Here is a 112174-nt window from a genome sequence, read left to right on the forward strand (position 1 = left end):
CGTGATGCTCGAGGTCAAGCGGGCGCTGGACCCCAACAACGTCATGAACCCGGGCAAGTACCTGCTCGACCGGGCGTACGGGAGGGACACCACCGATGAGAACCGATGAGCAGCCCGCCGGCCCGGGGGGGGGGGGGGGGGGGGGGGGGGGGGGGGGGGGGCCCGCGCCCCCCCCCCCCCCCCCCCCCCCCCCCGGACGGGGGGGCTCAGCCGTGGTGGAGGAAGCCCACCTGGCCGGGCCGCCGGTTCGGCGGGTAGCCGAGCTTGGCCAGCGCCTCGTCGGCGCTGCCCCAGTACTCGCCGAGCCGGTAGACCTCGCGGGCCTCCTTGCCGGTGGCGACCTCGCGGCCGAGCTCCCCGGCGATGCGCACGAGCTGGCGGACGGCGTCGGCGGAGGTGCACTTCTCGCCCAGCCGGCCCCAGAGGGTGTCCTCGTTGCCGCAGCGGGTGTGCAGGCCCAGGGCGATGGCCACGGTGTTGATCGGCAGGACGTTGCGCATGATGCTCTCGAGCGTCAGCGACGCCCCGTCGGGCACCCGGCGGACGAACTCCATCATCGTGTAGGGGTCGGGCCCGTCGAAGCCGCCGCCGATGGCGACCCAGGTGATGTTGAGCGGGCCGGTGTAGACGCCGCGGCGGACCAGCCGCTCGACGGTCTCCAGCTGGGCGCTGTGCGCCAGCTGGAAGTGCGGCTGGATGCCGTTCGCCACCAGGCGGCGCAGGTGCTCCTCGACCCAGGCGGGGCTCGCCGGGACCTCCATGTTGCGGTAGGTCTCGTAGAGCTCCGGGCGCTGGAACGAGGTCCCGGCGATGTCCGAGTCGGTCATCAGCTCGACGATGTTCATCTGCGAGGTGTTGATCGCGATGGTCACCTGGTCGGGCTTCGGATCGAGCTCGGCGAGCATGTGGCGGGTGTCGTCGGACAGCCACTTCGCGTCGGCGCCGTCGCCCTCGGGGGCGAAGGAGATCGAGCCGCCGACCTGCAGGATCATCTCCGGCACCGCCTCGCGCAGCCGCCGCAGCAGCTCGTTGAACTGCGACAGCCGCTTGGAGCCCTTGCCGTCGAGCTCGCGCACGTGGATGTGCAGCACGGTGGCGCCGGCCTCCCAGCAGTCAACCGCCTGCTGCACGTGCTGGTCCATGGTCAGCGGGATGTCCTCGGGGAAGTCGGCGGGCTCCCACTCCGGCCCGTAGGGGGCCGCGGTGATGACCAGCTTCTCCTGGTTCTCGGGGAACAGGGAGTCGTCGAGGAAGTGCACGTCAGGTCTCCGTTTCGGAAGCAGGGGTCAGGACGAGGGGGTCAGGAGGTGGGGGTGCCGACGATCCCGGCGCGCTCCATCCGGCGGACGGCGGGCCAGTAGTCCTGGACGGCGTAGTGCTGGGTGTTGCGGTTGTCCCAGATGGCGAAGCTGTCGGGCGTCCACCGCCAGCGCACCTGGTACTCGGGGACGAAGGCCTGCCGGACGAGGTAGTTGAGGAGCTCGCTGCCGCCGGGTGAGTAGTCGAAGCCGAAGCGCACGTTCTGCGGCGTGTGCCAGTTGGTGAAGTGGGTGGTGAAGGCGTTGACGAACAGCGCCTTCTCGCCGGTCACGGGATGGGTGCGCACGACCGGGTGCTCGGCGTCGGGGAAGCGCTCGTGCAGGGCGTGCCGCTGCTCCTCGGGCATCGCGGCGCCGAAGGTGGCCTCGATGCTGTGCCGGGCTCGCAACCCGTCGATCTGCTCCTTCACGCGCTCGGGCAGCCGCCGGTAGGCCTCGACCATGTCCACCCAGATGGTGTCGCCGCCGACCGGGGGACCCTCGACGCAGCGCAGCACCGAGCCCATCGGGGGGACCTGCCGCCAGGTGGCGTCGCAGTGGAAGGCGTTCTCGTAGTGCTCCGGCGGGCTGTCGTGGTCCTTGTAGATGCGGACCAGGCCGGGGTGGTCGGGGTCGCTGCCGGCGACCGGGTGGTCCTCCAGCGGTCCAAAGCGCTCGGCGAGTGCGACGTGCTCGGCCCGGGTGATGTGCTGGTCGCGGACGAAGAGCACCTTGTACTGCAGGAGCAGCGCCTCGATCTCGCCGAACAGCCCGGCGTCGCGCGAGGCCTCCGCCAGGCTGACCTTGCGCAGCTCGGCGCCGATCTTCGCGGTGAGCGGCACGACCTCGATGGAGCGGGACCCGACGGCGAAGGACGGGAAGCGGTCCTCGACGGGGTGGGGGTACAGGGCGGTCACGGTTGTCTCCTTGCTCGGGTGAGGGGCGGGTCAGGAGGGGGCGGACTCGAGGACGAACACCGAGGAGCCGACGCCGCGGCCGGACTCCAGGTCGCGGTGCGCCTGGACGGCGTCCTCGAGGGCGTAGCGCTGCCGGACGGCGACGCGGATGCGGCCGGAGCCGACGTGGTCGAACAGCTCGCCGGCGAGCGCCGCGCGCTCGGCCGGGTCGGCGGTGTAGTCGGCCAGCGCGGGCCGGGTGACGAACAGCGAGCCCTTGACGGCCAGCTGCACGGCGTCGATCGGCGGGACCGGGCCGGACGCCGTCCCGAAGCAGACGAGCAGGCCGCGGCGGCGCAGCGAGTCCAGGGACGAGGCGAACGTCGTCGCGCCGACGCCGTCGTAGACCACCGGCACCCCCGTGCCGCCGGTGATCTCGCGGACCCGGGCCGCCACGTCCTCGCGGGTGTGGACGACGGTGTGCGTGCAGCCGTGCGCCCGGGCGACCTCGGCCTTCTCGTCGGTCGAGACCGTGCCGATCACGTCCACCCCGAGCAGCCGCGCCCACTGGCAGAAGACGAGGCCGACGCCGCCGGCCGCGGCGTGCAGCAGGACGGTGGTGCCGGGGGTCAGTGAGGTGATCCGGCGGAGCAGGTAGGCGCAGGTGAGCCCGCGCATCGTCGTGGCGGCGGCGGTCTCGAACGGGATGGTGTCGGGCAGCCGGATCAGGTGCGCGGCGTCCATGACCCGCTCGGTGCTGTAGGCGCCCAGCGGGCTGCCGGTGTAGGTGACCCGGTCGCCCTCGGCGAAGCCGGCGACCCCGGGGCCGACGGCCTCGACCACACCGGCGGCCTCCACGCCCATGCCGGCCGGCCGGGGCGCGGGGTAGAGCCCGGTGCGGAAGTAGGTGTCGGCGAAGTTGAGACCGACGGCGACGTGCCGGACCCGCACCTGGCCGGGACCCGGCTCGCCGACCGGCAGCGACTCCCAGCGCAGCACCTCCGGTCCGCCCGTCTCGTGGAAGCGGATGCCCTTCGCCATGCGGTTCTCCTCCTGACGGCACACCGGGGCGTGCCGGGGCGCGGAACGGTGGGGGTGTCGGCTCGGCGCGGGGACCTCCGTCCGCCGGCCGGGAGGCGGATCGGCCTCTCCTCGACGCGTCAAAGGTGACAGGTCCCACACCTGGACGCTGTACCGTTCCGGACGTGTCGCTTGACCGATCCGGACACCCGCGTGGGCGGGATCCCGGCCGGCCCTGCGTCCGGTGCGCGACGCTCGACGGCTGGACCGGGCTGGCCCGCTCCGCGGGGCTCGACCCGGTGCGTCTGCTGGCCGGCGTGGGGCTGACCGTCGCCGACCTGGCGGTGCCCGACCGGTGGGTACCCGCGGCCGAGGTGGCCCGCCTGCTCGAGCGGTCGGCCGCGGAGTCCGGTCTGGAGGACTTCGCGCTGCGGCTGGCCGGCCTGCGCCGGCTGGCCACGCTCGGGCCGCTCGGCGTCGTGCTGCGGCAGGAGCCCGACCTGCGCAGCGCCCTGGGCCTGCTCTGCCGGTACGAGCACAGCTACAACGAGGCGATCCGGCTGCGGCTGGAGGACTCCGGGGACCTGGCCACGGTGCGCGTGTGGTTCGAGTTCGGCGAGCCGGCGCCGACCCGGCAGGCGCTGGAGCTGGCCGTGGCGACGCTGCTCGGGATCGTCCGGGAGCTGCTCGGCCGCACGTGGGAGCCGCTGTCGCTGTGCTTCACCCACCCGGCCCCGGCGTCACCGTCGGCCCACCTGGCGGTGTTCGGGCCGCGGCTGCGGTTCGGGCACGACTTCACCGGCCTGGTCTTCCACGCCACGGAGCTCGACGCCGCGAGCGCGACGTCCGATCCGCTGCTGCGGCCCTACGCCCGGCAGCTCCGGCAGGCGATCGGCGCTCCCCCGGCGGAGACGGTGACCGGCCGGGTGACCCAGCTGGCGGAGATGCTGCTCCCGCTCGGCCGCTGCTCGACGCAGCAGGTCGCCCGGAGCCTGGGGATGACCCCGCGGACGCTGCACCGGAGACTGGCCGCGGAGGGGCACTCGTTCTCCTCGATCGTGCACGGCACCCGCGAGGCGATGGCCGAACGCCACCTCGCGACCGACCGCTACTCGCTGACCGACGTCTCCGAGCTGCTCGGCTTCACCGCGCCGAGCGCCTTCTCGCGGTGGTTCCGCCAGCGTCGCGGGGTCAGCCCGACGGAGTGGCGGGCGCGGGCCGGCCGCGCCGGCGGGGGGTGACCTCCCCGGCCGCCGGGGAACCGGCGCAGCACCGGGGCCCGGCTGCGTCGGCAGCCGGGCCCCGGGTCGCCGGAACGGTCAGCTGGTGGCGGTGGCCCGCTCCTCGTCCTCGGAGAAGACCGCGCGCAGCTTGTCCTCCTGCTCGTGGCTCAGGTTGGTCTCGACGAGCACCATCTGCTGGCCCTCGAAGGCCTCCCGCACCTTGTCGGTGACCGCGCCGGAGGACAGCACGAACAGCGCGGAGGTACCCGGCTGGATCTCGTCCCGCATGCGGCGGATGAACGAGTCGTCGATGCCGACGTCGGTCATGCTGCCGGTGAGTGCCCCCATGCCGGCGCCGATCGCCATGCCGAGCAGCGGCACGAAGAAGATCAGCCCGAAGAGCATCCCCCAGAACGCGCCGCCCAGGGCCCCGGCACCGGCCATGCTGGTGAGCTGACGGGTCTTCGGCTTCCGGGCGCCCTCGGGGTAGGTGACGATGGCGGCGTCGTGGATGCGGATCAGCTCCTTCCGCTGCAGGGTCTTGAGCGTCTCCTCCGCGATCGCGGCGCCGTTCGCGGTGGGGAACTTCCAGACGGTCATCGTGGCCATCGATCTCTCCTCGGGTGTGCTCGACCGAGCCGAACGGCTCGGGGTCCTGGGACGGGGGTCACGAGTTGAGGATCTGGCTCTTCTGCAGCTCGAACTCCGCCTCGTCGAGGACGCCGGAGTCCCGGAGCTGCGCCAGTTCGCGCAGTTGCGCCAGCTTCGTGTTGGTGTCGGTGCGCTGGGGTGCCGGCTGGCCGTACTGGGGCTGGCCGTACTGGGGTTCCGGCGGCGCGGCGGCCTGCTGCTCGGCCCAGCGCCTGCCCTGGCGGCGGGAGACGCGGTTGGAGACGGCGGTGGCCGTCCCGGCGACGATGGCGGTGCGGGCCATCCCGCGGAGCAGGGGCATGTCGACTCCTGTCTGGGTCGGGGGGGGGGGGGGGGGGGGGGGGGGGGGGGGGGGGGGGCGGGGGGGGGGGGGGGGGGGGGGCCGCGGGGGGGGGGGGGGGCGGCGCCGGCCGGCGCCGCGGGGACGGGTCAGCTCACGGCAGGGGTGGCCGCGCGCCCGCCGGGGTGCCAGAAGGCCGCGACGAGGAGCAGCACGCCGAAGATGGCGACCTGGGCGCCGAGCGCCAGGGAGAGCACCAGCACGGTGGCCTCGGGCCAGGAGACGGCGAGGACGCCGACGAACACGTTCACCGCACCGGCGAGGGCGAGCCACCCCCAGCCGGGGATCTCGTGGCGGCCGACCACGGCGACCCCGACCCGCGCGCCACCGTGGACGATCAGGGACAGCCCGGTGATGAGGGCCAGGGAGAACAGCGTGATGCCGGGCCAGGCGATCGCGAGGAGGCCGCCGACCACCAGGACCGCGCCGAGGACCACCGAGGACCACCGCCGCTGCTCGCCGGCCCACCCGAGGGCGGCCTCGAGCAGCCCGCCCAGGATGAACGAGAGCCCGACCAGCAGGGCCAGGGTGCGCGCGGCGGCGGCCGGCTGGAACAGCAGGACGACGCCGAGCACGACGGCGGCGAGGCCCAGCAGGCCGACCACGACGCGCACGCCGGTGTGCCTGCTGGGGGTCGCGCCCGCATAGCGGCTGGACACGTTCGCGGTCATGCCGGCTCCTCCCCCGGACCGATCCGTCCGGGCCGACCCTGCCGTCCGGGACCCCGCCCGACCTCATCCCCCGGGGATGACGCAGGGCGGGGCCGGCCACCGGCACCGTCTGCGGCATGAGCAGGTCTGGTGGCGGTTCGGCGGGAGTCGGGTCGAGGTGCGCGACGGCGGTGGTGGCCGTGGTCGTGGGAGCGGGACTGGCCTCCTGCTCCTCGGACGCGGAGTCCGGGACGGCCGCGGGGACCACCCCGGCCCCCGACGTGTGCGGGTCGGCCGACGCCCTCCGGACGTCACTGGCCGCGCTCGGGGACGTCCAGGTGGTCCAGCAGGGCACCGGCGCCCTGGAGGAGGCCTGGGCGACGGTCCAGGACGACTGGGCGCGGTTCGCCGAGGCCGCCCGCGCCGAGTACCGCGACGAGGTCGACGGCGTGCAGGCCGACGCCGACGCGGTCGGGGACGCCGTCGACGCGGCGCAGGGCTCCCCCTCCGCCGACACGCTGGGTGCGGCGGCCGCCGCCGTCGGGACCTTCCTGCAGGGGGCCGGCGCCCTCGTCGACGAGACGAGCTCGACGTGCTGACCGCCGAGCGCCCGGGACCGGCGGCTCCGGTCGACACCCCGCACACCCGGCGACCGACGCCGCGGGAGCGGCGAGCCGCGGGCAAGGCCCTCCGGGCCGGTGCGCCGCTCGCCGCGCACGCCGTCCTCTCCCGCACCCCGGCCTCGCCGGACCCGCTGACGCTGCTGGAGGAGCAGGCCGCCGACCGGCTCCCGGAGCTCGCGCCGATCCGGTACGGGCGGATGCTGTCCTCCCCGTTCGCGTTCTACCGCGGGGCCGCCCGGGTCATGGCCGCCGACCTCGCCGGCGCCCCGGCGTCGGGCCTGTCCGTGCAGATGTGCGGGGACGCGCACGTGTCGAACTTCGGCCTGTACGGCTCGCCCGAACGCCGGCTGGTGTTCGACGCCAACGACTTCGACGAGACCCTCCCGGGGCCGTTCGAGCACGACGTCAAGCGGCTCGTCGCCAGCCTGGTCATCGCCGCCCGCGGCAAGGGCATCGGCCGCCGGCAGCGGCGTGCCCTCGCCGTCGCGGCCGGCGCGCGCTACCGGGAGGCGATGGCGCAGTTCGCCGGCATGCGCGACATCGACGTCTGGTACTCCCACATCGACGCCGACGACCTCCAGCAGCGACTGGCCCCGCAGCTCGACGACAAGCCGCGCCGTCGACTGGCCCGGGCGCTGGAGAAGGCGCGGACCCGGGACACGCTGCAGGCCTTCGGCAAGCTCACCGAGGTCGTCGACGGCCGGCTGCGCCTGCGCGCCGAGCCGCCGCTGCTGGTGCCCCTGCGCGACCTGGTGCCGGAGCCGGAGGAGCAGCAGCTCGCCGCGGCGTTCGGCGGGCTGATCGGCCAGTACCGCCGGTCCCTGCAGTCCGACCGCCGCACGCTGCTCGAGCGCTACGCGTTCGTCGACATGGCCCGCAAGGTCGTCGGCGTGGGCAGCGTGGGCACCCGCTGCTGGGTCGTGCTGCTCGTCGGCCGCGACGAGGACGACCCGCTGCTCCTGCAGGTGAAGGAGGCCGCGCCGTCGGTGCACGCGGAGTTCGTCGGCCGCAGCCGGTACTCCAACCAGGGCCAGCGGGTCGTCGCCGGGCAGCGGCTGATGCAGCAGGCCAGCGACGTGTTCCTGGGCTGGCAGCGCAGCGCCGGCATCGACGGGGTCGAGCGGGACTTCTACGTCCGGCAGCTGCGGGACTGGAAGGGCGCCTTCGAGATCGACGAGCTGCGCCCCGCCGGGCTGCAGAGCTACGGCGAGCTGTGCGCCTGGTGCCTCGCCCGGGCCCACGCGCGGTCCGGGGACCGCATCGCGATCGCCGGGTACCTGGGGTCCTCCGCGGCGTTCGAGGAGGCGCTGGCCGACGTCGCGGAGGCCTACGCCGACGTCAACGACGGCGACCACGGCCGGCTGGCCGAGGCCGTGAGCGCCGGCCGCGTGCAGGCGACCACCGGCGTCTGAGCTCACCCGGGCCGGATGACGCCTCGCGGGCCGGGCCGGGCGGAGCATGCCGCGCGTGGACGCCGCCTCCCGCGACAGGCCCGACCGGCACGGACCGGCGCGGGACGACCCGCGCGAGCCGCGGCTCGCGCCCGTGCCCGGCCGGCGGGCGCTCGTGGTGGCCCTCGGCCGGACGCTGCTCAGCGTCGCCGCCGTCCTGGCGCTGTACGCCGTCCTCCCCCTGACCAGCCGGCCCGGCCTGGAGACGCTGCTCGCGCTCGTCGCCGGCCTGCTGGCCTTCGGCCTGATCGTGACCTGGCAGGTGCGGGCGATCCTGCGCTCCCGCCACCCCGCGCTGCAGGCGGTGGAGGCGGTCGCGGTGTCGATCCCGCTGTTCCTCGTCGTCTTCGCCGGGGCGTGCCTGGTCGTGGCGGCCGGCGACCCGGACGCGTTCTCCGAGCCGCTGAGCCGGATCGACGGGTTGTACTTCGTGGTCACGGTCTTCGCCACGGTGGGCTTCGGGGACATCGCGCCGGTCAGCGACGCCGCGCGGGTCCTCACGACCGTCCAGATGGTGGGCGACCTGGTGCTCATCGGGCTGGTGCTCCGGGTCATCCTCGCCGCGGTGGACCGGCGCCGGCGGGAGGAGCCGGCGGGCGCCGGCCCCTCCTGATCCGGACGGTCACACGCCCAGGAGCCGGTCCTTCTCTCGGCCGAACTCCTCGTCGGTGAGGACGCCGGCGTCGCGGGCCTCCCCCAGCCGCACCAGCAGGTCCAGCCGGCCGCTCAGGGTCGTCATGGTCTCCGGCGTCAGGCCGGCGGGCACCAGCGGTGCGGTTCCGGGCGCCGCGGGGGCCACCGTGTCGACGAGGGTGGCGGTCGACGCGCCGTTCGGGCTGGCCTCCGGGGACGGCACCCCGACCGACCGCGGGGCCGGCACCGCGGCGGGGACCTCCGCGGGCGGCACCGCCGCCGTGGAGCCGGCCACACCCGCGGGCGCCTCCCCCGGCTCCTCGGCGGCCGCCTCGGGGGCCTGGTCGACCAGCCACGACAGCGCGCCGAGGTAGAGGCCGACCAGCGCAGCGGTCCAGATGAGCACGGACAGCGTCGGCTCCGGCCAGAACAGCAGGAGGAGCACCCCGACGGAGATCCCCGCCCAGCGGGCCGCGACCAGGTGGTCGCGCAGCACCGCGCCGAGGCGGGCGCTGCGCCGGCGCAGCTCCAGGCCCTCGGTGAAGGCCCGCCACCAGGCCTCGACGCGCTGCGTCCAGGACTCCCGGGTGGCCGCGACGGCCTCGCCCGGTGCGGCGCCCTGGGCGGCCAGTGCCCGGGCCTCCTGGCGCCGGCGCAGCTGCGCCCGCGCCGACGCCAGGCCCGTCCGGATCCCGGCGACGATGCCCAGCCGCCCCCAGACCAGGGTCAGCACGAGCACCAGCAGGACGGCGGCCAGCAGCCACAGCGTCCAGGACCGCAGGCTGGCGGCCAGCACGTCGTACACCGCACCCACGGCGTCCCGGTTCTCCTCGCGCACCTGTGGGAGCAGCAGACCGCGGGTCACGCGCAGCGTGGCGAGCAGCAGCAGGAGGAGCACGGTCGTGGTCACCGCCCAGGCCCGCAGCGTGCCGCGGCGGCGCCGGGAGACCCCGAGCGCCCCGGCGAGCGCGGCCAGCGCGACGAGGCCGAGCCACCACCACGCCGAGTCCAGCAGGTCGATGGCCGTGTAGACCTGCGGGGCGTCGGCCGGGGTCAGCAGCGTGACGCCCGCATCGTCCGGCAGCAGGTCCAGCACCTGGCCGGCGACCCCGTCGCGGGCGGAGGCGGGCACGAGGGCCTTCGCCTGTCCGAGGGTGTACTGCACCGGCTCCCCGGCGACGAGCTGCTCCTGCGCGGAGGTCAGCGCGGCCCGCGTGAGCGGCCGGAACGGGTCGTTGGTCAGCAGCCGCTGCACACCGGCGGCGACCACCGACTGCACACCGCTCTCCACCGTGGGCCCGAACCGCTGCAGCCTCTCCGGCAGCACGGCCACGGCCTCGTCGACGGCGTCCTGCACCGCCGGCTGGGCCATCACCGTCTCGGTCACCCGCTCGTTGACGCGGGACTCGACCTCCGGCAGGTCGACGATCGTCTCGACATTGGACACGAACGCCTCGGTGTCGATCACGTTCTGGCGCGTCCACAGCGACACACTCGCCAGGACCAGCGCGACGGCGCTCACCACGATGAGCAGGCCGGCGACCAAGCGACGCATGGGTTCTCCCCTCCCGCGGCAGGCGGGCGCGGCGCCCAGCCGACGCCGGTCAGCCTGGTCCCGGGCGGGCAGCCGCTCATCATCCCCCGGGGATGAGGACCGGCGCCGTCCGCTCTCCGACGCTGGGCGCCGTAGCCACCAGCCCTCCAGGAGGAACCATGACCCAGACCGCCCCCGACAACGCCCTCGGCCGCATCGCCCAGGGTGAGGCCCCGGTCCTCGAGACGCTCCTCGCGATGAACCTCGACGCGCTGGAGCGCTCCGGTCTCGACGACGAGACCTACCTGCTCGTCCGGCTGGCCGCGCTGGTGGCCATGGACGCCCCGCCGGTCTCCTACCTGATCACCCTCGGGGTGGCCGAGGAGGCCGGGCTCACGGTGGAGAAGGCGCAGGCGGTCCTGGTCGCGATCGCTCCCGTGGTCGGCAGCGCCCGGGTCACCGCAGCGGCCGGCGCGATCGTGCGGGGCGTCCTCGGTGCCGCGGCCCTCGGCGACGGGATGATCCCGGAGCAGCGCAGCTCGTGAGGCGCACGCCGTAGCCGCTGCGGCCGGCCCCGCAGGCGCAGCGCACCGCCGCCCCCCGTTCCCCGGTGCCACCGGGGGACGGGGGGCGGCGCTGTGGACCACCGCTGGTCGGACTACCGCTCGTCGATCTCCCGGCCGTGGACCGTGAGGGCGTGGACGGCCACGACGGACAGGGCGATCACGACCGTCGACCACGCGGGCGAGGCGGCGAGGAACCCGAGGTTCACGACGGCACAGGCCACCGCGAGGCCGATGCCCGTGAGCCGGGCCCACCGGTGCCCGCCCTGCAGGATCCCGGCCCCGGCCGCCACCGCGAGCAGCCCACCGAGCAGGTGCACCCAGCCCCACGCGGCGTACCCCTCCACGACGAACAGCTCGTTGGCCCGCTGGCCGAGGTCCTGCTCGTCGAGCAGGGCGACCAGCCCGAGGAGCGCCCAGGACAGGCCCAGCAGCACCATGAGCACGGCGCTGAACCAGACCCACTCCGGCGCCTCCGGCGACGGTGTCCGGGCCGGGGACGACGGGACGGTCCCCTCCGGCGCTCTGGGATCGGCCCGGGACGGGGACGGGACCTGGGACATGACGGGTCCTCCGGAGGCGACGGCGGGATCGGGACGGCCCGACGGGCGGGGAACGGGCCGCGCGGCCGGGGGTCAGGCGCGCGGCGCGGGGACCATCTGCTGGTACTCGGCCGGCGTGACCGCTCCGCTCTGCAGCAGGGCCCGGGCCTTCTGCAGCTGCTCGGCCTCCGCGTCGGCCGCCACGGACCGGATGTAGGCCTCGGTGGCGCGCTGCTGCTGCTCCACGGCCCGGATCTGCCGCTCGGCCATCCCCCGGCCCTGCGCGATCAGGTAGACGAGCACGCCCACGACCGGCACCAGCAGCGTGACGACGACCCAGGCGGTCTTGACCCAGCCGCTGATGTCGCGGCGCGTGAAGAGGTCCCCGTAGACGCGGAACAGCAGCATGAACCACAGGACCCAGCCGAAGACGATCAGCGTGGTCCAGAACAGGTCGAGCAGGGGCATCGGTCCTCCTCGGGACGGGTGTGGGGGGATGGTGGCCAGGCGGCTCCCGGGCGCTCATCACCCCGCCGGGGTGACCGGGTCGCGACGAGGGGTCAGCCGTGCCCCCGTGGCGTGTCGGACGGCCGCGGGGGGCCGGCGGTGTCGCCGTGCCCCCGCGGCTCCTCTCCCGGGGCCGCCCCGACGACGCGGGGCGCCGTCGCTCACGCAGGGGTGGTGTCGGACGGCTCCGGACCCGCCGTGCGGACCTCCAGCAGGTCCAGGCCGAGGCTGCGCAGGCGTTGCAGCATGCCGTGCAGGCCGGGCTGGTCCGTCGGTTCGGTCCTGAGGATGGTCAGGGGTGGTTCCTCGCCGAAGTCCTCCGCGCCGATCTCCTCGAGGAGGTCGGCGGGGACTCGTCCACGCACTCGGAGTTCGTACACCCGACGTCCCATTCTCCGTGCTCCCTCGTGATCGGTGCGGACACCGTCCTGCAGGGGCCCTCCCCCGGAGCCACTCGACCGTCGACTCGCCCGGACGCCCGGGCCCCGAGACGCTCGGCGGGTCCGATCCGATGCGCCGAGCCTCGTCCTGCGCGGGCGCCCGCGGCCTCCTCCCCCCTGGATGAGGCGGGCACCGGCCGCCGCGTCGCCGCCGCGGGTCGCCGCCGGCGCCCGGCCGTCCCGTGCGGTCGCCGGGGTGGGAGGGGTGCACGCGCGTCCTCGCCGGGCCGGGCGCCGCCGTCCCGCCTGCAGTCATCCGGGCGGGGGGATGGGCCTCCCCGGGCCGGCCCCCACCCTGGTCCCGACGACTCCCCGCACGGAGGTGGGCCATGGCCGCGGCCGCCGACGACTACCCGCTGGTCGACCTGATGTGGACCTTCGTCCTCTTCTTCGCCCTGCTGGTCTTCTTCTGGCTGCTCATCACGGTCTTCGGGGACCTGTTCCGGCGGCACGACGTGTCCGGGTGGGGCAAGACCGGCTGGGTCGTGTTCGTCCTCGTGCTGCCGCTGATCGGCTCGATCACCTACCTCGTCACGCAGGGACGTGCGCTGGCCGACCGCGACGTGCGGCAGGCCCAGCACGCCCGGCAGCAGACCGACGACTACATCCGCTCGGTGGCGGCCCCCGGCTTCCGCGGGGTCGACGAGATCACCCGCGCCAAGCAGCTGCTCGACCAGGGCGCGATCAGCCAGGAGGAGTTCGAGCAGCTCAAGCGGCGGGTCCTGGTCTGACCCCGCGAGCCCGCACCCCGGTCCCGCCTGGCCCCACACCCACCCGACCACGGACCGGAGGGCCGCCGGATGACCGAGGAGCGGGACACCCTCGCGCGCCGGTCGCTGCGCCGCTTCACGCTCGGCTCGGGGCCGCTCAAGCGAGGCTCGGACCGGATCCAGGTCGCCGGCCGGATCGTCGTCGTCCTGTCGTTCCTCCTCGCCCCGCTGCTCGCGGTGGTCGTGTCGACCGCCACGGCGGCACACCTCTCCGCGGTCGCGGCGGCGGAGGCCGCCGAGCGCTCCCGGACCCAGGCCGTCCTCCTCGAGGAGGCGCCGGGACCGGTGCGGCGCGGCGACGGCACCGGGGGCGACGGCACCGGGGGAAGCACCCTCGCCACCACGGTCCCGGTCCGGGCGACGTGGCCGGCACCCGGCGGTGCGTCCCGGGTCGGGCCGGTGCCGGTGCCGCCCGGGACGCCGGCCGGCACCGCCGTGCCGGTGTGGGTCGACCGGGAGGGCGACCTCGCCGCGGCACCCCGCGACCGCTCGGGCATCCCGACCTCGGCGGCGACGGCAGGGGCCGTGCCGCTGGTCGGGGTGCCCCTGGTCGCCTGGACCCTCCACGTCCTGCTCGGCCACGTCCTGGACGTCCGGCGCGAGCGCGCGTGGGAGCGGGAGTGGGCCACGGTCGGGCCGGACTGGCACTCCCGGCTGCTGTAGGCACCCTCCGGCCCCGGCGGGGGATCCGGAGCCGGAGGGCGACCCTCAGCCGACCGGTGCGGCCGGCTCGGACGGGGACCCGGCGCGGGCGCCCTGCTCCTCGCCCTCGAGGGCCTCGAGGGCGTCGAGCGCGGCGACCAGGGCCTGGACCGGGACGTGGCCGGCTGCGACCAGCTGGCCGCCGGAGCGGCGCAGGGCGGTGGCGAACGGAGCTGCCCAGGCGTTCTCGTAGACCAGCACGCCGGCCGCGGTCCCGGGCTCGAGCGCGGCGGCCGCCTCGGCGACGTCGTCGGGACCCAGCAGGCCGGAGGCCGCGCCGTCGAACAGTGCCGCCTCCAGGACCCGCATGCGGTCCAGGTCGACCTGGGTGAGCGTCGTGACGGTGCCGTCCTCGTCCTTGCGCAGGAACACCAGGTCGAGGATGCGGATGATCCCCTGGTCGACGAGGTCGACCAGGAGCGGCAGCGCCTCACCGGTCATGCGGTCGGTCGGGAAGGCCACCACCAGGTAGTCGACGGGACCCATCTGGGCCAGGTCGGGGGCCTGCTCGAGGTCTGCGGTCACGGTCTCCCCCTGCGGGCGGTCGACGGGAACGGACACCGGTCACCGTCCCCGGTCACCGGGCGGTACACGTCACCCGGGGCGGACGATCCCGCCCGATCCCCCGAGAGCCCCCCGGGGGCGTGCGGTTCCCCGGCCGCGCGCGACGGCACCCGCCCGGACGTGCTCGACCGGGCGGGTGGGGCTCCCTCGTCCCCCGCTGGACGCCGGGGGTGCGGCGCTGGTCAGCGCAGTCCCTTGACCTCCCGGCCGTGGACGATGATCGAGAAGATCACGATGACGTCCAGGGTGATCATGATGGCCGACCAGATCGGGTAGGCCGAGATGAACACCAGGTTGACCAGGGCGCTCAGCGCGGCGATGCAGACACCCACCACGCGGGCCACCATGTTGCCCGCCAGCAGTCCCAGGCCGGTGAGGATCGCGACGACGCCGATCGCCGTGTGGATCCAGCCCCAGGTGTTGTAGTCCACGTCCACCACGAGCCCCTCCGACGTGACGGCGTAGAAGCCGTCGTCGAAGAGGGCCACCAGCCCCTGGACGATCTGGAAGGCGCCCAGCGTGATCAGCATGACGGCGCCGAAGACCACCCAGCCGGCCCAGGCCGTCGGCGGCTCGTCGTACGGGACGCCGGTCTGCGTGGATGAGCGGTGCGAGGTGTCGGTCATGAGCCTGTCCTCCGAGGTCCGCCCCCGGCTGCGGCCGCCCCTCGCGCGGGACCGGTCGGCGGGGTGTCCGATGGCGTGCGCCGCCATCGTGGGACCCGGCGGGCGGCCCGGCATCGTCCGTCCTGCATGAGACGGGCGGGGCGACGGCGGGCCGCGGCGGACGGCGGGCCCTCCGCCCGGGGGGATCCCCGCGGCCGTCCGGGGGTGTGGGCTGCACCCACGGCCGGGGCCGCCCAGCGGGGACGGTGCCCCCTGCGCAGGAGGACGGAGGCGGCCCGTGGCGTCCACCGATCCCGCGGGGCGACCGGGTGAGCCGGCGTCCGGCCCGGCCCCGGCGGGGCCGCCCCGGCGCCTGCCCGAGGTGCTGGCACGTGCGGCCGTCGCCGCGGAGCGCGGGCGGGACCGGGCCGCGGCCGTGGCGGAGCGGGCGCGGTCCGGGGACGTCGGCTCCGTGCGGACCCGGATCCGCGAGCTGGGGACGACGCACCACGCCCTCGTGTTCAGCGCCCTGGGCATGGTGCTCTTCGTGCCGGCGCTGATCACGCTGGCCGCCGCGGTGCCGATCGGCAGGGAGCACGGCCTCGCCGACCGGTTGGCCCACCACATGGCCCTGTCCGCGGAGGCGCGGGACGCCGTCCGCGAGCTCTTCGCCACCACCGACACGATCAGCTCGACGACGTCGGCGCTGGGTGCGGCGTGCACGGTGCTCGCCGCCTACGCCTGGCCGGCGGAGCTGCAGCGCTTCTACGCCAGCGTCTGGGAGCTGCCGCAGCTGGGCCGGCGGCACGTGTGGCGACCGCTGGTCTGGCTGGCGTCGTTCCTGGCGGTCGTGGCCACGGTGGCCGTCGTGGGCGGCCTCGCCGGCGGGGTCGCCGGTGCCGTCCTGACCGCCGTGCTGTGCTCCCCGCTGGTCCTGCTGTGGTCGGGGTGGACGCAGCGGCTGCTGCTCGCCGGGCGGGTGAGCTGGTCGGCCCTGCTGCCGACGGCGCTCGCGACCACCGCCGGGCTGGCCGCGGTCAGCGTGGCGACCAGCGTCCACCTCTCGGGCGCGGTGGTCTCGAACGCCGAGCGGTACGGCCCCATCGGCGTCGTCTTCGTGCTCATGACCTGGCTGACCTGGTTCAGCGTCGCGCTGCTCGGCGGTGCCGTGGTGGGCCACGCCCTGCACCGCCGGCGCGGCGGCTCAGCCGGCTGAGGGACCCTCCGCGGGACCCGCGCGCCGGCGCCGGCGCCGCGGTGGGTCCTCCCCGCGCCGCCCGGTCGCCGAGGCCGCCCGGAAGGGCACGACGACGCCGTCGCCGTCCGCAGGTCCGGTCCCCGCCGGGACCTCCGCCGGCGCCTCCGCCGGCCTGCCGGGCTCCGGTCCGCGGCCGCGGACCGGCGGCTCCGGGCACTGGCGGATCTCCAGGACCTGCACGTCCCGGCCGATCAGCCGGTCGAGCACCTCGGTGAGGTCGCGGTCGGCGGGGACCCGGAACCGGTACACCGTCTCGCGCGGCACGGCGGTCGGCGTCACGGGGACGCGGAAGGTCGAGATCGCCGCCGTGCTCAGGTGGGTCCCCACGCGGACCTCGTACCGGTTCCGTGCCGCTGCCATGGCCATCGACCTCCTGACTGCTCTTCGGTGGCGGAGTCCCGGCCGGGGACCCTCCTGGATCGGGGTGTCGGCCGGACCCGGTCTGTCGTGTGCACTTCCGCGGAAGTGCCCCGCTCCCGACGCTGCCGGAGTGGGCCCGCGTCCGCCTCCTCCACCGCGCGTGATGCGCGGCGCTCACAGCAGCCCGCGTTCGCGCGCCTTCCTGACCGCCTGGTTGCGCCGGCTCACGGCGAGCTTGCGCAGGATGCTCCGGATGTGGGTGCGCACCGTGTTCACCGAGATGAACATGGTCGCCGCGATCTCGGCGGTCGAGAGCATCTCGGCGAGGTGGCGGAGGACCTCCAGCTCGCGGTCGCTGAGCTCCTGCACGACCTCGCCGGCCGCCGTCTCCCGCGGCCCGTCCTCGGCGCCGGGCGCCCCGGCCCGGCTGGACGGGTTGAGCCACGCGCCGAGGGTCTGCAGCCGGGGGTGCGTGCGCAGCAGCCGGCGCGCCTGCGGCGGCGTGTCGACGAACGGCCACCGGAGCTGCTCGGGGCGGGCGCGGTCCAGCGCCACGGCGAGCTCCTCGGCCGCGGCGTTCACCTCACCGCGCTCCAGCAGCTGACAGGCCCGGACGATCGTGGACTCGACGAGGTCCGACAGCGAGCCCGGGAACTCCTCCTCGGGCGGCAGCTCGGCGTCGGCCGCTCCTCCGGCGAGGTCCACCGCCGCCTGCAGGCGCCGGCTCCACGGCTCGTCGCGGCCCCTGTCCCGGAGGATCGCCAGGCCGTCGTCGACGTGCCCGCGGGCCACGGCCAGCCGCACCACCTCGGTCACCACCTGCTCGGCCACCCACCGCGGCAGGGGCGCCCCCTCCAGGTGGGGCCGCAGGACCCGCTCGGCCAGCCCGTACTCGTGCCGCATGCGGAAGTGCTGGCTCTGCAGGACGGCCTGCAGGGGCTCCGTCCCGACCGCCCCCGGGCCGGTCGGGCGTCCCCGTCCCCGGGCCCGGCCCAGCCACTCCCGCGACTCGACCAGCGCGTACCGCCGCAGGTGGACCCAGGCCAGCGCCGTCGCGGCGGCCGGGTCGCGCGCTGCCTCCTCCAGGCCCTGCTCGGCGAGGAGACCCTCGGCCTCCTGCGCGAGCTGGGCGGCCCGGCCCAGGTGCCCCTCGATCGCCTCGAGGAGCGCGAGGGAGCCGATCGCCCGGCACCGCAGCCCGCGCGACCCCGCGGCGTTGGCCGCCGCGGCCGCGGTCCGCAGGACGGCCACCAGCTCCCGGGTGGGGGCACCGGTCCGGAGGGCGGCCACCGCGCGCAGCTGCTCGACCACCGCCATCCCCTCGCTGCGCGCCCGGTGCTCGCCGTCCGCGAGCTCGGCCACGAGCGCGGCAGCGGCGTCGGCGCGGTCGAGGAGCGAGGCCGCCGCGGGATCGGACCGCGCGCTCGCCGTGAGGCAGGCCAGCGTCGCCGAGACCCGCAGCGGCAGTCGCGTGCCCTCCTGCGCGCTCGTCGCCGCGGCGAGGTCGGACGCGGCCGGGGTGCTCCCCGCGGCGAGGGCCACGACCGTCCGGACGACCGCGGCCTCGGCGCCGTCGACGCCCGGTGGCAGGGACTGCAGGCCGGGCACCGCCGCGCCCGCCCCGTGCACCAGCAGGCGGGGGACGAGCAGGTCGTCGACGAGCAGCCGGCTGACCGAGCCCCAGTCCTCGGCGGCGACGGCGTGCCCGACCGCCTCCTGGGCGCGGCCGGCCTCGGCGTACCACGCGGCGCACGTCCGGTGCAGGGCGGCGAGCTCGCCCGGGTGCTCGTACCCGAGCTGGGCCTGCAGCATCTCCCGGAACAGGGGGTGGACGCGGAACCCGCCCGGAGCGCTCGGGGACTCCTCGACGAACGCGTTGGCGTGCGCGAGGCCCGCCAGCACGCGCCGGGTGTTGCGGCGGCCGCAGAGCCGGTCGACGAGGTCGGGCCACAGCTCGGGGGTCACGCTCGTGCGGAGCAGGACGCGGCGGATGCTCGCCGGCTGGCGCTCGAGCACCTCCGCGAACAGGTACTGCGCCACGCTCCCGTCGTCGTGCGTCAGTGACGTCACCAGGCGCTCGGGCGGCACGCCCTGCTTGAGGGGTGCCGCGGCGAGCCGGAGGCCGACCGCCCAGCCCTCCGCCTCGGCGCACAGGGCCCGCGCGACCTCCGCCGTCACCGGGACGCCCATCGCCGGGAGCAGGTCGCGCGTCTCGTCCGGGGTGAAGGCGAGCTGGTCGCCGCGGATCTCCGACAGCGTGCCGGCGAGCCGGTACCGGTGCAGCGGGAGCAGCGGGTCGGCGCGCGTGCACAGCACCAGCCGCAACCGGCTGCCGGCGTTGCGGATGAGCAGGTCGAGGCCGGCGGTGATGGACCGGTCGGTGACGTGGTCGGCGTCGTCGAGGACCAGCACGACGGGGTGGGGACAGGCGGCCAGGTCGCCCGCCAGGCGGGGGATCAGCGAGGCCCCCGGCGGCTCCCCGGGGACCAGCTCGGGGATCTCCGACCACCGGACGCCGGCACGGGACAACGCCTCGACGACGTAGCCCCAGAACGTGGCCGGGTCGTCGTCGTAGGAGTCCAGGGTCAGCCATGCGACCGGTCGCCCTGCGCCCTGGGTCTGCCGCCACGAGGACGCCAGCACGGTCTTGCCCGACCCCGCCGGGCCGCTGAGGAGCGTGAGCGGGGACCGCTGCACCTGTCGCGTCAGCAGGTCCAGCAGGCGCCGGCGGAGCACGGTCGCGTGGGCCGGTTCGGGAGGCACGAGCTTCGACTCCAGCAGCGCCACACCGCGGTGTCCGGTCGGAACGGCCCGGCCCACCACCGGGACGGGAGTCCTCGCTGTCGACGATCTCGTCATACGTGGCTCCCGCGCTGTTCGAGCACCCGCGTCCGGACTGTCGTGGACGGCGGTCGGCGGTGTCTCCTGTCGTCCAGTTTCCCACTCCTCACCGCAGCCTGGCCGAGCGGACGTCACTGCGGTCAGGGGTGAAGGTCACGGCGCGCACGGACTCTCCCGGGGTGGCCGGCTCGGGCTCCGGGGTGATCGTGGCCCCGGGACCCCACGGCCCGGCTCACCCGCAGGGGATGAGGGCTGCCCGTCCCGGCTCGACGATGCTGGCGGCTCCGACGGACCGGGAGGCCGCATGAGCGAGTCACAGGCCGGCGGTCCCCCGTGTCCGTGAGCCGCCTGCCTCCGTCCGCGGGCGACCCCGCGGCGGGGAGCCCGCCCGACCTCCGCCCGCCGGCCGCGGGCGGCGCGGTGGAGGACACGGTGCACGCCGCCTTCGCCGTCCTGGCGGTCTCGGTCGCGCTGGGGAGGTGGGCCGCGGAGACGGCCGTCGTCGCGGGTCGCCGCGCCCTCCCCCGCCCCCCGTCCGGCCCGCCGGGCGGGCTGCGCCGGGCGGTGCGCGGGCAGGTGCTGCGGATGGTCACGCGCCCGGCGTCGGCCGCGGTGCGGGTCCTGTCCGCGGCGGCCGACGAGCTGGTCCCCGACGTCGCCCGGGCGGTGCTCGCGCGGCTCGACGTCCCGGGGCTGGTCCGCGACTTCGTCGACCTCGACCGCCTCGCCGGGATGCTGGACGTGGACGCCGTCGTGGCCCGGGCCGACCTCGACGCCGTGGCCGCGCGGTTGGACGTCGACGCCGTGGCCGCCCGCATCGACCTCGACGCGGTGCTGGACCGCATCGACCTCGACGCGGTCGTGGACCGGGTGGACATCGCGCGGGTCCTCGACCGGGTCGACCTCGACGCCGTGGCCGCGCGGTTGGACGTCGACGCCGTGGCCGCCCGCATCGACCTCGACGCGGTGCTGGACCGCATCGACCTCGACGCCGTCGTCGACCGGGTGGACGTCGCCCGCGTCCTCGACCGCGTCGACCTCGACGCTCTGATCGACCGGGTCGACATCGGCCGGGTGCTCGACCGGGTGGACCTCGACGCCGTGGCCGCGCGGCTGGACGTCGATGCCGTCGCCGCCCGCCTGGACCTCGACGCGGTGCTGGACCGGGTGGACCTCGACGCCGTCGTGGACCGGGTCGACGTGGCGCGCGTCGTGGACCGCGTCGACCTCGACGCCGTCGTGGACCGGGTCGACGTGGCGCGCGTCGTGGACCGCGTCGACCTCGACGCCGTCGTCGACCGCGTCGACGTGGCCCGCGTCGTGGACCGCGTCGACCTCGACGGGACCGTGGACCGGGTGGACGTCGACCGCGTCATCGCCCGTGCCGACGTCGCCGGCCTCGCCCGCTACGTCGTCCAGGAGATCGACCTGCCGCGGCTGCTGCGCGAATCCACGGGCTCGGTCACAGACGAGGTGGTGCGCGGCGTGCGCGACCAGGGCGTGGACGCCGACCGCGCCGTCGAGCGGGTCGTGGACCGGCTGCTGCACCGCAGCGGCCGGCGCACCCGGACCGGACCGGTGGACGGCCGTGACCCGGGGAGGAACCCGTGACCCGCGCACCGGAACGCTCCCCCTACCCGTGGCACGAGCCCCCGCGCCCGGCGGGCGAGGCGGACGCGGTGCGGGCCGCGGTGCGCGGCCGCCGCGCCGGGGTGGTCACCCGCTGCCTGGCCAACGTCGTCGACGCCGCGGTGGTGCTCCTCCTGCTGGCCGGGGGCTACGCCGTCGTCGCGGCGACCCGGTTCCTGCTGTCCCCGACGAGCTTCCGCTTCCCCGCCCCCTCGCTGGGCCTCCTGGTCGTGCTGGGCCTCGGGCTGCTGACCGTCTACTTCGCCGTCACGTGGGCGGTGGCCGGCTGCACCTACGGCGACCGGCTGCTCGGGCTGCGCGTGGTCGACGACACCGGTGCGCCTCTCGGCTGGCGTCGGGCGTGCACCCGGGCGGTCCTGTGCACCGTGTTCCTCGTCGGGGTGCTGTGGGTGGTGGTGAGCCGGGAGAACCGCTCGGTGCAGGACCTCGTGGTGCGTTCCTCGGTCGTCTACACCTGACCCACCCGGACCCGTGGCGCACGGCGTGGACGGCGGGGACGGACCGGCGCCCCGCGGCCCGCTGCCCATCTGGCTCACCGTGGTGCTGGGGGTGGCGGGGACCGCCGTCGCGCTCTGGGGCGTGCGCGCCGCCTCCCCGGTCCTCGGCCCGGTCGCCCTCGCGTTCGTGCTGGCCGTGGTGGTCCACCCGCTGATCGGCGCGCTGGTGCGCCGGGGGGTCCGGACGAGCGTGGCGGTCGCCGCCGCCGTCGTGGTCGTCGACGGCGGACTGGTCGTCTTCGCCCTGGCCCTCGTCGTCTCGCTCGGTCAGTTCGCCGCCGTGCTGCCGCAGTACGCCGACGAGTGGCGGGCGCTGCTGGACGACGTCCGCTCGCTGCTCGTCTCGGCGGGCACCCCACCGGAGCAGGCGGCGGACGTGGTGCCCCCGGTCGAGCTGCAGACGGTCCTCGACGCCGTCCGGACCCTCCTCGCGGGCGTCGCCGGCGCGCTCGGCGCGCTGTTCCTCGTGCTCGCCACCGCGGTGTTCATGACCGCCGAGGCCGCCGGGCTGCCGGAGCGCCTGGCGGCGGTCCCCGGGACGGCGCGCCTGCGGGCGGCGCTCGGGGACTTCGCGCGCAACACCCGTCGCTACGTCGTCGTGACGACGGTCTTCGGTCTGCTCGTGGCCGTCGTCGACACCGTGGCGCTGGTGGTCCTCGGGATCCCGCTGCCGCTCGTCTGGGGCCTGCTGTCCTTCCTGACCAACTACGTGCCCAACATCGGCTTCTTCCTCGGGCTGGCGCCGCCGACGGTGCTGGCCGTTCTGGTCGGGGGCCCCGGACTCGGGCTGCTCGTGGTGGTCGTCTACACGGTGGCGAACTTCCTGCTGCAGTCGGTCCTGCAGCCGGTGGTGGTCGGGAGCGTCGTCAACCTCTCGGTCACGGTCTCGTTCCTCTCCGTCATCGTCTGGACGGTGGTGTTGGGGCCCGCGGGGGCGATCCTCGCGGTGCCGCTGACGCTGTTCCTGCTCGCGGTGCTCGTCGCGCAGGACCCCGACCGCCGGTGGGCGAGGACCCTCCTCGCGGGCTCGTCCGGTGCCGCTCACCCCCGTGACCCGGCGGACGGGCGGCGGCCGGCGTGGCGCCGCCCCGGGCGGGAGGGCCGCCCCGGCGCGGGCACCGGCCCGGCGGGGTGAGCGGCCCGCCGCCGTCCCGTGGAGGGGCCCGGCCCCGGCGGGCACGACCGCACCGGTCGTCTGCCCGGGACGATGCCGCCGGTCCGGCGCGGCGGCACGCTCGGGTCCTGGGAGCGGCACCGACACGACGACCGGCGGGAGGCCCGCCATGACAGCGACCGCGCCACCCCTGGACGGCTTCGTCGTCCTCGACCGGCTGATCACGGAGGCCTTCACCGACCTCCGGGCGGCCCGTGCCGCGGCGGCGAGGACCGGGAACCGCGAGAACCTCGACCTCCTGACCCGGGCCGAGGAACACCTCAACGCGCTGCTCGAGTACCGCCACGCCGTCCTGCGCCGGTCGTCCCTGACGACCGCCGGCCCCGGGGGCCGGCCGGACGGCGGTCCCGGGTGGCCGCGGTGAGGACCGCAGGCGTGACCGTCCTCACCGCGAGGAGGGAGCAGCGGCCGTGAACGGATCCACGCCCCACGGGATCGTGACGATGCCCGCGCCGGAGTCGATGCCCGTGCTGGGCCGGGGCAGGCACCGGAGCCCGTCGCAGGGCGCGTGCTTCCTGGAGTACACGGCCCTGCTCGCTGGTGAGGCGTTCACCGACCGGCCACGCTGCGTGGACGGCGAGCTGGCCGCCGTCCTCCGGAACGCCAACGACCGGCTCTCCGACGCCGACCGCCCCCTGCTGGTGCCGTTGCTCGGGCGGGCGATCGGCCTCGGGGTCGAGCCCCCGCCACCCGGCGACGGGGGCTTCCGGCGGGCCGCGCTCCGCCGCCGCCGCGAGCGGGCTCCGTACCGGGAGGGCGCGGCCCGGCTGCGCCGGGAGGTGACCCGGCGGTTCGTCGCTGCGCTGGGACCGGTGTCCGCACCGGCTCCGAGGGCGTGGTCGGGGCGCAGCGGGGAGCTCGCACAGCTCTTCTGGGACACGATGAGCGAGCCGACCCCGCTGTCCACGTCGCCGGCCTACGTCCGGCGGCTCGTCGAGCGGCTGTCCCTCCTGCACGAGTGCTACGAGCAGGCGGTGGCCGACCTCGGGGTCGTCCGCACGCCGTCGGCCGCGCCGCTGCCGGCCGCGCCGCGCGGGGGCAGCGGGGCCTGAGACTGTGGCCCGGGAGCGCACTCGCGGGGCGGGAGCGGGACCCCGCGCGTCGACGGTCAGCCGGGTGCCGGGTCCCCGGGCCCGGTCTCCTCCCCGTGCAGCACGTGTCGGTCGAGGCGCAGGAGGGTCAGCGTGTGCCGGAGGGCCGGCGACGCCCCGCGCAGGGTGATCCGCCGGCCGTGGCGTACCGCCCGCCGGTACGCGCCGAGCAGGACGCGCACCCCGGCGTCGTCGACGTGGGTGAGCCCGCCGACGTCGACGGTCCAGGTCGTGTGGGGCGCCGTGAGCAGGGCCGAGACCGCGTCGTAGAGCAGGTGGGTGGTGCGCACGTCCAGCCGGCCGGTCATCACCAGACGCCCGGTGACCAGGTCGACGTGCACCTCCGAGACCGGCGGGTCCGACGCGGGCCGCGGGCGCGGGCGGGCGGCGGCGGACGCGGCGGTCACCCGGTGCCGCGGTCGGCGGGCGGTGGGACCACGAACGGTCGACCGCGGCCCGTCGCCGGGTGTCGCGTCGGGTTCGATCGCCACCATCGCCCCCTCGGTCCGCCGGCGGGACCGGCCCGCGGCGGCAGCTTGCCAGGGCAGACGGGCCGGGGCCTCCCCCGCGGGGGACGAGGTGTCCGGCGCGGGACCCGGGGACGACGGACGGGCGCGGCCGCGGGAGCCCCGCCAGGCGACCGCGCCACGGACCCGCAGGCCCTCTGTCGTCCGCCTGGCGGGGGTGCGGTCAGTGTGGCATCCGGAACTCAGCCGTGCGATCCGGCGGGACCGTCGGTGAGTGCCCCCAGGTCCCGGGCGGCCCGCACGGCCGCTCCCCGGTCCTCGACCCGCAGCTTGTGCTCCACGCGCCGGATCCTCGTGCGGGCGGTGTTGCTCGACACGGCGAGGACCGTCGCCACCTGGGCCGTCGACCCGCCGGAGGCCAGGCACGAGAGGAGCTCGAGGTCGCGGCCGTTCAGGACGGGGGCCGGGGTGCGGATCACCGGTCCCGGTGGGCGGCGGGGCACCGGCACCACGCCTCCTGCGAGCGCGGTAGGGGCGGCTGCGGGGTCACCGGTCATGTCGACCTCCGAGGGCCTGCGGCGGTACGCGTGCGGCTCGACGTGTCGGCCACGTACCGGAACTGAGACGAAGCTTCTGCTGACGGAGCGTGACCGACGCTAGTGAGAGCGAGAGGGACCCGCTTTACCGATTCCGCCTGAGCCCTTACCTTTTCGCGCACGGTGGAGGAGACCGCGGTGCTCCCTCGGATCAGGACGAACTCGCTCACCGGCTACGCGCAGGTGGCCAGGTCATCCGGGCTGCGCCCCGAGGAGCTCACCGCGCAGGTGGGACTGGACCTCGCGGACCTCGCCGTACCCGACCGGTGGATCCCGGCCGCCCCCGCGGCCCGGCTGCTCGAGCTGTCCGCGCAGCGGGCGGACTGCCCGGAGTTCGCGCTGCGCCTGGCGGAGGTCCGCACCCTCGGCACCCTCGGTCCGCTGAGCGTCGTGCTCCGCGAGGAGCCGGACCTGCGCAGCGCCCTGGACCTGCTGACGAGGTACGAGCGGGCCTACAACGAGGCGCTGCACCTCCGCCTGCAGGAGGACGACGACGAGGCGACCGTCGAGGTCTGGCTCGAGCTCGGGGAGCCCGCGCCGCGCGACCAGGCGCTCGACCTGGTGATGGCGGCGCTCGTGGGGATCGTCCGGGCCCTGGTGCGCAGCGACTGGGAGCCCCTGTCCGCCTCCTTCGCCCGTCCCCCGCCGCCGGACGCCGGACCGTGGCGGCGCCACTTCGGTCCCCGCGTGGACTTCGGCCGCCGGTTCACCGGCCTGCTGGTCCGGACGCGTGACCTCGACGCCCGCGTGGTCACCGCCGATCCCTCGCTGCGGCCCTACGCCCGGCAGTTCCTCCACACGGTCGTGGTGCCCGCCGCACCCACGGCGACGGACGGCCCGACGGACGTGGCGGCGGCCGTGGAGCTCCTGCTGCCGCTGGGACGCCAGTCGCTGGCACGGGCGAGCCGGCTCCTCGGCCTGAGCGCCCGGGAGCTGCAGCGCCACCTGGCCGAGCGGGGCGACACGTTCTCCTCCGTCCTGAGCACGACGCGGGCGCGTCTGGCGGAGCGGTACCTCCCCGACGAGGGGATGTCGCTGACCGAGGTGTCCCGGCTCCTGGGGTTCACCGCACCCAGCGCCTTCTCGCGCTGGTTCCGGGAGCAGTTCGGCACGAGCCCCACCGAGTGGCGGCGGAGGGCCCGTACGAACGCGCCGTCGCCACAGCGCGACGACGCCGCGACGCCCGGGCCGCGCACGACCGTCCGCGGAGGGTGATCCCCGAGCGGCACGGGAGGGCCACGATCGGCCGACGCCGGGGACAGCCCGTCGGGGAGGTGTGCCGTGGACTCGATGGGTGCCCGGCGGTGGTGGGCCCGGGGTTCCTTCGCCCTCGTCGCCGCCGCCGTCGTCGTGCTGCTGGTCTTCGCCGGCCGGCGCGGCCTGTGGCTGGTCCTGCTCACCGCGGGGGCGGTCGTCGTGGTGGTCGCCGCCGCGTTCTGGTTCCTGCTGCACCGCGGGGTCCTGCGCTGGCTCGCCCTGGCGCTGGCGGTCGCCACACCGGTCGCGGTGCTCGTGCTCTTCGCCACCGAGCGGCTGCTGTGGGTCGCCGTCCTGGCCGCGGTCCTGCTCGCCGCGGCGGTCGCCGCCGCCCGCGCGGCACTGCGCCCCGACCGGTCGCGCTGGACGATGCAGGTCGCCGACGCGCCGGCTCCCCGGCACCCCTTCATCGTCATGAACCCGCGCTCCGGCGGCGGCAAGGTCGGCCGCTTCCGGCTGCGCGAGCAGGCCGAGGAGCTCGGTGCCGAGGTCGCGCTGCTCGACCGGCCCGGGACCGACGTCCAGCAGCTGGCGCGGGACGCCCTGGCCCGGGGAGCGGACCTCCTCGGGGTGGCCGGGGGTGACGGCACGCAGGCGCTCGTGGCCCAGGTCGCCGCCGAGCACGACGTGCCCTTCCTCGTCGTCAGCGCCGGGACGCGCAACCACTTCGCCCTCGACCTGGGCCTGGACCGCAGCGACCCGGGCCGGTGCCTCGACGCCCTCCGCGACGGCGTGGAGGCGCGGATCGACCTGGGCGACATCAACGGCCGCACCTTCGTGAACAACGCGTCCTTCGGCGCCTACGCGGAGATCGTCGAGAACCCGGGCTACCGCGACGACAAGCGCGGCACGACCCTCGACGCGCTCCCCGACCTGCTGACCCGCCGGCGCGGCGCCCACCTCGTCGCCGAGATCGGCGGCACGACGGTGGACGCCCCGCAGGCGGTGCTGGTGAGCAACAACCCCTACGGCGCCTCCGACCTCGCCGGCAGCGGGCGCCGGCCACGGCTGGACCGCGGGGTCCTCGGCGTCGTCGCCGTCCGCGTGGACGGCACCCGCCAGGCCGTGGGCCTGCTCAACAGCGCCCACCGGCGGGGACTCCGGCTCCTCGAGGGGCCCGAGGTGCTGGTCACCGCGGACGCCGCCGAGGTGCCGGTCGGGATCGACGGGGAGACCGTCCGGCTGAGCGCCCCGGTGCGCTGCACCATCCGTCCCGGGGCACTCCGGGTCCGGCTACCCCGCCACCGGCCGGGGGTCCAGCCGCCGCGGGCGCGGGTGGACTGGGCGGCGCTGTGGGCCCTCGCCACCGGCCGTCCGGCGGTGCCCGTCGAGCGGGCCGGCAGCTCCCGACCGGCGGCCGCGGGCGGCTGACGCCGCGCCCGGCCACGCCGGGGCAGGCGGTGGGCGAGGCGCCGGGCGACGGCCACGCCCTGCGGGCGTTTCTCGTGCTCTGCCCGTGCTGCTGCACCGGCAGAGCGCGAGGAACACCCGCAGAGTCGTCGTCGACACCCGGCTGGCGTGACCGCCGGGTCGAGCACACCGCCGGACGGGTCCGGTTCAGGACGGCTGGACCGGGTGCTCGCCGCTCGGGCTCACCGGCGTCGCCGGCGCGGGCAGCGGTGCCGCCGGTCGCGGCAGCACGGCCGGGTCGGGCGCCGGCCGCGTCGCGTCGGACCACCGGGCACCGGTCCGGGCGCGGAACGCCTCGACGGCGGCGTCGACGGTCGGGAAGAAGTGCTGCGGCTCGATCACCCGGTCGAGCCCGTACCGGTCGATCTTGGCGCGCACCGGGTCCTTGAGCTCGGCGAAGACCAGGGTCTGACCGCGCGCGTCGAGCAGGCGGTCGAGGTCGAGCAGCACGTCGGCGGCGGTGGTGTCGACGTCGGTGACCGGCTCGGCGGCGACGACGATCCAGCGGGGCGGCGGCTCGGTCCGGGCCAGTGCCACGACGGCGTCGCGGAAGGTCTTCGCGTTGGCGAAGAACAGCGGCGCGTCGAACCGGACGATGACCAGCCCGGGGAGCAGCTGCGCCCCCGGGTACGAGCGGACGTCGTGGTACCCGGGCACGGAGTCCACCCGGCCGAGCGTCGTCTGGTACGGCCGCCAGGCGCGGCGGAAGACGTTGAGGATCGACAGGCCGACCGCGATCCCGATCCCCGGCAGCACGCCGAGCAGCGCCACGCCCGCGAACGCGGCGAGCGAGAGGCTGAACTCCACCCGGCGCTGGTGCCACAGCCGGGCCACGGCCGGCAGGTCGGCCAGCGAGAGCGCGGCGGTGATGACCACCGCGGCCAGGGCGGCGTCGGGCAGGTTCCGGAACAGTCCCGGGAGCAGCACGATCATCAGCAGGATCAGCACGGCCCCGGTGACGCCGGTCAGCTGGGAGCGGGCACCGGCGCGCTCGGCCACCGCCGTCCGGGACGCGCTGGTGCTCACCGGGAAGCCCTGGAAGAAGCCCGCGGCGACGTTCGCCGCCCCGATCCCGGCCATCTCCTGGTTGCCCCGGACCTCCTGCCCGGTGCGCTCGGCGAACGCCGACGCGGTCGAGATGGTGTCCGCCAGCGCCACCAGCGCGATGGCCAGCGCACCGGCGACGAGCGGGCCGACGTCGGACCAGCCGACGCTCGGGATGGTCAGCGGCGGGAAGCCCCGCGGCAGCTCCCCCACCAGGCCGACCCCGCGCTCGCCCAGGTCGAACAGGGTCGTGGCGGCGATCGCCAGGACGACCATGACCAGCACCGACGGCACCTTGGGCAGCCAGCGCTGCAGGACCAGGATCAGCACGACGCCGCCGATCCCGACCGCCGCGGCCGCCGGCACGACGTCGCCGTCGACGACGCCCCGCACGAAGCCGGTGACCTCCCCGACCAGGCCGTCGGCGTCGACGGAGAAGCCGAGCAGCTTGGGCAGCTGGCCGACGAGGATGGTGAGGGCGAGCCCGTTGATGTAGCCGACCATCGTGGGCTTGGACAGCAGGTCCGCCACGAAGCCGAGGCCCGCCCACCCGGCCACGACCATGACGACCCCGACCATCAGCGCGAGCACCGAGGCCAGCGCGACCGCCCGCTCGGGGTCGCCGCCGGCCACCACGAGCGGCAGCACGGTCGCGGCGATCATCGGCCCGAGGGAGGAGTCCGGCCCGAGCACCAGGATCCGCGACGGGCCGAACACCGCGTAGCCCAGCAGGCAGGTGATCGACGTGTACAGGCCGGTGATCGCCGGCAGGCCGGCCAGCTCCGCGTAGGCCATGCCCTGGGGCACCAGCAGCGCGGTGAGCACCACCCCGGCCACGACGTCCCGGCCCAGCCAGCGCCGGTCGTACCCGCGCAGCGCCCGGACCCCGGGCGGCACCAGGCGCACGGCCCGGCTCACCGGGGACGGGGAACGGCGCCGGCCGGCGGGTCCGGCCGGACGTCGCGCCGGAGGCGGTAGGTCTCGCGCAGCCGCTTCTCCACGAGGATCGGGACGAAGGCCTGCACGGGGGCGCTCGCGAAGGTCCCCAGCACCTCCGTGGCGAGCGAGCGGATCTCGTGCCGGTCCACCCCGTACTCGGCGTGCAGCCGTCCGACGAGGAGCTCCACGACGGGGTCACCGACGGGTGCCGGGCCGCCGAGCGGGTCCTCGTCCTCGGCGGCGACCACCGCGGCGGTCACGGTCATCCGGGGCCTCCTCAGTCACTGCGTTCCTCCGGGGCCGGCCCGAGTGTGGCGGCGGCCCGCCCGGCGGCCCTCATCCGTGCCGGATGAGGACGCGCCGGCCCCGCCGGTCCCGGCGCCAGACGAGCAGCCCGAACAGCACGCCCAGGGCGTTGGTCGCCCAGTGCGCCCCGGCGGCGGCCAGCACGCTGCCGCTGCGCCGGCGCACCTCCCCGAAGGCCAGTCCCCCGACCGCCGTGAGCGCGACGGTGCCGGCGACCAGGGGGGCGGTGCCGGTCCCGCCGACCGCCCGGGCCACCCCGTGGTTGGTCTCGCCGACGTGCAGCGCCGGGATCACGTGCCAGGACCCGAAGAGCGCCGACGTCGTGACCAGCACCTGCCCCTCCCGCAGGTGCCGGGCCAGCACCCCCCAGAGGACGGAGCGGAAGGCGAGCTCCTCGAGCGCCACGGTGCCCAGCGGGATGGCGACGAAGGCGGTGTGCAGGGCCTCGGGCAGCGGCAGGTCGTACCGGTCGTCCTGGAAGGCCGGCCGGGTCGGCGGCAGCAGCACGCCGACCGCGTAGACGCCGGCGACGACGCCGATCGCCCCCAGCGCCCACCGGCACCCGGCGCCGAGGCGGTCGCGGCCCAGCCCGAGGCCGGACCAGCCGAGCCCCGTGAGGCGCGCCCAGGCCAGCAGCCCGGCACCGGTCAGCGTGCGGGCCCACCACGGCGGGTGCCGCGTGTGGTCGACGACGTTGACCACGGCGAGCACGGCCACGACCGCGCCCGGGACGAGGCGCCCCCGCCGCGCGGCCGGCGTCGTCATCCCTCCCCCGGTCACCCACCGCCGACCAGCGACCGCAGCCGGTCGGTGTCGGCGTCGGTCCACCCCGGCGGCTGCGCGACCTGCGCCCACGCGTCGACGTAGTCGGCCTGGTACTTGTGCCCGTGCCCGTCGGGGACCCCGGTCGAGAACACCAGGTCCGCGGTGACCTGCCAGAAGGTGACGAACGGCAACCACACCACGTCGTCGGACACGTCGGGCCCGCGCTCCCCCCGCAGCCAGTCCGGGCGTTCGGACAGCAGCCGCGGCGACCACCACACGATCGGGTCGGAGGCGTTCTGCAGGTAGACCACGCGAGGGTCCTCCCAGGGCCCCTCCGGCGCGCCGAGGTCGGGCGCCTCGTCGGCGAAGCGCACGGTCCGGCCCTCCTCGTAGACCGGCAGCCACTCCGGCGAGCCCTCCTCGCGGTCGGCCACGAGGCCGCGCCACAGCTCGTTGACGTTCGGCGGCCCGGCCCAGACCACGCCGTCGGTGCGGTTCTCGACGTCGGCGAGCCCGCTGAAGGCGGCCTCCCCGCCGAACGTGCCGAGGCTCTCCCCGAAGACGTAGAGCTCCGGCCGGTCGTCGGGGGGCAGCTGCGCCCAGGCGCCGTAGACGGCGTCGAACAGCGCGCGGCCGGCGTCGCGCGCCTTGACCTGGTCGACCAGGAACGACAGCCAGCTGGGCAGGTAGGAGTACTGCACCGCCACCATCGCGGTGTCCCCGTTGAACTGGTACTCCAGGGACGCGCTCGCCGCCGGGTCCACCCAGCCGGTCCCCGTCGTGGTGACCACCACGAGGACGGAGCGGTCGAGGCCGCCGGCCCGCTCGAGCTCGCGGACGGCCAGCTCGGCGCGGTCGCGCACGTCCCCGGCCGACGCCAGCCCGACGTAGGCGCGCACGGGCACCTGGGCCGGCCGGCCGGAGAAGGCGCTCAGCTCCTCCGGCGTCGGCCCGGCGCCGGTGAAGTTGCGGCCCTGCAGGCCGAGGTCCTCCCACGGGACCAGGGACTGCGGGCTGCCCGAGCGCTCGGGCGCCGTCGGCTCGACCGCGCCCTCCTCCGTGCCGTCGTCGCGGACGCTGAACGCGGAGTTCATCGCCTCGACCAGTCCCCGGAACAGCACGCCGTTGAGCAGGAAGACCACCAGCACGGTCACCGTGACGACGCCGAGGGGCCGGGCGATCCGCCCGGGCAGGACCCGCCCGAGCAGCCGGACCAGCCGGCGGGCGAGTGCCCGGATCCCGCGGCCGGCGGCCACGAGCAGGGCGAGGACGAGCACCGCCACGACGACGATGCCGGACGACGACCAGCCCTCGGGCGGGTCGAGCCCCATCAGCTCGTGGACGTCGCGCTGCCACCCCGCCCCGAGCCACAGCACCAGCAGGCTCAGCAGCGGGCCGGCGACCGCGAGGACCTGCCACGCGCGGTGCCGGGCGCGGGGCCGGATGCGGCGCTCGGTGACCTCGGCGACGAACCACGCGAGCGTGACCCCCACGCCGTAGCCGATCGCCGCGGTGATGCCGGTGATCAGCCCCTGCAGCACCCAGCCCCGCGGCAGCAGCGACGGCGTCAGCGAGGCCCAGCCGAACAGCAGGGCGCCCACCGTGCCGCTCCAGGTGTAGCGCGGCAGCCACCTCTGCCACCGGCGGGCGCGCTCCCGGGCCGGCGCCGCCGGGGCCGGGGCGGGCGCGGTGCCCGTCCCGCCCGGTGTGGCCTGCGTCCTCGGTTCCGCCGTCATGCCGCGCTCCGCTCCTCGGACGGCCGACGCTAGGAGCCGGCCGGAGCGGCGGACTCCTACGCAGCGGATGAACCGCCGCCCCGGCACACGGCCCACCATCCGGGCATGGGACGCGTACGACCGCCATCGGGACGACACGGCCGCGGGAGGTCCCGCGGCACCGACACCGCGCCCGGGGTCGGGCTGGTGGTGGCCGCGGCGATGGCACCGGGCACGTTCGCCCCCTCCCTCTCCCCCCGCAGCGTCGTGGACCAGGGGCTGGTGACCGGGCTGGCCACCGGCCTGCACCACCTGCTCACGGTCGCGACGCAGGACGCGGTGGAGGCCACCGCCCGGCTCCTCACCGGCGCGGCGGCGTCCCCGGCCGCGCGGCGCGCCGCCACCGTCGCGCTCGACTGCGCGGCGGTCCCCCTCGGGCTGGCCGTGCTCCGGGGCCTGCCGCCGCGGGTGGAGGACCCGCTCCGGGGGGTCGTGCGCCAGGTCGCCTGGCGGCTCGGGGCCGCGGGCCTGGCCGGCGCGCTGCTCGGGGGCGCCCAGCTCGGCACCCGCGCGCTCGACGACCGGCTGCGGCTCGGTGGCCGCCTCGCCGCCGTCCCGCTGTCGGTCCCCCTCGGCCTCGGGGTCGCCTACGTGCTCGACCGGGTGCGCGCCGGCGAGCACGCCGAGCGCACCGAGCACGCCGGGCACCCCGGGCCCGCCGGGGACCCCGGACCCGCTGCGGCGCGGTCGCCGGTCGAGGCGCCCTCGCCGCTGGCGTCGGTCGGCGTCGCGGCCGGGATCGTCGGGTGCCTCGCCGGTGCGGCCTACGGCGAGCACGCCCTCGCCGACGTCGTCGCCCGCCGGCTGGCCGCGGCGCTGCCCGGGCCGCCCGAGCTGTGGCGGTCGGCCGGCCACGCGGGCTCCCTCGCGGCGCTGGGGGTCGGGGCGTCGGCGGTCTGGCAGCGGGCGATGCGGCGGATCGAGGCCATGACGTCGGCCGACGTCCCGGTGCTCGAGCCGGACGAGGCCGACCGGTGGGTGCCGGCGACGGTCAGCGGCGGCCCCGGCAGCCTGGTGTCCTGGCACGGGATGGGCCGCGACGGCCGGCTGCACGCGCTCGCCTCGGTGCGCCCGCAGCCGCTCCCCGACCTGCCCGACGGCGTGCCGGACCTGTCGATCGAGACGGTGATGGGGACGCCGGCGCTCGCCGACCCCGTGCAGGTCTACGTCGGGCTGGACAACGCGCCGACCCCGCGCGGACGGGTGGACCTGGCGATGGCCGAGCTGGAGCGCACCGGCGCCTTCGACCGGTCGCTGCTGGTCCTCGTCTCCCCCACCGGCACCGGCTACGTCAACTACGTGGCGACCGCCGCGCTGCAGTACCTGTCCCTCGGCGACGTCGCCACCGTGGCCCTGCAGTACTCCCGCCGTCCCTCGCCGCTGTCGCTCGGGATGGTGGCCACCGCCCGGGAGCAGAACCGGCTGCTGTGGCTGCGGATCCTGCAGCGCCTCCGCGAGCGCCCCGGTCCCCGCCCGCGGGTGGCCGTGTTCGGCGAGAGCCTCGGCGCGCACACCAGCCAGGACGTGTTCCTGCACTGGGGCACGCTCGGGCCCGACGCGATGGGCGTCGACCGCGCCCTGTGGATCGGGACGCCCTACGGCAGCGGGTGGATGCGCGAGGTCACCCGCGGCGACCGGCTCGACGTCGACCCCGACGCCCTCGCCGTCGTCAACGACCACGACCAGCTCACCGCGCTCACCCGGCAGCGCGGCAGCGCGCCGCGGTTCGTCCTGCTCAGCCACGACAACGACGGCGTGACGAAGTTCGGGCCGGACCTGCTGTGGTACCCGCCGGAGTGGCTGGGCCCGTCGCGGCCGCGGCCGGAGCCGGTCGCCGTCGGGAGCCCCCGGGGCATCCCGCCGGCCATGCGGTGGCGTCCGCTGACCACGTTCTTCCAGAGCCTGGTCGACATGAAGAACGCCCAGACGTCCGGGCCCTTCGGGGCGTTCCAGCACGACTACCGCGCCGACCTGCCCCGCTTCCTGAGCGACGTGTTCGGCCTGCCCGCCTCCCCCGATCAGCTGCGGCGCGTCGAGGAGGTGCTGCAGGTGCGCGAGTCGGTGCGGGAGCGGCTGTTCGCCGTCGTCCCCGGGGCCGTGGGCTGACCGGCCCCGGCATCCTCCGCAGCGGACGGTGCCCGGCCGCGCCGGCCCCGGGAGGCTGCCGCGCATGAGGACGAGCCTGGAAGCGCACCTGGGGTCGCGGCAGGTCGGCCGGGTGGTCTACGGGTCGATCATCGGGCTGGCGCTGGTCGTGGCGCTCGAGAGCCACCCGCCGGAACCCGGGGTCATGGCCGTGTGGCTGCTCGGGACGGCCCTGGCGGTGGGCCTGGCCGAGGTCTACAGCGAGGTCGTGGGCGCCGAGACGAGCACCCGGCGACGGGTCACCCGCCCGCAGCTGGGCCACATGGCCGAGGACGCCGCGGCGGTGGGTCTCGGCGTCGCCTTCCCCGCGGTGTTCTTCCTGCTCGCCGCGCTGGGGCTCCTCGCGGTCGGCACCGCGTTCACCGTCGCCAAGTGGTCGGGCCTCGGCCTCATCGGCTTCTACGGGTACTGGGCGGCCCGCTTCGCCGGGGCGTCGCCGCGCGGCGCGCTGCTCAAGGGCGCGCTCGTGGCCCTCGTCGGCGCCGGTCTCATCGGCCTGAAGGCGCTCGTCCACTGAGCCGCGCCGCCCGGCCGGACCGCGGGACGACGTCGACCCGCCACAGCCCCCAGCCCACGGCCTCGCCGACGCCGGTGCCGATTAGCGCCCCGATGACCACGTCGCCCGGGTAGTGCACCCCCGTGTGCACCCGCGAGTAGCCCACCGCGGCCGCGAGGGCGCGCAGCGGCACGGCGGCCGCGGGCAGGACCTGGGCGACCGCGGTGGCGAACGCGAAGCCCGAGGCGGTGTGCCCGGACGGGAAGGACGGCGAGTGCGGCATCGGCACCCACCGGACCTCCGGGACGCCGGCGACGTCGCGGTCGGGACGCCGCCGGCGGGCGGCGACCTTGAACCCGGCGTTGACGACGGCGGAGTCGACGGCGACGGCGGCCAGCCCGGTCACGGCGGCCCGCCGGCCGGCGCGACCGCCCACCGCGGCGAGCACGCCCGCGACCCCCATCCACAGCCGCGACCAGTCCGCCAGCCGCGACAGCCGGCGCACCGGGCGGTCGAGCACCGGTGCGGGGGTCCCGGCCACGGCCCCGTACAGGGCCCGGTCGACCCGCCCCAGGTCGCCCAGCAGGCGGACCGCCGTCGCCCGCGCGGGCGCCGGCGGCGCACCGGCCGCCAGCCGCCCGGCCAGCCGCTCCTCGGCAGGTGGGGTCCGCGCCGGTGCCGTCTCCATGTGCCGTCCCTCCCGCGCGGTGACCGACGGGCGCGCCGGCCCGTGCGGGCACCCTGTCCCCGGGCCGGGCCGGGCGCACTCACCCCGGCCGGGTGATCCGCTGCCCGCACCCGCCGCGGCACTCCCCCGTGCCCGGTGCGGGCGGGCGGGTCACCCCGGGGGGATGAGGTCCCCGCCGCCCGGGTGCCGCACGGTCGCCGGCATGACCGAGACCGCCAGCCGCGAGACCGCCACGCGCGAGACCGCCATCGCCGAGCACGGCATCATCGGCGACCTGCAGACCGCCGCGCTCGTCACCACCGACGGGTCGATCGACTGGTTCTGCTCCCCCCGGTTCGACTCCCCCAGCGTCTTCGGCGCCGTCCTCGACGACGAGCGCGGCGGGCACTTCCGCATCCGCCCGGCCGGCACGGCGTACACGTCCCGGCAGATGTACCTGCCGGAGACCGCGGTCCTCGTCACCCGGTTCTTCTCCGCCGCGGGGCTCGGTCAGGTCGTCGACTTCATGCCGCCGGCCGGGGACACCGCGACCGACCGGCACCGGATCGTGCGGATCCTGCAGTGCGTGCGCGGCCGGATGACCTTCGACGTCGACGTGGCCCCCCGCTTCGACTACGGCCGGCACCCGCACCGCGTCGAGACCACCGACGACGGCGCCGTCTTCGTGTCCGACGGCTCGCGGCTCACGCTGCACGTCGTCCGGGAGCCCGGGGACGAGCGGCTCGCCGAGGTGCGGGGGGAGGACGCCGACCTGCACGCGACCCTCCCCCTGGTGGCCGGCCAGCTGCGCGGGGTGGTCCTGGAGACGGGCGCCGCCGGGCCGCCCCGCGAGCTGCGCCCCGCCGAGGTGCGGGAGCTCCTCGACGCGACCGTCGCGTACTGGCGCTCCTGGGTCGGCCGGTCGACCTACACCGGGCGCTGGCGGGAGGACGTCACGCGCTCGGCGATCACCCTGAAGCTGATGACGTACGCGCCCTCCGGCGGCATCGTCGCCGCCCCCACCGCGGCCCTGCCGGAGCAGGTCGGCGGGGAGCGCAACTGGGACTACCGATACACCTGGGTGCGCGACGCGTCGTTCTCGGTGCACGCGCTGCTCAAGCTCGGGCTGACCGACGAGGCCGCGCACTTCGGGTCCTGGCTGGGCGACCGGATCCGCGAGCGGCTGGACAGCGACAGCGGGCCGCTCAACATCATGTACCGGATCGACGGCTCCTCCGACCTCAAGGAGGACGAGCTCGATCACTGGCGCGGGTACCGGGGCTCGGCGCCGGTCCGCATCGGCAACGGCGCGGCCGAGCAGCTGCAGCTCGACATCTACGGCGAGGCGCTCGACGCGCTCTACGCCGGCGTCCGCGCCGGGCTGCCGCTGCCGCACCAGGGCTGGACGGCGACCAGCCGGGTGCTGGACTGGCTCGCCGACAACTGGGACCAGCCGGAGGAGGGCATCTGGGAGACCCGCGGCGGCCGGGAGGCCTTCACCTACGGGCGGGTGATGTGCTGGGTGGCCTTCGACCGCGGCCTCCGGCTGGCCCAGGAGCACGGCCGGCCGGCCGACGCGGACCGGTGGCGCGCCGAACGCGACCGCATCTACGAGCAGGTGCTCGAGCGTGGCTTCCACACCAGCCGCGGGGCGTTCGTGCAGCACTACGACACCGACGTGCTCGACTCGGCGCTGCTGCGCATGCCGACCGTCGGCTTCGTCGACGGCCGCGACCCGCTGTGGCTGTCCACCCTGGCGGCGATGGACGAGGAACTGGTCACCGACAGCCTGGTCTACCGCTACGACCCCGACGCCTCACCCGACGGGCTGCGCGGGTCGGAGGGCACGTTCTCGCTGTGCACCTTCGTCTACGTCGACGCCCTCACCCGCGCCGGCCGGCTGGAGGAGGCACGCACCGCCTTCGAGAAGATGCTGACCTACGGCAACCACGTGGGCCTGTACTCCGAGGAGATCGCCCTCACCGGCGAGCAGATCGGCAACTTCCCGCAGGCCTTCACCCACCTGGCCCTCATCGACGCCGCGGTGACGTTGGACGCGGCGCTGGACCGGCGCCGCCCGCGCTGACCCGCCGTGCCGCCGCGCCGCGCCGGCCGAGGAGGAGCACGGCGGCGGCGGCGAGGGAGACGGCCGGCACCAGCCCGAGCGCGGCCGGCAGCCCGAGCCGGTCGGCGAGCGCACCGGTGACCAGCGGGCCGGCGGCCAGGCCGAGCAGGTTGTTGGCCATGGCGAGCACGCCCAGGGCGCTGGCCCGGACCGACGCCGGCGTCAGCCCGGCCACCAGCGCCCCGGACGGGCCGGAGGTGCCCGCGGCGAAGAACGCGCCCGCGCCGAGCAGCACCAGCTGCACCGGCCCGGCCGGGAGGGCGAAGCCGGCGCCGAGCAGCACCAGCGACGCCAGCGCGTAACCCGCCGCGCTGGTCCAGCGGCGCGGCGGCCGGGCGCGCGCCAGCCGGTCGGTGAGCACCCCGCAGCCGATCATCCCGACGCCCACGAGCAGCAGCAGGCCGGCGGCGAGCCCGGCGGCGGTGCCGGCGGGCAGGTCGTAGGACCGGTTCAGGTAGCTGGGCAGCCAGGCGAGCAGGGACCCGGCGACGAACAGCTGCAGGCCGTTGCCGAGGTAGGCGCACAGCACGGCCGGCGGGGTCAGCACCGCCGACAGCGGCGCACGCCGGTCGCCCCCGGGCGTCCCGTCGGCCGCGTCGGGCTGCGCGTGGCGCCCGAGCCGCTCCTCGGTGACCAGCACCGCGAAGAGGACCACCAGGACCAGGCCGAGCACCGCCATCGCAGCCACGGCCCAGCGCCAGCCGAAGCGGTCGGCCAGCGCACCGCCGGCCGCGATGCCGAGCACGGCGCCGAACGAGGCACCCGCGGTGAACGCCCCGGACAGCGTCGCGCGGCGGGAGGCGGGGAACAGCGACAGCACGACGGCGAGGCCGACGCTGCCGTACGCGGCCTCGCCCACACCGACGAGCACCCGGGTGGCCAGGAGCTGTCCGTAGTCGGCGGCGAGCGCCGACGCCGCCGTCGCCAGGCTCCACAGGGCCGCCATCGCCACGATGGCCCGGCGGCGGCCGAACCGGTCCCCCAGCACCGACAGGGGCACCGTGAGCACGGCGACGGTGAGCGCGACGACGCTGGTCAGCGAGCCCAGCTGGGTGTCGGTCAGCGCCCAGTCGGCCTTCAGGTGGGGGAAGACGGCCGCCAGCACCTGCCGGCACATGAAGTCCGACAGCAGCAGCGCGAACGCCAGCGCGAAGACCACCCAGGGGAAGCGCGACCGGGTCGCCCCGGGCGCCGGTGGCCCGGCGACGGCGTCAGCCACGGTCGGCGGCCTCCTGCCGGTGCGGCGCCACACCGGACCGGGCCCGCCGGCGCCACTCCGACGCGGTGGTGCCGAAGCGGGCCCGGAACCACACGGAGAACGCGCTGGGCGCGGCGAAGCCCAGCAGGTGGGCGACCTGGGTCAGGGAGTGGGCGTCGGTGGCCAGGTACCGCTCGGCCCACCGGGCACGGACGTCGTCCACGATCGCCGAGAAGCTCTGGCCCTCCTCGGCGAGGCGCCGGTGCAGGGTGCGGGGCGGCACGTGGAGCGCGCGGCTGACGTGCGCCAGGGAGCACCGCCCCGCCGGCAGCAGCACCTCCACCGCCGACCGGACCTGCCCGGCCGTGGTCGCCGGGGGCGGGGGGAGCACGGTGTCGAGCAGCCGGCGGGCGTAGGGCCGCAGGACCGGGTCGGCGGTCACCGTCGGGAGGTCCAGGTCGCGGGCGGGGAGGACCACGCCGGAGAACGGCTGGTCGAAGCGCAGGCCCGGCCCGAACACCTGCCGGGACGCCGTGAGGTCGGCCGGCGGCCCGTGGGCGAGGGCCACAGACCGCGGCTGCCAGTCGGCGCGCAGGAGGGAGCGCAGCACGCCGACCAGGTTCGCCACGGTCAGGTCGAGGCTCTGGCGGACCGGGACCGGCGCCTCGAACTCCAGCCACACCTGGACCGTGGCCAGCCCGTCGGCCTCGAGCAGCCGCAGGTCGAGGACGCCGTTGTAGGCCCGCTCGTAGCGGATCAGCAGGTCCAGCGCGCTGCGCAGGTCCGGCTCCTCCCGCAGCACCACGCTCAGCGGCCCCAGGGCCGACAGCCGGCGGCGGCCCGACAGCCGGATGCCGAGGTCCTCGACCCCGGAGTCGGCCGCCGAGCGCTCCAGGAGTCGGGCGACCCGGACGGCCGGGACCCAGGTGTCCTGCTCCGCCAGGCCGGCGACGTCGAGCCCCTCCTCGGCCATCAGCCGCACCGGGTCCAGGCCGACGGAGCGGGCCAGCTCGGGGTAGCCGCTCAGCGCCGCGTAGCGGACGAAGCGGTCCATGGGCGCTCCCTCGCCGGTGGCACGTACTCGGAAGATAGCGACCACATCGGGGAAGCCGTGCCTCCGGCGGCTCCCTAGCGTGGTCGCACCGGGAGCGCGCCGACCCTCGCGGCCGGCCGCCTCCTGGGTGCTGCAGAGGATCCGTCGCACGGGACCGGGAGCGGCCGGCCGCGGTGCGACCGTGGGAACGGAGCGCCGGCATGTCCGATCCACCGCCGCCCCCACCCGACCGGGGCCGCCTGGACGGGGTCCCGGCGCTGTCGGTGCGCGAGCGGCAGGCCCTGCGGCTGCTCGCCGAGGGCCGGTCGACGGCGCAGATCGCCGCGGCGCTGTCGATCTCGCGGAACACCGCCCGAGCCCGCATCCACCAGCTCCGCGCGAAGCTCGACGTCCCCGACCGGCACCAGCTGGTGCCCCGGGCCCGCGACCTGGGGCTGCTGTGAGCCCGGCGGTGGGCGGCCGTCCCCGACCCCGAGAACCCCTCGCTCCGAGACCGGCGGTGCCCGTGGTGCTCGACCAGTCCCCCGCAGCCCCGGCCGGCGGTGCGGTGCTCCCCGCCAAGCTGTCCCCGCCACTGCTGGGCTTCGCGCCGCTGTCCCGACCCCGGCTGCTGCGGGCGCTGTCCCACGGCGTGTCCGCCGGCCCGGTGACGCTGGTGGCCGGTCCGGCCGGGTCCGGCAAGACGGTGCTGGCGGCGTCCTGGGTGCGGGCGAACCGCGGCCTCCCGGTGGCCTGGCTGTCGCTGGACCCTGCCGACGACTCCCCGCCGACCTTCCGGGCCGCCCTGCTCGCCGCCCTCGACCGGGCCGGCGTCGACCTCCCGGGCGGAGCGGGGCTCCCGGCCCCCGGCGCGCCGGGGTGGCCGGTGCCGCTCGCCGCGGCGCTCGCGTCCCGGCGCCGGCAGGTGGTGCTGGTCGTCGACGACGCCGACGCGCTCACCTCCCGGGAGCTCACCGGCGCCCTGGACCTGCTGGTGCGGCACGCCGGGGCACGGCTGCGGCTCGTGCTGTGCGCCCGCGCCGACCCGCTGCTGCCGCTGCACCGCTACCGGCTCGACGACCGGCTCACCGAGATCCGCACCGACCAGCTGGCCTTCACCGCGGAGGAGACCGGCGGGCTGCTGGCCTCCCTGGGCACGCCCGTGCCCGCCGGCGTGGCCGCCGCCCTGCAGCGCGAGACCGAGGGGTGGGCGGCCGCGCTGCGGTTGACCGCCGCCCCGCTCGCCCGCGGCGTGGACCCCGCCCGGCTGCTGACCGCGCTGACCACGGAGGACGGCGGTGTGGCCCAGTACCTGACCGCCGAGGTGCTCGACCACCAGCCGGCCGCGGTGCGCCGGTTCCTGCTGCGGGTCAGCGCCACCCGCGATCTGTGGCCCGGGCTGGTCGACGCCCTCGCCGGCCGGCCCGGCGGCGGACGCGTCCTCACCTCGCTGGCCGCGCAGAACGCCTTCGTCGAGCGCGCCGCCGGCGCCCCCGGTGGCTTCCGCATCCACGCGCTGTTCCGCGAGCTGCTGCAGGCGCAGCTGTCCTACGAGGCCCCCGCGCGGTTCGCCGCCGGCCACCGCACCTGCGCGGACTGGTACGCCGCCGCGGGGGACGTGCCGGTCGCCGTCGAGCACGCGCGCGCCGCCGGGGACCCCGACCTGGCCGCCCGCCTGCTCGTCGACGACCTGGCGGTCGGCCGCCTGCTCGCCTCCGGGACCGCCGGGGGCCCCCTGCCGGTCGACGGCGGCGGGCCGGACGCGGCGGTGCTCCGCGCGGCCGCTGCGCTGGCCGGGGACCGCCCGGCGCCGCCCCGCGACCTCACCGCCGCCGCGGCGGCCGCCGTCGGTCGCGACACCCGTCCCGCCCTGCGGGTCAGCGCGGCCGTCGTCTGCGCCGTCGCCGCGGCCACCGGTCCTGCCGGCGACCTCGGTGCCGCCGCGGCGGGTGCGGAGTCCCTGGTCGCGGCGCTGCCCGACGAGCACGCCCGGCCGCGCGCGGAGCTGGCCGCGGTGCTGGCCGCCGGTCAGGCCGGTGCGCTGCGGCTCACCGACGTCCCCGAGCGGGTGGTGCGGGAGGCGAACGCCCGCGCCCTCGCCGCCGGTCGCGCGGCCCAGGCGCCCCGGCCGAGCGCCCGCTGCCTGGCCGACCTGGCCCTGCTCGAGGCGCTGGTCGGACGGCTGCGGCGGGCGACCGCGCTGGCCGCCGACCACGAGGCCCTCGCCGACGAGCGCGGACTGCCCGAGCCGGAGCGGTCCCCGGCCGCGGCGCTCGCGGCGGCCGGGGCGGCCCTCGACCGGCACGAGCTCGACACCGCCGCCCGCGGGCTGGACCGCGCGGCCCGGCGGGTCCCCGACCCGTGGACCAGCGGTCCGCTTCTCGCGGTGCTGGCGAGCCGGCTGCAGCGCGCCCGCGGCCGGCCCGACGCCGCACCGGAGGTCCTCGACCCGGTCCTGGCCACCGCGGGGCTCCCGGCCTGGGTCCGCGAGCACGTCCTCGCCGAGGCCGTGCGGGTCTCCCTCGCGCGCCGGGACGGGCCGGCCGCGCGGGAGCTGCTCGACCGGCTGCCGGCCGGCTCGCCGCGGGGCCGCGTGCTGCGCGTCACCGCCGCGGCGCTCGGACTGCCCCCGCGGGCCGGCGAGGTCCTCCCTGCCTCCGACGCGGGCGGCCCGCTGCCGCTCGGCCTCGCCGTCGAGGACGCGGTCGCGCGGGCCTGCCTGCTGGCCGACGGCGGCGATCCCCCGGGAGCCGTCGCCGTCCTCGGGCACGCCCTGCAGCTGGCCGGACCCGAGCGGCTGCGCCGGCCCTTCCTCGACGCGCCCCCGCGGCTGCGGTCGCTGGTGCGCGCCTCCCCGTCCCTCGCCGTCGCCGGCGCCTGGCTGGGCCCCACCGGCCCGGCCGTCCCGGCGCCGCGCCGCCCGGTCGACCCGCTCGCCGGGGCCCCGCCGGCGGCCATCACCGGGGAGCTCAGCCCGCGCGAGCGGGAGGTGCTGCAGCTGCTCGCCGGCATGCTGTCCACCGCGGAGGTCGCCGCCACGCTGTTCGTGTCGGTCAACACCGTGCGCACGCACGTCCGCAGCATCCTGCGCAAGCTCGGCGCGACCCGCCGCAACGAGGCCGTCCGCCGGGCACGCGAGCTCCACCTGCTGGAGGACACCGGCGCGCGGACCGGGTGACGTCCGTGCCCGTCCCCGCCGGGTCGGGCAGCATCCGGCCGTGGACCCCGAGCAGCTGCTGCGGACGGCGGCCGACCGGCTGGAGGCGCTGGCGGCCCGGACGACGCCCGGCGACTGGCGGACCGCCGGGCTGCTGGCGACCCGCCCCGAGGTGGTCGCACACGCGCCCGACGGCGGCACCACGCACGTGGCCGAGGCGCGGTCGGGGACCGGCGCGTGGATCGCGGCCGTCTCCCCCGCGCTGGCCGCACCGCTGGCCGGGTGGCTGCGCGCCGCGGCGGCGCACCGGCCGGTCGACCCGGCGGCCGCGGCGTTCGCCCGGGCGCTGCTCGCGCGGCTGCCGTGACCCGCCCGCGCTCACCCGGGGGTCGGCGAGCGCTCCTCCGCGAGCCGGGAGGCGAACAGCGGCGGCAGGTAGCGCAGCATCAGCGACGACCACACCACGTGGGTGAGCACCGGCGCCTGGATCCCCCCGGTGATCCGGCGCTGCTGGGCGAAGAGCAGCCCCATCGGCACGCTCGCCAGCACCAGCGCCGGGTTGCGGGTGGCGACCGTGGCCAGGCCGTAGACGGCGGTCGAGACGAGCACCGGGCGCCGGGCACCGGCCGCCGCGTACAGCGCGCCGCGGAAGAACACCTCCTCCGCGACGCCGTTGGCCAGCGTGGTGGTGAGCACCAGCGGGGCCGACCCCTGGTCGGCGTAGCGGAGCACCGAGCCGATCGCCCGCTCCAGCACCGGGATCCGCCGGGCGACCAGCGCCGCGGCGTAGAAGGCCCCGAAGGCGCCGACCCCCGACACGACCGGGGTCAGCACCGGCCGGCGCAACCGGTCCCCGCGCCCGAACATCCGCCCCAGGTGCAGCGGCCCGGACGCCAGCCCCCCGACCACCCAGGTGCCGGCGACCCCGAGGGTCAGCCCGTAGAACCGGGGGGACCCCGGCGGCGTCGACAGCGACACCCCCAGCAGCGACGCGCCGGCCACCGCGACGCCGCCGGTGACCCGCCGGCGGCGCCGGAAGGCGTCGTCGCTCTCCCAGTGGTCCCGCGGCACGCTGCGCAGCAGCGGCCCGGCCACCCGCCGGACCCGGGCCTCCAGCGCCCGGACCGCGCTCCGGCGGCTCACCGCCGCGCTCCCCGGCTCAGCCACCCGCCGCGCCGTTCCCCGACCTGCCGCCGGCGTTCCCGCGCTCGCTCGACCAGGGCCGCCACCACCATCTCGTCGTAGTCCACCGGGTCGAACGGGACGACCGAGCGGATGGCGTCGTCGGTGACGACGACCTCGTTGGTCATGGAGTCGATGAGCGACCGGCCGGTGGCCACGTCGACGTCGGTGACCAGGGCCAGCCAGCGCGAGGACAGCTGCGGGCTGAGCAGCGGCACCGGGACGACGAACAGGTGCCGGTTCTGGATGTCGGCGACCCGGGTGAGCATCTGCAGGTAGGTGAGCACCTCCGGCCCGCCGACCTCGAACACCCGGCCCGCCGCCTGCGGTGCGTCGAGGACACCGACCAGGTACCGGACGACGTCGGCGACGGCGATCGGCTGCGTCCGCGTGCTGACCCACCGGGGGGTGACCATGGCCGGCAGGTGCGCCACGAGCTGGCGGGTCATCTCCCACGACACCCCGCCGTGGCCGACGACGATGCCCGCGCGCAGGACCGTCACCGGCACGCCGGTCTCGCCCAGGAGCCGCTCGACCTCGCGGCGGCTGCGCAGGTGCCGGGACAGCCGGTCGCCGTCCCGGCCGAGGCCGCCGAGGTAGACGATCCGGTCGACGCCGGCCGCGGCGGCGGCCCGGGCGAAGGCGCGGGCGGCGTCGGCGTCCTTGCGCTCGAAGTCCGTGTCGCCGAGGGAGTGCACCAGGTAGTAGGCGGCCTCGCAGCCCTCGAGCGCCTCCCGCAGGGACGCCTCGTCCCCGACGTCGCCGGCCACGGGGCGCCCGGCCCCCTCGTAGCGCTCCGGCCGCCGGGTCATCGCGCGGACCTCGTGGCCTGCCTCCTCGAGCGCGGGGGCCAGCCGGCTGCCCACGAACCCCGACGCGCCGGTGACCAGGACCCTCACCGGCACAGCGTGACCCGGGCGGGCCGCGGGCGCGACCCGTCGGCGCGGCGGTCAGTCCGACCAGACCGGGGGCCGACGGGCGAGGAAGGCGGCCGTCCCCTCGCGGAAGTCCGCCGTCGCGCCGAGCGCCACCGCCTCCTCCCGCTCGACGGCCAGGCCCTCCTCGAAGGGCAGGTCGACCCCCTCGGTGATGCAGCGCCGGATCGCCGCCAGCGCCCGCGCGGGCTTGCCGGCCAGCCCCTCGGCGTAGCCCTGCACCTCCTCGCGGAGCCGCTCGTCGGCCACCACGACGTCCACGAGGCCGATGGCGAGGGCCTCCTCGGCGTCGAGGAGGGTGCCGTCGTAGAGGAAGCGCAGCGCCCGCGGCCGGCCGAGCAGGCGGGCCAGTGCCTGCGTCGCGCCGACCGGCGGGATGAACCCGATGGCGATCTCCGGCTGCCCGAGCCGGGCGGTGCGCGCGGCGAAGCGGACGTCGCAGTGCAGCACCATCTCCAGGCCGCCCCCGACCGCGGTGCCGTGCACGGCCGCCAGCAGGGGTTTCGGCGACGCGCGCATCCGGCGCACCAGGTCGTGGCAGACGTCGACCCAGCGGCGCACGTCTCCGTCGTCCATGGCGGCGAGGACCCGCAGGTCCGCGCCGACGCTGAAGTGCGTGTCGAGGGCGCTGCCGATCGCCACCACCCGGACGGCGGGGTCGGCGAGGTGCCGCTCCAGCGCCTCGGGGACCTCCCGGAGCATCTCCCAGTGGAAGGCGTTGACCGGCGGGCGGTCGTACTCGATCCACCCCACCCGGTCCTGCACGGTGACCCGCAGGAAGTCGGCCATGGACCATCCTGGCACCGCCTCTCACCCCGCCGGCTCGACCGGCACGGTGCGCCGGGGCCAGGATGGACGGGACGGAGGGGGTGGCGACGTGACCGATGAGCAGCCGGTCGAGCCGAGCGAGGTCTACCGGGCGGACGGGAGCCGGGTGCCCGACCGGCGTCCCGGGCGCGGCGCGCTGCCGGTCGCGGTGCGGTCCCTGCTCCCGGCCCTGCTGCGCGGCACGACCGCCGGGCCGCTGGTCGCCGCCTCGGCGCTCGCGGTCGCGGCGGCGGTCACCGCCCGGGCCGCCGAGGTGGCGCGCCAGGTGGTGGAGCAGGCGGCCCGGGAGGCGGTGACCACCCGTCCTCCCGGGCCGTGGATCGAGGTCTCGGTCACCCGCATCGAGGTGCGCTGGCCGCGCTGAGCCGCGTCGGCGCGCTCACTCCGGCTCCCCGCGGCCGGGGGGACCGGTTGCCGACCGACGATGTGCGCACACGCGCACATCCCGGCCTCTCACCTGCTCCTCAGCGCACACTGTCCGGCCCCCGGCAGCGGGGGAGCTCCGGGTTCCGCAGCAGGGCCCAGGCGGCCCGGCCGGTACCGCGGACTCCGGGCACGGGTCACGCCACGCACGTGGTCCGCAGGACGGGCCCTAGCCGGACCCCGGACCGCTCTCGGGCCGGGCCCGCGGCCGGACCGCGTGCCGGTTCGAGTCCTCGGTGAGGTAGCTGCGGACCAGCTGCTCGGCGGTCGAGGAGGTGGCGGAGAAACCGGTGACCGCCGACACGAAGTCGGGACCGCTGAGCGCGGCCAGCTCGGAGTCCTCGAGCGCGCGCACGGTGGCCGTCCGCGGGACCGCGCGCAGGAGCGCGATCTCGCCGAACGCCTCGCCGGGGCCCAGCCTGCGGATCTCCCGCCCGCCGTCCAGCACGGCCACCGAACCGGAGGCGACGACGTAGAAGTCGTCGCCCGGGTCGCCCTGCCGGAACACGTCGGTGCCCGCCGCCACCCGGGTCCGGCGCACGCGCAGCGCCAGGCTCTCGATCGCCGGCACCGGCAGCAACCGGAGCATGCGGACCCGCCGGAGCAGCACGATGCGGTCCCTGCGGACCCCGATCTCCGCGTCGATCGCCCGCAGCGCCGCCCAGCGCGCCGCGACGGCGACCGGGAGGACCCCGCCGGTGACGGCGAGCGCGCCGGTGTCGCCCAGCGCGGAGACCAGGAGCGGGGCCACCAGCGAGCCGAGCGCCAACGCCAGCGCGAACACCGCCTCGGTCAGGGCGAGGACCCGCGCCAGCGTCTCGTCGGGGACGAGGCGCTGCAGCAGCGTGAAGCCGGTGACGTCGACGAGTGCGTTGGCGGCGCCGACGAGCAGGAACGCGCCGACCGCCACCCAGCTGCCCGTGAGCAGCCCGACGACGACGAGCGGCGCCCCCCACAGCGCGATCCCGGCGCCGAACAGCGTCCCCAGCCGGGAGCTGCCGGCCGCGCCGATCGACGCCGTCGCCGCGACCAGGCCGCCCACCCCGAACGCCCCCCACAGCAGCCCGACCCCCGGGCGGCCCAGGTCCGTGACGTCCACCGCGACCACCACGGCCAGCACCGTCAGCGCGCCGCGGACCACGCACTGCACGCCGCCCAGGACGATCACCTCCGCGGCCCGGCGGCTCCGGCGCAGCTCGCGCAGGCCCTCGACGACGTCCACGAGCACCCGCGTCCGCCCGGTCCGCGAGCCGGCGGCCGCCGGTCGCGACGACCCGGGGCGCAGGCCGGCCACGAGGATCCCGGCGACGCCGGCGAGCAGGGCCACCACGCCGAAGGCGGCGGCCGCGCTGGCCCCGGCGAGCAGCGCGGCCGCGGCGAGCGGGCCGACCAGCGCCGCCACGCCGTCGAGGACGGACCGGACCGCGTTCACCCCGGCCAGGTCCTCCGGGGTGGTGCACAGCGCGGGGAACAGGGCGCCGAGCACGGGCCGGTAGGCGGCGTGGCAGACCGTGGAGGCGGTGAGCAGCGCGTACACCGCCACCGGCCGGTCGGCCGCGACCGCGACCGCGGCCCCCGCCGCGGTGAGCGCCCGGAGCCCGCACGTGACCACGAGCAGCCGGCGGCGGTCGACCCGGTCGGCCAGGGCGCCCAGCCAGGGCAGCGCGACCGTCGCGGGCAGCACGCGCAGGAACCCGACGACGCCGACGCCGACCGCGCCGTCGGTGTCGAACGCGTACACCGTCATCGCCGTGAGGAACAGGAACTCACCCGTCCACGCCGACAGCGACGACAGCTGGGCCAGTCGGAGGTCGCGGTTCCGGGCCACCGATGCCAACGCCTCGCGGTAGGCACCGGGCACGGCGCGGACGCTAGCAGCGACGAGGGGTCCCGGGGGTGGCTCCCCGCGGGGTCGCGGACGGGCCGCCCGCGATCCGCGCCGCGCTAGGGTCCGGCATGGCGACCGGCCGTGCGCTGCTCCTCATCGCCGACATCGGCGGCTACACCCAGTACATGCAGTTCCACCGCAGCGTCCTCGGGCACGCCGAGGCGGCCACCCGGCGGATGCTCGACCGGGTCGTCGCGGCGGCGCGGGACTTCGACCTCGTCGAGATCGAGGGCGACGCGGCGTTCCTCTCGCGGGACGCCGAGGGCCTGGACGGGCCGGCCGCGCTGTCCGCCGTCGCCCGTGCGGTCGTCGACATGCACCGCGCCTTCCACGTCGAGCGCCGGTTCGTCGAGCTCAACATGTGTCCCTGCGGGAGCTGCACGCAGACCAGCGACCTGACGCTCAAGTTCGTCGCGCACGTCGGCGAGGTCGCCACCCAGACGATCCGGCGCCGCAGGAAGCTCGTCGGCATGGACGTCATCTACGTCCACCGGCTGCTCAAGAACGCCGTCGACGTCCCCGAGTACCTCCTCGTCTCCGACGACCTCGTCCGCGACGGCGGTGCCGCCTCCTCCGGGATGGCCATGCGGGAGCTCACGCAGGACCTCGAGGGGATCGGGCCGGTGCGAACGTTCTTCGTCAGCGTCGAGGACCTGGCCGCGCCGCTCCCGCCGCCGCCGGACCCCTCGTGGCCGCGGCGCCTCGGCAGCACCCTCGGGATGGTCGGCCGCGGCCTCCCGCACGTCCTCCCCCGGCGGCGCCCCCGGACGCTCGCCGCGGCCGGCTGAGCCCCCGACGAGGACCGGCCGCGTGAGAGGTCCCGGCAGCGACCCTCCCGACGCGCGGGCCGTCGCCCGGCTCCGGGCGGTGACCGCGGACCTCGCGGCGGAGACCCGCTCGCTGCAGGAGGTGCTCGACGCCGCCGGCCCCGGCCGGTGGGCCACCCCCACGCCCGCGGCGGGGTGGACCGTGCAGGACCAGGTCCACCACCTGGCGTTCTTCGACGAGGCCACCGTGCTCGCGGCCACCGACCCCGGCCGCTTCCGGCACGAGGCGGCCGAGCTGACCGCCCCCGGGGACGACTTCCCCGACCGTCTGGTCCGCGGCCAGCGCTCACTGACGCCGGAGCGGTCGGCCGCCTGGGCCACGCGGGCGCGCGCCGCCCTGCTCGACCTCGCGGCCGGCGCTCCCCCGGGCCTGCGCCTGCCCTGGTACGGACCGGACATGGGCATCACCTCGGCCCTCACCGCCCGGCTGATGGAGACCTGGGCGCACGGGCAGGACGTCGCCGACGCCCTCGGTGTGGTGCGCGAGCCCACGACCGGCTGCGCCACGTCGCCCACCTCGGCGTCGCCACCCGGGCGTTCGCCTTCCGGCTGCGGGGGCTGGACCCGCCGGAGGACGACGTCGCCGTCGAGCTGACCGCCCCCGGCGGCGGGGTGTGGCGCTGGGGCGACCCGGGCGCCGCGCAGCGCGTGAGCGGCACCGCGCTCGACTTCTGCCTGGTGGTCACCCAGCGCCGGCACCGGGCCGACACCGCGCTCACCGTCACCGGCGACCTCGCCGCCCGGTGGATGGCGGTGGCCCAGGCGTTCGCCGGCGTTCCGGGCCCGGGGCGTCCGCCCCGGGGGAGCGACCCGGGGTGACCGGGGAGGTGCCCGTCGCGGCGGTCAGGTCGTCGTCCGCCGGATGAGCGTGCGGACCCCGGCCAGCCAGCGCTCGGGGTCGGCCGCCTTCTGCGCCCAGTAGGTGCCGACCTCCGGGTGCGGCAGGATCAGGAACCGGTCGGCGGCGAGCCCGTCGACGACCGACTGCGCGACGTCCTCGGGCGTGATGACCGTGCCGGAGGCGGCGACCACCGCGGCCGCCGAGCTGCCCTGCTCCAGCGGGTCGAGCAGCAGCGGGGTGGCCACGCCGAGCGGGCAGAGGACGCTCACCCCGATCCCCCGGTCGCCGTAGGTGACCGCCAGCCACTCGGCCAGCGCGACGGCGCCGTGCTTGGTCACCGTGTAGGGCGCGTCGCCGGGCGTGGTGAGCAGGCCGGCCGCGGAGGCCACGTTGAGCAGGTGCCCGCTGCCCCGCTCGAGCATCGACGGCAGGACGGCGCGGGCGGCGTGGACGTGGGCGAGCACGTTGACGGCGAAGACCCGCTCCCAGACGGCGGTGTCGGTCTCGATGCCGCCCCCGGAGAAGACGCCGGCGTTGGAGCAGAACAGGTCGACGCGACCGTGCGCGGCCAGCGTCCGCTCCACGAGCGCCGCGACGGCGGCCTCGTCGGTGACGTCGGTGGTGTCGGCGGTGGCGGAGGTGGTGTCGCCGATCCCGGCGGCGACCCGCTGCGCGGCCGCCCCGTCGCGGTCGCTGACCACGACGGCGGCGGCGCCCTCGGCGGCGAAGCGGCGGGCGAGCGCGGCGCCGATGCCGCTGCCCGCGCCGGTCACGACGGTGACGGCGTCCCTGAGGTCCATGCCGGGTCCCTACCCCGATCCGGCGCGGTGTGCTGCCCGGTGTGCTGCGTCAGGTCCCACCTCGCCGCGGCCGGGGACGCCTCAGGCCGGCGCCCGGCGCCCCCACGCGGCCGTCATCATCCAGCACCGGGTCCAGGTGTCCGGGTCGTCCAGCAGGGCGGACGCGGCGTCCAGCGTCGCCGCGTCGAGCACCCCGCTGGCGAGCACCCGGTCCCGCACCTCCGCGAAGAAGAGCTGGAAGTAGCGCGCTCCGCGGTCCCCGCCACGGATCTCCTGCACGTCGGTCTTGGCCTGCGGCCGCACCAGGCCCAGCTCGCTGACCATGCGCGGCAACCGGCGGCCGACGAGCCAGTCGACGCCGTTGTCGCGTCCCCACCGGAGCAGCGCCGTCCAGGTGGCGGCCCACGTCTCGGGTTCGGTCGTCGGCGCGAGGGAGAAGTCGGGCTCCTGGACGAGCAGCCACCCGCCGGGCCGGACGGCGGCGGCCATCGCGGCGAGCACCGCCGGGGCGTGCTCGGCGATCTGGTGCAGGAGGGCGCGGCAGGTGACCAGGTCGAAGGAGCCGACCGGCAGCCGGGTCCGGCGGACGTCGGCCTGCTCCACCGTGAGGTTCTGGGCGGGGACCAGGTCGAGCAGCACCGTGTCGACGTCGATCGCGGTGACGCTCCCGGAGGGGCCGACCTCCTCGCACAGCCACTCGGCGATGCTGCCGTTCCCGCCGCCGAGCTCCAGGCAGCGCCAGCCGGGGCCCACCCCGAGCGCGCGCAGGTACCCGCGGGTCCACGGGTCGAGGATCTTCGACATCAGGTCGAGCCGCTGGTACTCCGACGTCGCGGCGTCGTCGAGGATGTAGGGCTGCAGGGTCGCCATCGCCGTCCCTCGGTCCGATCGGGTCGCGTGCCGGGCTCCGGCTGCCGGGCGGCACGTCGATGGTCCTCCCGGCCCCCCACCGACGCGACCCCCTCGCGCCGCGGTGGCGCGTCCGGTCAGGAGTGAGAGCTCACGGCGGCGGCGGTGTCCACTCCAGCCACGCGGCGCTGGGGTGGCTGCGCCCGAGGACCGCCCCGTGGCTGGTCCCGTCCCGGTGGCCGAGCCTGCCGATCACCCCGAACAGCCCGCCGTCCCGGTTCTCGCGCAGCCAGTCCGGCGGCACGTCCAGTGCCTGCACCGTCCCCGTGGCCGCCGGGCCCAGCGGGACGAGCGGATCGACCGAGATCCACTCCACGTCCCTCGCCCGGCCGATCCGCGCGACGACGTCGCGGAAGACGGCCTGGCGCTCCGGGGTCAGGAACACGTGCGCGTAGGTGTCGACGAGGCAGAGCAGCGCGTCCGCGGGCACCTCCTCGACCACCGCCGGCAGGACGTCGACCAGGTCACCGCGGAGGGTCGCCGCGGGGTGTGCCCGGGCCACCTCGACGGCGGCGGCGAACCGGGTGACCGCGCCGACCTCGGGCGGCACGCACGCAGCGAGCCACGCGGCCGTGCCGGCGTCGGCCGGGTCGAGCGGCTCGACGTCGATCCCGAGCCGGTGGGTGATCAGGGGCAGCCGAGGGCGGGCCGGCAGGGGCGCCTGCCCGCGGACGGAGCAGGAGAGGGTGACCGGTGACCGTTCGTCGCCGGCCGTGCGGCGTGTCCCGTCCGGGAGCAGGTAGGTGTACCGGTAGCGGTCCAGGCGCAGGCCGAGCCCCGCACCGGTGCCCAGGTCGATCAGGGCGATCGGCCGGCGGTCCCCCTCGGTGACCGCCACGAGCGCCGCCAGCACGTCCAGGCACCGGCTCACCTCGGTCATCTGGTAGCGGTGCTCGCGGCACAGCCGGGCCAGCGCGGGGGCCTCGGCCCGGGCGAAGGCGCGCAGCGCCGGCCGGAACCCCGGGTCCGCCGGCGGCTGCGCGCCGCCGGCCCGCGGGTAGAAGGCGGCGAGCGGGTCCCCGCCGCGCCGCGCGAGGTGGAACCGGATGGCGGCGCTGAGGAGCAGCGGCGGCAGCCGGTCGAGGGGCACCGCCGCGGCGAGGTCCAGCAGCTCGGCGTCCTCGGCGACGGCGGTGAACGTCGCGGCGGTCAGCCACCAGCTCGGTGGCGCGTCCGGCGGCGACCAGGCGGCCGCGACCGACCGCGCCTGCTGCGCCACCGCCGTCCGGGGGTCGGGGTCCACGACGGCAGGCTCGTCACGACGGTCCGCCGACGTCAACGGGGTGGGCCGCCGGACAGGTCAGTCCCCGCCGTGCACCAGCTCGCGGGCGGCGCGCTCGACGTCGGCCTCGGAGACGAGCACGTGCAGGGCGGCGTCACCGAGCGGGATGAAGCTGTCGGCGCTGGTGACCCGGGCCATCCTGCCGCGGAACCCGGCGTCCACCAGGCCCGCGAGCACGCCCTCGGAGACCCCGCCGGAACGGCGCGTCTCGTCCACCACCAGGACTCGGCCGGTCGCCCCCGCCTCCCGCACGACGTCGGCCATCGGCAGCGGGGCCAGCCAGCGCAGGTCCACCACCCGGCAGCCGATGCCCTCGCCGGCGAGGCGGGCGGCGACCCGGAGGCTCATGTGCAGGCCGTTGGCCCAGGTGACGATCGTGAGGTCGGTGCCGTCGCCGTGGGTGCGCGCCGAGCCGATCGGGACGTGGTGCTCGGCCCACTCCCCCGGCGGGCGGTAGGGCGCGGTCCAGCCGTCGTCGCCGTCGGCGTGCAGGTCCCGGGTGTGGTAGAGCGCGATCGGCTCCAGGAAGACGCACACCGCGCCGTCGACCGCCGCCGCGGCCGCGCAGGTGCGCAGCATCGCCGCGGCGTCGTCGGGCCGCCCCGGGGAGGCGATGACCAGGCCGGGCACGTCGCGCAGCACGCCGACGGCGTCGTCGTTGTGGAAGTGGCCGCCGAAGCCCTTCTGGTAGCCGTAGCCGGCGACGCGGACGACCATCGGGTTGCGGTACTGGCCGTCGGAGAAGAACTGCAGCGTCGCCGCCTCCCCGCGCAACTGGTCCTCGGCGTTGTGCAGGTAGGCCAGGTACTGGATCTCGGGGATCGGCAGCAGGCCGGACACGCCGGCGCCGAGCGCCAGCCCCAGGACGGTCTGCTCGTCGAGCAGCGTGTCGAAGACCCGGGCGGCGCCGGCCCTGCGCAGCAGGCCACGGGTCACCCCGTAGACGCCGCCCTTGGCCGCGACGTCCTCGCCGAAGACCAGGGCGCCGGGGTGGCGCGCCAGCACGTCGAGCAGCGCCCGGTTGATCGACTGCGCCAGCGTCATCGGCGGCTCGTCCTCGGGCAGCGTGCTCCCGAACAGGGCGGCGCGGCGCTCGGGCGGCGCGGCCCCGGCGGCGACCCGGGCCACCTCGTCCGGCGTGGCCGGCGCCAGGGGCCTCATCACCTCGGCGGCCGACTCCAGCCGGGGCAGGTCGGCGACCTCCCGGGCCAGGTCGAGCACGCGCGAGCGCGTCGCCTCGTAGCGGTCGAGCACCTCCGCCGGGGTGAGCAGCCCGGCGTCGACGAGCAGCCGGGCGGTGCCGAGCAGCGGGTCGCGGCGGAGGTCGGCGGCGATCCGGTCGGCCCGCCGGTAGGCGCTCTCGACGTCGGTGCCGGCGTGGCCCATCAGCCGGACCGTCCGCAGGTGGAGGAACGCCGGACGGCGGTGCCGCCGGACCCAGTCGGCCGCCCGCCGCGCCGTCCGCACGGCGTCGACCAGGTCGGCGCCGTCGGCGGCGAGGTACTCCAGCCCCGGGCGGCTGCCGTAGGCGTGCGCCACCCAGCCCTCCGGGGTGGGCACGCTGATGCCGAGGCCGTTGTCCTCGCACACCAGCAGCAGCGGCATGGGCAGCCCCCGGTAGCCGACCTGCACGGCGGCGTTGATCGCGCCGACCGCCGTGGAGTGGTTCGCCGAGGCGTCCCCGAAGCTGCAGACGGTGACGGCGTCGCGCGGGTACTCGCCCTCCAGCCCGAGCTTGCGGACGCGGTCGATCGAGAACGCGACGCCGAGGGCGCGGGGCAGGTGGGAGGCGATGGTCGACGTCTGCGGCAGGACGGCGAGGTCCCGGCGGCCGAAGACCTTGTGCCGGCCGCCCGAGATCGGCTCCTCGGTGGCCGCGACGATGCCGAGCAGCACGTCGCGCAGCGGGTCGGAGCCGCCGGCCACCTGGTTCGCCCGTTCGAGGAAGAACCCGCCGGAGCGGTAGTGCAGCAGCGCGGGGTCGGTCGGGCGCAGCGCGGCCGCCACGGCCGCGTTCCCCTCGTGTCCGGAGGAGCCGATCGTGTAGAAGCCCTCGCCGCGTCCCCGCAGCCAGCGGGCGGCCAGGTCCAGGTGCCGGCTGCCGAGCTGGGCGTCGAAGAGCCGGAGGACCTCCTCGGGCGCGAGCTCCGGGGGCAGGACCGCCCGGTCGCCGCCGCGCGCGACGCCGTCGAGGCCCTTGACCGTCTCGATGAAGTGTTCGTCGACCTGCTCCACCGCCACACCTTGTCCCGCGGGGACGGCCCGGTCCAGCAGCCCCGGGACCGCGTGTCCGTCGGGTCGCCCCGGCCCCGTCCCTACCGCCGGCTCACCGGAAGAGGTCCCAGAGGCTGCCCGACGTGTCCCACGGCCGCCCCGCGCCGTCGCCCGGTCGGGGCAGGGCGTGCCGGACGAGGAGGACGCCGGCCAGGAACGGCAGGATCCCGGCCGCGAAGCCGACTCCGCCCAGCACGGCACGTCCGGGGTCGACGACGGCGACCACCATGCCGCCGACCGACACGGCCAGCCCCACCACGATCCACACGACGCCCCACACCGTCCGCGCCCGCATGCCGCTCCTCCCGTCGGAGCCGAGGACTGTCACACACCGGACGGCCGAACGGGCCGGATCCCTGCCCGAGTTGCACCGGCGCCCCGGCGGCGCTTCGGTGGACGGGCCAGCAGCTCGCCCTCGACGAAGCGGGGATCTCGTGGCGGACACCAGCACCGGAACCAGCACCGTCGACGACGAGGACGCCGGGCTGCGGAGGTCCATCACCGGCGGGCAGCTGTTCTTCTACACGCTCGGGGACGTCCTCGGATCGGGCATCTACGTCCTGATCGGCCTGGTCGCCGCTGCCGTCGGCGGGGCGTTCTGGATCGCGTTCGCCCTCGGCGTCACCGTCGCGGCCATCACCGGCGCCGCCTACGCCGAGCTGGTGACCAAGTACCCCCAGGCCGCCGGCGCCTCGCTCTACATCAAGAAGGCCTTCGGCAGCACGGCGCTGACCTTCCTGGTCACCGTGTCGTTCCTGTCGGCCAGCTTCGCGGCGACCGGCTCGCTGGCCACCGGGTTCGCCTCGTACTTCGCCACGCTGTGGGACGGCCCGCCGGCGCTGCTCGTGTCCCTCGTGTTCGTCCTCGCGCTGGTGGTCGTCAACTTCATCGGCATCACCGAGTCGGTGGTGATGAACATGCTGATGACCTTCGTCGAGGTCGCGGGCCTGCTCGTCATCATGGTCATCGGCATCTGGTTCGTCGTCCAGGGCGACGCCGACTTCGGCGTCCTCACCGACATCGACGTCACGGGCAACCCGGCGCTCGCGGTCCTGGCCGGCATCGCCTTCTCGTTCTTCGCGATGACCGGCTTCGAGAACACGGCCAACGTCGCCGAGGAGACGATCGAACCGCACCGGAACTTCCCGAGGTCCCTGGTCGGCGGGATGGTCGTGGCCGGCCTGGTCTACGTCCTGGTGTCCATGGCCGCCGCCCTCACCGTGCCCACCGACCAGCTCGCCGAGTCCGACGCGGCGCTGCTCGAGGTGGTGAAGCAGGGCATCCTGCCGTTCTCGACCGACGTCATGACCACGCTGTTCTCGATCATCGCGCTGATCGCGATCACCAACACCACGCTGGTCACGATCGTCACCCAGCCGCGGATCCTCTACGGCATGGCCAAGGAGGACGTCGTCCCGGGCGTCTTCGCGAAGATCCACGCCACCCGCCGCAGCCCCTGGGTCGGGCTGCTGTTCAGCGCCGCGGTGGTCGGGGCCCTGCTCGTCGCCGGCAGCATCGTCGTCAGTTCCGGCGGCATCGACCTGGTCAACACCCTCGCCCTGGTCACGGTCGTGCTCCTCCTGGCCATCTACGCCCTCGTGATCGTCGCCTGCCTCAAGCTGCGCGGGCGCGACGAGGACGAGCGCACCTACCGGGCCAACACGCCCCTGCTGGTCCTCGGGCTGCTCGGCAACCTGGCCATCCTCGGGTTCGCCGTCTACGACGACCCGTCGTCGCTGATCTGGTGCGCCGGGCTCATCGCCGTCGGCGTCGTGCTGTTCCTCGTCGAGTACGCGTTCGGGAAGCGCAACCGCCCCGCGGGCACCCGGCGCGGCGATCCCGAGGCCGTCTCCCGGACGGAGCGCTGAGGTGCACGTCGTCGTCGCCACCGACGGCTCGCCGCAGTCGCTGGCCGCGGCCCGCCACCTCACGTCCTTCGCCGACCCCGCGAAGATCACCGCGATATCGGTCGTGGCGGTCCTCCGGCCGCTGGCCTCGGTCGCCTTCGCCGACGAGATCTCCGAGGTCGAGCACCACGAGGTCGGCGAGGGGGCCGGCAGCTTCCGCGAGGCGGCGCAGCGCGCCGTCGACGCGGTGGCGGCCGTCTTCGACGGCTGGGGACCGGAGGTCGACCGGCAGATCCGCAGCGGATCGCCGGCCGCGGAGATCATCGGGGCGGCGACGGAGCACGACGCCGGGCTGATCGTGATGGCCGCCGGCGGGCGCGGGCTCAGCGACGTCATCCTGCTCGGCAGCACCGCCCAGCGCGTGCAGCACTACGCACCGTGCCCGGTGCTCGTCGTCCGCCCCGCCCCCCGGCCGAGGAGGGCCACCCGGCACGGGGAGTGACCCCGCGCCGGCCGCACCCGCGCCCGACCGGCAGGAGGGACCCGACGTGCCCGCCCCCGAGTTCTTCCTGCGGTCCTACCCGCTGCCCGACGACGTGCGCGCGCACGCCGCGGCCGCCGAGGAGGCCGGCTGGGACGGGCTGCTGCTCACCGACACGCAGAACCTCAGCATGGACGTCGTCGGCTCGCTGTACCTGGCGGCGTCGGTCACGACGCGGCTGCGGCTGGGCACCGCCGTCACCAACCTCGTCACCCGCCACCCCGCGGTCGTGGCCTCGACCTTCGCCACCCTGCACCACGTCACCGGGGGGCGGGCGCACCTGGGCGTGGGCCGGGGCGACACCGCGCTCGAGCTCGTCGGGCTCCGGCCGCCGCCGGCGCACGAGTTCGAGCAGCAGCTCGGCCGGCTGTGCAGCTACCTGCGCGGCGGCACGGTCGACGTCGACGGGTTCGGCAGCCGCATCACGTGGCTGCCGGTCGCCGGCGAGCAGGCGGTCCCCGTGGACGTGTTCGGCTCCGGCCCGCAGGTCATCGCGGCCGCGGCCCGGCAGGCCGACCGGGTCACCGTCACCGTGGGAGCGGAGCCCGAGCGGGTGGAGTGGGCGGTGCGCACGGCGCGGGAGGCGCGGGCGGCTGCCGGGCTCGACCCGCAGACCCTCGACGTCGGGGCGTTCGTCGTGGTCGGCGTCGGCACCGACGAGCACGCGCTAGCCGAGCTCGTGCGCGGCAACGCGAGCATCTCCGCCCACTTCCAGCGCGGCGCGCGCTCGTCCCTGTCGACGGCCGACGCCGCCGTCGTCGCCGAGGTCAGCGCGCACTACGACACCTACCACCACGGGCTGGAGCACGCGGCGCAGGCGGAGTCGCTGTCCGAGGGGTTCCTGCGGCGGTTCTGCGTCATCGGCGGCCCCGACGAGTGCGTGCGGCGGCTGCGCGGGCTGATCGGGCTCGGCCTGTCCCACGTGACGGTGGTGGGCGGGTCCCGCGACGTCGACCCCGGCGTGCGCGAGCGCTCCGACCGCCTGGTCGCCACCGAGGTGCTGCCCGCGCTGCGGTCGCCGTAGGCGTTCCGCGCGTCCGGGCACCGTCACCCAGCCGACGCCGATCGGGGGGGCACGAGCACGTCAGGCCGTCACCCCGGCGGTCCTCGTCCCGAGCTCCCGCCTGCCGTGGACGTCGGTGTCATCGCCGGACCGTCCGCCGATCCCGGGCCGGACCGCCCGAGGTCGGTGCGCGGTCGCGTGGACCCGGTCGTGACGCCCGGGTGACGCCTGGCGGAGAGGATCGCCCTCCCGCCCAGCCGGCCCCGCCCCTCCTCACACGGGGGACCCGCTGCTCCCGGGCGCCGTCCACGGCTGTCGCGCCGGGCGACCTGTCGCTCCACGGACCAACCGGAAGGTGAGTCGCATGCAGGCAACCGAGTCCCTGCCACCCGCCGGCGACCTGGGCTCGTCGCCCGAGGCGGTGCCCGACCCGAGGTCGGACGACGCGTTGCCTCCGCCCGTCCACTACGACGTCGTCGCCCTGCAGATGACGATCTACTACAACCGGGAGGGCGACCACGACCACGACGGCATGCTCTTCGCGTTGTGCGACAACCTCCCGATCCTGCGGTACATCAGGGCGCTGGCGCAGGTCGGACTGCCGGGTCGAGCCTCTGGCGGCGAGGGGGACGACCCGGCGGATCTGTACTCGGAGGCGTGCGACCGCGCGAGCAGCATCGGGGTCGAGCTGCCGATGACGCCGGCACAGGCCAGGCAGCCCCATCCGCTGGTCCGTCCTCTGGTCCTCCGTGCCCGCCGCAGCGAGCAGGTGACCGTGACCCTGCACAACCACATCGACGGCCGAGCGGTGGGCCTGCACCTCGTGGGGGGCGGGTACGACGTCACCACCTCCGACGGCTCGCACGTCGGGGCGAACGCCCCGAGCCTGGCTGCGCCCGGAGGCACGTGGGAGTACACGTGGAGCTGCGACCACGAGGGCGTCTTCCCGTTCCACGACGGCGGCAACTACTCCGGCGGCGAGGACGGGACGAACGTGCACGGGCTCTTCGGAGCACTCGTCGTCGAGCCACCGGGGACGACGTGGCGGGATCCGAGCATCCTCACGACCACCGCCACCGCCACCGCCTCACACGGGCCGGACGGGACGGGGGACTTCCAGCAGGTCGACGGGCTCTACGTCGACGTGCTCGCTCCGGGACAGAGTCCGAGCGACACCCCGCCGTCGACGACGACACTCGCCGACCACCCCTGGCCGGCTCCGGAGCCGTATCCCTGCTTCGCCGAGCAGTCCTTCCGGGAGTTCGTCGTGTTCTTCCACGACGAGCCGGAGTTCGTGCCGCCGCACGGAGCACTGGAGCCCAGTCCGTGCACCCCCCACGGCCACCGCCACGGGCACGGACCCGACGACGGTCCCGCCGGTGGGCACCACGGCGGCCGGTGCTGCTGCGGAGACGACGGCCATCGCGGACGCGGGCACGGCACCTCGCCCGACGGCACGTCCGCGCACCGCCACGGGGCGACGGTGTCCCACCACCACGGCCGCCGGGACGGCGCCCACGGTGACGGCGGTGAGCACGACGACCTGCCCATCATGCCCATCTCCTACCGGGCGGAGCCGATGATCAACCGGGAGCGGACGCTGTGGAGACTGCTCCGCACGGGCCACGTCCTCGACAGCCCGGTGTTGAACGAGGAGCAGCACCACAGCTCGTGGATGTTCGGCGACCCCGTCACGCCGATCCTGCGCGCGTACATCGGTGACCCGGTCCGCATCCACCTGGTGCACGCCGCGGTCAAGGAGACGCACGTCTTCCACCTGCACCTCTACGAGTGGCACGCGATCCCGCAGGACCGCTTCTCCCCGCGCATCGACGCCATCTCCATCAGCCCTCAGACCGCGCACACCATCGAACCCGTCTGGGGCGCGGGCAACCGTCACCAGGTCGCCGGTGACGTGATCTTCCACTGTCACCTGTATCCCCACTTCCACGAGGGCATGTGGGGGATGTTCCGCACGTTCGAGACGCGGCAGGACGGCGAGGTCGGCGACTCCCTGGCGAGCGACGACCCGGTCTACGCCGGCCGCTCCATCGGGCGCTACCCGGACGGCACTCGCATCGCCAAGCTCCTCCCCCTCCCCGGGCGCGAGCCTCCTCCTCTGCCGACGCCCGAACAGCCCGGTTACCCGCTGTACATCCCCGGGACGCCATTGCAGAAGTCACCTCGGCCCCCCTGGCCGGACCGCCCGTTCGAGGACGACGAACGACCCTGCGACCCGGGGTACGAGCACCGCTTCGAGCTGCCGTGCGGGGTCTCCTCCCTCCGGGGAGCCGACATGCCCGACGACTTCGACTACCGCCGGGTCCCGACGGCCCTCGAGAGGGCGGCGTTCAACGACCGTCCGGTCCCCGGCGAACTGTTCACGCGCAACCGCCTCAGCAAGCAACAGGCGGAGCAGTGGGCCGAGGATCCCCAGTTCGGCAGGAACAGCTCCACCCAGGTCTGTCACGACATCGTCGTCGCGCGCCGCCGCATCGACTACAACAGCCACGGCTGGCACGACGACGACGGCCACCTCTACTACCTGGCCGCGGAGGGCGACCCGGCCGACCGCCCCGGACCCCTCGAGCCGCTGTTCTTCCGCGCCCAGCACGGGCAGATCGTCAACCTCACCCTGCGCAACGACACCCCCGAGGTGATCCCGGAGACGGAGTTCGACCACGCCTTCCCGCCGTGCCCGGCTCTGCAGTGGGAGGGCGAGTGCGCGCCGCACGTCCACATGGTGAAGTTCGACCCGATCTGCGCGGACGGCGCGAGCGTGGGCTGGAACTACATGAGCGGCGCCCGGCACGGGCTCAAGATGGTCTACCGCTGGTGGGCTGACCAGGAGTTCGGCACGATCTTCTTCCACGACCACCTGTTCGCGAACTACCGGCAGAAGCACGGCCTGTTCGGGGCGCTGCTGGTCGAGCCTGCGGGGTCGCGCTTCCTCCACCACATCGAGGCCGACCGTGCGGTCGTCACCGGCGTGCAGGCACTGATCGAGCGTCACCCCGACGACGACCGGGAGCCGCCGTGGTTCCGCGAGTTCTGCATCGGGATCGGGGACTTCATCCCCATGTGGGACCGGCACGGGCGGGCGCTCAACCCTCCTCAGCACCCTGGTGGTCACGGCGACCAGGGCGTGATGGGCCTGAACTACCGCAATGCCCCCATCCGGGAACGGGGCGGCGACCCGGCCTACTGGTTCAGCTCACGCGTGCACCGGGAGCCGGACACCACCATCTTCACCAGCTACCCCGACGAGCCCCTGTGGATCCGCCTCCTGCAGGGCTCGCACGAGGAGTCGCACAGCTTCCAGGTGCACGCGTTGCGGTGGCTGCGCTTCCGCGAACAGGTCGACTCGCTCATCCGCAACCAGCAGACCACCGGGATCGCCGAGGCCTTCACCTTCATCAACCAGGCTCCGCTCCACCGCGGGGACCACCTCTACAAGCTGTCCGGAGCCGACGACCTCTGGCTGGGCTGCTGGGGACTCATCCGCGTGCTCGACAAGCCCCCGGCCGGGTCACCCCTCGACGTCATCACACTCGGTGGCGCCTCGACCGAGGCGGCAGTCCTGCCGGGGGCAGCAGAACTCGAGGAGGGGGCTGGACAGCCGGCACCCGCTCGGCCAGAGCGGCGGTTCCGGGTCCGGGCCAGGCCGGCGAACCTGCGCTACCGGGACGACATCATCGACCCCCACGCCCTCCTCTACGAGGTGGTCGACTCCTTCACGGACCCCTGCCCGGCCTTCGACCTGACCACGCCGGAGGACCTCGAGCCCCTCGTCCTGTGGTGCCGGGAGGGCGAGGACGTCGTCGTCGAGCTGCAGAACTGCCTGCCCGAGGACCTCCGCGTCGAGCCGTTCGCCCCCGAGGTGCCGCTGGAGCGCCACGACCGGCCGGTGTCCCGGCAGGTGTCGCTGCACGCGGACCTCGTGACCTATGAGGTCGTCCAGCACGACGGCGCCAACGTCGGTGACAACCCACCACAGACGGTGCCGCCCGGGCAGGTCCGGGAGTACCGCTGGGACACCAGTCGTCCCGCAGGCAGCCAGGAGCCCCTCGGCCCGGTCCTGCTGCAGGACATGGCCGACGTCCGCCACCACCGCCACCACGGTCTCGTCGGGTCGCTCGTGGTCCTCCCCGCCGACGCCACGCCCCACCCCGTGCCGCACGGGCAGCCGACCGCGGACTCCGGGCCCGAGGGGTGGCACGGACCCCGGGTGACCGTCACACGGATCGGGGCCGACCTCCCCGAGGAGGACCGGGTGACCGAGCAGATGGTGCTGCTGGTGCAGGACGGGCTGCGACTGTTCCTCAACGCCGACGGCAGACCGGGCTTCCCGCTCCCCGATCCCCCGGCGGAGGAGGCCGGGGACGCCGAGAAGGAGGACCAGGGCCAGAAGGGGTTCAACTACCGCACCGAGCCCATCGGGTCGGTCTTCGACCCGCGCGGCAGCGACTACTCGCTGGACAAGACGCCGGCCACGCCGGTCTGGCGGGTCCCGGCCGGACGGAAGGTCCGCTTCCACCTCGTGGGCGCGCTGGACAAGCCACGCGCCTACAGCTTCACCATCCACGGGGTGACGTGGCCCGAGCACCGCTTCCGGTCGGGCGGCCCGGTGACCGCACCCCTGGTCTCGGCCGAGTCGGCGATCACCTCGGGCAGCGTCCGGACGTTCGAGTTCACCCCGACCACCCCGGGCGACCACGCCTACCGCAGCGGCGTCCTCACGTGGGCGGTACCCCAGGGGATGTGGGGGATCCTGCGTGTCGAACCCGCGGTCGGCGCCTCTGGTGGCCGGACATAGCGCGCACCGGACGCCCCTCGGCAACCGCGTCTCGATGCGCCGGCGCACCGGTGGATCCCCCGGAGCGTGCCGGGTGGCCGGTGCCGCCCGCGGTCAGGACGGGCCTCGCTGGGGGCCGTGCGCGTCCAGCCAGCCGACCATCGCCGACCTGGTGGCGCCGGAGAGCCGGTGCCAGTCGGCCAGCGGCACCCGCGGCACGCCGGCGGCCCGGCAGGCGGCGGCCACCGCGCCGGGCGGTGCCTCGGGGTCCCAGGCCGGGTCCAGCACCACCGCGGGGCGGTCGGCCGCCGCGGCGAGCAGGTCGGCGAGGGTGTACCCGGGCCGGGCCCGCAGCAGCGGCTCCCCGCAGGTGGGGGCGGCGAGCGCCAGGCCGGCCGGCGGCACCGCGCCGACGGCGGACAGGTGCAGCGCCACCAGCGCGCCCGTGCCGTAGGCGGCGACCCAGGCCCGGTCGTGCCCGGTGGCCGATGCGGCGACCGCGGCCACGGCGGCCGCGTCGGCGGTCATCCGGCCCAGCGGCGAGGACCCCGGCCCGGGGCGCTCCCCGTGCCGGGAGCCGCTGCCGACCGGGTCGTGGCAGGCGACCACCCAGCCGGCCGCGGCCAGGAGTGCCGGCAGCGGCTCGGCCTGCTCGTAGCCGGCCCGCCAGCCGGTCGCCGCGCACGGCGGGCCGAGCCAGAGCACCAGCCCGCGGCCGGCGCCCCCGCCCGGCGGGGACAGCAGGGTGACCGCGACGCCGTCGGGGGTCCGCAGCGGACCCTCCCCCGTTCCCCGCGGACGCGGGACGAGGCGCCCGGCCGGCCCGAGGGCGGCGCGGACGGCGGCGCGCAGCTCGGCACCGCGCACCGGCCGCGGGCCCGGGCGCACCCGGTCGGCCGGCCACGGGACCGGGGACGGCGCCGACGTCGTCCGGACGAGGCGGCGCGGCGGGCCGCCGAGCACCGACGCCGCCCAGTCCAGCTGGGCGGCCACCGCGGCCCCGTCGGCCCGGTGCCCGCCCGGGCGCAGCGCCAGCTCGAGGGCGTCGCCGCGGCCGAGCAGGGCGTACGCGTCGCGCGCGGCGTCGACGGCCGCGCGGGCGGCCGGGACGCGCTCGACCGGGTCCTCGACGGCCACCGAGACCAGCACCGGCCGCGGCGCGGCCAGCGCGAGCAGCTCGTGCGCGTCGGTGGGCAGCCGGTGCTCCCGGCCGGCGAACCAGCGCAGCCGCGGGTGGTACCAGCCCGGGTAGTGCCGGGTGAGCAGCTCCACCCCCTCGCCGAAGTGCCGGTCGGTGCACAGCCGGGCGGGGATGGCGCCGAGCACGCCGCTGGAGCTGGAGACCACTCCGGCGAAGCGGTCGTCGAACGCGGCGGCCAGCAGGGCGGTCTTGCCGTTGCGGCTGTGCCCGCCGACCAGCACCCGGCGGGCGTCCACCCCGGGCGCGTCCTGCAGCGCGTCCAGCACCCGGGACAGCACCCACGCCCGCCAGGCCAGCCGGCCGGCGACGACGGCGGGATGGGCCCGCTCGACGGTCTCGGTGTCGTCGTCGCCGTCCGCGGCCGAGACCAGGCAGGCGCCCCACCCGCGGGCCAGCGCCGCCTCCGCCCACGGGCCGTGGCTGGACTGCAGCAGGTACACCGGCACGTCTCGCCGCACGCCGGCCGCGGGCACCGGCAGCAGCAGCCGCGCCCGCACCGACCAGCCCCCGCCGACCGTGGACCCGCCGACCGTGGACCCACCGACCGTGAGCTCGCGGACCTCGACGCCGCCGTCGGTCCGCACCCGCTCGACGCGGACCCGCGTGCGGCGCGGCGCGGGCGGCAGCTCGCCGGTGAGCCAGCGGCGCCAGCGGGCGCGCAGCACGCCGCGCCGCGCCGCCCAGCCGGCGGCTCCGGCGGGCCCGGCCGGGAGGCCCTCGACCGGCGACCACAGGCCGGTGCGCGCGGGCAGCCGGGCGAAGTCCGGCGCGAGGTCGCCGCCGGCCGCCAGCCACGCCGAGAACGTCTCGCTCGGCGGCAGCACCCCGGCCAGCTCGGCGGTGTAGCGCCGCCGCCGGGCCGCGGCCGAGCGCCCGTCCCGGGAGCGGTCCGCCACTGCCGTCATGCACCCGCACGCTAGGACCCCGGGGACCCGCGCAGGTGTCGCGCGTGTTGCGTCCGTGCTCCCGCGGACGGGTGGTTCGCCGGCCGGTGGTTCGACGGGGCCGGGGCGCGGGCACTGCAGCCGCGTGCGCGTGCTGCTGGTGATCACCGACGAGGACTGGTACGAGGACGCCGGGTACGCGGCCGCCTGGGTGCGGGCGCTGGAGGAGCAGGGCGCCGAGGTCGAGCGGCTCGCCCGGGTGCCGGCCGACTGGCCGGTCACCGGCCCGCCACCGGGCCACTACGACCTGGCGATCGCGCACGTGCTCGTCGAGGAGGTGGTCGCCTACGCGCCCACCTTCGCCCTGGCCACCCTCCTCGAGGCGGCCGGCGTGCCGCTGCTCAACCCGGTGACCTCGCTGGTCGCCTCCGCCGACAAGCTCGTCACCCACGCCGTGTGGGCGGCCGCCGGGGTGCCCCAGCCCGCGGCGTGGGACCTGGCCCGGGTGCGGGAGTGGCCGATGCCCGGGCGGCAGATGGTGCTCAAGCCCTCCCTCGGCGACGGCGCGCGCTACATCGAGCTCGTCGGCGACCTCGACGCCGCCCGCGCGGTCGAGGCCGGCTGGCGGGAGCACGAGGCGGCCGGGGGCCACCGGCGCGGCACGTCGCTGCTGCAGGAGTGGATCGCCGAGCCGGCCTGCGCACGCGTCTTCGCCACGCCGGGCGCCACGTCCCTGGTCTACGAGAAGTCCCGGGAGGAGGGCGCGCTGGTCACCCACGGGACGGTGTACCCGCGGGTGTACGAGGCGCCGCCGGAGATGGCGCAGCTCGCCCGGCGCATGGTCGCCGCGCTCGGCGGCGGGCTGATGGGCGTCGACGTGCTCGTCGAGCGCGACGGCCGGCTGCTCGCGCTGGAGGCCAACGCGCCCTTCGGCTTCGACGTCACCGACCCGCAGCAGGGCCGGTGGGTGGCCCGCGCGGCACTGGCCGTGGCGGAGCGGGCGGCGGCGCAGCGCGCGGCGGCCGCCGCGTGAGCCTCGCCGCCGGCCTCGACGAGGCGCTGCTGCCCGACGGCGGCGACCGGGAGCACGCGGCGGCGGCGATGGCCGCCGTCCGCGCGTACGGCCCGGGCGCGCTGGCCGCCGACGTCGCCCGCGCCGCCGCCGGCCTGGACCTGCAGCACGGGCCCGCCGCCGAGTCCCACCTGTTCACCGTCGACCCGGTGCCGCGGGTGCTCGCCCGCGCGGAGTGGGAGGAGCTCGCGGCCGGCCTGGACCAGCGGCTGCGCGCACTGGAGGCGTTCGTCGCCGACGCGCACGGTCCGCGCGAGGCGGTGCGCGCCGGCGTCGTCCCGGCCGAGGTGCTCGACACCAACCGCTACCTGGCGCCCGGCCTGCCGGCGCCGCGGCGCTGGATCGGCATGGCCGGGCCCGACGTCGTCCGCGGCGCCGACGGGCGGCTCGTCGTCCTGGAGGACAACGTCCGGACGCCGACGCTGCTGGCCTACGCCCTGGCCGCCCGGGACCTGGTGGCCCCGCGCCTGGGGGTCGAGCCGGGACCGGCGCCCGTGCGGGAGGCCGCCGTCGCGGCGGTGCGGCGGATGCTCGCCGACGCCACCGACCGGCCCGACCCGGTCGTGGCCGTGCTCGGCGACGGCCCGCGCAGCGCGGTGGCCTGGGAGATCGACCGGCTCGGGGAGATGGTGGACGCGCCGGTCGTGCTGCCCGGGCAGCTGACGCTCCGCGGCGAGGAGCTGCGGCTGCGCGACGGGCGGCGGGTGGACCTGCTGTGGCGGCGCACCAGCGAGGAGCGGCTGACCGACGACGACGGCCGGCCCAACGAGCTCGGCGAGCTGCTGACGGGGCCGCTGCGGGCCGGCACGGTGACCGTGGTCAACGCCTTCGGCACCGGCGTCGCAGACGACAAGCGCACCTTCCCCTACGTCGAGGACCTGGTGCGCTTCTTCCTCGGCGAGCAGCCGCGACTGCGCTCGCAGCCGGCCTACGACCTCGGCGACCCGGCGCAGTGCCGGGCGGCGCTGGACCGGCTGCCCGAGCTGGTGCTCAAGCCGCGGTCCGGCTCGGGCGGCCACGGGGTGCTCATCGGCCCGCGGGCGTCCGCCGACGAGCTCGGGCGCGCCCGCGCCGCCGTCCTGGCCGACCCCGGGGAGTGGATCGCCCAGGAGCCGGTCGCGCTGTCGACGCACCCCACGGTCGTCGACGGCGCGCTCGCGCCGCGGCACGTGGACTACCGGCCCTACGCCTTCTGCACCGACGAGGGGACGACCGTGCTGCCGGGCGGCTTCACCCGGGTGTCGCTGACCGAGGGCGAGCTGGTGGTCAACGCCTCCCAGGGCGGGGGCGGCAAGGACACCTGGGTGGTCGGCTGAGCGTCCCGGCGGGCGGGCGGACGAGGATGGCCTCCGGTTCCGGAGAGGGAGGCGGCATGGCGATCGAGGACGGCGTCCGCGACCTGGAGGCGGGGGTGGCGACCGACTTCCACGAGCGGATGGACTACGGCGACTACCTGCACCTCGACGCGCTGCTGTCGGCCCAGCACCCGATCAGCGACCACCACGACGAGCTGCTGTTCATCGTCCAGCACCAGACCACCGAGCTGTGGCTCAAGCTCGCCCTGCACGAGCTGCGCGCCGTCCGCTCCCACCTCGACGACGACGACGTGCGCCGCGCGCGCAAGGGCCTGGCCCGGGTCAAGCACGTCTTCCGCACCATCACCGAGCAGTGGTCGGTGCTCGCGACCCTGACGCCCAGCGAGTACACCGAGTTCCGCGGCGTCCTGGGCAACGCGTCGGGTTTCCAGTCCTGGCAGTACCGCGCCGTCGAGTTCGTCCTCGGCAACAAGAACGCGCAGGTGCTGCCGGTGTTCGCGTCCCGGCCGCAGGCGCACGCGGTGCTGGCGGAGCTGCTCGACAGCCCGACGGTGTACGACGCCTTCCTGCGCTTCCTCGCCCGCGCCGGTCACCCGGTGCCCGAGCACGTCCTGCACCGGGACGTGCGCCGGGCGTGGGTGGCCGACGAGTCGCTGCTGCCCGTGTACAAGGCGATCTACGAGGACACCACGACCCACTGGGCGGAGTACGCGACCTGCGAGGACCTCGTCGACCTCGAGGACGCCGTCCAGCTGTGGCGCTTCCGCCACCTGCGCACGGTGCAGCGGACCATCGGCTTCCGGACCGGCACCGGCGGGAGCTCCGGCGTGGACTTCCTCCGGCGCGCGCTGGACCTGACCTTCTTCCCCGAGCTCTACGCGGTGCGGACGTCCATCGGCACCTGAGCGCCCGGGCCCCGGCCGGACCCGCCGGCGCTCAGAGCTGCAGGACCGACGCGGCGACCAGGTGGGCGGCGGCCACGGCCTCCGGGTCGTGCAGGTCCCCGGGGTGCTCGGCCACCGCACGGGCGCGGGCGCGCACGGCCGCGCCGGGGTCCTCGGCGACGAGGTCGCGGCACAGCGCGGCGACCACGGCGCGCGCGTCGTGCTCGTCGAGACCGTCGAGGGCCAGGCCGTCGTGCAGCAGGGTCGCCGCCTCGCGGAACACCTCGCGGGCCGCCTCCGGATCGACCTCGGGCCGGTCCCGGGCCACGGCCTCGGCGGTGGTCAGGAACGGCTCGAACACGGGGTCCACGCTCCGGGGTGGCATGCGGCGAACCTCCCAGCGCGCCTCCGCACGGGCAACGGGTTTCCCGCGACCGCCGGGCGGTGCGCGGTCAGGCGATCTGGGCGGGGATGCGCCGGCCCTCGACGAGCAGGCACAGGTGCTGCAGCCCCGCGATCGACACGGCCTGCAGCAGGGGCAGCCGCACGAACACCAGGCCCACGGGGCCGAGGAAGGCGGCGAGGAGCCACACCGAGGTCGCCAGGCAGAGCAGCCGCCGGCCGGACCTCCCGGCATCCGGGCCCCGCGGCGCGAGGGGCAGTGCGGCCACCGCGAAGGCGGCCGCCAGGGCGATCGTCAGCAGCGCGGCGCTGCGCGATCCGCCCAGCCAGTCGGCGGGGAGGCTCCCGACGACGGCCGCCGCGATCGCCGCGGACCACCACAGGCGGCCGGTGGCGCGTCCGGTCCCCCGGCCCGAGGGCTCGTAGCAGTCCAGCTCGGTCGGCGGGTGCTGGGCCAGCATCCGGGCCCGGTCGCGGTGGACGGCCACCGAGGGGTGGTTGCGCAGCACGCGCTCGACCAGCTCGTCCGGCACCGCGGCCGACAGCCACAGGGCCTCGATCCGGCAGTGCTCGGCGCGCAGGCCGCGGGTCCCGGCGACCACGTGCCCCCAGCAGGCGACGACGGCGAGGACGTGCCGGCTGCGCGGCTGGTCCCCGAGCCACTGCTCCCCGCCGAAGGCGTAGAAGCCGCACGTGCAGTCCGGGCCGGGGCTGGGGTGCGGCGGGCGGTCGGTCCGCAGGCACCGCGCGGTGTTGGCGCCCTCGTGCCACGGGTCGGCGGAGAACAGGGGGTAGAGCAGACCGTCCGGCCCGATGCGGAAGGTGCGCAGTGCCCTGATCTCGCCCACCTGTGGCTCGAAGCCACCGTAGGGGTCCACCGCCCTACCTCGACGGGGACGGTTCCCGCTGCGGCTCGGGTCGCTCGGGCGAGGCCGGCCCGGGGGTCGGCTCGGGCACGGGCAGGACCTCGATGCGGCGGACTTCCTTGCCGATGTTGCCCACGTCACGAGGGTAGGGGCCCGACCGGCGATCCGCGCCCCTCCCGTCGCGCCGGTGTGGTGGGCGCCCGGCGTCCCGGCGACGATGGCGCACCGGGAGGTCCGGACGGCGAGGGTCGCCGCGCTCCCGCCCCAGGAGGACAGGATGCCGGCACCGCTGCCCCCGCTGCCGACGATGGTCGTCGGCAGCCTGCCCCAGCCCGACTGGCTCATCGACCGGGAGCGGCTGGGTCACCGCTTCCCCCCGCGGGTGCGCGCCCGGGAGCTGTGGCGCATCCCGCCGCAGCACCTGCAGGAGGCCCAGGACGACGCCACGCTGGCGGCCGTGCGTGCCCAGGAGGAGGCCGGGCTGGACGTGGTGACCGACGGCGAGATCCGCCGGGAGTCCTACTCCAACCACTTCGCGACGGCGCTCGGCGGGCTCGACCTCGACCCGCCGGGGACGGTGCGCAACCGGTCGGGGATCGAGATCCCGGTGCCCCGGGTGACCGGCGAGATCCGCCGGCCGTCCCCGGTCCAGGTGGACGACGTCCGGTTCCTCCGCGCGCACACCGACCGGGCGACCAAGATCACCGTGCCCGGGCCCTTCACCATGGCCCAGCAGTCGCAGGACGAGCACTACCGCGACGACCGGGCGCTGGCGATGGCCTACGCCGACGTCGTCCGCGAGGAGATCGCCGACCTGTTCGCCGCCGGTGCCGACGTCGTCCAGGTGGACGAGCCGTGGCTGCAGGCGCGTCCGGAGGTGGCCCGCCGCTTCGGCGCCGAGGCGGTGACCCGGGCCGTGGCCGGCGCCGCCGGCCCGGTGCACGTGCACCTGTGCTTCGGCTACGCGGCGATGGTCTCCGAGCGGCCGGCGGGCTACTCCTTCCTGCCCGAGCTGGCCGACACCCCGGCCGACACGATCTCGGTCGAGACGGCGCAGTCGCGACTGGACCCCGCGACCCTGCGGCCGCTGCGGGGCAAGGGCATCGCGCTCGGCGTCCTCGACCTGTCGACCCCCGCGGTGGAGACCCCGGAGACGGTCGCCGAGCGGGTCCGGCGGGCGCTGGACCACGTCGACGTCGACCGGCTCGTGCTCTCCAGCGACTGCGGGCTCAAGTACCTCCCCCGGGCGGCGGCCGCCGGGAAGATGCGGGCGCTGGCGCAGGCGGCGGCGATCCTGCGGGCCGAGCTGTGACCGGGGTGCCGGGCGCGCACGACGAGGACGTGCGCGCGGTGCTGGCCGCCGAGGACCGCCGCTACCGGGCCATGCAGGACGCCGACCTGGCGGTGCTCGCGGAGCTGTGCGCCGACGAGCTCAGCTACGCCCACTCCAGCGGTGCCCGGGACACCAAGGACGAGTACCTGGGCAAGGTGCGCTCGGGCCACTACGTCTACCGCCGCATCGACCACCCGGTGGAGCGGGTGGCCGTCGTGGGCGACAGCGCGCTCGTCGTCGGCCGGATGACCGCGGACCTCGACGTCGACGGCGTGCCGAGGACGATCGACAACCTGGCCCTCGCCGTGTGGACGCGGGCCTCGGGGCGGTGGCGGCTGCTGGCCTACGCGCCGACGCCGCTGCCCGCCTGAGCCCCGGCCTGCGCCGTCGGCTGGAGCACGAAGTCGTACCGCGCCTCGAGCCACGGCTCGGCCGAGGTGCCGCCGTCCGGGGTCTCGCCGGGCTCCCGCTGCTCGAAGCGGACGACCAGCTCGGCCTTGGTGCCGAAGACGACGTCGCTGTCGAGGTACTGCGCGCCCTCCTGGAACAGGTGGGTGATCAACGGCTCGTAGCCCGGGACGTTCAGCAGGAAGTGCACGTGCGCCGGCCGGAAGTGGCTGATCGCCGTCTGCGCGATGAGCTCGCCCACCGGCCCGTCCATCGGGATCGTGTAGCCCAGCGGCGCGACGGTGCGCAGGCAGTAGCTGCCGTCCTCGCGGGTCCGGTACTTCGCGCGCAGCCGGGCCTCGTCGACGTCGGCGTGCTGCGACTCGTAGAGCCCCTCGTCGTCGGCCTGCCAGACGTCGAGCACCGCCCCCGGCACGGGGGCGCCGTCGAGGTCGGTCACCACGCCGGAGACGAACAGCGGCGTGCCGGGCAGGCCCTGGGACATGTCGGCGCCGTACCCGAGCTCCGGCGAGCCCTCGACGTGGAACGGGCCCAGCACCGTGGCGGGCGTCGCCCGGGGGTCGAGCCGGTGGTTCATCTGGACGACCAGCATCGACAGGCCGAGCACGTCGGAGGCGAGGATGAACTCCTCGCGCTTGGCGTCGCTGATCTGCCCGGCGCGGGTCAGCCACTGCACCGCCGCCATCCACTCCGCCTCGGTCAGCCGGACCTCGCGGGCGAAGGCGTGCAGGTGCCGCACGAGCGCCGTCAGGAGCTCGGCCGTGCGGGGGTCCCTGGCCGTGGCCCAGCGCTGCACGGCCAGGTCGGTGATGTTCTCCTCGGTGACCAGCTGCACGGTCGCCTCCTCCTCGGGGCCGCGGGCGGCGGGCGCCGCCCGCGCGGTGGGTGGTTCAGGGCGTGAGGACCAGCCGCACACCCGCCTGCCCGGACGCCTGCCGGTCCCAGGCCTCGGCGACCCGGGCGAGCGGGAGCACCTCGTGGGCGACGGCGAGCCGGCCGGCCGCCGCGTGGCCGGCCACCGCGGTGACGGCGTCGCGGCGCTCGCCGGCGGTCAGGTGGTTGTTGGTGTAGCCGAGCACCGACGCCGAGCGGCTGCGCAGGTCGGCCGAGGAGAACCGCGCGACGTCGCTCCCGGACCCGCCGAGGTTGACCAGCCGCCCGCGGACGGCCAGCACCCGCGCGGCGGCGGTCGCCGCGGTGCCGAACACCGGGTCGACCACGACGTCGGCCCCGGCCCCGACGGCGTCGCGGAGCCGGGCGGTCAGCTCGTCGACGTCGCCGCCGGACGCGAGCACCTCGTCGGCGCCGGCGCGGCGGGCCCGCTCCCGCGCCTCCGGCGACCGGGCCACGGCCACCACCCGGCCGGCGCCGAGCAGCCCGGCCGCGCCGATCGCGGCCTGCCCGACCGCTCCCCCGCCGCCGAGGACGAGCACGGTCTCCCCCTCCCGCAGCCGGGCCCGCTCGGTGAGCACCACCCAGGCCGCGATCCCGGACGTGCCCAGGGCGGCCAGCGCGGCGTCGTCGACGTCCGCGTCGATCGGCACGACGTCCTCGTCGGGGACCGCGCACTGCTCGGCGAGGCTGCCGTCCCCCGGCCGCATGCCGGCGGTGGTCGAGACGAACACGCGGGTCCCCTCGGCGAGCACCGCCGAGCGCCGGACCACCCCGACGCCCTGGACGCCGGGGACGTAGGGGGTGGCCGGCCGCCCGAAGTACGAGGTCCCCGACGCGCACAGCTGGTCGAGCGGGACGATCGGCGCCGCGGTCACCGCGACCAGCGTCTGCCCGGCCGCCGGCACCGGGTCGGGGTGCTCGGCGTAGGCGGGCGTGCCGCCCGGTTCGGGGAGGACCGCCGCGTTCATCCCGGTGGCTCCTGGTCGCCGGGGCCGTCGGGGTCGACGTAGGTCGCGTTGCGGTCGACCGCGAGGTAGGCGTCCATGCCGATCGGCCGGCGGCGCTCCTCGGCGATGTGCCCGAGCAGGCCGGCCGCCCGGGCCAGCAGGGCGACGCCGCGCAGCATCTCGACCGGCAGCCCCAGGTCGGCGAGCGCGGCACCGCAGACGCCGGCACCGTTGAGCGGCAGCCGCCGGCCGAGGACCTGCTCGTGCACCCGGCCGACCGCCTCGAACAGGCGCAGGTGCGGCCCCCGCAGCCCCTCCTCCTCCGCGATGCCGACGAGCACCGCGGTGCGCGGGTCGCGCACCTTGTGCACCGGGTGGCCGAGGCCGGGGACGAGGCGGCCGGCCGCCCGCGTGGCCTGCACCGCCGCCAGCGCCAGCGCGTCCCAGCCGTCGTCGTCGGTGGGCAGCGGCCCGTCCTGCGCCTCGAGGACCGTGTGCAGGAACACCCCGCAGTCCTCGGTGACGCCGAGGAACCGGGAACCGCCACCCAGCAGCCCGGCGGCCAGCGCCCCCTGCAGCGAGTCCGGCGCCGACAGGTAGGTCAGCCGGGCGGCGATCGCGGTGGGCGTGAAGCCGTGGTCGGCGAGGGCGACGAGCACCGCCTCGAACACGCGGGTCTCGGCCGGCGTGGGACGGCGGGTGCTCAGCAGCCAGAACGCCAGCTCGCCGAAGCCCACCCGGCCCATCAGGTCGGCGGTGAGGTCCCGGCCGAGCAGCCGGATCTCGTCGGCGGTCGACGTGCCGAGGGACGTCGGGAACGAGAGCCCGTCACCGCTCATGCCGACGCCTCCTCACCGGCCGGCTCCGCCAGCCACCGGCGGATCTCCGCGCCGTGCTCGTCGACGGCCGGCGGTGGCAGCCGGTACTCCGCCGCGGTCGCCGAGAACGTGATCGGGTTGCGCACGGAGGGGACGGCGGCCGGGCCCTCCCCGGCGTGGACCACCGGGGCGAGGCCGATCTCCTCGGCGAAGGCCACGCCCTGGTCGATGGTGTTGATCGGTCCGCACGGCACCCCCGCGCCGATGATGTCGCGGAACCAGTCCGCCTTCGATCGGGTGCGCAGCCGCGCGACCAGCAGCGGGCGGAGCTGGTCGCGGTTGGCCGTCCGGTCCTCGTTGCGGGCGAACCGCGGGTCGTCGACGAGCCCGGGCACCCCGAGCACCTCGCACAGCCGGCGGAACTGCCCGTCGTTGCCCGCCGTGACGATGAGCTCCCCGTCGGCGCACGGCAGGGGCTCGTAGGGGAACAGGCTGGGGTGGCTGTTGCCCATGCGGAAGGGGACGACCCCGCCCGCGACGAACGCGCTGGTCTGGTTGACCAGGCCCGACAGGGCCGACGAGAGCAGGTTGACCTCCACGTGCTGGCCCTCCCCCGTCTCGCGGCGGTGGTGCAGCGCCGAGAGCACCCCGATCGTGGCGTGCAGACCGGCCATGACGTCGAAGAGCGCCACGCCGGCCCGGTACGGCTCCCCCTCGGGGTCGCCGGTCAGGCTCATGAACCCCGAGATGGCCTGCACGATGAGGTCGTAGCCGGGCAGCGACCGTCCCCCGGGCGCGCTGCCGAACCCGCTGATGGACGCGTAGACGACCCGCGGGTTCTCCGCCGCGACGCTGGCGTGGTCCAGCCCGAAGCGGGCCAGTCCGCCGGGCTTGAAGTTCTCGACGAGCACGTCGGCCCGCCGCGCCAGCTCCCGCGCGAGGGCGGCGTCGCCGGGGTCCTTCAGGTCCAGCACGACCGAGCGCTTGTTGCGGTTGACGCCCAGGTAGTAGGTCGACACGCCGTCCCGGACCGGGGGCTGCCAGGTGCGGGTGTCGTCCCCGCCCGGCCCCTCGACCTTGACCACCTCGGCGCCGAGGTCGGCCAGCAGCATCGTGGCGTACGGGCCGGCGAGGACCCGGGAGAAGTCGGCCACGAGCAGGCCCGCGAGCGGCCCGCGGGGCGCCGGGTCGGGGGGTCTCGACGTCATCGGGCGGGCTCGCCTCTCGTCCGGGGACTCCGCGATGCGGACGTGCGTCCGGGCCGGAGTCTGCGGGCCGCGACCGGTCCTGTCAACGACCGGTCGTCGTCCGTGACGGTCGTCCGCCGACCTTGACACGTGGTCTGCATCACACCAGAGTGGCGCCGCCCGGACCAGTGGCCGTCAGGCGGACAGCGGTCCGGACGACACCCGCCGTCCGAGGAGGAGACGATGAGCATGTCCGGTGCTGCCAGCGGCGACGGGGCCGGTGCCCCCGTGGCCGGCCGTCCGCTCGTGTTCCGCGGCGGCACCGTCCTGACCGTGGACGACGCCGCGACGGTCCTGCGGGACGCCGACGTGCTCGTCGTCGACGACCGGATCGCCGCGGTGGGCCACCGGCTGGACGTCCCCGAGGGCACCGCCGAGATCGACGCCTCGGGCGGCATCGTCATGCCGGGCATGATCGACACCCACCGGCACATGTGGCAGACGGCGATGCGCGGCTACGGCGCCGACTGGACGCTCACCCAGTACTTCGTCTGGTACTACCTCGAGCACGGCAGGAAGTTCCGGCCGCAGGACATCGCGGCGGGCAACCGGCTCGCGGCGATCGAGTCGCTCGACGCCGGCGTGACCACCACGGTCGACTGGTCGCACAACCTGCACACCACCGACCACGCCGAGGCCGCGATCGAGGCGCTCCGGTCGGTGCCCGGCCGGTTCGTCCTGGCGTACGGCAACATCCAGGCCGGCCCGTGGGAGTGGAGCGCCGACCCGGCCGTCCGCTCGATCCTGGAGCGGCTGCGCGACGCCGGCGACGACCGGATGGGCGTGCAGATGGCGTTCGACGTCACCGGCGACCCGGCCTTCCCGGAGCGGGCGGCGTTCGAGGTGGCCCGCGACCTCGGGATCCCGGTCACCACGCACGCCGGCGTGTGGGGCGCGACGAGCGACACCGGCATCCAGCAGATGTACGACGGCGGGTTCATGACGCCGGAGACGACCTACGTGCACGCCTCGACGCTGACCCGCGACAGCTACCAGCGGATCGCGGCCACCGGCGGGTCGATCTCGGTGGCGACCGAGTCCGAGTGCAGCGCCGGCCAGGGCCACGCGCCCACCGAGCAGGTGCTGCAGTACGGCATCCCGGTGTCGCTGTCGATGGACACTAGCGTCTGGTGGAGCGGCGACATGTTCTCCGCCATGCGCGCCACGCTCAACGCCGACCGCATGGCCGAGCACCTCACCGCGCACCTGCAGGGCGAGACCGTCACCCACCTGCGGCTGCGGGCGGCGAGGGTCCTGGAGTGGTGCACCCGCGGCGGCGCGCACACCATCGGCCGCGACCGCGACCTGGGCAGCATCGAGGTCGGCAGGAAGGCCGACGTCGTCCTGGTCAAGAACGACGACTCCCCCGTCTCCTTCCCGCTGCTCAACCCGGTCGGCCACGTGGTGTTCCAGGCCCAGCGCGGCGACGTGCACACCGTCGTCGTCGACGGCCGGGTGGTGAAGTCCGACGGCAGGCTGGTCGGGATCGACCTCGCCGCGGTGCGCCGGGAGGTCGAGGACACGATCGGGTACCTGCAGGCGGAGTGCGGCGAGGAGGTCTGGGAGGCCGGGATGTTCCCGGAGGCGCCGGAGGCCGAGCAGTCGATCCTGGAGAACCCGTACCAGTACACCGACTTCAAGGACGAGTCGAAGCGGGCCGGCGGCGAGGAGCGCGTCCTCGGGCGGTGACCGGCCCGGACCGGTGACGCGCCCGGCGGGGCGCGCGCCGCCGCCCGCGGCCCGTGTCATCCTCGCGAGGGGGGAGGGATGTGCGATGGCGGGGCGCGGCACGGGACCGGACTTCGTGGAGGCCCTGGCCCGCGGGCTGGACGTCCTGGCCTGCTTCGACGCCGACCACCGCAGCATGTCGCTGACGGAGGTGGCGACCGCGGTCGGGCTCGCCCGGCCCACCGCCCGCCGGCTGCTGCTCACCCTGGAGGAGCTGGGGTTCGTCCGGTCCTCCGGCGGGGCGTTCCAGCCGACCCCCAAGGTGCTCACCCTGGGCATGGCCTACGTCGGCGCGCTCGGCCTGTGGGACATCGCCCGCCCGCACCTGGAGGCGCTGGTCGCCCGCACCGGCGAGTCGTCGTCGATGGCGCAGCTCGACGGGTCCGACATCGTCTACGTCGCCCGGGTGTCGGTGCCCAAGCTGATCGCGCTGCGGGTCGACATCGGCACGCGGTTCCCGGCGGTGCTGACCTCGCAGGGCAAGGTCCTGCTGGCCGCCCTGCCCCCGGACCGGCTCGCCGCGACGCTGGCCGAGCCCAGCCGGTCGGGCCTGCCCGGGCGGACCCACCGGACGCCGGAGCAGCTGCACGAGGAGCTGACGGAGGTCCGCGCCCGGGGGTGGGCGCTGGCCGACGAGGAGCTGGCCCCGGGGGTGCGCTCGGTCGCGGTCCCCGTCCGCGACCGGGACGGCGTCGTGCAGGCCGCCATGAACGTCACCGTGCACGCGGCCGAGACGACCATCGACCGCTTGCTCGGGGACCACCTGCCGCTGCTGCTCCGCACGGCGGGCGAGGTCGGTGCGGAGTGGGCGCTGTGGCAGTCCCGGCCGCACGTCCAGCTGCCCCGGCCGGCGGGCTCGGCCACCGCGTAGCGGGACCTCCCGATCCGGCAGCCGTCGCCACGGGGACCGTGCGCTGCTTGACTACCGGCATGGTCGCCCCGCTCCCCGAGCCCGGTCCGGAGATCGACCCCGACGAGCCGGTCCCCGACGACCCGGGCGAGCTGCTGCCCGACGCCCCCGAGCCGCTGCCGCCCCCGCCGATCGAGGCCAGCCCGGACGACCCCGGCGGCGACCCCGGCGGCGTGCCCGAGCCCGCCTGAGCAGCGCACCGGTGGCGGGTCAGCGGCGGGCGAGGACGGCCATCGCCACCGCGCACCCCCACCCGACCGCGACGGCCGGCGTCTCGAGGGGGTCGAACCCGCCCGGCCGGACCCGCACCCGGTTCCACCGCTCGCTCGGGTAGCCCAGCGACAGGCCCGTCCCCAGCCACCGGAGCACCCACCGGGCGCGGTCGTCCGGCCCGCGGAGCAGCCGGCCGACCGCCCACAGCTGCGGCCCGAGCAGGTACGGGGGCGCGCTGTAGGCGGTGCCGAACCACAGCCAGTCCCGCACGAGGTGCTCCGGCTCCCCCGCCATGAACGGGACGTCGAAGGTCCGGCGGCGCCGCAGGGCGAGGACGTGACCGACTCCCTGGGCCGCCAGCTGGGTCGCGGCGACCGCTGCGAGCGCCGTCCGGTGCGTCATGCCGCCGCACCGTAGGCCGGCGCCGTGCGCCCCGGGCCCGTCAGAGCTCCAGCGTCGAGGCGATCGGCACGCCCGGGCGGTAGGCCAGGTGCACGGAGCTCGGCGCGGCGAGGACGGCGAGGTCGGCCCGGGCGCCGACCGCGAGCGTCCCGACGTCGGTCCGGCGCAGCGCCCGCGCGCCGCCGGCGGTGGCCGCCCACAGCGCCTCGGCCGGCGTCAGGTGCATCTCCCGCACCGCCAGGGCGATCATGAACGGCATCGAGGAGCTGTAGCAGGTGCCCGGGTTGCAGTCGGTGGCCAGCGCGACGGTCACCCCGGCGTCCAGCAGCGCGCGCCCGTCGGGGTAGGGCGAGCGGGTGGCGAACTCGACGCCGGGCAGCAGTGTCGCGACGGTGTCGCCGTCGGCCAGGGCCGCGACGTCGGCGTCGGACAGGTGCGTGCAGTGGTCGACGCTGGCCGCTCCCAGCTCGACCGCCAGCTGCACCCCGGGGCCGGGACCGAGCTGGTTGCCGTGCACCCGCAGCCCCAGGCCGGCCGCCCGCCCGGCCGTGAGCACCGCGCGGGCCTCGTCGCCGTCGAACGCGTGGGCACTGCCCGGCTCGCAGAACACGTCGATCCACCGCGCCAGCGGCGCGCACGCCCGCAGCATCTCCCCCGTGACCAGCGCGAGGTACTCCTCACGCCCGGCGCCCGGCGGCACCACGTGGGCACCGAGGAACGTCGTCTCGGAGGTGGCCGCCGCGGCCGCGGTCAGCGACGCGACCTCGTGCTCGACGCTGAGCCCGTAGCCGCTCTTGACCTCCACGGTGGTGGTCCCCTGCGCGCGCGTCTCCGCGACCCGCGCGGCGACCAGCCCGCGGAGCTCGGCCGCGGAGGCGGCACGGGTGGCCGCCACGGTGGTGGCGATGCCGCCGCCGTCGTAGGGCTCCCCCGCCATGCGGGCGGCGAACTCCGCGGCCCGGTCGCCGGCGAAGACCAGGTGGCTGTGGGAGTCGACGAAGCCCGGCACCACCGCCCGCCCCTCGACGTCGACCCGGCGGTCGGCCGCCGGCGCGGCCACGGCCGGCCCCGTCCACCGCACGCGGCCGTCCTCGACCACCACGGCCGCCGCGCGCAGGACGCCCAGCGGCGACCCGTCCCCCACCGCGGGGTCGTTGGTGACCAGCTCGGCGACGCCCGTGACGACGGTGCTGCTCACGGCGCCCACACCCGCGCCACCGCGGCGCCGAGCAGGGCGCCGACGTCGCCCAGCCGGTGCCGGCCGCCCTCCACGACGGGGACGCCGTCGACCCAGACGGTGTCGACGTCGGCCCGCGAGGCGGTGAGCAGGACCTGGTTCGGCAGGGCGCCCGCGGTGCCCACGGTGTCGGTGCGCAGCGCCACCAGGTCCGCCCGCGCGCCGGGCTCGATCCGGCCGGCGTCGTCCCACCCGAGGCTCGCGTGCGCGGTGAGCGCGGCCAGCAGCTGGGCGGGGGTGAACCGGCCGCGGCGCAGGGACACCAGCCGCTCGTGCGCCTCCATCGCCCGGGCCTCCTCCAGCAGGTCGGCGACGGCGTGCTGGTCGCTGCCCAGGCTCAGCGCCGCCCCGGCGTCGAGCAGCGCGCGGGCCGGGCCGATGCCGTCGGCGAGGTCCCGCTCGGTCGTGGGGCAGAGGCACGCCGTCGCGCCCGCGCCGCCGAGCAGGGCGACGTCGGTGCCGGTCAGGTGGGTCGCGTGCACCGCCGTCGCGGCGGCGTCCCAGACCCCCGCGTCGGCCAGCAGCCGGGTCGGGGTGCGGCCGTAGAACGCCCGGCACGCCTCGTTCTCGGCGGGCTGCTCGGACACGTGCACGTGCAGCGGCGAGCGGTCGGCCCCGCCCAGCCCGCCGCGGGCGGCCGCCACGACCACCGGCAGGTCGGCGGCCGGCACGGCGCGGACGGAGTGCACGGCCGCCCCGACCCGGAAGCCGGCCGACCCGCGCAGCGCCGCGACCCGCTCGGCCCAGCGGTGCACGTCGCCGTCGCCGAACCGCAGCTGCGCCCCGGCCAGGGCGTCGTGCCCCGCCCCGGACAGCCCGCCGGCGAGGTAGGCGGTGTCGAGCAGGGTGAGCCGGACGCCGGCGTCGGCCGCGGCCTGCCGGAGCGCCTCGGCCATCGCGTTGGGATCGGCGTAGCGCCTCCCGCCGGGCGCGTGGTGCAGGTAGTGGAACTCCCCCACCGTGCTCACCCCCGCCAGGGCCATCTCGGCGTAGGCGGCGCGCGCCAGCTCGAGGTACCTGTCGGGGTCGATCCGCCCGGCGACGTCGTAGGCCGCCTCCCGCCAGGTCCAGAACGTGCCGCCGCCGGCGGGGGTGCGGCCGCGCAGCGCCCGGTGGAACGCGTGGCTGTGGGCGTCGGCGAACCCGGGCGCGACCACCCCCGGCAGCCGGCGCGCGCCGGCCGGCACCTCGGCCGGGGGCACCCCGGGCCGCACCGCGGTGAACCGGCCGCCGTCGACCTCCAGCAGCACGTCGGCCCGCACGCCGCCGGGCAGGTGCGCGTGCGGCGCGAACAGCACGGTCACCGCGCGAGGGAGGCGACCACGGCGGCCAGGGCGTGCACCCCGCGGTGGCAGTCGTCGGGCTCGGCGAACTCCCCGGGCGAGTGCGAGATCCCGGTCGGGTTGCGGACGAAGAGCATGGCGGCCGGGACGCCCGCGGCGGCCAGGACCCCGGCGTCGTGCCCGGCACCGGTGGCCAGGCGGGGCACGTCACCCCCGCCGAGCACCGTGGCGATCCGGTCGGCCAGGGGCGCGTCGAAGGACGTCGGGTCGGTCCAGGACTCCTCGGTGAGGGTCCCGCCGAGGTCGGCGGCCGACGCGGCGAACTCCCCGACCAGCGCCCGCACGGCCGCCGGGTCCTCGCCGCGGGCGTCGAGCCAGCCGGTCACCGACGAGGGGATCGCGTTGACCCCGTTGGGCCGGACGACGACCTTGCCGCAGGTGGCGAGGACGCCGTGCCGCACCGCGAGCGCGCGGGCCCGCTGCACGAGCTCGGCGAGGGCCAGCACCGCGTCGTCGCGGTCGGCGAGCCGGGTGGTGCCGGCGTGGTTCGCCTGCCCGGCCAGGTCGAACCGCCACCGGCCGTGCGGCCAGATGCCGGTGCCGACGGCCACCGGCCGGCCCAGCCCGGCGAGCCCGTACCCCTGCTCGACGTGCAGCTCGACGAACGCGCCGACGCGGGCCAGGGCGCGGTCGTCGCGGCCGAGCCCACCGGGGTCCCGCCCGGCCGCGGTCAGCGCCTCGGCCAGGCTCGTGCCGTCGCCGTCGACGAGGCCCAGCGCCCGCTGCGCCGGCAGCGCGCCGGTGAGGACCCGGGAGCCGGCGCAGGCCACCCCGAAGCGGGCGCCCTCCTCGTCGCCGAAGGCGACCACCCCGACCGGCCGGGACGGGGCGACACCGGCTGCCCGCAGCCCGTCGACCGCGGCCAGCGCCCCGACGACGCCGAGCGGGCCGTCGAACGCCCCGCCGTCGGGCACGGAGTCCAGGTGCGACCCGACCACCACCCCGGGGCGGCCGGCGGCCACCGCGGCGTCGGGGTCGCCCCACCAGGCCCACTGGTTGCCCGCCCGGTCGACGTCGAGGTCCAGGCCGCGCTCGGCGCAGGCCCCGGCGAACCACTCCCGCAGCGCGGCGTCCTCGCGGGTCCAGGCGAAGCGGGAGTAGCCGCCGGTCGCGCCGGACCGGCCGACCGGCGCCAGCTCCGCCCACATCCGGTCGAAGCCGGCGGAGGCGGCCCGCTGCGCGTCCGGCGCGGTCACCGGCCCGCCGTCGGGACCCGCACGCCCCCCTCGGGGTGCTCGGCGAGCGGACCGGTGTCGTTGCCGTACTCGGGGGCGTCGCCGGAGTCGATGTGCCGCAGGACCCCCGTGCCGGGGTCGTTGGTGAGCACCCGCTCGATCTTCTGCCCGGCGAGCGCGGTGCCGTCGGCGACGGTGACCTGGCCGGCGTGGACGGAGCGGCCGATGCCCACGCCGCCGCCGTGGTGGATCGACACCCAGGACGCGCCGGAGGCGGTGTTGACCAGGGCGTTGAGCAGCGGCCAGTCGGCGATCGCGTCGGAGCCGTCGGCCATCCCCTCCGTCTCGCGGTAGGGGGAGGCGACCGACCCGCAGTCGAGGTGGTCGCGGCCGATGACCACGGGGGCCGACAGCTCGCCGGAGGCGACCATGTCGTTGAAGCGCACCCCGGCCTTCTCCCGCTCGCCGTAGCCGAGCCAGCAGATGCGGGCCGGCAGCCCCTGGAAGGCGACCTTCTCCTGCGCGGCGCGGATCCACCGGTGCAGGTGGTCGGCGTCGGGGAACAGGTCGAGGACGGCCTCGTCGGTGGCGCGGATGTCGGCGGGGTCGCCGGACAGGGCCGCCCACCGGAACGGCCCCTTGCCCTGCGTGAACAGCGGCCGGATGTAGGCCGGCACGAAACCGGGGAAGGCGAAGGCGCGGCCGAAGCCGCCCTGGCGGGCCTCGTCGCGGATGGAGTTGCCGTAGTCGAAGACCTCGGCGCCGGCGTCCAGGAAGCCGACCATCGCCTCGACGTGCCGGGCCATCGAGGCCCGCGCCCGGTCGGTGGACTCCTCGGGCTTGGTGCGGGCGAGGTCGGCCCAGTCGGCGAGGTCGATCCCCTCGGGCAGGTAGGAGAGCGGGTCGTGGGCGGAGGTCTGGTCGGTGACGACGTCGGCCGGCACGCCTCGCCGGAGCAGCTCGGGGAGCACGGCGGCGCAGTTGCCCACCAGGCCCACCGACAGCGGCACCCGGTCCCGCCGGGCCTGCTCGCAGCGGGCGACGGCCGCGTCGAGGTCCCCGGCGACCTCGTCGAGGTAGCGCTGGGCGACCCGGCGGTGCAGCCGCGCGGGGTCGACGTCGACGACGAGGCAGACGCCGCCGTTGAGCGTCACCGCCAGCGGCTGGGCGCCGCCCATCCCGCCGCAGCCGCCGGTCACCGTCAGGGTGCCGGCGAGGGTGCCGCCGAAGCGCTTGGCGGCCACCGCGGCGAAGGTCTCGTAGGTGCCCTGCAGGATGCCCTGGGTGCCGATGTAGATCCACGACCCGGCGGTCATCTGCCCGTACATGGTCAGCCCGAGCTGCTCCAGCCGGCGGAACTCCGGCCAGGTGGCCCAGTCGCCGACCAGGTTGGAGTTGGCGAGGAGCACCCGCGGCGCCCACTCGTGGGTGCGCAGCACCCCGACGGGCTTGCCCGACTGCACGAGCATCGTCTCGTCGTCGCCGAGCTCGCGCAGCGTGGCGACCATCGCGTCGAAGCTCGCCCAGCTGCGGGCCGCACGCCCGGTGCCGCCGTAGACGACGAGGTCGTCGGGCCGCTCGGCCACCTCGGGGTCGAGGTTGTTCATGAGCATCCGCAGCGGCGCCTCGGTCTGCCAGGAGCGGGCGGTGCGGGTGGTGCCGCGTGCGGCACGGACGGGGCGGGCGCCTTCCACGGTGGTCGTCCTCTCGGGTCGGGGGGCGGGGTCAGGCGAGGGGGCCGGTGACCGACTCGGCGGCCGCGACGGCGCCGCCGCCGGCGACGAGCGCGACGACGGCGTCGATCTCGGGGGCGAGGAACCGGTCGGTGCCCGGTCCGGCGACGTGCTCCCGGACGGCGGCGAGCACCGCGGCGGTCGCCGGCGCCGGGGTCAGCGGCGCGCGCAGGTCGAGCGCGCGGGCGGCGGTGAGCAGCTCGACCGCCAGCACCCGGGTCAGCCCGTCGAGGGCGCGGCGGAGCTTGCGGGCCGCCGACCAGCCCATCGAGACGTGGTCCTCCTGCATGGCGCTGGAGGGGATGGAGTCGACCGACGCCGGGACGGCCAGCCGCTTGAGCTCGGAGACGATCGCCGCCTGGGTGTACTGGGCGATCATGTGCCCGGAGTCGACGCCCGGGTCGTCGGCCAGGAACGCCGGCAGGCCGCCGTTGCGGGCGACGTCGAGGAGGCGGTCGGTGCGCCGCTCGGCGATCGAGGCCAGGTCGGCCACGGCGATGGCGAGGAAGTCCAGCACGTAGCCGACCGGGGCGCCGTGGAAGTTGCCGTTGCTCTCCACCCGCCCGTCCGCGGTGACCACCGGGTTGTCGACGGCGCTGGCCAGCTCGCGGTCGGCGACCGCCGCGGCGTGGGCCACGGTGTCGCGGGCGGCGCCGTGCACCTGCGGCGAGCAGCGCAGCGAGTAGGCGTCCTGCACCCGGGTGCACCCGGGGCCGCGGTGGCTGGCCACGATCGGGGAGCCGGCGAGCAGTGCCCGCAGGTTCGCCGCGCTGTCGGCCTGGCCCGGGTGCGGGCGCAGCGCCTGCAGGTCGGCGGCGAAGACCGCATCGGTGCCCAGCAGCGCCTCCACGCTCATCGCCGCGGTGACGTCGGCGACGCGCAGCAGCCGGCGCAGGTCCGACAGCGCCAGCACCAGCATGCCGAGCATGCCGTCGGTGCCGTTGATCAGCGCCAGGCCCTCCTTCTCCGCGAGGACGAGCGGCGCGATGCCGGCGGCGGCCAGCGCCTCCGCGGCCGGGCGACGCCGCCCGTCGGCGTCGCGGACGTCGCCCTCCCCCGTGGCGGCGAGCGCGCAGTGCGCCAGCGGCGCGAGGTCGCCCGAGCAGCCCAGCGAGCCGTACTCGCGGACCACCGGGGTGAGGCCGGCGTTGAGCATCGCGGCGTACGTGCGCACGGTCTGCGGCCGGACGCCGGTGCGGCCGGTGGCGAGCGTGGCCAGCCGCAGCACCATCAGCGCGCGCACCACCTCGCGCTCCACCTCCGGGCCGGACCCGGCGGCGTGCGAGCGCACCAGGCTGCGCTGCAGCTGCGCCCGCCGCTCGGCCGGGATGTGCCGGGTGGCCAGCGCACCGAAGCCGGTCGAGACCCCGTAGTGCGCGACGACGTCGTCGGCCAGAGCCTCGACCACCCGGCGGCTCGCGGCGACCGCCCGCTCGGCGTCGGGGTGGAGGGCGACGGCGGCACCGTCCCGGGCGACGGCGACGACGTCGGCGGCGCTGAGCGGGCCGGTCCCGACGCCGATCGGGACGGTGGTGGTCGTGCTGGCGGTCACCCCGTCATGGCACGCCACCGCGCCCGTCCTCCGACAGACTCGCGCGGGAGATACCGTCTGGGATCACAGACGTTGCGACGAGGGGGTGCCGGTGACGCAGGTGCCCGCGGCACGGCAGGTGCTCGAGATCCTGCGGTTCCTGGCCGACCAGGCCGGGCCGGTGCCGGCGGCGGCGCTGGCCCGCGAGCTCGGGCTGCCCCGCTCGACGACGTACCACCTGCTCGGGGAGCTGACCGCGACCGGCTTCGTCGTCCACCTGCCCGACGAGCGCCGGTACGGCCTGGGGGTCAGCGCCTACGAGCTGGGCAGCGGGTTCACCCGGCAGGCGCCGCTGCAGCGGCTGGCCCGGCGGCCGCTGTCGGAGCTGACCGACCGCACCGGGCACACCTCGCACCTGGCGGTCCTGCACGGCCGCGACGTCGTCTACGTCATCGAGGAGCGGGCCCGCGGGCGCGCGCCGCTGGTCACCGACGTCGGCGTCCGGCTGCCGGCGCCGCTGACCGCCAGCGGCCGGGCGGTGCTCGCCGCCCTCCCGCCGGCCGCCGTCCGCGCGCTGTTCCCCACCGCGGACAGCTTCGTGCTGCGCAACGAGCGCGGACCCGACTCCCTGTCGGCGCTGCGCCGCCTGCTGGCCGAGACGCGGCGCCGCGGCCACGCGCTGGAGGAGGGCGAGGTCACCGCCGGCTTCGCCTCGGTGGGCACCGCGGTGCTGGACCACTCCGGGCACCCGATCGCCGCCGTGGCGCTCACCTTCCCCGAGCACGAGGTGCCCGACGAGGACGGGCGGCGGCCCCTGGCCGCCCAGGTCGCCCGCACCGCGGGGACGATCAGCCGGCTCATCGGCGGCTGACCGGCTGCCCCTCCGGCGCGGGAGCCCGTGCGGTCGTCCACGGCGCCGGGGACCGACGGCGACCGGTCGCTCCCGCGAGGACACCGGCGTGACGCACCGGTGACGCCACCCCTCCTACGCTCCCCGCCACCCCGCCGCCGGTGACGCGGCGGGGCGGATCAGGTCCCGGCACGGACGGGCGTCCGCCCGTCGGCGGGACCGGCCCCCTGGCAGGTGAGGAGACCGATGATGGACACCCCCTCGGACGACCCCCGGGACGGGACGGCCGGCGCCCCGGACGCGTCGGACGCCGTGGTGTTCTTCGACATCGGCGACACGCTCGCCGCCGTCCGGGTCGCCCCCGGCGGGGAGGAGATCGAGAGCATGACCCCCTTGCCGGGGGTGCTGGACGCCATGGCGACGCTGCAGCGCGCCGGGGTGCGGATGGGCGTGCTCTCCGACCGCGGCCGGGTGAGCGAGGCGGAGGTGGACGCGGCACTCGAGCGGGCGGGGCTCGCCGCCTTCCTCGACCCGGCGCTGGTCCTCTACGGCCGGAAGGACTCGACCCGCGTCTTCGAGCAGGCCGCCGCCGCGGCCCGGTCGACGGTCGGCGGGAGGCTGCGGCGGCTGCTCTTCGTGGGCGAGGACGCGACGGAGCGCTCGCACGCCGCGGCGGCCGGCTTCCGCGTCTGCCCCTACGTCGTCCTCGCGCCCCGGGTGCTGCTCGCCGGCTCACCGCTGCGCTACACCCGGATCACGGTCCCGCCGGGCACGACCGGCTGGCAGGACCTGCTCCGCCACCACCCCGTCGTGCCGCTGCACCTGACGGGCGGCAGCAGGCCGCAGCTCTACGCGGTCACCGACACCGGCACCGCGCTGGCCCTGGACGACCTCGGCTTCCGCGTCGACCGGCTCGGCGGGGACGAACCGGCGACGAGCGACCTCTACCTGCTCCGCGACGACGGCCGCGACCCCGGCTCCCCGGGCGGGGGCGCGGGGTCGGTGGCGGAGCTCTTCGGGCAGGAGCGCGACGACGGCCTGGTGCTGTCCTCCACCGACGAGGGCCTGGTCGTCGCGCTGCCCGCGGGTCGTTCGGTGGAGCACCTGCACGTCGGGCGGCCCCGCCACGGGCACAACCTCAAGCTGACCGCCCAGCCGTTCCTGCTCGCCGACAGCGGGGACCGGCCGGCTGCCGAGTCCGCTGCCGAGTCCGCTGCCGAGTCCGCTGCCGAGTCCGCCGCCGAGCCGGCCGGTCCGGAGCCCGCCGGGGCCCGGCTCAGCCCGCAGGAGGCGGACGTCGTCGTCGGGGTCGTCACCCCCGAGCGGATCCGGGAGCAGGTCGAGCGCTACAGCGGCGCCGGCCCCCTCCCCGACGGGACGACGCTGGTGAGCCGGCACGTCCTGCACCCGGACAACCAGCGCGCGGTCAGCGGTCTGGTCACCGACCTGACCGCCCTGGACGGAGGCCGGCTGACCGTCCGCACCCACCGGTTCAGCCACGCCGGGCGCAGCTACCGCAACGTCGAGGCCACGCTGCCGGCCCGGGGGATGTCCGGCACGGTGCTGCTCACCGCGCACCTGGACTCGACGGCGTCCCGCGACCCCGGCTTCCGGCCCGAGGTCGACGCGGCCCCCGGGGCCGACGACGACGCCAGCGGGATCGCGGCGGTCCTCGCCGCCGCACGGGCCGTGCTGGCGCTCGACGAGCAGGTCGGCGTGCCGCACCGGGAGTTCCGCTTCGTGCTGTTCAACGCCGAGGAACAGGGCCTGGTGGGCAGCCGCGCCTACGCGCGCGACCAGGCGGTCGCCGGCGCGCCGATCGTGGGCGTGTTCCAGGTCGACATGGTCGGGTTCGACGCGCAGGCGCCCCAGACCTTCGAGCTGCACGCCGGGTTCGGCCCGTCACGGACCGTGGAGGCCCGGTCCCTGCAGTTGACCGAACTGGTCGCCGCGGTGGCGCCCGAGGTCTCCCCCACCCTGCCCCCACCGCAGGTGTACCCCGGCCCGGACGGCGTGCCCGACCCCGCGGAGCAGCGCAGCGACCACCACAGCTTCCAGCTCAACGGCTATCCCGCGTGCCTCGCCTCCGAGGACTTCTTCGCCGGGCCCGGCGCGGGCTCCCCGCCGGCCGATCCCAACCCGCACTACCACTCGGCCGGCGACCGCACGGTGGACACGGCCTACACCGGCGCCATCACCCGCGCCATGACCGCAGCCGCCTGGATCTGCGGCACCCGATAGAGGAGGCGTGCGATGACCTTCGAGCTCACCGACGACGTCCGGGTCGACCGGGACGACTCGGGCAACGTGCTGCACCTCGAGCACTTCCAGCACCCCGTCGTCGCGGTGTCGGCGGGGCGCGCGGGCTTCGCCGAGGACGCGGCCGCCGCGGCGGGGGCGCCGACGGTGCAGGCCGCCACCCCCCAGGCACTCGCGGAGGAGTACCTGCGGGAGGTCGCCCCGGTGTACGGGCTCGACGACGCCATGCTGCCCGGGGCGGCCGGCGGCGCGGACGCCCTGCACGCCGACGACGGGACCGGCCCGGCCGAGTCCCCCGACGGCCGGCTGGAGCTGGCCGACGAGAAGGCCGTCCTCGGGACCACCGTCGTGTCCTACCAGCAGGTCGTCCACGGCCTGCCCGTCTGGGAGGCGGGCATGAGCGTCACCATGCAGGACGCCCCGCTGCGGGTCACCGCCTCCCAGAGCTCGGTGCACACCGGGATCACCGTGGACGGCGATCCGCCGGAGGACCCACCCGACCTCACCCCTGCAGCGCTCCGGCGGGCGCTGGGGCTCGGGACCGGCGCCCGGCCGCGGATCAACGGCACACCGCGCCGGCTGGTGTACGCGTTCGACCCCGACCGGCGCTACGACCCGGAGGCCGGCGCCGACACCGGCGAGGCGCTGCAGGCGCCCCCGCCGACGCTCTCCCTGCCCCCGCTGCCCGACACGCTGGAGCCGGGCAGGCACTACGTCGTCGTCGAGGTGCTGTTCTCCCTCGAGGTGGGCGGCCAGGGAGAGCTGAACTGGCGGGCGTTCCTCGAGGAGACCACGGGCGCCGTGGTGTACCTGCGGGCCTTCGTCTCGTGCGCGACCGGCCTGGTCTTCCGCACCGACCCGCTGACGGCCGGTGGGGCCGGGGTCCTGCCCACCTCCCCCTCGGCCGTCCTCAACCCCTTCCGCTCCAACGTCGTGCTGGACGGGCTGGTCGGAGCCGATCCGCAGCCGTTGGCGGGCGCCTTCGTGCGCGTCGTCGACGTGACCCCGCCGGTGGCCGCCCCGCCCTCGGCCCCCAACCCCCCGGCCGCCTTCTCCTTCGACGCGCTGGCCCGCGAGTTCGCCGCGGTCAACGCCTACCACCACTGCGACTGGCTGTTCCGCCACATGGTCGGGATGGGGTTCGACCTCACCACCTACTTCGACGGCACCAGCTTCCCGGTGCCGGTGGACGCGAGCGGCTTCGGCGACCAGGTCAACGCCCGGGCACAGGGCAACGTCACGGGTACGGGCATGGGCCGGTTCGAGTTCGGGCTGGCCGGTGGGCCGTTCCCGGCCGTGAGCATCGCCGCGGACCTGCGCGTGGTCCTGCACGAGTTCGGTCACACCGTGCTCTGGGACAGCGTCCACTCGCCGAACTTCGGGTTCGCCCACAGCGCCGGGGACAGCGCGGCGGCGGTGCTGCTCGACCCCGAGTCCTCCCTCCGCACCGACCCGGTGCGGCGGTTCGAGACGTTCCCGTGGATCCTGCCCAACCGCAACCACGGTCGTGACGTGGCGACCGGCTGGGCGTGGGGCGGGACCAACGACGTCGGCGGGTACGCCTCCGAGCAGATCCTCTCCACCACGCACTTCCGGCTGTACCGCTCCCTCGGCGGCGACGCGGCGGAGGTGGCGCGCCGGCAGCAGGCCGCCCGGCTCACCGTCTACTTGATCTACCGGGCGATCGGGTCGCTGGCCACGAACCCCGTCACGCCGACCCCGTCCCCGACCGTGTTCGTGTCCGCGCTGCAGAACGCCGACGTCGGCACCGCGGACTTCGAGGGGCACCGCGGCGGCGCCGTCCAGAAGGTCGTGCGGTGGGCGTTCGAGCGGCAGGGCCTCTTCCAGCCACCGGGCGCGCCGGTCCCGGTGACGCGGCCCGGCGCCCCGCCGGCCGTCGACCTCTACATCGACGACGGCCGGGCCGGCGAGTACCCGTACCAGCCCGTCCACTGGGAGTGCACCGACATCTGGAACCGCCTCACGCCCGATCCCGGCGCCGGGCCGCAGGACCACCAGACACCGGTCGTCGGGCAGACCAACCACGCGTTCGTCCGGATCGGGAACCGGGGCACCCAGCCGGCCACCGACGTCGTCGTCCGCGGCTACTCCGCCGATCCGGCAGCCGGGCTCTCCTGGCCGGGTGACTGGACGCCGATGGACACACCGGAGGTGACGGTCCCCGGGGCCGTCGGGCCGGGGAGCAGCACGGTCGTCGGGCCCTTCGCCTGGCGCCCCCGGGTCGCCGGGCACGAGTGCATGTTCATGGAGGTCAGCGCGCCCGGGGACCGCAGCAACACCGATCCGGCCACCTTCCTCCCGTGCGCTGCCGGGCCCACCCCGGAGTGGCGGTTGGTGCCGTTCGACAACAACCTGGCGCAGCGGAACGTCTGCCCGGTCGCCGGTGGCGGGGACGTCCGCGGGCTCCTGTCGAGCTTCGTCCGGCGCTCGTTCACCGTGAACAACCGCCTCGGCGAGACGGTGCGCACGACCGTCACCGCCACCCTCCCGGCGCTGCTGTCCGAGCGCGGCTGGGAGATCCAGGTCGGGCGCCGCCGCGACGAGGTCGCCTTCGGGCTGGCCCCGGGCGCCGAGCGGTCGGTGACGGTCGGCCTGCGGCCCGGGCGGCGCTTCTCCGCCGAGGACGTCGCGGCGGCCGACGACCGCGCCATCCGGGTGGTCGCCGTCGCCGACGGCGTGGTGGTCGGCGGGATGACCTACCTCCTGGACCCGCAGCTGACCAGGGCACCGAGCGAGCGGTCCGGCGAGCCGGGGACCGCTCTCGACGACCCGGACGTCGAGGACGCTCTCGCCGGCTCCGACGTGGGTGGTCCCGACGGAACCGACACCGGCCCGGTGGGCGTCCCGGTGGAGACCGCGGCCGCCGAGACGGCAGCGCCCGCCACCGCGGCGTCGGCCGCCGGCAGGCTCCTGGGTGTCACGGGGCTGGACGAGGAGCTCCGGTCACGGGCGCGGCGGATGACGGTGCGGGAGGTGACCCTCGAGGTCGACCTCGACGGGCGGTGAGGCCCCGCCGGGCGGAGGGCCCGACGGGCGGGGGGCCCGCTCGGTGACGCTCCGGTGACGGGAGCCGCGGAAGCTGGTCGCGTCCGGGAGCGGGAGCCGGACGGGACCAGCGGGCGAGGACGACGGGACGCGAGCCCCGGGGTCGGGGAGAGGAGGCCGGCGACCCCCGGTGAGGAGCCACCGCCCGCGGCAGGCACCGCGCACCACCGGTGCCGGTCCGGATCCGGGGCACAGTGGGCACCTCGCCCGGACGGACCCCGAGGAGACCCATGACCGCGCACCCCGGACCCGACGACACGGCGCTCACCGGCTCGTGGCGGAAGGTGGACGCGCCGGCGTGCGCGGACCGCTACCCCGACGTCCTCACCTTCTCGACGGGCACCTACCGCGGCGCGCGCGGGCCGGAGCAGGCGGGCATCTGGTGGGACGCCGGCATCTACCGGCTCGAGGACGACCGCCGGCTGGTGCTCAGCGTCGCGACCGACGAGCTCGTCGCCTACCAGGTCCACCGCAGGGGCGACGTCCTCGAGGTCGTCGACCCCGACGGCTGCCGCTTCTCGTACCGACGGATCGCACCCCCGTAGTCCGTACGGGGCCGAGTGAGGAGGCACTCCCCATGGCCGACGGTTTCCGCGAGACGGAGCTCGAGCCGGGGACGGACGCGGTCGTCGCGAGCGTCCCGCCCGTCGTGTCGCCCGAGGTCCCGCTGGCCGCCGGGGTCCCGGTCGACCAGGACGACCTCCTGTTCCCCGACCTCGGCCCGGCCGGGGCCGGTGACGCCGGCGCGGCGACCGGATCCCCGTCGTCGGCCGGCCCGCCGCTGCGGTTCTGCCGGACGGTCCTGCGGGCCGGCTGCTACGCCCTCTCGCTGCGTCCGGCCACCTCCGCGGCCGGCTTCGAGGGCACCCTCCGGGTCGACCGGTCGGCGCCGGACGCCGGGCCGGACGGCATCATCGTCAGCGGCGACCTCTACCGGCGCCCGGCGCTGGTGCCTCCGGTGTCCCCCTCGCTGACCGACCCGCTGCCGTCCCCGCCGCCGGGGACCGTCCCGTCGGGACCGGTGTCCGTGGCCGCCGCGGCGAGCCGGCCGAGCGCGGCCGAGCCGCTCGCGCCGCCCTTCCGGCCCCGCATCCCGGTCTTCCCGCGCAACCGCTACGACTCCTACCTCAAGGTCGTGAAGGTGACGGAGTCCGTCGCGGTGCCGCCGGGCCGCCCGTGCACCGCGACCCTCGTCCTGGAGCAGTACGACTACACCGCCCCGCCGGCGGGGAGCTTCAAGGGCTCCTTCCCGGCGGCGCCCAGCAGGACGGTGACCGTGACGCTGACCCAGGCGCCCGCGCCGCCTCCCTTCGGCGGCCCGCGGTTCACCGGCCGCTGGCTCGAGGGCGGCGTGGAGCGGGGCACCGTCACCCTGTCGTGGGTGTCGCCGTTCTTCCGCCGGGCGACGGTGGAGATCGACACCCTCACCGGCGCGGTGGCCCCCCAGCCGGTGCCCGACGGCTCGGGCGGCACCGAGTACTTCGACACGATCTACGCCAAGCACGGCTGGCAGCTGACCGTCGTCCGGGGTTCGACCGACGTGCCGGTGCCGGCCGGGGTGAACCCGACGGACTGCTGGTCGTCGGGCAACCTGCACAACCTCATGACCGCCGTCCGGGACCCGGCCACGGACCTCGACACCGACTGGCGGATCCACCTCGTGGTGGTCCCGGCGAAGCTCGGCTGCTCCCGCGGCGTCATGTACGACCAGATCGGGGTCCCGCGGGAGGGGTGCGCCAGCTTCTCCGACGACGGCTACCCGTCGGGCGAGTCGGCCAACTTCGGGACCGCCGCCGACCGGAGGCAGCGCGAGGTCGCCCGGGCGTTCCTGCGCAGCGCCACGCACGAGATCACGCACACCTTCAACCAGATCCACCAGGAGCAGGAGACGACGGCCGACAACTCGATCATGACGACCACGCCGAGCGTGGCCGACGTCCTGGGCGGCCCCACGACCGGCGCCCCCGGCGTCTTCCCCGACCAGATCGCGCTGGCGGTCAACACCACGGTGCGGCACCACCTCGTGCACATGCCCGACCCCGTGCTGCGCCCGGGTGGCTGGCCGTTCTTCTCCTGGGTGGGCACCAGCCTCCCGCAGGCGACCGACCGCCAGGACTTCGACGCGTCCGAGCTCGAGCTGCAGGTGAGCGTCCCGGCGGAGGGCGTCGCGCTGGGCCAGCCGGTCGAGGTGTCCTGGACGCTCACCAACCGCAGCGGCGACCCGCTCGTCGTCCCGAGCGACGTCAGCCTGGAGGGCCTGTTCGCCACGATGACGGTCACCGACCCGTCCGGCCGGGTCCGCCCGTTCCGCCCGCTCGCCGTCGTCTGCGACGCGGCGAAGCTCGCCGAGCTGCCGCCCGGGGACTCCGTCTCGTCGTCGCACCGGGTCTTCTGGAGCACCGAGGGCTTCGCCTTCCCCCGGCCGGGTCCGCACCGGCTGTCGGTCGCCGTCACGTGGTCGGCCCGGGGCATCCCCGTCGGTGTCACGAGGGACGTCGAGCTGTTCGTCCAGTTCCCGACGACGCAGACCGACAACGACGCCGCCGCGCTGGTGCTCACCCACGAGGTCGGGATGTGGGTCGCCCTGGGCGGCGGGGCGGAGCACCTGACCGACGCCGTGGACCGCCTGCAGCAGCTCGCGGCGATGGCGCAGACCGACGCGGCGCCGCGGCTGCTGGCGGGCTACACGGGGCTGCTCCCGCGCTGAGGACGGGGCGGCGGGGATCCGGAGGAGGGCTGCGGTGACGACCGACCTCGACCTGGCCCCGCCGCCCGTGCCGCTCGGCGGCGGCAGGTCGGCCGTGCCCGTCGACGTCTCCGCCGTCACGGCGCTGCTCCGCTTCGACGGCGCGAGCCGGACGGCCACGGGCACGGCCACCCTGCGGTTCGCGACGGGGCCGGCCGCGGGCTGCCCGGTCCTCGACCTCCGCCAGACCGTCACCGGCGTCCGGCTCGACGGCGCTCCCCTGCCCTCGGACGCGGTGGTCCGCCGCGACCTCGGCGGCGGTGCCGGCGCCGAGGTCCTCGTGCTGGACCGGGTGCTCCCGGCCGGCTCCGCCCACACCCTCCGCCTGGACTACACCGTGGGCCCGCCCCAGGCCCCGGCCGGCGGATCGCACCCGCCGGCCCTGACCTGGTCGGCCGGGCCACGCCTGACGCTCAGCTTCGGCTTCACCGACCTCGCTCCCGGCCGCTACCTGGAGTCCTGGGTGCCGGCCAACCTGATCTGGGACCGGTACTCGATCGACCTGGAGCTGGTGGTCACCGGCACCGCGGTGGAGCACCGGGTCGTGACCAACGGCGCGGTCACCGCGGCCGGGCCCCACCACTGGCGGGTGGCCTTCCCGCCGCGGTCCTCCGCGCTCTCCCCGATGGTGGAGGTGCGGGCCGCGGACACGCTCACCGCGGCGACGACGACGGTCGCGTTGCCGCCCGGCGGCGACCCCGTCGCGGTGGAGGTGCTCGCGCTGCGCTCCGACACCACGGTGGACCCGGCAGCCGCCGCGGCCGACGTCGCCGGCTGGCTGGCGGAGAACGCGGCCGCGGTCGGGAGGTACGTCCACGGCGGCAGGTACACCGCGTTCCTGATCCGGGGCGGCATGGAGTACGACGGGGCGTGCACCGCCTCGCGGGAGAGCCTGCGGCACGAGGTCTTCCACTCGTGGTGGGGCCGCGGGGTCACACCCGCGGCCCAGGCCGACGGCTGGTGGGACGAGGGCTGGAACGTCTACCACGACCGTGGCGGCTCGGAGGTCCGGCCCTTCGACTTCGCCGAGCCGCCGGTCACGCTGTCCCCGCGCGACCCCTACACCCGCGCGACGCCGATCGCGGCCTACAGCACCGGGGCGCGGCTGTTCGCCGGGGCGGCGGCGCTCGCCTCCCCCGCGGCGCTCACCGGGTGGATGGGTGAGTTCTACCGGGCCAACCTCGAGCGCCCCGCGACCACGGAGGCACTGGAGGCCCACCTCGTAGCGCGCTCCGGCGCGGTCGACCTCGTCGACGCGTTCCACCGCTGGGTCTACGGCCTGCCCGACCCGGCACCCGTCCCCGAGCTGTGGCTGCGCGAGGACCCGGGTGGGCGCGGGGGTGGACGGTTCTGGGACTCCCCCGACCTCTGGATCCGGCACGAGGACGACGGCGGCACGGTCCACCAGCAGCCCCGGGCCGGCCGGGACAACTGGTTCCACGCGCGGGTCCGCAACCGCGGCCGGGGCACCGCCCGGCACCTCGTGGTGACGTTCGGCCTCCGGCGGCGCCGCGGCGGCCTGCACGGCACCTGGCCCGGCGGCTTCCTCCCGGCGGTCACCGCGGCGGTCGCCTTCGAGCTGCCCCCGGGCCGGTCCACCGTGGTCCGTGCCCGGTGGCCGGCGGCACAGGTGCCGCCGGCAGGGGTGCACGTCGCCCTCGCGGCCGCCGCGCTGACCCGCGGCGGCTCCCCGCCCGCCGGCAGCCGCGTCGGGGAACGCGGCGACCTCGCGCAGAAGGACCTCACCGTGGTGCGGGCGCCCCGGGGCGCCGTGGTGCTGGTCCCGTTCGACGTGCGCGGCACGTCGGCGGGGAGGACGACCGGGCTGGAGGTCCGGCGCCCGCGGGAGCTGGCGCGCGTCGGGCTGCGGATCGCCCGGCCGCGGGCGGACGCGGTGCCCGTGACGGCCGACGACCCCCTGGCCGCCGCGCTGGAGCCGCCGGCGCGGCCGGACACGGACCGGGCCGTCCTCGTGGGCAGCGAGGACGAGCCGGCCGGCGGCTCCTTCGACCTCACCGCCGCGCTGCCGCTCCCCGAGGGGCCCCGCGCGGTGATCGACCTGCCGCTCCCGCTCGGGCCGAGCACGCTCGCGCTCCTCCTCACCGTGCCGCGCGACCTGGCCCCGGGCACGGAGGGCACCGTCGACGTGCTCCACCGCGAGGAGTCCGGGCAGGTCGCCGGCGGGTTCGCCGTGCGGCTCGTCGTCGACCCCTGACCGGCGCGCGGGACGCTGGTCAGCGGGGCCCTCACGCGAGAGCGGGCCGGGGCCGGACACGACCGACGCGCGCGTGCGGCGCGCCACGGTGCGGAGGCGTTCCCGCGGGAACGCCCGGCCGGAGCCTCACGGGCGTCGACGCGCCTCCGCGGACGTGGTGCGGCCCTCCGTGGGATGCACGCGGGCGGCGCCGGTCAGGTCAGCGGGCGCACGTCCGCGACGTCGTACTCGGCGACGGACGCCGACAGCATCGCCGCACTCTGGTCCTCACCGGGGCCGCTCCCCCGGAACGCCTCGACCGCGTCCCGCGACTCCCACCGCTCGTAGACGTTGACGCGGCCCGGGTCGATGAGGTCCGGGCTGAGGGCGAAGTCGAGACACCCGGTCGACCGGCGGGCCTGCTCGACGACGGCGACACAGCCGGAGAGGTACGAGTCGCGGTGCGCCGGGTCGACGTCCACGTGTCCTGCGACGACGAGCATGCTGGGTCGTCCTCCGGGCCTGGGGTGCAGTGTCACCTGGGAAGACCGGCGGAGGCCGCCGGACTCATCGGGGCCGCCACGGCTCGTGGGCGTGCGCGAGCCAGACCATCGCCGGGTCGAGCCCGCGGATCACCCGCTGGCCCTCGGTCCGCGGCTCGTCGAGCTCGCCGCCCCACACCGCGGCGTCACCGGCGATGACGACCGGACCCCCGTCCGTCTCCACGACCACCACCTGCGTGCCGGGTGTGTGGCCCGGTGCCGGGAGGAGTCGGAGCCCGGGCAGGAGCTCGAGCTCGCCGTCGACCGGCACGTACCGCACCCCGGGCGCGTCCACCCACTCGCGGATCGTGTAGTCGTCCTGGCTGCGCGCGTCGTCGAGTTCGCGGCGCTGGACGTGGATCGGCGTGCCGGTGAAGAGGTGGTTGCCGCCGCAGTGGTCGAAGTGCAGGTGCGTGTTGACGACCGCGTCGATGCCGGCGGGATCGACGTCCTGCTCGGTCCACGGACGGAGGCGGGGGTCCATGTCGGCGGCCAGCGGGTGCAACTCCTTGATGCCGGTGTCGACGAGCACGCGCCCGTCGGGATGGTCGATGACGTGCACGTAGACCGGCATCCGCTCGCCCTCGGCGAGCAGGTCGGCGACCTGCACCGGCGTGACCGTGACGGCGGCGGGTGCGTTCACCGCGCACCGACCGGAGCGGGTGTGGTCGAGGCGAGCGCCATGGGGGCTCCTTCTCCGTCTGGCGGCCGGCGGGCGACGTGCTCGGTGGGTCCGTGGCCCACCGGCGGATCGCTGCGGGTGTGGTCGCGCTGAGGCGTAGACGGTGCGCCCCGTCCCGACTCATCGGTGCGACAGCGACTCGGGGAGCGGGACGGTCGCCGTGCCGCAGGGCCGCCGACCGGCCGGGGTCCCCGACGGCGGCGGCCGGGCGGACGGTCAGGCGCTGTCGACGGCCGCTCGGAGGCTCGCGCGGAAGGCCCGGATCGCCGGGTGTCCGGCGGCGCCGCGCCGCACCCCGGTGAACAGGCGCCTGGTGGGTCGCCCGGGCAGGTGGACCAGCCGCAGGTCGGCCTCCCGGTCGGTCCAGAGCAGGTCCGGCAGCATGGCGAGGGCGTGACCGGTCTCGACCAGGTGGACGTGCAGCAGGTAGTCCGGGCTGTCGAACCGGACGTCGGGTTCGAAACCGGCGCCGCGGCACAGCGCGCGGGCCCACCGGCCCGGTGCCGAGCCGGCCGGGTCGAGCACCCACGGCGCGCCGGCGAGGTCCGCGAACGCGGTGCCCGCGTCGCTCCACCTGCCGCCCGTGGGGAGGGCCAGCCGGATCTCGTCGAGCAGCAGGTCCTCCTCGTCCACCCCGGACACCGCCACGCCGGGCTCTCCCGCGTACTCCTCGCCGAGGACGACGTCGAAGTCGTGGGTCAACAGTCCGGCGAAGGCCTGCTCGGGCTGGCGCTGGGTCATCTCGACCCGCAGCCCGGGGTGCTGCTCGGCCAGACGGGTCAGCGCCGAGGGGATCAGGGTGAGCAGCACGCTCTGGAAGGAGGCGACGCGCAGGGTGCCCCGGACCTCGGTGAGCGACGCGGTCAGCTCCGCCTCGGCCAGCTCGAGCCGCTCCAGGACGGCGTCGGTGTGCCGGACGAGGATGCGGGCCTGCTCGGTCAGCCGGACGCCGCGACCGACCCGCTCCAGCAGCCGCACGCCGGTCTCGGTCTCCAGCTGGGACAGCTGCTGGGAGATCGCCGACGGGCTGTAGGACAGCGCCCGGGCGACCTCGGCCAGGGTGCCGCGCCGCTGCAGTTCCCGGAGGAGGCGCAACCGGTGGACGTCGAGCATGCCGCCATCCTCCGACCGGTGAGCGGAGCTGACCAGTACGGTCCGGAATCGTTCGCTGGACCGCAGGACACCCGTCGTCGACGCTGAGGGTGTGCCCGACGTCGCCCCCCTCTCGTCCTCGTGAGCCCCCGCGACACCGGCAGCGGCCCGGCCGTCCTGATGGTGCTGGGCTCCTGCATCTCCCTGCAGGTCGGCGCCGCGAGTGCCGCGCAGCTGTTCCCCACGATGGGCAGCGCGGGGGTCACCCTGCTGCGGCTGCTCGTGGCCGCGGCAGTGCTGCTGATCGCGACGCGTCCTCACCTGCACCGGTGGAGCAGGCGGCAGTGGACGGCGGTGATCGCCTTCGGGCTGTGCCTGGCCGGGATGAACGGCTCCTTCTACGCCGCCATCGCCCGCATCCCCCTGGGCACCGCCGTCACCATCGAGTTCCTCGGCCCGCTGGTGCTCGCCGCCGTGCTCTCCCGTCGGGTGCGCGACGGAGCGTGGGTGCTCCTCGCGGCGACCGGCGTCGTCCTGCTCGGACTGGCCGCTTCCGCCGGTGCCGGTCCCGGGCTCGACCGGGTCGGTGTCGCCTTCGCGCTGTCGGCCGGGGCGTTCTGGGCCGGGTACATCCTCACCAGCGCCCGGGTGGGCGCCGCCGTACCCGGACAGGGCGGTCTCGCGGTCGCCCTCGCCGTGGGCTCCCTCGCCCTCGTCCCCATTGGAGCCGCCGGTGCGGCGACGGCGGTCGACCGGCCCGACCTGCTCCTGCTGGCGGCCGTCACCGGCCTGCTCGCCTCGGTGGTGCCCTACACGCTGGAGCTGTCCGCCCTGCGGCGGCTGACGCCCGGCGTCTTCGGCGTCCTGCTCAGTCTCGAGCCGGCCGTCGCCGCGCTGGCCGGGTGGCTGCTCCTGAGCCAGCCGCTCGGGGCACGCGAGGCAGCGGCCGTGGCACTGGTCGTGCTCGCCAGCATCGGGTCCACGATCTCCGCGCAACGGCCGGCCGGCGGGCCGCCGACGCCGCCGACCGACGTCGGTCGGGCTCGCCCGGTGGAGGAGGAGCGGGAGCCGCAGGTGTCGTGAGCGGACGTCCGTGAGACGCCCCTGTCGGGCGGCCGACCGAGGACACCTGGGTGCCCAGGCGTTCCCGCGGGAACGCCTGGGCGGCCGACGCTGCGTCACCTCGCTGGACGCCACCGCGCCCGTACGCCGACCGACGGAGCAGCGGCTCTCGGGCTTCCGCTCACCGTGCCGGAGCCTCTCCCTGCGAGGGACCGACGGTCAGCACGCCGGGCGCTTGCTCCTACGGCCGCTCCCGCAGCAGCACGGGGCGGGCTCACCCGAGAGCCGCCGGCTGGAGGGTGGGTCGCGGAGCCGGCGGCCGTCTCGGAGCGGCCCACCGAGAGACGGGTCATCGACGCGATGCCGGCCGACCGTCCAGTCCGCGACGGGGCGACGTCAGGCCGGCGCGCCGAGCGGCGGGTGCTCGAGCACGCGAGGCCGGTACTCGACCAGCTGGATGCGGCCGTCGAAGGTGCGGTGGTCGATCATCTCGAGGGCGACGTCCGGATAGCCGTCGTAGATGCGTTCTGCGCCGGTGGCCCCGGTGATCACCGGGAACACCCCGACCCGGAAGCGGTCGACCAGGCCGGCCCGGAGCAGGGACCGGCACAGGCTGAGGCTGCCGATCGTGCTCAGCAGCCCCGGGCCGCTCTCCTTCATGGCGCGGACCGCCTCGACGGCGTCGTCGCGGACGAGCGTGCAGTTGGCCCACGTCAGCGGCTCCTCGAGCGAGGACGAGAACACCACCTTGGACGCGCGCGTGAGCTCGTCCACGGACGCCTCCTCCTCGGGCCGGAACTCGGCCTGACCGTCCGGGACCTCACCGGCGGCGAAGCCCGACATGAGGCGGTAGGTGTTCGCGCCCATCAGGTAGGTGACCTCGGGCTGCTCGCCGAGCCAGGCGAGGTACTCCGGGCCCTCGAGGCCCCAGAACCCGGGCCATCCCTCTCCCGACGCGTACCCGTCGAGGGAGGTGATGAAGTCGACGAGGAGCTCCGCCATGGCCGTGTCCTTTCCTCGGGTGTCACGAGCTCGGACCTGCCGGGAGCCACGAACTCATCGGCCGCGCGGCGCAGCCCACGACGCTGCACCGTCCCGATCGGCCGCCGGATGGCCGGCGGCACGGCGCGGGAGGCGCGTGCGCCGTCGAACGGCCCATCCGGAGTGGCCGCCCGTTCTGGTGAGGTCCCCCGGGAGGAGTGGTCTAGGGGCACCCACGCGGCATCAGCCGCTCGAGCACGGCCTCGAGGACGCCGTCCAGCTGCTCCAGCTGGGTGGCGTCCAGCGCCTCCGTGACGAGCCTGCGGACCGTGCCGACATGGCCGGGGGCGGTGGCCACCACCTTCGTCCAGCCGGCGTCGGTGAGCGTGGCGTTGGTGAAGCGTCCGTTCTCCGGGCACGGACGCCGGGCGACCCAGCCGCGGGCCTCGAGGCGCGTGACGACGTGGGAGAGCCGCGACAGCGAGCCGTTGGTGAGCAGGGCCAGGCGGCTCATCCGCATGGTCCGGTGGGGCGCTTCGGAGAGGCCGGCCAGCACGAGGTACTCGAACCAGTTGAGGCCGGCGTCGCGCTGGAGCTGGGCATCGAGCTCCTGCGGCAGCCGCACCAGCAGGACGGAGAGCTTCATCCAGACGCCGAGCTCGGCGGCGCTCAGCCAGCGCGGCTCCTCGGTCACGGCCAGATCCTAGCGAGGGTTGACGCTTCAACCAGGCAGTGCTTGGGTCTGAGTTGAAGGTTCAAGTCCCTTCACCGGAGGTCCTCATGACCCGCATCGCCGTCGTCGTCGGCACCACCCGCCCGGGCCGCAAGGCCGAGACCGTCGCCCGCTGGGTGCACCGACTGGCCCACGCCCGCGGTGACGCCGAGGTCGAGGTGCTCGACCTGGAGTCGTTCGGGCTGCCGTTGCTCGACGAGCCCCTGCCACCGTCGATGGGGCGGTACAGCCGGCCGCACACGCAGGCGTGGGGTGAGGCCGTGGCCCGCTTCGACGGGTTCGTCTTCGTCACGCCCGAGTACAACCACGGCATACCCGGGTCGCTGAAGAACGCGATCGACTTCCTCAACAGCGAGTGGGCGAACAAGTCCGCCGGGTTCGTCGGCTACGGGGTGGTGGGCGGCGCCCGCGCCATCGAGCAGCTGCGTCTGGTGCTCGCCGAACTGCGCGTCGCCACCGTGCGCTCCGCGGTCTACCTCAACCTCTTCACCGACTTCGCGGACTTCACGGACTTCACGCCCGGCACGCACCAGGTGGAGTTCCTGGAGCAGACGCTCGACCAGGTCGTCGAGTGGGCGGACGCGCTGGCGCCGCTGCGCGCCGCGGCCCGGGCCGGCGCGGCGGCCTGACGGCTCCACGTCGCTCGTGCTCTGCCCACTCCGGATGGGCAGAGCACGAGCGCGGTGGGCAGAGCACCCGTCCCAGCTCGCGCCCGGGACTGCCCTCGTGAGCGAGGGCGTCGAGTTCCTCCGCGGGAGTCGACGACGGCCCGCCACCGCTGGTCCGCCGGGATGACCCGCCACACCGGGCGGTGCGGGGTGCCCGGAGCCGCCCTCGAACGCGGTCGCACGTCCACGGGATCCGCCGGACGAGCCCTAGAGACCGAGCGCGTCGAGCAGCTCCGCGTGCCCGCGCCGGCGGGCGAGGGCGAGCAGCCAGCCCTCGACGTCCTCGGTGTCCAGCCGGCCGGTGACGGGACCGGCGGCGTCCTCGGTGACCCCACGGCGCACCGTGACCGGACGCGGCCGGCCGGCCGACGGGTCGAACGTCACCACCATCCCGCCGTACCCCAGCCCGGGCGCCTCGCCCGGGGGGGCGCCCGGCGGCAGCCGGTCGAGCCGACGACCCAGCTCCTCCGCCTCGGCCGGCGTCAGCTCGAAGGTCGGGTTCGGACGGCCCGAGTAGACGAGCAGGTCGACGCGCGCACCACCGCGCGCCGGCGACCGAGGAGAACCGCTCACCAGCACCACCCCGCACCCATTCTGACGGCGGGCACGGCACCGGGACCCCCGTGACGTCAGGGTGACGGGACCGTGACGCCCTGCCCGCCATCCTCGGGTCGCAGGGCGCGGACCGGGTGCCGCGGTCGCGGGTCAGCCTCGTCGGAGCAGGCGCCCGGTGTCCCCTCGCCACCCCGCGCGACGAGGCAGAGGAGTGGATCGATGTTGCGGATCACGGCTGACGTCTTCTCGGGTCGGCAGAACCCGGTCGCCGAGGTGGGCGACGAGCGGGAGTCACGGGCGCTGCTGAGGGAGGTTCAGGGTCTCACGACGAGGCTGGCGGACGCCGATCCCCCAGGCGGTCTGGGGCCGCGGGGGTTCGTCCTCGAGACCCTCGGCGACGACGTCGCGGTCGACCCGTCCTCGGGCGCGACCAGCTACCTGTCCCTCTCCTCGCTCGGCGCGGCCGACCGCGGCACCGAGATCGCCGAGCGGCTGCTGAGCCTGATGGAGACCGGCCGGGCCCCCGCGGACGCGCCGGACACGGCGGCCCTCGACGCCGACCTGCGCGACCACCTCCTGGCGCAACTGGCCGGCGGGGGCGCCGAGTCCGTCACCGACCAGGTGGCCGCGGCGTCGGCGGCAGCGCAGGCGGAGCCCGCGGACGTGACCTGCACGATCGAGCTGGGGGTGTTCAACCCCGGCTTCTGGAACGACGACGCGACCGTCCGCCTGAACAACAACTGCTACAACTACGCGAGCAACTGGCGCACCAACACCTTCGCCCAGCCGGGCCGCGGGTGCGGGCGGATCTACACGGCGATCACCTGTCCCGAGGTGACCCGTGCGGCCCTCTGCGACGGCGTGCACCGGCGCTTCGACTGCTTCCCGGACAGCGAGAAGCCGCGCTACCTGGTCGCGCTCGTCGTCGCTCCCGGCCCCGGGTTCGTCGACTACCACTGGTTCCGCAGGCAGAGCGGCGGGTTCTGGGGCCACAAGCCCGGCGGCACCGCGGCGCGCAACACCGACAACAGCGGCGTGCTCATCACGAACCCCGAGACCGCCAACCGGGGGCCCTACACCCAGTTCTGCGGCTACTTCTACGGCTGCGACAGCCAGCGCCGGCGGATCCGCTGACCGTGCGCCGGCCGGCCCGCCGGGGAGGCCCCCGGGCGGGCCGGCCGGTGCCGGAGTCCCGGCCGGAGGAGACGGTCAGCCCCCTCCGGCCGGTGGCTCCGCGGCGGGGGGTGTGTCGGCAGGACCCTCCCCGTCGGCAGGACCCTCCCCGCCGGCAGCGCCCTCGCCCTCGGCGCGGCGATCCCCGAGGAGGCGGACCTCGTCGCCCGCCACCTCGGGCGTGAGGCGCTCGACGTGCTCGTCGATCCACCCCCACGCCTCCTCGCCGTCCGGTTCCCGCTCCGGGACCCGCACCGGACCGGCTACCGACGCAGGACCGAGGCGGGGGCGACCTCGGGGGTGGGGTGCTCGACGTAGCCGCCGGTGCCGCCGATCTCCCCGATGACCTCGTGCATCCGCCCGGCCGTGAGCACGCCCATGACGGCGAGGGAGGTCGGTGACGGGAGGCTGTAGTCGTCACAGGCGTCGAGGTCCACCTGGTAGCCCAGGTCCTGCAGCGCACCTCCGGTGACCCGGCTGAGCGGGTTGGCGCCCTGGTTGACGAAGCCGGTCATCATCTCGGCGCCGAAGACGCTCTCCCGCCAGTGGCTGCCGATCGTCCCCGGCCCGAAGTCGTCCTCGATGGGCACCGGCACGCCGGCGGTGCCCCCGCCCGGCGCCGCGGCTGCGAGATCGGCGAGGTCGGCGATCCGGACCCCGGCGCACGGGTCCTGCAGCCGGCCGAACTCGGCCATCGCGGTCGGCCCGGTGAACGACCACTGCGGGGTGTTGCGGTTGGCCACGAAGCCCTTCGCGCTCCACACGAAGTCGAGCATGCCGATGACGTGCCCCATCTCGTGCATGATCACGATGTCCCAGAGGCCCTGGGCCATCATCGTCGGGATGTCGGCGACGTCGAACTCCATGCCGCCGGTGATGGGCAGGAACTCGTGCGTGCTGCCGGCCGGCCGCACCAGGCGGGGCCCGGCCCGGCCCAGGACCCGGCCGGGCCCGTCGATGGACACACCGGCGGCGTCGATGCGGACGTCGTCGACGGTCGTGCCGTCGGGGAGCTGCACGTCCTCGAGGTCACCGACGATGACCTCGGCCCACCTGTCGGCGGCCGTCCGGAAGGCCTGCTTCTGCTCCTCGGTGAGGCCGCCGAGGAACCGGACCTCGATGCGGAAGGGGTCGTCGGTGTCGGCGATGCGCTTGGCGACGTCCTCCCTCGCCCTGGCCTCGTACACCTCCTCGACGTCGACCGCCTCCAGTCCCGAACCGAGTCCCGCGAAGAAAGTCGTCACTGGAACCTCCCGGTGAGGGCGTCGTCGTGCCGGTGGTCGGCAGGACGTGGACGGGACGCCGCGGGTCACCGGCGGTGCCGAGGTCCATCCCGCGCCCGCACGCTAGGAGCGCCTCGTCAACGAGCCGTCACCGAGCCGTCACCGAGCCGTCACCGCCCCGCGGTCGACGGCGGGGCCGGGCGCCTCACCCGCCGTCGTCGCCCGGCGCCCCGGCGCGGCGCACGACGTCGTCGAGCCAGTCGCGGACGGCGTCGAGCACCTCGGCGGGGGACGCCGCCACGGCGACCGTCACCTCCGGGGCCGACGTCCCCGCGGGGGTGTCCGCCTGCGTCAGCAGCCGGGCCCGGAACCGCCCGGCGTCCTCGAGCCAGACGCGGACGAGGAGCGCCGCGCTCGGGTGGTCGGCCACGTCGTGCCTCCTCCGGGTCCCGCGCAGCGTCGCGGCGCCGGCTGCGGGGACACCCGGCGCGGTCGACGTGCCGGGAGCCATGGTCGGAGGTCGTGCCACCCGGCGCAGTCCCCCGGACGGAGGACCCCCCGGGGCCGTGGGCATCACCGCCCCGCGAGAGCCGGGTGGTGTGGCGGCAGGGACCGGCGGATCCGGGGGACGTGCCGGAGCAGCCGGGACATCTCCTCGCTGGGGGGCACGCCCAGCTCGGTCTCGAGCACGGTGCGGAACAGCTCGTAGGCCCGGACCGCCTCGGCGACGTTGCCCTCGGCCAGGTGGATGCGGACCACCATCCGGTGGGCGCTCTCGCGCAGCGGTTCGGCGCGGACCGCGGCGTGGGCGGCCTGCAGCGCCTCGCCGTGGCGGCCGAGCGCGGTCAGCCGGGCGGCCACCGCCTCCAGGCCCCGCATGCGGAGGTCGCGCAGCCGCTCGCGCTCCAGCAGGACCCAGTCGTCGTACCACCCCGGGAGCAGGTCGCCGAGGAGCGCCGCGTCGGGGAGGGCGACGTCGCCGGACGCCGTGGACGGCGTCACCGCCCGGCGCGCCCAGGCGTCGAGGTCGCGCACGTCGACCCGGACGCCGGTCGCCAGCCGCAGGGCGTCCCCGGACACCTCGACCAGGTCCGGCGCCGCCTTCCGCAGCCGCCACAGCGCCGACCGCAGGCACCCGTGCGCGTGGTCCTCGGGGAGGTCGGGCCACAGGTGGCCGGCCGTCACCGCCCGGGTCTGCCGCCGGGACAGGCACAGGTGCGCCACCAGCCGCTGCACCGCACGCGGCAGCTCGTCGGCACCCGACCGCGGGCCGCGCCACGGCAGGTCCAGCCCGAAGCCGTCGAGCAGGGTGACGGAGGCGGAGGTGCGGTCCACGTGAGGGTCCTTCCTCTCGGGACGGGCAGCGGGGACCGGGCGGTGCCGGGGTGGCGGCAGGCACCCGACACGGACGACGGGGACGGCGGCGTCGGCGGCGACAGGACCCGGCCGGGCGAGGCGGACCGCGGTGCGGCCGGGCGCGGCGCGCGGGCGCCTGCGGCCCACGCCCCGGTGGCCCGGTGGGGACGGGCGGATCAGCTGCCGGAGCGCCGCCGCGTCCGGGAGGACGGGGCGCTCCTCGAGGACGGGGCGCTCTTCGTCCGGGGAGGTCTGGGACGTCTGGGTCCGTCGACGACCGACATGGTTGCCCCCCTGGACGCACGCGTGCTCGATGCGAGAGAGCAACGCTAACCACGTCCGTGGGCCGGGACCGTACGCAGTTGTGCGTAGGCGGACGGCTGGAACGAGGTCGTGTCCTAAGGCCCTTCCTCACCGGCACCGGCGCAATACGCTCGGTCACGTGTCGCGCACGACCACGTGCTCCGCAGCGTGGCTGGCACTCGTCGGGGACATCCTGCAGGGCCGGCCCGGGGACGCGGAGTTCCCGCACCCCCAGGTGGCCGACCTGCTCCTGCGGTCCTTCGAGTCGGCCTGCTGCTCGCTGAACCACGTCGACGCCGCGTGGGTGGACCACGTCGTCCAGGGGTGGCCGGAGGGCTTCCTGCCGACGGTGCCGCCGTCGGGGATCCTCCCGAGTGCCCGGACCCAGCCGCTCATCCGCTGGCACGCGGTCACCGGCAGTGCGGCGGCCCAGATCCTCGGGCGGGTGCCCCGAGACGTGGCGCCCGCGGCCATGGTGGCGGAGTGGTCGGCGTTCGCCCGGCCGCTGGGGATCCCCCACCAGCTCTCCCTGCCGCTGTGGGTCGGCACCGGGATCGAGGCCTACGTGCTGAGCCGTCCCGACGACGACTACACCGACGACGACGCCGAGCTCGCCGGCCTCGTCCTCCCGGTGCTGGCGGTACTCGCCCGCCAGGCCCGGGTGCTCGCCGACGCACCACCGTGGCGGTGCGAGCGCGCCCGCGACACCGGCCTCACCGAGCGCGAGTTCGCCGTCCTCACCCTCCTCGGCGCCGGCCTGACCGCGGCGGCGATCGCCCGCCGCCTGCACACCTCCCCCCGGACGGTGCACAAGCACCTCGAGCACGTCTACCGCAAGCTCGGCGTGCGCGACCGGCTGATGGCGGTGCAGCGCGCCCGGGACACCGGCCTGCTGGCCACCCCCACCGCCCCCGCCAGGGCGGCGGACCCCGGAACGCTGGTCCCCCCGCCGCGCCGCGGCGACCAGGCAGCGGCCGGGTCACCACTGCACGGGAGCGGCCGGGCGCGGTGACGCCTCCCGGGGCCGCTGCGCTCGCCGCGGCGGCCGTCCGCGGTGATGCTGCAGGCACCAGCCACCGCCCGGAAGGACGGAGATCCCCATGTGGGCACAGACGCTCAGCGGCCCGTTCCGCTTCGAGCAGGTCGAGGTCGACGCCCCCGACCCGGCGTCCCTGACGCCCGGGCACGTGCTCCTGGCCACCCGCGCCGGCGCCATCTGCGGCAGCGACCTGCCCAACTTCCGGGGCGGGCTGTGGCCGCACCCGGCGGCCGAGGACGGCTGGGGGGCCACCCGCGCGCCCGGCTTCCCGATGCACGAGATCGTCGGGGAGGTCGTCGCCAGCCGGCACCCCGACCACTCCCCCGGCGACCTCGTCGTGGGTTGGGCGTCGATGTTCGACGGCATCGCCGAGCTCGTGGTGACCGACGGCGACGGCCTCGCCCGCTACGACACCGGCCTGCCGCCGACCACCGCGGTCATGCTGCAGCCCCTGGCCTGCGTCCTCTACGCCGCCGAGCAGCTCGGCGACGTCTCCGGGCAGGCCGTCGCGGTGATCGGCCAGGGCCCCATCGGCCTGCTGTTCAGCTCCGTCCTGAAGGCGCGCGGGGCGTCCCGGGTGACCGGCGTCGACCCGGTGGACCGCTCCGACGTCGCGCGGGTCTTCGGCGTCGACGAGACGGTCACCGCCCGGGCCGAGCGGTGGGCGGGCCGGCTGTCCGACGCCGACCGGCCGTCGGTGGTCGTCGAGGCGGTGGGCCACCAGGTCTCGACGCTGCAGCCGGCGCTGGACGCCGTGGCACCCGGCGGCCAGGTCTTCTACTTCGGCGTCCCCGACGACCCGGTGTACCCCTTCGACATGATGACCTTCCTGCGCAAGAACCTCACGCTGCGCTCGGGGGTCACCCTGGAGCGGCGGCGGGTGCTGGCCGAGGCCGGTGCGCACCTCGCGGAGCACCCCGGGCTGCGGGACTGCTACGTCACCGACGTCCGCCCCGTCGCCGAGGTGGAGGCGGCCTTCACCGCCGCGATCTCACCGCGGCCGGGGCAGCTGAAGATCGCCGTCGACATGACCTGACGGCCGGCTCGCGTGGTCACGGGAGGACCGGCAGCGGGGGGCGGCCGGCCGGACTGCCGGGACGACAGCGCTCGCTCCCGGCGTCCCCAGGGCAGTGGGCAGCACCCACCGGTAGGCATCCGGCATCACCAGGACCACGACGGTCGGCGCCTCCAGGTGGACGGCGCGCGAGGCGAGCGGCAGCTCGTCGAGGTGGCAGCGCGCGGCGTCGTCGTCGGACCACACCTCGATGCCGAGCACCCGGTCGCCGGAGAGCCACGTCCGGCGGTAGAGGCACGGCCCGTCGGCGCCGAGCGGGACCGGCGGCAGCACCTGCTGCAGGCCGGCGAGGTCCCGCGGATCCGCGTCGTCCCAACACAGGTGGATCACGAGCACCGACATGGCGTCCCCCTGACAGCGTCGTGGCCGGCGGGCCGGACCCTAGGCGCCGCGGCGCACGCCGTCGCTACGCAGTTCTCGCCATTGCGCCCTCGCCGGTGCCCGCGTCGTCGACGAGGACCCAGGTGGTGCGCCCGTGCAGCGGCGGGGTCTTGGTGCCGTCGGTGAACCACACCACCACTCCCCCGTGGGCCCGGCAGTGCGAGCGCACGACCCGCACGCGGCCGTCCTGCCGGCCCTTGGCCGGCCGGACCAGCGGGAGACCGAAGTCGGTGCCGACGACGTCGGTGGTGAGCACCGGCTCGCCGGTGGCCAGGCGGGAGGTCGGGAGGGTGGTCATCGGGGCCTCCGGGGGTCGCATCGAGCAGTCGAACGTGTGTTCGATCGTCCTCCCGTCCGGGGACGGACGCAAGCTCAGTCCGGCCGCGTGCCGCTGCGGGTGACGCGGATGGTCCGCGGGGTGCGGGTGGCCCGGATCGGGAGGCTCTCCCCCAGCTCGACCAGCCGCTCCACCGCGGCGTCCTTGTCCACCTGGGAGCGCAGGCCGCCGCCGGACCACTCGCAGTCGAGGTCACCCGCCGGCCCGGACCGGCCGCGCAGCCGCTCCCGGGCGTACTCCTTGTGCCGCCGGGCCTCGTTCTCCGCCGCCCGCCAGGCGTCGTAGTCGTGCACGGCGGCGACGTAGTCCTCGTCGGTGACGGTCAGCCGGGACTGGCGGGACCCCTCGCCCTCCGTCCCGGGGTCGACCGGCGGACCCCAGCAGGCATCGAGGAACGGGCACCAGTCGCACATGGTGTCCACGCCGGGCCCGAACCCGTCGCGCGGGACGGCGTCGGCGCCGTCGTCCTCGACGGTGGCGTAGACGTCGGTGAGCCACATGATCGCCTCGGCGGTGAGCGCCGGGTCGTGGTCGGCCTCGAAGACGACGTCCTCGCCCGAGTCGCGCGACAGGTAGCGGATCCGCAGCCCGTCGACGTCCTGCCCGGCCCCGGCCGGCAGCCGGCGGTCGGCGGTCTGCCCGGTGCGCAGCAACCACGCGTAGACGGCGACCTGGAACCAGTGCCGCACCGGGACGCCGCGGGTGAGGACCCGCTCGAACCCGAACCGGGACGTCGTCTTGAGGTCCTCCACGACCGGGGCGTGCCACCAGTCGCAGCGGCCCTTGACCTGCTCGCCCCGCAGGCCCACCTCGGTGAGGCCGCCGTACTGGCGGCGCAGGGCCCGCAGCACCCCGCGGTGCAGTTCGGTGCCGATGAAGGCCTGCAGCCCGGTGCGGGTGTTGGTCGGGCGGCGGCGGGCGATCCGGTAGGCCGCCCGCCGCCGGCACTCGCCGAGCTCGGAGGCGCCGATCATCCGCTGGCGGGAGCGGGCCCGGCGGCCGTCGAGGTCGCGCACCGCGGCGGCCAGGCTCGGCGCGGCCCGCCGCTCGGCGGCGCTGGGGCGGGCGGGCAGGACGGCGGTCACCGCGTCCTCCTCTCCTCGGGACCGGGACGGGGCCGGGAGTCCGGCCCCGCCCCGGCGACTCGGCTCAGGCGACGTCCGGGCGGTCGTCGGCCGAGGCCCGCTGCCGGGCGATGACGTCGCGGACGAGCGCGGTCAGCCGCTTGGTGGCCACCTGCTCGGCCGGCCGGCCGAACCGGGTGCCGATCTGCTCCTCGGTGACGCCGAGGGCCTCCAGGCTGGCCAGCACGCCGCGGCGGGCGGCGTTGAGCCGGCGCTCCCGCGGGTCGTCCGGGGTCGCCGAGGGCTCCAGCAGCGGGTTGACCGGCGCGGCCTCGGGCTCGGGCGACGGACGGGCGGCCGCGGCGGCGGCGCGGGCGGCCTCGACCACCGCGGCCGGCGTCTGCGGCGCGGGGGCCTGCGCGGCGGCAGGTGCCCGGCGGCGCTCCGCGGACCGGCCCGCGGCCGACGCCGGGACCGAGGCCTCGACGAACTCCTCGTGCCGGGCCTGGATCAGCTCGGCGACGGTGTAGTTGCCGCCCGGGGTCGGCACGTCGACCGACAGCAGCGCGGCGCGGTTGGCCTCGGCCCACACCTCGCGCAGCTCGTCGTCG

Annotated in this window: 107 protein-coding genes (1 of these 107 cut by a window edge); 49 read left to right on the top strand and 58 right to left on the bottom strand. The window is 76.3% G+C overall.

The window, feature by feature from the left end; genetic code table 11:
- Positions 1-4: 4 nt before the first annotated feature.
- Positions 5-109: an FAD-linked oxidase C-terminal domain-containing protein gene (locus tag ACI8AD_RS00005; protein ID WP_456868861.1), complete on the top strand. Its 105-nt coding sequence runs from the start codon at positions 5-7 to the stop codon at positions 107-109.
- Positions 110-206: 97 nt separating this feature from the next.
- On the opposite strand, the gene ACI8AD_RS00010 is transcribed toward ACI8AD_RS00005, so the two are convergent.
- From ACI8AD_RS00010 to ACI8AD_RS00020, 3 genes are read right to left on the bottom strand one after another with little or no spacing between them, the layout of a single operon-like run.
- Positions 207-1259, bottom strand: a complete 1053-nt coding sequence (locus ACI8AD_RS00010; protein WP_456868469.1) for a 3-keto-5-aminohexanoate cleavage protein — start codon at positions 1257-1259, stop codon at positions 207-209.
- Positions 1260-1300: 41 nt separating this feature from the next.
- Positions 1301-2215 (bottom strand): TauD/TfdA dioxygenase family protein, encoded by a 915-nt coding sequence (locus tag ACI8AD_RS00015; protein WP_456868470.1) that lies wholly within the window; start codon positions 2213-2215, stop codon positions 1301-1303.
- A gap of 30 nt (positions 2216-2245) precedes the next feature.
- A complete protein-coding gene (locus ACI8AD_RS00020; protein WP_456868471.1) occupies positions 2246-3235 on the bottom strand; it encodes a quinone oxidoreductase family protein in 990 nt (329 codons plus the stop codon).
- 278 nt (positions 3236-3513) lie between these two features.
- On the opposite strand from ACI8AD_RS00020, the gene ACI8AD_RS00025 reads away from it, so the two are divergent.
- Positions 3514-4455, top strand: coding sequence for an AraC family transcriptional regulator (locus tag ACI8AD_RS00025; RefSeq protein ID WP_456868472.1), 942 nt, complete (start codon positions 3514-3516; stop codon positions 4453-4455).
- Positions 4456-4533: 78 nt separating this feature from the next.
- Here ACI8AD_RS00025 and ACI8AD_RS00030 read toward each other — a convergent pair whose 3' ends face one another.
- The 3 genes from ACI8AD_RS00030 to ACI8AD_RS00040 form a co-directional block, all read right to left on the bottom strand.
- Positions 4534-5046: a DUF1269 domain-containing protein gene (locus ACI8AD_RS00030; protein WP_456868473.1), complete on the bottom strand. Its 513-nt coding sequence runs from the start codon at positions 5044-5046 to the stop codon at positions 4534-4536.
- 58 nt (positions 5047-5104) lie between these two features.
- Positions 5105-5389 (bottom strand): SHOCT domain-containing protein, encoded by a 285-nt coding sequence (locus ACI8AD_RS00035; RefSeq protein WP_456868474.1) that lies wholly within the window; start codon positions 5387-5389, stop codon positions 5105-5107.
- A 128-nt stretch (positions 5390-5517) separates the two neighbouring features.
- Positions 5518-6099, bottom strand: coding sequence for an HdeD family acid-resistance protein (locus tag ACI8AD_RS00040; protein ID WP_456868475.1), 582 nt, complete (start codon positions 6097-6099; stop codon positions 5518-5520).
- Positions 6100-6215: 116 nt separating this feature from the next.
- On the opposite strand from ACI8AD_RS00040, the gene ACI8AD_RS00045 reads away from it, so the two are divergent.
- The 3 genes from ACI8AD_RS00045 to ACI8AD_RS00055 are packed head-to-tail and all read left to right on the top strand — an operon-like array spanning position 6216 to position 8765.
- A complete protein-coding gene (locus tag ACI8AD_RS00045; protein WP_456868476.1) occupies positions 6216-6677 on the top strand; it encodes a hypothetical protein in 462 nt (153 codons plus the stop codon).
- Complete coding sequence (locus ACI8AD_RS00050; RefSeq protein ID WP_456868477.1) at positions 6671-8113, top strand: DUF2252 domain-containing protein; 1443 nt, start codon at positions 6671-6673, stop codon at positions 8111-8113. Before ACI8AD_RS00045 ends, ACI8AD_RS00050 begins: the two co-directional genes overlap by 7 nt.
- Positions 8114-8168: 55 nt before the next feature.
- Positions 8169-8765 (top strand): potassium channel family protein, encoded by a 597-nt coding sequence (locus ACI8AD_RS00055; protein WP_456868478.1) that lies wholly within the window; start codon positions 8169-8171, stop codon positions 8763-8765.
- 9 nt (positions 8766-8774) lie between these two features.
- Here the strand turns inward: ACI8AD_RS00055 and ACI8AD_RS00060 are convergent, their stop codons facing one another.
- Complete coding sequence (locus ACI8AD_RS00060) at positions 8775-10340, bottom strand: hypothetical protein (protein WP_456868479.1); 1566 nt, start codon at positions 10338-10340, stop codon at positions 8775-8777.
- Positions 10341-10498: 158 nt separating this feature from the next.
- Here ACI8AD_RS00060 and ACI8AD_RS00065 point away from each other — a divergent pair, with 158 nt between their 5' ends.
- Positions 10499-10864, top strand: a complete 366-nt coding sequence (locus ACI8AD_RS00065) for a carboxymuconolactone decarboxylase family protein (protein WP_456868480.1) — start codon at positions 10499-10501, stop codon at positions 10862-10864.
- Between the two features lie 113 nt (positions 10865-10977).
- On the opposite strand, the gene ACI8AD_RS00070 is transcribed toward ACI8AD_RS00065, so the two are convergent.
- The 3 genes from ACI8AD_RS00070 to ACI8AD_RS00080 all read right to left on the bottom strand — a co-directional run bounded on the left by ACI8AD_RS00070 (position 10978) and on the right by ACI8AD_RS00080 (position 12296).
- Complete coding sequence (locus ACI8AD_RS00070; protein WP_456868481.1) at positions 10978-11445, bottom strand: DUF7144 family membrane protein; 468 nt, start codon at positions 11443-11445, stop codon at positions 10978-10980.
- 72 nt (positions 11446-11517) lie between these two features.
- Positions 11518-11892 (bottom strand): PLDc N-terminal domain-containing protein, encoded by a 375-nt coding sequence (locus tag ACI8AD_RS00075; protein ID WP_456868482.1) that lies wholly within the window; start codon positions 11890-11892, stop codon positions 11518-11520.
- A gap of 200 nt (positions 11893-12092) precedes the next feature.
- Positions 12093-12296 (bottom strand): hypothetical protein, encoded by a 204-nt coding sequence (locus tag ACI8AD_RS00080; RefSeq protein WP_456868483.1) that lies wholly within the window; start codon positions 12294-12296, stop codon positions 12093-12095.
- 404 nt (positions 12297-12700) lie between these two features.
- Here ACI8AD_RS00080 and ACI8AD_RS00085 point away from each other — a divergent pair, with 404 nt between their 5' ends.
- Together ACI8AD_RS00085 and ACI8AD_RS00090 are read left to right on the top strand one after the other, a co-directional pair.
- On the top strand, positions 12701-13102 hold the full coding sequence (locus ACI8AD_RS00085; RefSeq protein WP_456868484.1) for an SHOCT domain-containing protein: 402 nt from the start codon (positions 12701-12703) through the stop codon (positions 13100-13102).
- Positions 13103-13171: 69 nt separating this feature from the next.
- Positions 13172-13804: an Rv1733c family protein gene (locus tag ACI8AD_RS00090; protein WP_456868485.1), complete on the top strand. Its 633-nt coding sequence runs from the start codon at positions 13172-13174 to the stop codon at positions 13802-13804.
- Positions 13805-13849: 45 nt separating this feature from the next.
- Here ACI8AD_RS00090 and ACI8AD_RS00095 read toward each other — a convergent pair whose 3' ends face one another.
- Entirely contained in the window at positions 13850-14368 is a 519-nt protein-coding gene (locus ACI8AD_RS00095; RefSeq protein WP_456868486.1) for a DUF6325 family protein, read from the bottom strand.
- A gap of 221 nt (positions 14369-14589) precedes the next feature.
- A complete protein-coding gene (locus tag ACI8AD_RS00100) occupies positions 14590-15033 on the bottom strand; it encodes a DUF7144 family membrane protein (RefSeq protein WP_456868487.1) in 444 nt (147 codons plus the stop codon).
- 361 nt (positions 15034-15394) lie between these two features.
- Here ACI8AD_RS00100 and ACI8AD_RS00105 point away from each other — a divergent pair, with 361 nt between their 5' ends.
- Positions 15395-16228: a YhjD/YihY/BrkB family envelope integrity protein gene (locus ACI8AD_RS00105; RefSeq protein WP_456868488.1), complete on the top strand. Its 834-nt coding sequence runs from the start codon at positions 15395-15397 to the stop codon at positions 16226-16228.
- Here the strand turns inward: ACI8AD_RS00105 and ACI8AD_RS00110 are convergent.
- Entirely contained in the window at positions 16217-16630 is a 414-nt protein-coding gene (locus tag ACI8AD_RS00110; RefSeq protein ID WP_456868489.1) for a hypothetical protein, read from the bottom strand. The two genes, ACI8AD_RS00105 and ACI8AD_RS00110, sit on opposite strands and share 12 nt — an antisense overlap.
- A gap of 174 nt (positions 16631-16804) precedes the next feature.
- Positions 16805-19393, bottom strand: a complete 2589-nt coding sequence (locus tag ACI8AD_RS00115) for a LuxR C-terminal-related transcriptional regulator (RefSeq protein ID WP_456868490.1) — start codon at positions 19391-19393, stop codon at positions 16805-16807.
- Positions 19394-19810: 417 nt separating this feature from the next.
- On the opposite strand from ACI8AD_RS00115, the gene ACI8AD_RS00120 reads away from it, so the two are divergent.
- From ACI8AD_RS00120 to ACI8AD_RS00140, 5 genes are all read left to right on the top strand, one after another.
- Positions 19811-21082, top strand: coding sequence for a hypothetical protein (locus tag ACI8AD_RS00120; protein ID WP_456868491.1), 1272 nt, complete (start codon positions 19811-19813; stop codon positions 21080-21082).
- Positions 21079-21579, top strand: coding sequence for an RDD family protein (locus tag ACI8AD_RS00125; RefSeq protein WP_456868492.1), 501 nt, complete (start codon positions 21079-21081; stop codon positions 21577-21579). Before ACI8AD_RS00120 ends, ACI8AD_RS00125 begins: the two co-directional genes overlap by 4 nt.
- A 25-nt stretch (positions 21580-21604) precedes the next feature.
- Positions 21605-22753, top strand: coding sequence for an AI-2E family transporter (locus ACI8AD_RS00130; RefSeq protein ID WP_456868493.1), 1149 nt, complete (start codon positions 21605-21607; stop codon positions 22751-22753).
- 148 nt (positions 22754-22901) lie between these two features.
- Complete coding sequence (locus ACI8AD_RS00135; protein ID WP_456868494.1) at positions 22902-23156, top strand: hypothetical protein; 255 nt, start codon at positions 22902-22904, stop codon at positions 23154-23156.
- Between the two features lie 46 nt (positions 23157-23202).
- Entirely contained in the window at positions 23203-23844 is a 642-nt protein-coding gene (locus ACI8AD_RS00140) for a hypothetical protein (RefSeq protein ID WP_456868495.1), read from the top strand.
- 56 nt (positions 23845-23900) lie between these two features.
- Here the strand turns inward: ACI8AD_RS00140 and ACI8AD_RS00145 are convergent, their stop codons facing one another.
- Both ACI8AD_RS00145 and ACI8AD_RS00150 read right to left on the bottom strand, forming a co-directional pair.
- Complete coding sequence (locus ACI8AD_RS00145; RefSeq protein WP_456868496.1) at positions 23901-24290, bottom strand: STAS domain-containing protein; 390 nt, start codon at positions 24288-24290, stop codon at positions 23901-23903.
- Between the two features lie 302 nt (positions 24291-24592).
- On the bottom strand, positions 24593-24859 hold the full coding sequence (locus ACI8AD_RS00150; protein WP_456868497.1) for a LuxR C-terminal-related transcriptional regulator: 267 nt from the start codon (positions 24857-24859) through the stop codon (positions 24593-24595).
- Between the two features lie 225 nt (positions 24860-25084).
- On the opposite strand from ACI8AD_RS00150, the gene ACI8AD_RS00155 reads away from it, so the two are divergent.
- Complete coding sequence (locus tag ACI8AD_RS00155; protein WP_456868498.1) at positions 25085-26161, top strand: AraC family transcriptional regulator; 1077 nt, start codon at positions 25085-25087, stop codon at positions 26159-26161.
- Between the two features lie 75 nt (positions 26162-26236).
- The gene (locus ACI8AD_RS00160; RefSeq protein ID WP_456868862.1) at positions 26237-27574 is read left to right on the top strand and encodes a diacylglycerol/lipid kinase family protein; all 1338 of its coding nucleotides are present in this window, start codon (positions 26237-26239) and stop codon (positions 27572-27574) included.
- Positions 27575-27760: 186 nt separating this feature from the next.
- Here ACI8AD_RS00160 and ACI8AD_RS00165 read toward each other — a convergent pair whose 3' ends face one another.
- The 4 genes from ACI8AD_RS00165 to ACI8AD_RS00180 form a co-directional block, all read right to left on the bottom strand.
- Complete coding sequence (locus ACI8AD_RS00165) at positions 27761-29575, bottom strand: SulP family inorganic anion transporter (RefSeq protein ID WP_456868499.1); 1815 nt, start codon at positions 29573-29575, stop codon at positions 27761-27763.
- Positions 29572-29862 (bottom strand): three-helix bundle dimerization domain-containing protein, encoded by a 291-nt coding sequence (locus tag ACI8AD_RS00170; protein WP_456868500.1) that lies wholly within the window; start codon positions 29860-29862, stop codon positions 29572-29574. The genes ACI8AD_RS00165 and ACI8AD_RS00170 overlap by 4 nt, the downstream gene beginning before the upstream one ends.
- Before the next feature lie 70 nt (positions 29863-29932).
- Entirely contained in the window at positions 29933-30667 is a 735-nt protein-coding gene (locus tag ACI8AD_RS00175; RefSeq protein WP_456868501.1) for a CPBP family intramembrane glutamic endopeptidase, read from the bottom strand.
- Positions 30668-30678: 11 nt separating this feature from the next.
- On the bottom strand, positions 30679-32403 hold the full coding sequence (locus tag ACI8AD_RS00180; protein ID WP_456868502.1) for an alpha/beta hydrolase: 1725 nt from the start codon (positions 32401-32403) through the stop codon (positions 30679-30681).
- A 105-nt stretch (positions 32404-32508) separates the two neighbouring features.
- Between ACI8AD_RS00180 and ACI8AD_RS00185 the strand changes: the two genes are divergently transcribed.
- Together ACI8AD_RS00185 and ACI8AD_RS00190 are read left to right on the top strand one after the other, a co-directional pair.
- A complete protein-coding gene (locus ACI8AD_RS00185) occupies positions 32509-34548 on the top strand; it encodes an alpha/beta-hydrolase family protein (RefSeq protein WP_456868503.1) in 2040 nt (679 codons plus the stop codon).
- A 64-nt stretch (positions 34549-34612) separates the two neighbouring features.
- Positions 34613-35104, top strand: a complete 492-nt coding sequence (locus ACI8AD_RS00190; RefSeq protein WP_456868504.1) for a hypothetical protein — start codon at positions 34613-34615, stop codon at positions 35102-35104.
- Here ACI8AD_RS00190 and ACI8AD_RS00195 read toward each other — a convergent pair.
- A complete protein-coding gene (locus ACI8AD_RS00195; protein WP_456868505.1) occupies positions 35076-35771 on the bottom strand; it encodes a phosphatase PAP2 family protein in 696 nt (231 codons plus the stop codon). The genes ACI8AD_RS00190 and ACI8AD_RS00195 overlap by 29 nt on opposite strands.
- 202 nt (positions 35772-35973) lie before the next feature.
- Here ACI8AD_RS00195 and ACI8AD_RS00200 point away from each other — a divergent pair, with 202 nt between their 5' ends.
- Positions 35974-37836, top strand: coding sequence for a glycoside hydrolase family 15 protein (locus ACI8AD_RS00200; protein ID WP_456868506.1), 1863 nt, complete (start codon positions 35974-35976; stop codon positions 37834-37836).
- Here the strand turns inward: ACI8AD_RS00200 and ACI8AD_RS00205 are convergent.
- Positions 37781-39094, bottom strand: coding sequence for an MFS transporter (locus ACI8AD_RS00205; protein ID WP_456868507.1), 1314 nt, complete (start codon positions 39092-39094; stop codon positions 37781-37783). The genes ACI8AD_RS00200 and ACI8AD_RS00205 overlap by 56 nt on opposite strands.
- Positions 39087-40127, bottom strand: coding sequence for an AraC family transcriptional regulator (locus ACI8AD_RS00210; RefSeq protein ID WP_456868508.1), 1041 nt, complete (start codon positions 40125-40127; stop codon positions 39087-39089). The genes ACI8AD_RS00205 and ACI8AD_RS00210 overlap by 8 nt, the downstream gene beginning before the upstream one ends.
- A 200-nt stretch (positions 40128-40327) precedes the next feature.
- On the opposite strand from ACI8AD_RS00210, the gene ACI8AD_RS00215 reads away from it, so the two are divergent.
- The 3 genes from ACI8AD_RS00215 to ACI8AD_RS00225 are packed head-to-tail and all read left to right on the top strand — an operon-like array spanning position 40328 to position 43630.
- Entirely contained in the window at positions 40328-40570 is a 243-nt protein-coding gene (locus tag ACI8AD_RS00215) for a response regulator transcription factor (RefSeq protein WP_456868509.1), read from the top strand.
- Positions 40571-40626: 56 nt separating this feature from the next.
- On the top strand, positions 40627-43284 hold the full coding sequence (locus tag ACI8AD_RS00220) for a LuxR C-terminal-related transcriptional regulator (RefSeq protein ID WP_456868510.1): 2658 nt from the start codon (positions 40627-40629) through the stop codon (positions 43282-43284).
- 40 nt (positions 43285-43324) lie between these two features.
- The gene (locus ACI8AD_RS00225) at positions 43325-43630 is read left to right on the top strand and encodes a hypothetical protein (RefSeq protein ID WP_456868511.1); all 306 of its coding nucleotides are present in this window, start codon (positions 43325-43327) and stop codon (positions 43628-43630) included.
- Between the two features lie 11 nt (positions 43631-43641).
- Here the strand turns inward: ACI8AD_RS00225 and ACI8AD_RS00230 are convergent, their stop codons facing one another.
- From ACI8AD_RS00230 to ACI8AD_RS00240, 3 genes are read right to left on the bottom strand one after another with little or no spacing between them, the layout of a single operon-like run.
- Complete coding sequence (locus ACI8AD_RS00230; protein WP_456868512.1) at positions 43642-44406, bottom strand: CPBP family intramembrane glutamic endopeptidase; 765 nt, start codon at positions 44404-44406, stop codon at positions 43642-43644.
- Positions 44403-45344, bottom strand: a complete 942-nt coding sequence (locus ACI8AD_RS00235; protein ID WP_456868513.1) for an NAD(P)H-binding protein — start codon at positions 45342-45344, stop codon at positions 44403-44405. The genes ACI8AD_RS00230 and ACI8AD_RS00235 overlap by 4 nt, the downstream gene beginning before the upstream one ends.
- Positions 45345-45395: 51 nt before the next feature.
- Positions 45396-46169, bottom strand: a complete 774-nt coding sequence (locus ACI8AD_RS00240; protein ID WP_456868514.1) for an enoyl-CoA hydratase/isomerase family protein — start codon at positions 46167-46169, stop codon at positions 45396-45398.
- Positions 46170-46257: 88 nt separating this feature from the next.
- Here ACI8AD_RS00240 and ACI8AD_RS00245 point away from each other — a divergent pair, with 88 nt between their 5' ends.
- Positions 46258-46572, top strand: coding sequence for a hypothetical protein (locus tag ACI8AD_RS00245; protein WP_456868515.1), 315 nt, complete (start codon positions 46258-46260; stop codon positions 46570-46572).
- Between the two features lie 228 nt (positions 46573-46800).
- Here the strand turns inward: ACI8AD_RS00245 and ACI8AD_RS00250 are convergent, their stop codons facing one another.
- Positions 46801-48492, bottom strand: a complete 1692-nt coding sequence (locus ACI8AD_RS00250; protein ID WP_456868516.1) for an MFS transporter — start codon at positions 48490-48492, stop codon at positions 46801-46803.
- A gap of 95 nt (positions 48493-48587) precedes the next feature.
- Here ACI8AD_RS00250 and ACI8AD_RS00255 point away from each other — a divergent pair, with 95 nt between their 5' ends.
- The 3 genes from ACI8AD_RS00255 to ACI8AD_RS00265 are packed head-to-tail and all read left to right on the top strand — an operon-like array spanning position 48588 to position 50165.
- Entirely contained in the window at positions 48588-49307 is a 720-nt protein-coding gene (locus ACI8AD_RS00255) for a DUF2652 domain-containing protein (protein WP_456868517.1), read from the top strand.
- A 22-nt stretch (positions 49308-49329) separates the two neighbouring features.
- Positions 49330-49941, top strand: a complete 612-nt coding sequence (locus tag ACI8AD_RS00260; RefSeq protein WP_456868518.1) for a maleylpyruvate isomerase family mycothiol-dependent enzyme — start codon at positions 49330-49332, stop codon at positions 49939-49941.
- 53 nt (positions 49942-49994) lie between these two features.
- Entirely contained in the window at positions 49995-50165 is a 171-nt protein-coding gene (locus tag ACI8AD_RS00265; protein WP_456868519.1) for a hypothetical protein, read from the top strand.
- Positions 50166-50189: 24 nt separating this feature from the next.
- Here the strand turns inward: ACI8AD_RS00265 and ACI8AD_RS00270 are convergent, their stop codons facing one another.
- From ACI8AD_RS00270 to ACI8AD_RS00290, 5 genes are all read right to left on the bottom strand, one after another.
- The gene (locus tag ACI8AD_RS00270; protein WP_456868520.1) at positions 50190-50987 is read right to left on the bottom strand and encodes an SDR family oxidoreductase; all 798 of its coding nucleotides are present in this window, start codon (positions 50985-50987) and stop codon (positions 50190-50192) included.
- Positions 50988-51068: 81 nt separating this feature from the next.
- Positions 51069-51857, bottom strand: coding sequence for a class I SAM-dependent methyltransferase (locus ACI8AD_RS00275; RefSeq protein ID WP_456868521.1), 789 nt, complete (start codon positions 51855-51857; stop codon positions 51069-51071).
- Positions 51858-51987: 130 nt separating this feature from the next.
- A complete protein-coding gene (locus ACI8AD_RS00280; RefSeq protein WP_456868522.1) occupies positions 51988-53139 on the bottom strand; it encodes a DUF2332 domain-containing protein in 1152 nt (383 codons plus the stop codon).
- Between the two features lie 57 nt (positions 53140-53196).
- Positions 53197-55413, bottom strand: coding sequence for a thiamine pyrophosphate-dependent enzyme (locus tag ACI8AD_RS00285; RefSeq protein WP_456868523.1), 2217 nt, complete (start codon positions 55411-55413; stop codon positions 53197-53199).
- 91 nt (positions 55414-55504) lie between these two features.
- A complete protein-coding gene (locus ACI8AD_RS00290) occupies positions 55505-55747 on the bottom strand; it encodes a hypothetical protein (protein ID WP_456868524.1) in 243 nt (80 codons plus the stop codon).
- 139 nt (positions 55748-55886) lie between these two features.
- On the opposite strand from ACI8AD_RS00290, the gene ACI8AD_RS00295 reads away from it, so the two are divergent.
- The 4 genes from ACI8AD_RS00295 to ACI8AD_RS00310 all read left to right on the top strand — a co-directional run bounded on the left by ACI8AD_RS00295 (position 55887) and on the right by ACI8AD_RS00310 (position 63659).
- Positions 55887-57320 (top strand): APC family permease, encoded by a 1434-nt coding sequence (locus ACI8AD_RS00295; protein WP_456868525.1) that lies wholly within the window; start codon positions 55887-55889, stop codon positions 57318-57320.
- 1 nt (position 57321) lies between these two features.
- Complete coding sequence (locus ACI8AD_RS00300; protein ID WP_456868526.1) at positions 57322-57801, top strand: universal stress protein; 480 nt, start codon at positions 57322-57324, stop codon at positions 57799-57801.
- A gap of 46 nt (positions 57802-57847) precedes the next feature.
- Entirely contained in the window at positions 57848-58864 is a 1017-nt protein-coding gene (locus ACI8AD_RS00305) for an LLM class flavin-dependent oxidoreductase (RefSeq protein WP_456868527.1), read from the top strand.
- 343 nt (positions 58865-59207) lie between these two features.
- Positions 59208-63659, top strand: a complete 4452-nt coding sequence (locus ACI8AD_RS00310; protein WP_456868528.1) for a multicopper oxidase domain-containing protein — start codon at positions 59208-59210, stop codon at positions 63657-63659.
- Between the two features lie 93 nt (positions 63660-63752).
- Here ACI8AD_RS00310 and ACI8AD_RS00315 read toward each other — a convergent pair whose 3' ends face one another.
- Complete coding sequence (locus ACI8AD_RS00315) at positions 63753-65744, bottom strand: glucuronyl esterase domain-containing protein (RefSeq protein WP_456868529.1); 1992 nt, start codon at positions 65742-65744, stop codon at positions 63753-63755.
- Positions 65745-65868: 124 nt separating this feature from the next.
- On the opposite strand from ACI8AD_RS00315, the gene ACI8AD_RS00320 reads away from it, so the two are divergent.
- From ACI8AD_RS00320 to ACI8AD_RS00330, 3 genes are read left to right on the top strand one after another with little or no spacing between them, the layout of a single operon-like run.
- Complete coding sequence (locus ACI8AD_RS00320; RefSeq protein ID WP_456868530.1) at positions 65869-66756, top strand: ATP-grasp domain-containing protein; 888 nt, start codon at positions 65869-65871, stop codon at positions 66754-66756.
- Positions 66753-68111, top strand: a complete 1359-nt coding sequence (locus ACI8AD_RS00325; RefSeq protein ID WP_456868531.1) for a circularly permuted type 2 ATP-grasp protein — start codon at positions 66753-66755, stop codon at positions 68109-68111. The genes ACI8AD_RS00320 and ACI8AD_RS00325 overlap by 4 nt, the downstream gene beginning before the upstream one ends.
- Before the next feature lie 56 nt (positions 68112-68167).
- Positions 68168-69016: a tryptophan 2,3-dioxygenase gene (locus ACI8AD_RS00330; RefSeq protein WP_456868532.1), complete on the top strand. Its 849-nt coding sequence runs from the start codon at positions 68168-68170 to the stop codon at positions 69014-69016.
- Between the two features lie 31 nt (positions 69017-69047).
- Here the strand turns inward: ACI8AD_RS00330 and ACI8AD_RS00335 are convergent, their stop codons facing one another.
- Together ACI8AD_RS00335 and ACI8AD_RS00340 are read right to left on the bottom strand one after the other, a co-directional pair.
- The gene (locus ACI8AD_RS00335; protein WP_456868533.1) at positions 69048-69356 is read right to left on the bottom strand and encodes a hypothetical protein; all 309 of its coding nucleotides are present in this window, start codon (positions 69354-69356) and stop codon (positions 69048-69050) included.
- Positions 69357-69447: 91 nt separating this feature from the next.
- A complete protein-coding gene (locus ACI8AD_RS00340) occupies positions 69448-70275 on the bottom strand; it encodes a hypothetical protein (RefSeq protein ID WP_456868534.1) in 828 nt (275 codons plus the stop codon).
- A gap of 265 nt (positions 70276-70540) precedes the next feature.
- Between ACI8AD_RS00340 and ACI8AD_RS00345 the strand changes: the two genes are divergently transcribed.
- Both ACI8AD_RS00345 and ACI8AD_RS00350 read left to right on the top strand, forming a co-directional pair.
- Positions 70541-71575: a uroporphyrinogen decarboxylase family protein gene (locus tag ACI8AD_RS00345; protein WP_456868535.1), complete on the top strand. Its 1035-nt coding sequence runs from the start codon at positions 70541-70543 to the stop codon at positions 71573-71575.
- Entirely contained in the window at positions 71572-71967 is a 396-nt protein-coding gene (locus ACI8AD_RS00350) for a nuclear transport factor 2 family protein (protein WP_456868536.1), read from the top strand. Before ACI8AD_RS00345 ends, ACI8AD_RS00350 begins: the two co-directional genes overlap by 4 nt.
- On the opposite strand, the gene ACI8AD_RS00355 is transcribed toward ACI8AD_RS00350, so the two are convergent.
- Genes ACI8AD_RS00355 through ACI8AD_RS00370 form a run of 4 tightly spaced genes read right to left on the bottom strand, consistent with a single transcriptional unit; the run spans position 71940 to position 75871 of the window.
- Positions 71940-72839 (bottom strand): dioxygenase family protein, encoded by a 900-nt coding sequence (locus ACI8AD_RS00355; RefSeq protein WP_456868537.1) that lies wholly within the window; start codon positions 72837-72839, stop codon positions 71940-71942. The genes ACI8AD_RS00350 and ACI8AD_RS00355 overlap by 28 nt on opposite strands.
- A gap of 55 nt (positions 72840-72894) precedes the next feature.
- Positions 72895-73866 (bottom strand): zinc-binding dehydrogenase, encoded by a 972-nt coding sequence (locus ACI8AD_RS00360; RefSeq protein WP_456868538.1) that lies wholly within the window; start codon positions 73864-73866, stop codon positions 72895-72897.
- Complete coding sequence (locus tag ACI8AD_RS00365; RefSeq protein ID WP_456868539.1) at positions 73863-74684, bottom strand: citryl-CoA lyase; 822 nt, start codon at positions 74682-74684, stop codon at positions 73863-73865. The genes ACI8AD_RS00360 and ACI8AD_RS00365 overlap by 4 nt, the downstream gene beginning before the upstream one ends.
- Positions 74681-75871 carry a CaiB/BaiF CoA transferase family protein gene (locus tag ACI8AD_RS00370; protein WP_456868540.1) on the bottom strand — a complete coding sequence of 397 codons (1191 nt, stop codon included), beginning with the start codon at positions 75869-75871 and terminating at the stop codon, positions 74681-74683. The genes ACI8AD_RS00365 and ACI8AD_RS00370 overlap by 4 nt, the downstream gene beginning before the upstream one ends.
- A gap of 222 nt (positions 75872-76093) precedes the next feature.
- Between ACI8AD_RS00370 and ACI8AD_RS00375 the strand changes: the two genes are divergently transcribed.
- From ACI8AD_RS00375 to ACI8AD_RS00385, 3 genes are all read left to right on the top strand, one after another.
- The gene (locus ACI8AD_RS00375; RefSeq protein ID WP_456868541.1) at positions 76094-77599 is read left to right on the top strand and encodes an amidohydrolase family protein; all 1506 of its coding nucleotides are present in this window, start codon (positions 76094-76096) and stop codon (positions 77597-77599) included.
- Positions 77600-77684: 85 nt separating this feature from the next.
- Positions 77685-78509 carry an IclR family transcriptional regulator domain-containing protein gene (locus tag ACI8AD_RS00380; RefSeq protein WP_456868542.1) on the top strand — a complete coding sequence of 275 codons (825 nt, stop codon included), beginning with the start codon at positions 77685-77687 and terminating at the stop codon, positions 78507-78509.
- Between the two features lie 59 nt (positions 78510-78568).
- Positions 78569-78739, top strand: coding sequence for a hypothetical protein (locus tag ACI8AD_RS00385; protein WP_456868543.1), 171 nt, complete (start codon positions 78569-78571; stop codon positions 78737-78739).
- A 19-nt stretch (positions 78740-78758) separates the two neighbouring features.
- Here ACI8AD_RS00385 and ACI8AD_RS00390 read toward each other — a convergent pair whose 3' ends face one another.
- From ACI8AD_RS00390 to hutH, 6 genes are read right to left on the bottom strand one after another with little or no spacing between them, the layout of a single operon-like run.
- The gene (locus tag ACI8AD_RS00390) at positions 78759-79163 is read right to left on the bottom strand and encodes a hypothetical protein (protein WP_456868544.1); all 405 of its coding nucleotides are present in this window, start codon (positions 79161-79163) and stop codon (positions 78759-78761) included.
- A gap of 40 nt (positions 79164-79203) precedes the next feature.
- Entirely contained in the window at positions 79204-80361 is a 1158-nt protein-coding gene (gene hutI, locus ACI8AD_RS00395; RefSeq protein WP_456868545.1) for an imidazolonepropionase, read from the bottom strand.
- Positions 80358-81704, bottom strand: coding sequence for a formimidoylglutamate deiminase (locus tag ACI8AD_RS00400; protein WP_456868546.1), 1347 nt, complete (start codon positions 81702-81704; stop codon positions 80358-80360). Before ACI8AD_RS00400 ends, hutI begins: the two co-directional genes overlap by 4 nt.
- On the bottom strand, positions 81701-82939 hold the full coding sequence (locus tag ACI8AD_RS00405; protein WP_456868547.1) for an allantoate amidohydrolase: 1239 nt from the start codon (positions 82937-82939) through the stop codon (positions 81701-81703). Before ACI8AD_RS00405 ends, ACI8AD_RS00400 begins: the two co-directional genes overlap by 4 nt.
- Positions 82936-84612, bottom strand: coding sequence for a urocanate hydratase (gene hutU / locus ACI8AD_RS00410; RefSeq protein WP_456868548.1), 1677 nt, complete (start codon positions 84610-84612; stop codon positions 82936-82938). The genes ACI8AD_RS00405 and hutU overlap by 4 nt, the downstream gene beginning before the upstream one ends.
- Before the next feature lie 31 nt (positions 84613-84643).
- The gene (hutH, locus tag ACI8AD_RS00415) at positions 84644-86203 is read right to left on the bottom strand and encodes a histidine ammonia-lyase (protein ID WP_456868549.1); all 1560 of its coding nucleotides are present in this window, start codon (positions 86201-86203) and stop codon (positions 84644-84646) included.
- Positions 86204-86294: 91 nt separating this feature from the next.
- Here hutH and ACI8AD_RS00420 point away from each other — a divergent pair, with 91 nt between their 5' ends.
- The 6 genes from ACI8AD_RS00420 to ACI8AD_RS00445 all read left to right on the top strand — a co-directional run bounded on the left by ACI8AD_RS00420 (position 86295) and on the right by ACI8AD_RS00445 (position 97318).
- Positions 86295-87053, top strand: coding sequence for an IclR family transcriptional regulator (locus ACI8AD_RS00420; protein ID WP_456868550.1), 759 nt, complete (start codon positions 86295-86297; stop codon positions 87051-87053).
- A gap of 228 nt (positions 87054-87281) precedes the next feature.
- Positions 87282-89273: a M28 family peptidase gene (locus ACI8AD_RS00425; protein WP_456868551.1), complete on the top strand. Its 1992-nt coding sequence runs from the start codon at positions 87282-87284 to the stop codon at positions 89271-89273.
- Positions 89274-89285: 12 nt separating this feature from the next.
- A complete protein-coding gene (locus tag ACI8AD_RS00430) occupies positions 89286-92318 on the top strand; it encodes a hypothetical protein (protein WP_456868552.1) in 3033 nt (1010 codons plus the stop codon).
- 269 nt (positions 92319-92587) lie between these two features.
- The gene (locus ACI8AD_RS00435) at positions 92588-92902 is read left to right on the top strand and encodes a hypothetical protein (RefSeq protein ID WP_456868553.1); all 315 of its coding nucleotides are present in this window, start codon (positions 92588-92590) and stop codon (positions 92900-92902) included.
- A gap of 32 nt (positions 92903-92934) precedes the next feature.
- Complete coding sequence (locus ACI8AD_RS00440) at positions 92935-95064, top strand: hypothetical protein (protein WP_456868554.1); 2130 nt, start codon at positions 92935-92937, stop codon at positions 95062-95064.
- Between the two features lie 34 nt (positions 95065-95098).
- A complete protein-coding gene (locus tag ACI8AD_RS00445) occupies positions 95099-97318 on the top strand; it encodes a hypothetical protein (RefSeq protein WP_456868555.1) in 2220 nt (739 codons plus the stop codon).
- Positions 97319-97512: 194 nt separating this feature from the next.
- On the opposite strand, the gene ACI8AD_RS00450 is transcribed toward ACI8AD_RS00445, so the two are convergent.
- The 3 genes from ACI8AD_RS00450 to ACI8AD_RS00460 all read right to left on the bottom strand — a co-directional run bounded on the left by ACI8AD_RS00450 (position 97513) and on the right by ACI8AD_RS00460 (position 99634).
- A complete protein-coding gene (locus tag ACI8AD_RS00450) occupies positions 97513-97800 on the bottom strand; it encodes a putative quinol monooxygenase (RefSeq protein WP_456868556.1) in 288 nt (95 codons plus the stop codon).
- 64 nt (positions 97801-97864) lie between these two features.
- Positions 97865-98482, bottom strand: a complete 618-nt coding sequence (locus ACI8AD_RS00455) for an MBL fold metallo-hydrolase (protein WP_456868557.1) — start codon at positions 98480-98482, stop codon at positions 97865-97867.
- 255 nt (positions 98483-98737) lie between these two features.
- Positions 98738-99634 (bottom strand): LysR family transcriptional regulator, encoded by an 897-nt coding sequence (locus ACI8AD_RS00460; RefSeq protein WP_456868558.1) that lies wholly within the window; start codon positions 99632-99634, stop codon positions 98738-98740.
- A gap of 120 nt (positions 99635-99754) precedes the next feature.
- On the opposite strand from ACI8AD_RS00460, the gene ACI8AD_RS00465 reads away from it, so the two are divergent.
- The gene (locus ACI8AD_RS00465; RefSeq protein WP_456868559.1) at positions 99755-100696 is read left to right on the top strand and encodes an EamA family transporter; all 942 of its coding nucleotides are present in this window, start codon (positions 99755-99757) and stop codon (positions 100694-100696) included.
- Between the two features lie 375 nt (positions 100697-101071).
- Here ACI8AD_RS00465 and ACI8AD_RS00470 read toward each other — a convergent pair whose 3' ends face one another.
- Together ACI8AD_RS00470 and ACI8AD_RS00475 are read right to left on the bottom strand one after the other, a co-directional pair.
- Entirely contained in the window at positions 101072-101677 is a 606-nt protein-coding gene (locus tag ACI8AD_RS00470; RefSeq protein ID WP_456868560.1) for a dihydrofolate reductase family protein, read from the bottom strand.
- A gap of 202 nt (positions 101678-101879) precedes the next feature.
- Positions 101880-102350 (bottom strand): MarR family winged helix-turn-helix transcriptional regulator, encoded by a 471-nt coding sequence (locus ACI8AD_RS00475; protein ID WP_456868561.1) that lies wholly within the window; start codon positions 102348-102350, stop codon positions 101880-101882.
- Positions 102351-102436: 86 nt separating this feature from the next.
- Here ACI8AD_RS00475 and ACI8AD_RS00480 point away from each other — a divergent pair, with 86 nt between their 5' ends.
- Positions 102437-103018 carry an NADPH-dependent FMN reductase gene (locus ACI8AD_RS00480; RefSeq protein ID WP_456868562.1) on the top strand — a complete coding sequence of 194 codons (582 nt, stop codon included), beginning with the start codon at positions 102437-102439 and terminating at the stop codon, positions 103016-103018.
- 246 nt (positions 103019-103264) lie between these two features.
- On the opposite strand, the gene ACI8AD_RS00485 is transcribed toward ACI8AD_RS00480, so the two are convergent.
- The gene (locus ACI8AD_RS00485; RefSeq protein ID WP_456868563.1) at positions 103265-103630 is read right to left on the bottom strand and encodes a hypothetical protein; all 366 of its coding nucleotides are present in this window, start codon (positions 103628-103630) and stop codon (positions 103265-103267) included.
- 201 nt (positions 103631-103831) lie between these two features.
- On the opposite strand from ACI8AD_RS00485, the gene ACI8AD_RS00490 reads away from it, so the two are divergent.
- Positions 103832-104746 (top strand): hypothetical protein, encoded by a 915-nt coding sequence (locus tag ACI8AD_RS00490; protein WP_456868564.1) that lies wholly within the window; start codon positions 103832-103834, stop codon positions 104744-104746.
- Between the two features lie 302 nt (positions 104747-105048).
- On the opposite strand, the gene ACI8AD_RS00495 is transcribed toward ACI8AD_RS00490, so the two are convergent.
- The 3 genes from ACI8AD_RS00495 to ACI8AD_RS00505 form a co-directional block, all read right to left on the bottom strand.
- Positions 105049-106029: a leishmanolysin-related zinc metalloendopeptidase gene (locus ACI8AD_RS00495; protein WP_456868565.1), complete on the bottom strand. Its 981-nt coding sequence runs from the start codon at positions 106027-106029 to the stop codon at positions 105049-105051.
- A gap of 184 nt (positions 106030-106213) precedes the next feature.
- Positions 106214-106438 (bottom strand): hypothetical protein, encoded by a 225-nt coding sequence (locus tag ACI8AD_RS00500; RefSeq protein WP_456868566.1) that lies wholly within the window; start codon positions 106436-106438, stop codon positions 106214-106216.
- Between the two features lie 143 nt (positions 106439-106581).
- Complete coding sequence (locus ACI8AD_RS00505; protein WP_456868567.1) at positions 106582-107343, bottom strand: AfsR/SARP family transcriptional regulator; 762 nt, start codon at positions 107341-107343, stop codon at positions 106582-106584.
- A gap of 463 nt (positions 107344-107806) precedes the next feature.
- On the opposite strand from ACI8AD_RS00505, the gene ACI8AD_RS00510 reads away from it, so the two are divergent.
- Positions 107807-108679: a response regulator transcription factor gene (locus ACI8AD_RS00510; protein WP_456868568.1), complete on the top strand. Its 873-nt coding sequence runs from the start codon at positions 107807-107809 to the stop codon at positions 108677-108679.
- An 88-nt stretch (positions 108680-108767) separates the two neighbouring features.
- Positions 108768-109742, top strand: a complete 975-nt coding sequence (locus ACI8AD_RS00515) for a zinc-binding dehydrogenase (protein ID WP_456868569.1) — start codon at positions 108768-108770, stop codon at positions 109740-109742.
- On the opposite strand, the gene ACI8AD_RS00520 is transcribed toward ACI8AD_RS00515, so the two are convergent.
- The 4 genes from ACI8AD_RS00520 to ACI8AD_RS00535 all read right to left on the bottom strand — a co-directional run.
- Entirely contained in the window at positions 109698-110123 is a 426-nt protein-coding gene (locus ACI8AD_RS00520) for a hypothetical protein (RefSeq protein WP_456868570.1), read from the bottom strand. The genes ACI8AD_RS00515 and ACI8AD_RS00520 overlap by 45 nt on opposite strands.
- A 64-nt stretch (positions 110124-110187) precedes the next feature.
- The gene (locus ACI8AD_RS00525) at positions 110188-110460 is read right to left on the bottom strand and encodes a hypothetical protein (RefSeq protein WP_456868571.1); all 273 of its coding nucleotides are present in this window, start codon (positions 110458-110460) and stop codon (positions 110188-110190) included.
- Positions 110461-110534: 74 nt separating this feature from the next.
- Complete coding sequence (locus ACI8AD_RS00530; protein WP_456868572.1) at positions 110535-111584, bottom strand: PD-(D/E)XK nuclease family protein; 1050 nt, start codon at positions 111582-111584, stop codon at positions 110535-110537.
- Between the two features lie 64 nt (positions 111585-111648).
- Positions 111649-112174 carry the 3' portion of a hypothetical protein gene (locus ACI8AD_RS00535; protein WP_456868573.1) on the bottom strand. Its footprint extends 971 nt past the window's final position, so the window shows 526 of its 1497 coding nt (coding positions 972-1497); its start codon lies beyond the right edge, outside the window; the stop codon is at positions 111649-111651.

It is taken from the genome of Geodermatophilus sp. SYSU D00766 (genome assembly GCF_054049915.1).

Coding starts and splice junctions, on each gene's coding strand:
- ACI8AD_RS00005 (WP_456868861.1), top strand. CDS start 5: ATGCTCGAGGTCAAGCGGGCGCTGGACCCCAACAACGTCATGAACCCG.
- ACI8AD_RS00020 (WP_456868471.1), bottom strand. CDS start 3,235: ATGGCGAAGGGCATCCGCTTCCACGAGACGGGCGGACCGGAGGTGCTG.
- ACI8AD_RS00030 (WP_456868473.1), bottom strand. CDS start 5,046: ATGGCCACGATGACCGTCTGGAAGTTCCCCACCGCGAACGGCGCCGCG.
- ACI8AD_RS00035 (WP_456868474.1), bottom strand. CDS start 5,389: ATGCCCCTGCTCCGCGGGATGGCCCGCACCGCCATCGTCGCCGGGACG.
- ACI8AD_RS00040 (WP_456868475.1), bottom strand. CDS start 6,099: ATGACCGCGAACGTGTCCAGCCGCTATGCGGGCGCGACCCCCAGCAGG.
- ACI8AD_RS00045 (WP_456868476.1), top strand. CDS start 6,216: ATGAGCAGGTCTGGTGGCGGTTCGGCGGGAGTCGGGTCGAGGTGCGCG.
- ACI8AD_RS00060 (WP_456868479.1), bottom strand. CDS start 10,340: ATGCGTCGCTTGGTCGCCGGCCTGCTCATCGTGGTGAGCGCCGTCGCG.
- ACI8AD_RS00065 (WP_456868480.1), top strand. CDS start 10,499: ATGACCCAGACCGCCCCCGACAACGCCCTCGGCCGCATCGCCCAGGGT.
- ACI8AD_RS00070 (WP_456868481.1), bottom strand. CDS start 11,445: ATGTCCCAGGTCCCGTCCCCGTCCCGGGCCGATCCCAGAGCGCCGGAG.
- ACI8AD_RS00075 (WP_456868482.1), bottom strand. CDS start 11,892: ATGCCCCTGCTCGACCTGTTCTGGACCACGCTGATCGTCTTCGGCTGG.
- ACI8AD_RS00085 (WP_456868484.1), top strand. CDS start 12,701: ATGGCCGCGGCCGCCGACGACTACCCGCTGGTCGACCTGATGTGGACC.
- ACI8AD_RS00090 (WP_456868485.1), top strand. CDS start 13,172: ATGACCGAGGAGCGGGACACCCTCGCGCGCCGGTCGCTGCGCCGCTTC.
- ACI8AD_RS00100 (WP_456868487.1), bottom strand. CDS start 15,033: ATGACCGACACCTCGCACCGCTCATCCACGCAGACCGGCGTCCCGTAC.
- ACI8AD_RS00110 (WP_456868489.1), bottom strand. CDS start 16,630: ATGGCAGCGGCACGGAACCGGTACGAGGTCCGCGTGGGGACCCACCTG.
- ACI8AD_RS00135 (WP_456868494.1), top strand. CDS start 22,902: ATGACAGCGACCGCGCCACCCCTGGACGGCTTCGTCGTCCTCGACCGG.
- ACI8AD_RS00160 (WP_456868862.1), top strand. CDS start 26,237: ATGGGTGCCCGGCGGTGGTGGGCCCGGGGTTCCTTCGCCCTCGTCGCC.
- ACI8AD_RS00170 (WP_456868500.1), bottom strand. CDS start 29,862: ATGACCGTGACCGCCGCGGTGGTCGCCGCCGAGGACGAGGACCCGCTC.
- ACI8AD_RS00175 (WP_456868501.1), bottom strand. CDS start 30,667: ATGACGACGCCGGCCGCGCGGCGGGGGCGCCTCGTCCCGGGCGCGGTC.
- ACI8AD_RS00180 (WP_456868502.1), bottom strand. CDS start 32,403: ATGACGGCGGAACCGAGGACGCAGGCCACACCGGGCGGGACGGGCACC.
- ACI8AD_RS00185 (WP_456868503.1), top strand. CDS start 32,509: ATGGGACGCGTACGACCGCCATCGGGACGACACGGCCGCGGGAGGTCC.
- ACI8AD_RS00190 (WP_456868504.1), top strand. CDS start 34,613: ATGAGGACGAGCCTGGAAGCGCACCTGGGGTCGCGGCAGGTCGGCCGG.
- ACI8AD_RS00195 (WP_456868505.1), bottom strand. CDS start 35,771: ATGGAGACGGCACCGGCGCGGACCCCACCTGCCGAGGAGCGGCTGGCC.
- ACI8AD_RS00200 (WP_456868506.1), top strand. CDS start 35,974: ATGACCGAGACCGCCAGCCGCGAGACCGCCACGCGCGAGACCGCCATC.
- ACI8AD_RS00210 (WP_456868508.1), bottom strand. CDS start 40,127: ATGGACCGCTTCGTCCGCTACGCGGCGCTGAGCGGCTACCCCGAGCTG.
- ACI8AD_RS00215 (WP_456868509.1), top strand. CDS start 40,328: ATGTCCGATCCACCGCCGCCCCCACCCGACCGGGGCCGCCTGGACGGG.
- ACI8AD_RS00240 (WP_456868514.1), bottom strand. CDS start 46,169: ATGGCCGACTTCCTGCGGGTCACCGTGCAGGACCGGGTGGGGTGGATC.
- ACI8AD_RS00255 (WP_456868517.1), top strand. CDS start 48,588: ATGGCGACCGGCCGTGCGCTGCTCCTCATCGCCGACATCGGCGGCTAC.
- ACI8AD_RS00270 (WP_456868520.1), bottom strand. CDS start 50,987: ATGGACCTCAGGGACGCCGTCACCGTCGTGACCGGCGCGGGCAGCGGC.
- ACI8AD_RS00275 (WP_456868521.1), bottom strand. CDS start 51,857: ATGGCGACCCTGCAGCCCTACATCCTCGACGACGCCGCGACGTCGGAG.
- ACI8AD_RS00290 (WP_456868524.1), bottom strand. CDS start 55,747: ATGCGGGCGCGGACGGTGTGGGGCGTCGTGTGGATCGTGGTGGGGCTG.
- ACI8AD_RS00310 (WP_456868528.1), top strand. CDS start 59,208: ATGCAGGCAACCGAGTCCCTGCCACCCGCCGGCGACCTGGGCTCGTCG.
- ACI8AD_RS00315 (WP_456868529.1), bottom strand. CDS start 65,744: ATGACGGCAGTGGCGGACCGCTCCCGGGACGGGCGCTCGGCCGCGGCC.
- ACI8AD_RS00330 (WP_456868532.1), top strand. CDS start 68,168: ATGGCGATCGAGGACGGCGTCCGCGACCTGGAGGCGGGGGTGGCGACC.
- ACI8AD_RS00345 (WP_456868535.1), top strand. CDS start 70,541: ATGCCGGCACCGCTGCCCCCGCTGCCGACGATGGTCGTCGGCAGCCTG.
- ACI8AD_RS00360 (WP_456868538.1), bottom strand. CDS start 73,866: ATGAACGCGGCGGTCCTCCCCGAACCGGGCGGCACGCCCGCCTACGCC.
- ACI8AD_RS00365 (WP_456868539.1), bottom strand. CDS start 74,684: ATGAGCGGTGACGGGCTCTCGTTCCCGACGTCCCTCGGCACGTCGACC.
- ACI8AD_RS00370 (WP_456868540.1), bottom strand. CDS start 75,871: ATGACGTCGAGACCCCCCGACCCGGCGCCCCGCGGGCCGCTCGCGGGC.
- ACI8AD_RS00375 (WP_456868541.1), top strand. CDS start 76,094: ATGAGCATGTCCGGTGCTGCCAGCGGCGACGGGGCCGGTGCCCCCGTG.
- ACI8AD_RS00380 (WP_456868542.1), top strand. CDS start 77,685: ATGGCGGGGCGCGGCACGGGACCGGACTTCGTGGAGGCCCTGGCCCGC.
- ACI8AD_RS00385 (WP_456868543.1), top strand. CDS start 78,569: ATGGTCGCCCCGCTCCCCGAGCCCGGTCCGGAGATCGACCCCGACGAG.
- ACI8AD_RS00390 (WP_456868544.1), bottom strand. CDS start 79,163: ATGACGCACCGGACGGCGCTCGCAGCGGTCGCCGCGACCCAGCTGGCG.
- ACI8AD_RS00425 (WP_456868551.1), top strand. CDS start 87,282: ATGGACACCCCCTCGGACGACCCCCGGGACGGGACGGCCGGCGCCCCG.
- ACI8AD_RS00430 (WP_456868552.1), top strand. CDS start 89,286: ATGACCTTCGAGCTCACCGACGACGTCCGGGTCGACCGGGACGACTCG.
- ACI8AD_RS00435 (WP_456868553.1), top strand. CDS start 92,588: ATGACCGCGCACCCCGGACCCGACGACACGGCGCTCACCGGCTCGTGG.
- ACI8AD_RS00440 (WP_456868554.1), top strand. CDS start 92,935: ATGGCCGACGGTTTCCGCGAGACGGAGCTCGAGCCGGGGACGGACGCG.
- ACI8AD_RS00450 (WP_456868556.1), bottom strand. CDS start 97,800: ATGCTCGTCGTCGCAGGACACGTGGACGTCGACCCGGCGCACCGCGAC.
- ACI8AD_RS00460 (WP_456868558.1), bottom strand. CDS start 99,634: ATGCTCGACGTCCACCGGTTGCGCCTCCTCCGGGAACTGCAGCGGCGC.
- ACI8AD_RS00470 (WP_456868560.1), bottom strand. CDS start 101,677: ATGGCGGAGCTCCTCGTCGACTTCATCACCTCCCTCGACGGGTACGCG.
- ACI8AD_RS00480 (WP_456868562.1), top strand. CDS start 102,437: ATGACCCGCATCGCCGTCGTCGTCGGCACCACCCGCCCGGGCCGCAAG.
- ACI8AD_RS00490 (WP_456868564.1), top strand. CDS start 103,832: ATGTTGCGGATCACGGCTGACGTCTTCTCGGGTCGGCAGAACCCGGTC.
- ACI8AD_RS00515 (WP_456868569.1), top strand. CDS start 108,768: ATGTGGGCACAGACGCTCAGCGGCCCGTTCCGCTTCGAGCAGGTCGAG.
- ACI8AD_RS00520 (WP_456868570.1), bottom strand. CDS start 110,123: ATGTCGGTGCTCGTGATCCACCTGTGTTGGGACGACGCGGATCCGCGG.
- ACI8AD_RS00525 (WP_456868571.1), bottom strand. CDS start 110,460: ATGACCACCCTCCCGACCTCCCGCCTGGCCACCGGCGAGCCGGTGCTC.